The 115,343-nt window shown below is 43.2% G+C and carries 124 protein-coding genes, 1 tRNA gene, 1 other RNA gene and 2 pseudogenes (1 of these 128 running past the window's edge); 77 read left to right on the top strand and 51 right to left on the bottom strand.

The window, feature by feature from the left end; translation table 11 throughout:
* Positions 1-134 precede the first annotated feature (134 nt).
* The 3 genes from Q8P28_03520 to Q8P28_03530 form a co-directional block, all read right to left on the bottom strand.
* The gene (locus Q8P28_03520) at positions 135-479 is read right to left on the bottom strand and encodes a helix-turn-helix transcriptional regulator (GenBank protein ID MDP2681865.1); all 345 of its coding nucleotides are present in this window, start codon (positions 477-479) and stop codon (positions 135-137) included.
* Positions 480-483: 4 nt separating this feature from the next.
* Entirely contained in the window at positions 484-834 is a 351-nt protein-coding gene (locus Q8P28_03525) for a type II toxin-antitoxin system RelE/ParE family toxin (GenBank protein MDP2681866.1), read from the bottom strand.
* A 428-nt stretch (positions 835-1,262) separates the two neighbouring features.
* Complete coding sequence (locus tag Q8P28_03530; protein ID MDP2681867.1) at positions 1,263-1,439, bottom strand: hypothetical protein; 177 nt, start codon at positions 1,437-1,439, stop codon at positions 1,263-1,265.
* On the opposite strand from Q8P28_03530, the gene zapB reads away from it, so the two are divergent.
* The 26 genes and pseudogenes from zapB (at position 1,438) to Q8P28_03660 (ending at position 26,455) form a co-directional block, all read left to right on the top strand.
* Positions 1,438-1,668: a cell division protein ZapB gene (gene zapB, locus Q8P28_03535; protein ID MDP2681868.1), complete on the top strand. Its 231-nt coding sequence runs from the start codon at positions 1,438-1,440 to the stop codon at positions 1,666-1,668. The genes Q8P28_03530 and zapB overlap by 2 nt on opposite strands.
* A gap of 9 nt (positions 1,669-1,677) precedes the next feature.
* Complete coding sequence (locus tag Q8P28_03540; GenBank protein ID MDP2681869.1) at positions 1,678-1,944, top strand: cell division protein ZapA; 267 nt, start codon at positions 1,678-1,680, stop codon at positions 1,942-1,944.
* A gap of 3 nt (positions 1,945-1,947) precedes the next feature.
* A non-coding RNA gene (ssrS, locus tag Q8P28_03545) (6S RNA) lies at positions 1,948-2,148 on the top strand.
* A gap of 267 nt (positions 2,149-2,415) precedes the next feature.
* Positions 2,416-3,009, top strand: a complete 594-nt coding sequence (locus Q8P28_03550; GenBank protein MDP2681870.1) for a 5-formyltetrahydrofolate cyclo-ligase — start codon at positions 2,416-2,418, stop codon at positions 3,007-3,009.
* A 98-nt stretch (positions 3,010-3,107) separates the two neighbouring features.
* A complete protein-coding gene (gene rny / locus Q8P28_03555; protein MDP2681871.1) occupies positions 3,108-4,670 on the top strand; it encodes a ribonuclease Y in 1,563 nt (520 codons plus the stop codon).
* Complete coding sequence (locus tag Q8P28_03560; protein ID MDP2681872.1) at positions 4,660-5,466, top strand: TIGR00282 family metallophosphoesterase; 807 nt, start codon at positions 4,660-4,662, stop codon at positions 5,464-5,466. The genes rny and Q8P28_03560 overlap by 11 nt, the downstream gene beginning before the upstream one ends.
* Before the next feature lie 48 nt (positions 5,467-5,514).
* Complete coding sequence (gene tyrS, locus Q8P28_03565) at positions 5,515-6,732, top strand: tyrosine--tRNA ligase (protein ID MDP2681873.1); 1,218 nt, start codon at positions 5,515-5,517, stop codon at positions 6,730-6,732.
* A gap of 36 nt (positions 6,733-6,768) precedes the next feature.
* Entirely contained in the window at positions 6,769-8,070 is a 1,302-nt protein-coding gene (gene hemA, locus Q8P28_03570; GenBank protein MDP2681874.1) for a glutamyl-tRNA reductase, read from the top strand.
* Between the two features lie 21 nt (positions 8,071-8,091).
* Positions 8,092-9,060, top strand: coding sequence for a hydroxymethylbilane synthase (hemC, locus tag Q8P28_03575; protein MDP2681875.1), 969 nt, complete (start codon positions 8,092-8,094; stop codon positions 9,058-9,060).
* 84 nt (positions 9,061-9,144) lie between these two features.
* Positions 9,145-11,397: a UDP-forming cellulose synthase catalytic subunit gene (gene bcsA / locus Q8P28_03580; GenBank protein MDP2681876.1), complete on the top strand. Its 2,253-nt coding sequence runs from the start codon at positions 9,145-9,147 to the stop codon at positions 11,395-11,397.
* Positions 11,384-13,852: a cellulose biosynthesis cyclic di-GMP-binding regulatory protein BcsB gene (locus tag Q8P28_03585; protein MDP2681877.1), complete on the top strand. Its 2,469-nt coding sequence runs from the start codon at positions 11,384-11,386 to the stop codon at positions 13,850-13,852. The genes bcsA and Q8P28_03585 overlap by 14 nt, the downstream gene beginning before the upstream one ends.
* Positions 13,827-14,867: a glycosyl hydrolase family 8 gene (locus tag Q8P28_03590; GenBank protein MDP2681878.1), complete on the top strand. Its 1,041-nt coding sequence runs from the start codon at positions 13,827-13,829 to the stop codon at positions 14,865-14,867. Before Q8P28_03585 ends, Q8P28_03590 begins: the two co-directional genes overlap by 26 nt.
* 14 nt (positions 14,868-14,881) lie before the next feature.
* On the top strand, positions 14,882-16,417 hold the full coding sequence (bcsG, locus tag Q8P28_03595) for a cellulose biosynthesis protein BcsG (protein ID MDP2681879.1): 1,536 nt from the start codon (positions 14,882-14,884) through the stop codon (positions 16,415-16,417).
* Positions 16,418-16,443: 26 nt separating this feature from the next.
* The gene (locus Q8P28_03600; protein ID MDP2681880.1) at positions 16,444-17,226 is read left to right on the top strand and encodes a hypothetical protein; all 783 of its coding nucleotides are present in this window, start codon (positions 16,444-16,446) and stop codon (positions 17,224-17,226) included.
* A gap of 142 nt (positions 17,227-17,368) precedes the next feature.
* The gene (gene cobA / locus Q8P28_03605; protein MDP2681881.1) at positions 17,369-18,946 is read left to right on the top strand and encodes a uroporphyrinogen-III C-methyltransferase; all 1,578 of its coding nucleotides are present in this window, start codon (positions 17,369-17,371) and stop codon (positions 18,944-18,946) included.
* Entirely contained in the window at positions 18,943-20,196 is a 1,254-nt protein-coding gene (locus Q8P28_03610) for a radical SAM protein (GenBank protein MDP2681882.1), read from the top strand. The genes cobA and Q8P28_03610 overlap by 4 nt, the downstream gene beginning before the upstream one ends.
* A 4-nt stretch (positions 20,197-20,200) precedes the next feature.
* Positions 20,201-21,175, top strand: coding sequence for a porphobilinogen synthase (gene hemB / locus Q8P28_03615; GenBank protein MDP2681883.1), 975 nt, complete (start codon positions 20,201-20,203; stop codon positions 21,173-21,175).
* A gap of 6 nt (positions 21,176-21,181) precedes the next feature.
* A complete protein-coding gene (gene ahbD, locus Q8P28_03620; protein ID MDP2681884.1) occupies positions 21,182-22,342 on the top strand; it encodes a heme b synthase in 1,161 nt (386 codons plus the stop codon).
* The gene (locus Q8P28_03625) at positions 22,342-22,794 is read left to right on the top strand and encodes an AsnC family transcriptional regulator (protein MDP2681885.1); all 453 of its coding nucleotides are present in this window, start codon (positions 22,342-22,344) and stop codon (positions 22,792-22,794) included. Before ahbD ends, Q8P28_03625 begins: the two co-directional genes overlap by 1 nt.
* 180 nt (positions 22,795-22,974) lie before the next feature.
* On the top strand, positions 22,975-23,151 hold the full coding sequence (locus tag Q8P28_03630; GenBank protein MDP2681886.1) for a hypothetical protein: 177 nt from the start codon (positions 22,975-22,977) through the stop codon (positions 23,149-23,151).
* A gap of 16 nt (positions 23,152-23,167) precedes the next feature.
* Positions 23,168-24,088, top strand: a pseudogene (locus Q8P28_03635) (ATP-dependent Clp protease proteolytic subunit).
* Between the two features lie 444 nt (positions 24,089-24,532).
* Positions 24,533-24,748, top strand: a pseudogene (locus Q8P28_03640) (YajD family HNH nuclease).
* A 19-nt stretch (positions 24,749-24,767) separates the two neighbouring features.
* The gene (locus Q8P28_03645; protein ID MDP2681887.1) at positions 24,768-25,130 is read left to right on the top strand and encodes a hotdog domain-containing protein; all 363 of its coding nucleotides are present in this window, start codon (positions 24,768-24,770) and stop codon (positions 25,128-25,130) included.
* 206 nt (positions 25,131-25,336) lie between these two features.
* Positions 25,337-25,702, top strand: a complete 366-nt coding sequence (locus Q8P28_03650) for a DNA polymerase ligase N-terminal domain-containing protein (protein MDP2681888.1) — start codon at positions 25,337-25,339, stop codon at positions 25,700-25,702.
* 60 nt (positions 25,703-25,762) lie between these two features.
* On the top strand, positions 25,763-25,939 hold the full coding sequence (locus Q8P28_03655; GenBank protein ID MDP2681889.1) for a DUF4177 domain-containing protein: 177 nt from the start codon (positions 25,763-25,765) through the stop codon (positions 25,937-25,939).
* Positions 25,940-26,455 carry a HyaD/HybD family hydrogenase maturation endopeptidase gene (locus Q8P28_03660; protein MDP2681890.1) on the top strand — a complete coding sequence of 172 codons (516 nt, stop codon included), beginning with the start codon at positions 25,940-25,942 and terminating at the stop codon, positions 26,453-26,455. It begins immediately after the preceding gene.
* Here Q8P28_03660 and Q8P28_03665 read toward each other — a convergent pair.
* From Q8P28_03665 to Q8P28_03765, 21 genes are all read right to left on the bottom strand, one after another.
* A complete protein-coding gene (locus Q8P28_03665; protein ID MDP2681891.1) occupies positions 26,397-27,113 on the bottom strand; it encodes a UDP-2,3-diacylglucosamine diphosphatase in 717 nt (238 codons plus the stop codon). The genes Q8P28_03660 and Q8P28_03665 overlap by 59 nt on opposite strands.
* The gene (locus tag Q8P28_03670) at positions 27,110-27,997 is read right to left on the bottom strand and encodes a shikimate dehydrogenase (protein ID MDP2681892.1); all 888 of its coding nucleotides are present in this window, start codon (positions 27,995-27,997) and stop codon (positions 27,110-27,112) included. Before Q8P28_03670 ends, Q8P28_03665 begins: the two co-directional genes overlap by 4 nt.
* 54 nt (positions 27,998-28,051) lie before the next feature.
* Positions 28,052-28,969, bottom strand: coding sequence for a bifunctional riboflavin kinase/FAD synthetase (locus Q8P28_03675; protein ID MDP2681893.1), 918 nt, complete (start codon positions 28,967-28,969; stop codon positions 28,052-28,054).
* Between the two features lie 32 nt (positions 28,970-29,001).
* A complete protein-coding gene (locus Q8P28_03680) occupies positions 29,002-30,210 on the bottom strand; it encodes a pyridoxal phosphate-dependent aminotransferase (protein ID MDP2681894.1) in 1,209 nt (402 codons plus the stop codon).
* Complete coding sequence (coaD, locus tag Q8P28_03685) at positions 30,207-30,692, bottom strand: pantetheine-phosphate adenylyltransferase (protein MDP2681895.1); 486 nt, start codon at positions 30,690-30,692, stop codon at positions 30,207-30,209. Before coaD ends, Q8P28_03680 begins: the two co-directional genes overlap by 4 nt.
* On the bottom strand, positions 30,689-31,264 hold the full coding sequence (gene rsmD, locus Q8P28_03690; GenBank protein MDP2681896.1) for a 16S rRNA (guanine(966)-N(2))-methyltransferase RsmD: 576 nt from the start codon (positions 31,262-31,264) through the stop codon (positions 30,689-30,691). The genes coaD and rsmD overlap by 4 nt, the downstream gene beginning before the upstream one ends.
* Before the next feature lie 35 nt (positions 31,265-31,299).
* The gene (locus Q8P28_03695) at positions 31,300-31,731 is read right to left on the bottom strand and encodes a secondary thiamine-phosphate synthase enzyme YjbQ (protein ID MDP2681897.1); all 432 of its coding nucleotides are present in this window, start codon (positions 31,729-31,731) and stop codon (positions 31,300-31,302) included.
* Positions 31,732-31,816: 85 nt separating this feature from the next.
* Positions 31,817-32,542: an NAD-dependent deacylase gene (locus Q8P28_03700; GenBank protein ID MDP2681898.1), complete on the bottom strand. Its 726-nt coding sequence runs from the start codon at positions 32,540-32,542 to the stop codon at positions 31,817-31,819.
* 215 nt (positions 32,543-32,757) lie between these two features.
* Positions 32,758-34,071 carry a PhoH family protein gene (locus tag Q8P28_03705; GenBank protein ID MDP2681899.1) on the bottom strand — a complete coding sequence of 438 codons (1,314 nt, stop codon included), beginning with the start codon at positions 34,069-34,071 and terminating at the stop codon, positions 32,758-32,760.
* Positions 34,072-34,075: 4 nt separating this feature from the next.
* Complete coding sequence (gene purH, locus Q8P28_03710; GenBank protein MDP2681900.1) at positions 34,076-35,650, bottom strand: bifunctional phosphoribosylaminoimidazolecarboxamide formyltransferase/IMP cyclohydrolase; 1,575 nt, start codon at positions 35,648-35,650, stop codon at positions 34,076-34,078.
* Between the two features lie 16 nt (positions 35,651-35,666).
* On the bottom strand, positions 35,667-36,929 hold the full coding sequence (locus Q8P28_03715; GenBank protein ID MDP2681901.1) for an ASKHA domain-containing protein: 1,263 nt from the start codon (positions 36,927-36,929) through the stop codon (positions 35,667-35,669).
* Positions 36,929-38,431, bottom strand: coding sequence for an MlaD family protein (locus Q8P28_03720; protein MDP2681902.1), 1,503 nt, complete (start codon positions 38,429-38,431; stop codon positions 36,929-36,931). Before Q8P28_03720 ends, Q8P28_03715 begins: the two co-directional genes overlap by 1 nt.
* A gap of 1 nt (position 38,432) precedes the next feature.
* On the bottom strand, positions 38,433-39,179 hold the full coding sequence (locus Q8P28_03725) for an ABC transporter ATP-binding protein (protein MDP2681903.1): 747 nt from the start codon (positions 39,177-39,179) through the stop codon (positions 38,433-38,435).
* A gap of 72 nt (positions 39,180-39,251) precedes the next feature.
* Complete coding sequence (locus Q8P28_03730; protein MDP2681904.1) at positions 39,252-40,022, bottom strand: ABC transporter permease; 771 nt, start codon at positions 40,020-40,022, stop codon at positions 39,252-39,254.
* Entirely contained in the window at positions 40,019-41,152 is a 1,134-nt protein-coding gene (gene alr / locus Q8P28_03735; GenBank protein MDP2681905.1) for an alanine racemase, read from the bottom strand. Before alr ends, Q8P28_03730 begins: the two co-directional genes overlap by 4 nt.
* Positions 41,153-41,271: 119 nt before the next feature.
* Positions 41,272-42,096: an RNA polymerase factor sigma-32 gene (locus Q8P28_03740; GenBank protein MDP2681906.1), complete on the bottom strand. Its 825-nt coding sequence runs from the start codon at positions 42,094-42,096 to the stop codon at positions 41,272-41,274.
* A gap of 99 nt (positions 42,097-42,195) precedes the next feature.
* The gene (gene atpE, locus Q8P28_03745; protein MDP2681907.1) at positions 42,196-42,495 is read right to left on the bottom strand and encodes an ATP synthase F0 subunit C; all 300 of its coding nucleotides are present in this window, start codon (positions 42,493-42,495) and stop codon (positions 42,196-42,198) included.
* Positions 42,496-42,659: 164 nt separating this feature from the next.
* Positions 42,660-43,262 (bottom strand): F0F1 ATP synthase subunit A, encoded by a 603-nt coding sequence (gene atpB / locus Q8P28_03750; GenBank protein MDP2681908.1) that lies wholly within the window; start codon positions 43,260-43,262, stop codon positions 42,660-42,662.
* A 55-nt stretch (positions 43,263-43,317) separates the two neighbouring features.
* Positions 43,318-43,776, bottom strand: a complete 459-nt coding sequence (locus Q8P28_03755) for an ATP synthase subunit I (protein ID MDP2681909.1) — start codon at positions 43,774-43,776, stop codon at positions 43,318-43,320.
* Positions 43,766-43,981: an AtpZ/AtpI family protein gene (locus Q8P28_03760; GenBank protein MDP2681910.1), complete on the bottom strand. Its 216-nt coding sequence runs from the start codon at positions 43,979-43,981 to the stop codon at positions 43,766-43,768. The genes Q8P28_03755 and Q8P28_03760 overlap by 11 nt, the downstream gene beginning before the upstream one ends.
* Positions 43,982-44,076: 95 nt before the next feature.
* Positions 44,077-44,163 (bottom strand) — tRNA-Leu (locus Q8P28_03765).
* Positions 44,164-44,396: 233 nt separating this feature from the next.
* Between Q8P28_03765 and mraZ the strand changes: the two genes are divergently transcribed.
* The 23 genes from mraZ (at position 44,397) to Q8P28_03880 (ending at position 68,989) form a co-directional block, all read left to right on the top strand.
* Entirely contained in the window at positions 44,397-44,840 is a 444-nt protein-coding gene (mraZ, locus tag Q8P28_03770; protein MDP2681911.1) for a division/cell wall cluster transcriptional repressor MraZ, read from the top strand.
* The gene (gene rsmH / locus Q8P28_03775; protein ID MDP2681912.1) at positions 44,841-45,776 is read left to right on the top strand and encodes a 16S rRNA (cytosine(1402)-N(4))-methyltransferase RsmH; all 936 of its coding nucleotides are present in this window, start codon (positions 44,841-44,843) and stop codon (positions 45,774-45,776) included.
* Complete coding sequence (locus Q8P28_03780) at positions 45,777-46,112, top strand: cell division protein FtsL (protein MDP2681913.1); 336 nt, start codon at positions 45,777-45,779, stop codon at positions 46,110-46,112.
* Positions 46,109-48,055 (top strand): penicillin-binding transpeptidase domain-containing protein, encoded by a 1,947-nt coding sequence (locus tag Q8P28_03785; GenBank protein ID MDP2681914.1) that lies wholly within the window; start codon positions 46,109-46,111, stop codon positions 48,053-48,055. Before Q8P28_03780 ends, Q8P28_03785 begins: the two co-directional genes overlap by 4 nt.
* Positions 48,052-49,587, top strand: coding sequence for a UDP-N-acetylmuramoyl-L-alanyl-D-glutamate--2,6-diaminopimelate ligase (locus Q8P28_03790; GenBank protein ID MDP2681915.1), 1,536 nt, complete (start codon positions 48,052-48,054; stop codon positions 49,585-49,587). Before Q8P28_03785 ends, Q8P28_03790 begins: the two co-directional genes overlap by 4 nt.
* 32 nt (positions 49,588-49,619) lie before the next feature.
* On the top strand, positions 49,620-51,014 hold the full coding sequence (murF, locus tag Q8P28_03795) for a UDP-N-acetylmuramoyl-tripeptide--D-alanyl-D-alanine ligase (GenBank protein MDP2681916.1): 1,395 nt from the start codon (positions 49,620-49,622) through the stop codon (positions 51,012-51,014).
* Positions 51,015-51,099: 85 nt separating this feature from the next.
* Positions 51,100-52,173: a phospho-N-acetylmuramoyl-pentapeptide-transferase gene (gene mraY / locus Q8P28_03800; GenBank protein ID MDP2681917.1), complete on the top strand. Its 1,074-nt coding sequence runs from the start codon at positions 51,100-51,102 to the stop codon at positions 52,171-52,173.
* Positions 52,170-53,555, top strand: a complete 1,386-nt coding sequence (murD, locus tag Q8P28_03805; protein ID MDP2681918.1) for a UDP-N-acetylmuramoyl-L-alanine--D-glutamate ligase — start codon at positions 52,170-52,172, stop codon at positions 53,553-53,555. The genes mraY and murD overlap by 4 nt, the downstream gene beginning before the upstream one ends.
* A complete protein-coding gene (gene ftsW, locus Q8P28_03810) occupies positions 53,552-54,655 on the top strand; it encodes a putative lipid II flippase FtsW (protein MDP2681919.1) in 1,104 nt (367 codons plus the stop codon). Before murD ends, ftsW begins: the two co-directional genes overlap by 4 nt.
* Before the next feature lie 5 nt (positions 54,656-54,660).
* Complete coding sequence (gene murG, locus Q8P28_03815) at positions 54,661-55,788, top strand: undecaprenyldiphospho-muramoylpentapeptide beta-N-acetylglucosaminyltransferase (protein ID MDP2681920.1); 1,128 nt, start codon at positions 54,661-54,663, stop codon at positions 55,786-55,788.
* Positions 55,789-55,876: 88 nt separating this feature from the next.
* Complete coding sequence (gene murC, locus Q8P28_03820) at positions 55,877-57,298, top strand: UDP-N-acetylmuramate--L-alanine ligase (GenBank protein MDP2681921.1); 1,422 nt, start codon at positions 55,877-55,879, stop codon at positions 57,296-57,298.
* Complete coding sequence (gene murB / locus Q8P28_03825) at positions 57,298-58,227, top strand: UDP-N-acetylmuramate dehydrogenase (protein ID MDP2681922.1); 930 nt, start codon at positions 57,298-57,300, stop codon at positions 58,225-58,227. Before murC ends, murB begins: the two co-directional genes overlap by 1 nt.
* Complete coding sequence (locus Q8P28_03830) at positions 58,224-59,198, top strand: D-alanine--D-alanine ligase (protein MDP2681923.1); 975 nt, start codon at positions 58,224-58,226, stop codon at positions 59,196-59,198. The genes murB and Q8P28_03830 overlap by 4 nt, the downstream gene beginning before the upstream one ends.
* Entirely contained in the window at positions 59,198-60,010 is an 813-nt protein-coding gene (locus Q8P28_03835; GenBank protein MDP2681924.1) for an FtsQ-type POTRA domain-containing protein, read from the top strand. The genes Q8P28_03830 and Q8P28_03835 overlap by 1 nt, the downstream gene beginning before the upstream one ends.
* Positions 60,011-60,153: 143 nt before the next feature.
* Positions 60,154-61,380 carry a cell division protein FtsA gene (gene ftsA, locus Q8P28_03840; protein ID MDP2681925.1) on the top strand — a complete coding sequence of 409 codons (1,227 nt, stop codon included), beginning with the start codon at positions 60,154-60,156 and terminating at the stop codon, positions 61,378-61,380.
* 81 nt (positions 61,381-61,461) lie between these two features.
* Positions 61,462-62,628, top strand: coding sequence for a cell division protein FtsZ (ftsZ, locus tag Q8P28_03845; protein ID MDP2681926.1), 1,167 nt, complete (start codon positions 61,462-61,464; stop codon positions 62,626-62,628).
* 408 nt (positions 62,629-63,036) lie between these two features.
* A complete protein-coding gene (locus Q8P28_03850) occupies positions 63,037-63,258 on the top strand; it encodes an addiction module protein (GenBank protein ID MDP2681927.1) in 222 nt (73 codons plus the stop codon).
* Complete coding sequence (locus Q8P28_03855) at positions 63,255-63,566, top strand: type II toxin-antitoxin system RelE/ParE family toxin (protein ID MDP2681928.1); 312 nt, start codon at positions 63,255-63,257, stop codon at positions 63,564-63,566. Before Q8P28_03850 ends, Q8P28_03855 begins: the two co-directional genes overlap by 4 nt.
* Before the next feature lie 19 nt (positions 63,567-63,585).
* Complete coding sequence (locus Q8P28_03860; protein ID MDP2681929.1) at positions 63,586-63,780, top strand: tetratricopeptide repeat protein; 195 nt, start codon at positions 63,586-63,588, stop codon at positions 63,778-63,780.
* Positions 63,781-63,958: 178 nt separating this feature from the next.
* Positions 63,959-65,437 carry an SEC-C metal-binding domain-containing protein gene (locus Q8P28_03865; GenBank protein ID MDP2681930.1) on the top strand — a complete coding sequence of 493 codons (1,479 nt, stop codon included), beginning with the start codon at positions 63,959-63,961 and terminating at the stop codon, positions 65,435-65,437.
* Positions 65,438-65,842: 405 nt separating this feature from the next.
* A complete protein-coding gene (locus Q8P28_03870; GenBank protein MDP2681931.1) occupies positions 65,843-66,178 on the top strand; it encodes a hypothetical protein in 336 nt (111 codons plus the stop codon).
* A 542-nt stretch (positions 66,179-66,720) separates the two neighbouring features.
* Positions 66,721-68,334, top strand: coding sequence for a radical SAM protein (locus tag Q8P28_03875; protein ID MDP2681932.1), 1,614 nt, complete (start codon positions 66,721-66,723; stop codon positions 68,332-68,334).
* A 58-nt stretch (positions 68,335-68,392) separates the two neighbouring features.
* Positions 68,393-68,989 carry an MXAN_5187 C-terminal domain-containing protein gene (locus Q8P28_03880; GenBank protein ID MDP2681933.1) on the top strand — a complete coding sequence of 199 codons (597 nt, stop codon included), beginning with the start codon at positions 68,393-68,395 and terminating at the stop codon, positions 68,987-68,989.
* 24 nt (positions 68,990-69,013) lie between these two features.
* On the opposite strand, the gene atpC is transcribed toward Q8P28_03880, so the two are convergent.
* The 7 genes from atpC to Q8P28_03915 all read right to left on the bottom strand — a co-directional run bounded on the left by atpC (position 69,014) and on the right by Q8P28_03915 (position 74,876).
* Positions 69,014-69,286, bottom strand: a complete 273-nt coding sequence (gene atpC / locus Q8P28_03885; GenBank protein ID MDP2681934.1) for an ATP synthase F1 subunit epsilon — start codon at positions 69,284-69,286, stop codon at positions 69,014-69,016.
* Positions 69,287-69,330: 44 nt separating this feature from the next.
* Positions 69,331-70,752, bottom strand: coding sequence for a F0F1 ATP synthase subunit beta (gene atpD / locus Q8P28_03890; protein ID MDP2681935.1), 1,422 nt, complete (start codon positions 70,750-70,752; stop codon positions 69,331-69,333).
* A gap of 83 nt (positions 70,753-70,835) precedes the next feature.
* Positions 70,836-71,696, bottom strand: a complete 861-nt coding sequence (gene atpG / locus Q8P28_03895) for an ATP synthase F1 subunit gamma (protein MDP2681936.1) — start codon at positions 71,694-71,696, stop codon at positions 70,836-70,838.
* Positions 71,697-71,754: 58 nt separating this feature from the next.
* Complete coding sequence (atpA, locus tag Q8P28_03900; GenBank protein MDP2681937.1) at positions 71,755-73,260, bottom strand: F0F1 ATP synthase subunit alpha; 1,506 nt, start codon at positions 73,258-73,260, stop codon at positions 71,755-71,757.
* Between the two features lies 1 nt (position 73,261).
* Positions 73,262-73,810, bottom strand: a complete 549-nt coding sequence (gene atpH, locus Q8P28_03905; GenBank protein ID MDP2681938.1) for an ATP synthase F1 subunit delta — start codon at positions 73,808-73,810, stop codon at positions 73,262-73,264.
* A 39-nt stretch (positions 73,811-73,849) separates the two neighbouring features.
* Positions 73,850-74,446, bottom strand: a complete 597-nt coding sequence (locus Q8P28_03910) for an ATP synthase F0 subunit B (GenBank protein MDP2681939.1) — start codon at positions 74,444-74,446, stop codon at positions 73,850-73,852.
* 1 nt (position 74,447) lies between these two features.
* Positions 74,448-74,876: a hypothetical protein gene (locus tag Q8P28_03915; GenBank protein MDP2681940.1), complete on the bottom strand. Its 429-nt coding sequence runs from the start codon at positions 74,874-74,876 to the stop codon at positions 74,448-74,450.
* A gap of 251 nt (positions 74,877-75,127) precedes the next feature.
* On the opposite strand from Q8P28_03915, the gene mdh reads away from it, so the two are divergent.
* From mdh to Q8P28_04010, 19 genes are all read left to right on the top strand, one after another.
* Positions 75,128-76,057: a malate dehydrogenase gene (gene mdh, locus Q8P28_03920; protein MDP2681941.1), complete on the top strand. Its 930-nt coding sequence runs from the start codon at positions 75,128-75,130 to the stop codon at positions 76,055-76,057.
* Between the two features lie 17 nt (positions 76,058-76,074).
* Positions 76,075-76,911 carry a fumarate hydratase gene (locus tag Q8P28_03925; protein ID MDP2681942.1) on the top strand — a complete coding sequence of 279 codons (837 nt, stop codon included), beginning with the start codon at positions 76,075-76,077 and terminating at the stop codon, positions 76,909-76,911.
* Positions 76,912-77,010: 99 nt separating this feature from the next.
* On the top strand, positions 77,011-77,571 hold the full coding sequence (locus tag Q8P28_03930) for a Fe-S-containing hydro-lyase (GenBank protein ID MDP2681943.1): 561 nt from the start codon (positions 77,011-77,013) through the stop codon (positions 77,569-77,571).
* Between the two features lie 25 nt (positions 77,572-77,596).
* Positions 77,597-78,190: a hypothetical protein gene (locus Q8P28_03935; protein ID MDP2681944.1), complete on the top strand. Its 594-nt coding sequence runs from the start codon at positions 77,597-77,599 to the stop codon at positions 78,188-78,190.
* A 27-nt stretch (positions 78,191-78,217) separates the two neighbouring features.
* On the top strand, positions 78,218-78,625 hold the full coding sequence (locus tag Q8P28_03940; GenBank protein MDP2681945.1) for a 4Fe-4S dicluster domain-containing protein: 408 nt from the start codon (positions 78,218-78,220) through the stop codon (positions 78,623-78,625).
* A gap of 111 nt (positions 78,626-78,736) precedes the next feature.
* Positions 78,737-79,594, top strand: a complete 858-nt coding sequence (locus Q8P28_03945) for a CoB--CoM heterodisulfide reductase iron-sulfur subunit B family protein (protein MDP2681946.1) — start codon at positions 78,737-78,739, stop codon at positions 79,592-79,594.
* A 21-nt stretch (positions 79,595-79,615) separates the two neighbouring features.
* Positions 79,616-80,764 (top strand): WD40 repeat domain-containing protein, encoded by a 1,149-nt coding sequence (locus Q8P28_03950; GenBank protein MDP2681947.1) that lies wholly within the window; start codon positions 79,616-79,618, stop codon positions 80,762-80,764.
* Between the two features lie 102 nt (positions 80,765-80,866).
* Positions 80,867-82,840 (top strand): CoB--CoM heterodisulfide reductase iron-sulfur subunit A family protein, encoded by a 1,974-nt coding sequence (locus tag Q8P28_03955; GenBank protein ID MDP2681948.1) that lies wholly within the window; start codon positions 80,867-80,869, stop codon positions 82,838-82,840.
* Positions 82,841-82,974: 134 nt separating this feature from the next.
* Positions 82,975-83,271 carry a hypothetical protein gene (locus tag Q8P28_03960; protein ID MDP2681949.1) on the top strand — a complete coding sequence of 99 codons (297 nt, stop codon included), beginning with the start codon at positions 82,975-82,977 and terminating at the stop codon, positions 83,269-83,271.
* A 28-nt stretch (positions 83,272-83,299) separates the two neighbouring features.
* Positions 83,300-83,812: an ORF6N domain-containing protein gene (locus tag Q8P28_03965; GenBank protein MDP2681950.1), complete on the top strand. Its 513-nt coding sequence runs from the start codon at positions 83,300-83,302 to the stop codon at positions 83,810-83,812.
* 31 nt (positions 83,813-83,843) lie between these two features.
* Positions 83,844-84,311, top strand: a complete 468-nt coding sequence (locus Q8P28_03970; GenBank protein ID MDP2681951.1) for a hydrogenase iron-sulfur subunit — start codon at positions 83,844-83,846, stop codon at positions 84,309-84,311.
* A 6-nt stretch (positions 84,312-84,317) separates the two neighbouring features.
* Entirely contained in the window at positions 84,318-85,226 is a 909-nt protein-coding gene (locus Q8P28_03975) for a 4Fe-4S dicluster domain-containing protein (protein ID MDP2681952.1), read from the top strand.
* A gap of 2 nt (positions 85,227-85,228) precedes the next feature.
* Complete coding sequence (locus Q8P28_03980; GenBank protein MDP2681953.1) at positions 85,229-86,248, top strand: 4Fe-4S dicluster domain-containing protein; 1,020 nt, start codon at positions 85,229-85,231, stop codon at positions 86,246-86,248.
* Positions 86,249-86,344: 96 nt separating this feature from the next.
* Positions 86,345-87,178, top strand: coding sequence for an FAD/NAD(P)-binding protein (locus Q8P28_03985; protein ID MDP2681954.1), 834 nt, complete (start codon positions 86,345-86,347; stop codon positions 87,176-87,178).
* A gap of 11 nt (positions 87,179-87,189) precedes the next feature.
* Positions 87,190-87,978, top strand: coding sequence for a (Fe-S)-binding protein (locus tag Q8P28_03990; protein MDP2681955.1), 789 nt, complete (start codon positions 87,190-87,192; stop codon positions 87,976-87,978).
* 23 nt (positions 87,979-88,001) lie between these two features.
* Positions 88,002-88,520, top strand: a complete 519-nt coding sequence (locus Q8P28_03995) for a hypothetical protein (protein ID MDP2681956.1) — start codon at positions 88,002-88,004, stop codon at positions 88,518-88,520.
* Between the two features lie 58 nt (positions 88,521-88,578).
* A complete protein-coding gene (locus Q8P28_04000; GenBank protein MDP2681957.1) occupies positions 88,579-88,926 on the top strand; it encodes a nucleotidyltransferase domain-containing protein in 348 nt (115 codons plus the stop codon).
* Positions 88,919-89,320, top strand: a complete 402-nt coding sequence (locus tag Q8P28_04005) for a HEPN domain-containing protein (protein MDP2681958.1) — start codon at positions 88,919-88,921, stop codon at positions 89,318-89,320. The genes Q8P28_04000 and Q8P28_04005 overlap by 8 nt, the downstream gene beginning before the upstream one ends.
* A 10-nt stretch (positions 89,321-89,330) precedes the next feature.
* Positions 89,331-90,989, top strand: a complete 1,659-nt coding sequence (locus Q8P28_04010) for an FAD-binding protein (GenBank protein ID MDP2681959.1) — start codon at positions 89,331-89,333, stop codon at positions 90,987-90,989.
* Between the two features lie 168 nt (positions 90,990-91,157).
* Here the strand turns inward: Q8P28_04010 and Q8P28_04015 are convergent, their stop codons facing one another.
* The 6 genes from Q8P28_04015 to Q8P28_04040 all read right to left on the bottom strand — a co-directional run bounded on the left by Q8P28_04015 (position 91,158) and on the right by Q8P28_04040 (position 94,728).
* Complete coding sequence (locus Q8P28_04015; protein ID MDP2681960.1) at positions 91,158-91,838, bottom strand: septal ring lytic transglycosylase RlpA family protein; 681 nt, start codon at positions 91,836-91,838, stop codon at positions 91,158-91,160.
* Positions 91,839-91,911: 73 nt separating this feature from the next.
* The gene (locus Q8P28_04020) at positions 91,912-92,928 is read right to left on the bottom strand and encodes a peptidase U32 family protein (protein ID MDP2681961.1); all 1,017 of its coding nucleotides are present in this window, start codon (positions 92,926-92,928) and stop codon (positions 91,912-91,914) included.
* A gap of 84 nt (positions 92,929-93,012) precedes the next feature.
* Complete coding sequence (locus Q8P28_04025; protein ID MDP2681962.1) at positions 93,013-93,324, bottom strand: type II toxin-antitoxin system RelE/ParE family toxin; 312 nt, start codon at positions 93,322-93,324, stop codon at positions 93,013-93,015.
* Complete coding sequence (locus tag Q8P28_04030) at positions 93,309-93,497, bottom strand: hypothetical protein (protein MDP2681963.1); 189 nt, start codon at positions 93,495-93,497, stop codon at positions 93,309-93,311. Before Q8P28_04030 ends, Q8P28_04025 begins: the two co-directional genes overlap by 16 nt.
* Positions 93,498-93,596: 99 nt before the next feature.
* Positions 93,597-94,397 carry an SAM-dependent chlorinase/fluorinase gene (locus tag Q8P28_04035; protein ID MDP2681964.1) on the bottom strand — a complete coding sequence of 267 codons (801 nt, stop codon included), beginning with the start codon at positions 94,395-94,397 and terminating at the stop codon, positions 93,597-93,599.
* 13 nt (positions 94,398-94,410) lie between these two features.
* Positions 94,411-94,728, bottom strand: a complete 318-nt coding sequence (locus Q8P28_04040; GenBank protein ID MDP2681965.1) for a hypothetical protein — start codon at positions 94,726-94,728, stop codon at positions 94,411-94,413.
* Between the two features lie 95 nt (positions 94,729-94,823).
* Between Q8P28_04040 and Q8P28_04045 the strand changes: the two genes are divergently transcribed.
* From Q8P28_04045 to Q8P28_04070, 6 genes are all read left to right on the top strand, one after another.
* A complete protein-coding gene (locus tag Q8P28_04045) occupies positions 94,824-96,791 on the top strand; it encodes a cation:proton antiporter (protein MDP2681966.1) in 1,968 nt (655 codons plus the stop codon).
* A 5-nt stretch (positions 96,792-96,796) separates the two neighbouring features.
* Positions 96,797-98,179 (top strand): cobyrinate a,c-diamide synthase, encoded by a 1,383-nt coding sequence (locus Q8P28_04050; GenBank protein ID MDP2681967.1) that lies wholly within the window; start codon positions 96,797-96,799, stop codon positions 98,177-98,179.
* Between the two features lie 206 nt (positions 98,180-98,385).
* Positions 98,386-100,989 (top strand): EAL domain-containing protein, encoded by a 2,604-nt coding sequence (locus Q8P28_04055; protein MDP2681968.1) that lies wholly within the window; start codon positions 98,386-98,388, stop codon positions 100,987-100,989.
* 76 nt (positions 100,990-101,065) lie between these two features.
* A complete protein-coding gene (thiC, locus tag Q8P28_04060) occupies positions 101,066-102,370 on the top strand; it encodes a phosphomethylpyrimidine synthase ThiC (protein ID MDP2681969.1) in 1,305 nt (434 codons plus the stop codon).
* A 104-nt stretch (positions 102,371-102,474) separates the two neighbouring features.
* A complete protein-coding gene (gyrB, locus tag Q8P28_04065) occupies positions 102,475-104,904 on the top strand; it encodes a DNA topoisomerase (ATP-hydrolyzing) subunit B (GenBank protein MDP2681970.1) in 2,430 nt (809 codons plus the stop codon).
* A 77-nt stretch (positions 104,905-104,981) separates the two neighbouring features.
* Positions 104,982-105,272 carry a septum formation initiator family protein gene (locus Q8P28_04070; GenBank protein ID MDP2681971.1) on the top strand — a complete coding sequence of 97 codons (291 nt, stop codon included), beginning with the start codon at positions 104,982-104,984 and terminating at the stop codon, positions 105,270-105,272.
* A 200-nt stretch (positions 105,273-105,472) separates the two neighbouring features.
* Here Q8P28_04070 and Q8P28_04075 read toward each other — a convergent pair whose 3' ends face one another.
* From Q8P28_04075 to Q8P28_04140, 14 genes are all read right to left on the bottom strand, one after another.
* Positions 105,473-106,801: a cyclic 2,3-diphosphoglycerate synthase gene (locus tag Q8P28_04075; GenBank protein ID MDP2681972.1), complete on the bottom strand. Its 1,329-nt coding sequence runs from the start codon at positions 106,799-106,801 to the stop codon at positions 105,473-105,475.
* Positions 106,801-108,603 (bottom strand): GspE/PulE family protein, encoded by a 1,803-nt coding sequence (locus tag Q8P28_04080; protein MDP2681973.1) that lies wholly within the window; start codon positions 108,601-108,603, stop codon positions 106,801-106,803. Before Q8P28_04080 ends, Q8P28_04075 begins: the two co-directional genes overlap by 1 nt.
* The gene (locus tag Q8P28_04085) at positions 108,600-108,845 is read right to left on the bottom strand and encodes a hypothetical protein (GenBank protein MDP2681974.1); all 246 of its coding nucleotides are present in this window, start codon (positions 108,843-108,845) and stop codon (positions 108,600-108,602) included. The genes Q8P28_04080 and Q8P28_04085 overlap by 4 nt, the downstream gene beginning before the upstream one ends.
* A gap of 86 nt (positions 108,846-108,931) precedes the next feature.
* Positions 108,932-109,237, bottom strand: a complete 306-nt coding sequence (locus Q8P28_04090) for a type II toxin-antitoxin system RelE/ParE family toxin (protein ID MDP2681975.1) — start codon at positions 109,235-109,237, stop codon at positions 108,932-108,934.
* Positions 109,225-109,413 (bottom strand): hypothetical protein, encoded by a 189-nt coding sequence (locus Q8P28_04095; protein ID MDP2681976.1) that lies wholly within the window; start codon positions 109,411-109,413, stop codon positions 109,225-109,227. The genes Q8P28_04090 and Q8P28_04095 overlap by 13 nt, the downstream gene beginning before the upstream one ends.
* A 421-nt stretch (positions 109,414-109,834) precedes the next feature.
* Positions 109,835-110,215, bottom strand: a complete 381-nt coding sequence (locus Q8P28_04100) for a hypothetical protein (GenBank protein MDP2681977.1) — start codon at positions 110,213-110,215, stop codon at positions 109,835-109,837.
* A gap of 201 nt (positions 110,216-110,416) precedes the next feature.
* Positions 110,417-110,698, bottom strand: coding sequence for a hypothetical protein (locus tag Q8P28_04105; GenBank protein MDP2681978.1), 282 nt, complete (start codon positions 110,696-110,698; stop codon positions 110,417-110,419).
* A gap of 241 nt (positions 110,699-110,939) precedes the next feature.
* Positions 110,940-111,302 (bottom strand): type II toxin-antitoxin system VapC family toxin, encoded by a 363-nt coding sequence (locus tag Q8P28_04110; protein ID MDP2681979.1) that lies wholly within the window; start codon positions 111,300-111,302, stop codon positions 110,940-110,942.
* Between the two features lies 1 nt (position 111,303).
* Complete coding sequence (locus tag Q8P28_04115; protein MDP2681980.1) at positions 111,304-111,501, bottom strand: type II toxin-antitoxin system VapB family antitoxin; 198 nt, start codon at positions 111,499-111,501, stop codon at positions 111,304-111,306.
* Between the two features lie 71 nt (positions 111,502-111,572).
* A complete protein-coding gene (gene hisS, locus Q8P28_04120; protein MDP2681981.1) occupies positions 111,573-112,850 on the bottom strand; it encodes a histidine--tRNA ligase in 1,278 nt (425 codons plus the stop codon).
* Between the two features lie 11 nt (positions 112,851-112,861).
* On the bottom strand, positions 112,862-113,137 hold the full coding sequence (locus Q8P28_04125) for a hypothetical protein (protein ID MDP2681982.1): 276 nt from the start codon (positions 113,135-113,137) through the stop codon (positions 112,862-112,864).
* Positions 113,115-113,348 carry a hypothetical protein gene (locus Q8P28_04130; protein MDP2681983.1) on the bottom strand — a complete coding sequence of 78 codons (234 nt, stop codon included), beginning with the start codon at positions 113,346-113,348 and terminating at the stop codon, positions 113,115-113,117. The genes Q8P28_04125 and Q8P28_04130 overlap by 23 nt, the downstream gene beginning before the upstream one ends.
* A complete protein-coding gene (locus Q8P28_04135) occupies positions 113,326-113,697 on the bottom strand; it encodes a hypothetical protein (protein MDP2681984.1) in 372 nt (123 codons plus the stop codon). Before Q8P28_04135 ends, Q8P28_04130 begins: the two co-directional genes overlap by 23 nt.
* A 128-nt stretch (positions 113,698-113,825) precedes the next feature.
* Positions 113,826-114,206, bottom strand: a complete 381-nt coding sequence (locus tag Q8P28_04140; GenBank protein MDP2681985.1) for a hypothetical protein — start codon at positions 114,204-114,206, stop codon at positions 113,826-113,828.
* A gap of 344 nt (positions 114,207-114,550) precedes the next feature.
* On the opposite strand from Q8P28_04140, the gene Q8P28_04145 reads away from it, so the two are divergent.
* The 3 genes in view from Q8P28_04145 to Q8P28_04155 are tightly spaced (at most 6 nt apart) and all read left to right on the top strand, a layout consistent with a single transcriptional unit that may run on beyond the window.
* On the top strand, positions 114,551-115,003 hold the full coding sequence (locus Q8P28_04145; protein MDP2681986.1) for a hypothetical protein: 453 nt from the start codon (positions 114,551-114,553) through the stop codon (positions 115,001-115,003).
* 6 nt (positions 115,004-115,009) lie between these two features.
* The gene (locus tag Q8P28_04150) at positions 115,010-115,198 is read left to right on the top strand and encodes a hypothetical protein (GenBank protein ID MDP2681987.1); all 189 of its coding nucleotides are present in this window, start codon (positions 115,010-115,012) and stop codon (positions 115,196-115,198) included.
* Positions 115,182-115,343, top strand: partial view of a hypothetical protein gene (locus tag Q8P28_04155; GenBank protein ID MDP2681988.1) — the start only. The gene runs 2,283 nt beyond the window's last position; only the first 162 of its 2,445 coding nucleotides appear in the window; the start codon lies at positions 115,182-115,184; its stop codon lies off the right edge, out of view. Before Q8P28_04150 ends, Q8P28_04155 begins: the two co-directional genes overlap by 17 nt.

Genomic DNA, 115,343 nt, shown 5'->3' on the forward strand with positions numbered 1-115,343 from the left:
AGGAGAAGGACAAGACCTATGGGTGTGTTCAGCGACAGAACGAGTATGGAAAGAATACTGTATGCTGTATTTACCTATGAAAACAAAAAGGAGGGAACTAATACCCCTTTCTTACTGACACATAATAATTGACATTACCCTGCTTTGGCCTTCCCCCGATTACTACCTTCGGGGACAGGTTTAGGCTCAAGTTTTACAATAAGCCTTGCATTAAGCGCATCTGCAATCTTCTTTAGGGTCTCTACGCTTGCCTTGCCAATTCCGCCTCTTTCAAGCCTTGATAATGCAGGCTGTTTAACCCCCATCCTTTTGGCAAGCTCTGTTTGTGAAATGCCTGCTTTTCCTCTTATCTTTAACATGCTCTCCAAGAGTTCAAATTCAGGGTCAAGGTCATGCCATGCCTTTTTAAATGCAGGGGCTTTCATCTGCTCCTTTATATGTTCCTCTAATGTTCTACCTCTTACATAAGTGCCTTTCATGTGATTACCCTCCTTGTCTCTGTATAAAATCATTTAACCTTTTCTCTGCAACCTCCACCTCTCTTACAGGTGTCTTATCTGTTTTCTTTACAAAGCCATGCAAAAGAATAAACCGCTTGCCTGTATAGGTAAAATATAAAATCCTTATAGCCCCTTGATTATCCTTAATCCGTAGTTCTCTAATCTTGCCCTTTACCTGCCTTGTGTAAGGCTCTTTGAGTAATACTCCATAATCCTTTAAGAGTTTAATAATCCTGAAAACTTTAACCTTTGCTTCATTTGATAATGCCTCAATAAATTCTGCTGTCGGCTCTTTACCTTCTCTGTCCTTGTAATATTCAACTGTCCAATCCATTGGGTTTGTTTATAACATATAGATTATAGTATTGCAAGGAAATAAAAAAGCCTCAAGGCCAGTTAAGACCTTGAGGCTGTCTGGTTTTACTGTGCCTAAATTGTGCCTAAGAGCATCTTTTCTATGCTGATTTTACCTGACTCCACCTGACTTGTTTTATTGCCTGCAAAGCAATGACTGGCAAGGGTTTGTAAGGATTTACAAGGGTTTGAAGGAATGTTTAAAAATATGCTTGAAAGGTCTTGAAAACCAGCGGGCTAACGCCCTTGGGGGTTCGAGTCCCTCACCCTCCGCCAATATTCTCAATGGGTTTAAGACCCTCATATCTTTTAAAGTAGTTTTGTTAGGAATCCGGACATCAAAGGGCAAGCCCTTCTATAGTCTTACCTGTGAGAGAAAGAGATTAACAGCCTCTGTTATGGACATGCCTATCTCTTTAATACCTTCTCTAAATCCTTCTTGAGTTCAGGCTCTACCCTTGCTATGACCATTGCTATCTTTGCCATAAAAACACCTCCAAATAATACATTACCTTTGCTTTTTTTATACTTGACTTGCGGTTTTAAAAGGTTTATTATGATTTCACTATTGGAGGATTTTTTCATGGAACTGGCGGTGTTTGAACAGTTGGAGAAAAAGGTTGAAAAACTTATAGAGCAACATGCGGAGTTGAAGGAAGAAAACAAAAGATTAACAGAGACGTTAAATTTAAAGGATAGAGAGATAGAAGGTCTGCATTTGAAACTTGAGAAATTCAGCAAAGAAAAGGGCTTGATAAGGGGGAAGGTAGAAACCCTTCTGGAAAGGGTGGAGGGGTTGATTCAAACCGCATAAGGGGTGATATTGCCAGTAGTAGAGGTAAATATTCTGGAGCAGAAGCTTCTTGTGAAGAGTGAAGATGGCGAGGAGCATGTTAAAATGGTAGTGGATTATTTAAACAGCAAAATAGAGGAGGTTAAAAAAAACTCAAAGGCTGTTTCAACGCTTAATGTGGCATTACTTGCAGCAATGAATATTACAGATGATTATTTTGAAGCAAAGGAGAGAGTGGTAAAACTGGAAGGCAGGGCAAGGGAACTTTCAAAGCTTATAGACAAACGGACAGATTAGATTTCTCCCCTGCTATGTTCGTGATTATGGGTATATTTAGAACCAACACTATTAAATAAGGGAACCTTCCCTGACTGTCAGCCGACGGATTCCCGCCCATTTATTGGGATGGATTGGAAGGGTCGAAAGCAGTTATTTTAAAGGTACCCACCTATTTATATAGGTTCAAATAACCCATCAACACGGCATTAAAGCGGGGGAGAAAAAAGATTAGGAAGGTTTTTTTGGATCAAGGGGAATGGGGTATGCTAATAAAGACTGTTACTTTTATCAAAAAAATAAATTTTTTGTTCGTAAAAGAAAGAGAAAAGTTTTTAATGTCCCTAAATCCGGAGACGGGTGTTGTGTAAGGTTTCCGTTTCCATTATAGTCAACCCTATAGCCGCATCCCCTGTTCAAATACCTTCCTAATCCGCCGCATTGTTTATGCGCAATACAAGCCCAGAAACTTCCAGGGTATATCAAGAATAAGTGTTATCAATTGCTGAGAAAAAAGATTCCTTGAGAAGGGATGTCCTTCAAAGACGGTTAAGATTGCCATTTGAGGAAGTTTTCAAATTAAGCTCACTAATCCAGGAAAGATTTTTGGAAATAAGGGAATTGCAATATGCAAAACGGCTGGCTCTGTATGCGAGTTTTAAAAATGAGGTTCTTACTGACGCTATCTTTGGGTATGCCCTTGCTCATGGAAAGGAAGTCTTTTTCCCGCGAATTGTCCGGGGGAAAAAAGGACTGGTGTTTTTGAGAGTGCATGGAAAGAAAGATTTTAGTCAGGGTTCATATAAAATACACGAACCCGCGCATGACCGTGAATTGGATATAAGAGCGCCATCATCATTTGATATCATGATTGTGCCGGGTCTTGCATTTGATGCAGCCGGCAACAGGCTTGGATATGGGAAGGGTTATTACGACAGGGCGCTTGGCAGCGTAAAACAGGGCTGTCTTGTTGCGGCCCTTGCATTTGATTTTCAAATATTGGACATGGTCCCTGCAGAGGCCCATGATATAAAGATTGGCAGGATAATCACAGAAAGCAGGGTAATAAATCCGGCTCAAGGCTAACATAGGTTTTAAAAATTTTACATAGAACAAATTTAATTTTATCCCGTTACAAGCCATAAGGCCGTCTAACGGAATAAATATAGAAAGGGGTGATTAATTTGGATATCAACTTGTTAATAGCGCTGATTGCGATTGCCGGAATTTTGATAGGGTTGGCAGCAGGTTATCTTATTAGAAAAAAAACTACGGTGGTGAATATAGAAGCTGCAAAGAACCTTGCTGAGTCTATCGTTGTGGAGGCCCAAAAAGAGGCTGGGACCATAAAAAAGGAGGCCAGCCTACAGGCAAAGGACAAACTGTATCAAAGCAAGATTGAGCTTGATAAGGAGACGAGAGAACGAAGACAGGAACTACAGAATCTGGAAAAAAGACTTGTTGCCAAAGAGGAGAACCTTGATAAAAAGATTGAGACGCTAGATAGAAGGGACAGCGAGATTACTAAAAGGGATAGAAATTCAGACCAGCAAGAAAAGAAGATTCAGGAGATGGAAAAGGAATGTGCCGCCCTTTTGGACAGACAAAGGCTTAAACTGGAACAGATAGCAGGCATGTCTGCGGATGAGGCTAAAAAGGGTCTTGTGGAGATTATGGAAAATGAGGCAAAGACCGATGCTGCCAAGGCTATAAAAAGGATTGAGGATGAAACCAGGGAAATGGCTGCCAATAAGGCCAGAGAGATTATGGCACTTGCCATTCAAAGATATGCAGGCGAATATGTTGCGGAGAGAACTGTGTCTGTTGTGAATCTTCCAAATGACGAGATGAAAGGAAGAATTATCGGCAGAGAGGGCCGTAATATAAGGGCAATAGAAGCCGCTACGGGCATTGATATTATTATAGACGATACGCCTGAGGCTGTGATACTCTCCGGCCACAACCCGGTAAGGAGAGAGGTGGCAAAGGTAACACTGGAGAGGCTTGTGGCTGACGGAAGGATACATCCCGCAAGGATTGAGGAGATTGTAAGCAAGGTTGAGCAGGAGATTGAACAGACGATTAAAGAGGCTGGCGAGCAGGCTGTCTTTGATGTCGGGATTCATGGTCTTCATCCCGAACTGATAAAGCTTGTAGGCCGGCTTAAATTCAGAACAAGCTATGCGCAAAATGTCTATGTCCATTCGATTGAGGTTGCGTTCATCTGCGGGATTATGGCGGCTGAATTGGGGCTTCCTGAAAAGCAGGCAAAAAGGGCAGGCCTTCTTCACGATATAGGAAAGGCGGTCGATCACGAGATCGAAGGTTCCCATGCAGTTATAGGCGGCGATCTGGCAAAGAAATACGGCGAAAACTCAAAGATAGTTGCAGCCATTGCCACCCATCATGATGACCATCCTGAGAATATTTTCGGCATATTGGTTCAGGCAGCCGATGCCCTTTCTGCTGCAAGACCAGGCGCTAGAAAAGAGATGATGGAGACTTATGTAAAAAGGCTTGAAGACCTTGAGAAGATAGCAACATCATTTTCCGGCGTTGAAAAATCTTATGCAATTCAGGCGGGAAGAGAGATAAGGGTTATTGTAAGCAACCAGTCTATATCGGATGAGGCTGCTGTTATGCTTTCTAATGATATAGCAAGAAAGATAGAAAAGGAGTTGAATTATCCCGGGCAGATAAAGGTTACGGTCATACGGGAAACCCGCGCCGTTGATTATGCAAAATAACAATACGGCCGAGACAGTCAAGGTTTTCTTTATTGGAGATATCATCGGAAGACCGGGCAGGAATGCGGTTAAGGGGCTTCTGCCGGATATAATAGAAAAATACGCAATAGATTTTATCATAGCAAACGGCGAAAATGCTGCCGGCGGGTTTGGGATTACGCCGAATATAGCAGAAGAGCTTATTGGTCTTAATATTGATGTGATAACATCAGGCAATCACATCTGGGATAAAAAGGAGATTATAGGTTATATCAGGGATAAAAAATGGCTCTTGAGGCCTGCCAACTATCCTGAAGGAGTTCCAGGTTCCGGTTGGGCAGTAATGAAAACAAGGTCGGATATAAAGATAGGCATTTTCAACCTTTGCGGAAGGGTCTTTATGGACAATCTTGATTGCCCGTTCAGGGTTGGCAGTGAAATACTGAAACAGATAACGCATGAAACACCCATAATTATTCTTGATATGCACGCTGAAACAACCTCTGAAAAGGCTGCGATGGCCTGGTTTCTTGACGGCAAGGTAAGCGCTGTGATAGGCACACACACCCATGTTCAGACCGCCGATGAAAGGATATTCCCTCAAGGAACAGCATTCATAACTGATGCAGGTATGACTGGTTCTTTAAATTCAGTGATTGGAATGCAAAAGGAGCCGGTTCTTGAAAGATTTCTTACGCAGATGCCGCAAAAGTTCGAGGTGGCTGCAAATGATGTTATAATGCAGGGTGTTGTAGTGTCTATAGATGTAGTAAGCGGCAAGGCAATGGCTATTGAAAGAATAAATATACCATTATAGAAGAGGTTGTAGACGTTAGGAAAAAATTAGAGACCGATGCAAACCATGATAGATATTACGACACAACTTTCTATTATAAAAAGAGGGATTGTTGATCTTATATCAGAAGAAGAACTGAAAGAAAAATTGCAAAATGCCGCAAAAGACGGCAAACCTCTCCGCATCAAGGCAGGCTTTGACCCTACAGCCCCTGACCTCCATCTTGGTCATACTGTTCTTATTCAAAAATTGAAACAATTTCAAGAATTAGGACATCATGTGATATTCCTCATCGGCGATTTTACCGGCATGATTGGCGACCCAACAGGCAAGTCCGAGACCAGAAAACCCTTAACAAAAGACGATGTGGCTAAAAACGCAGAGACATACAAGGCCCAGATATTTAAAATTCTGGATGAGGAAAAAACCGAAATAGCATTCAACAGCCGCTGGATGAATAATCTCCCTGTAGCAGACTTTATACTCCTTGCCTCCAAACATACCGTTGCCAGAATGCTTGAACGTGATGACTTTAAAAAACGCTATACGGGCAACAGGCCGATTGCAATCCATGAATTTTTGTATCCGCTCATTCAGGGTTATGACTCTGTAGTATTGAAGGCTGATGTGGAAATCGGCGGAACAGACCAGAAATTCAATCTTTTGGTAGGCAGGGAACTCCAGAGAGAATTTGGCCAGACGCCTCAGGTTGTCATCACCATGCCGCTTCTCGAAGGGACTGACGGCGTGCAGAAGATGAGCAAATCCCTTGGGAATTATATAGGGATTACCGAACCTCCCGGAGAAATATTTGGAAAGATAATGTCTGTGTCAGACGAACTGATGCTAAGATATTATGAACTTTTAAGCTCTCTCTCCAACACAGAACTTGAAGAATTAAAACAAGGTTTAAAAAATGGCGCGGTTCATCCAAAGGATGCCAAGGTCAGACTTGCAAAAGAGATGACAACAAGATTTTATGGAAGCGACTCTGCAATTAAGGCAGCCTCTGAATTTGATAAGGTATTCAAGGCCAAAGATATCCCGGAGGATATAGAAGAAAAGGTTATTGCCATTCAGACCGACTATGCAGGGGTTGTTGATATTTTAAAAACAATTGGTTTGGTTCCTTCAAGCTCAGAGGCAAGAAGACTTATCCAGCAGGGGGGAGTTAGTATTGACGGAATGAGAGTATCTGATATAAACTTAAGGCTGCCTGCCAATAAAAATTATTTGCTGCAGGTGGGTAAAAGAAGATTTGCAAGGGTCATCATCAAAAAGCAATAGAAAATTCTTTGTCGGTGAGCTTTTCAGAGGTTTCAAATGAATCTAATCGTAGTCGGTCTCAGTCATAAAACAGCGCCTGTTGAGATAAGGGAGAGGCTTTCATTTCCTGCCCAAACAATAGGCGAGCCGTTAAACAGGCTATGCACAGCCTATGAAATAAACGAAGGGGTTATTATATCCACATGCAACAGGGTTGAGGTATTTGCTGTTACGAGGGACATTGAAAAGGGGCTGTGGCAGGTAAAGAAGTTCTTATCAGAATATCACAACATACCTCTGGAAGGATTAGATAAGCATCTTTATGCCTATACATCAGAAGATGCGGTAAGGCATATCTTCCGGGTTTCTTCAGGCATTGATTCAATGATCATAGGAGAGCCGCAGATACTGGGTCAGGTAAAGGATGCCTATGGTTACGCCCTCCAGCACAAAACCGCCGGCGTTATAATGAATAAGCTTTTTCACAAGGCATTCTCGGTTGCAAAGAGGATCCGCACAGAGACAAAGATAGGCTCCAGCGCAGTCTCCGTAAGCTACGCAGCAGTGGAGCTGGCAAAAAAAATCTTTGGAACGCTTGAGGGCAAGATAGCTATGCTTATAGGCGCCGGAGAGATGGCTGAACTTGCAGCCAGGCATCTCCTTTCAAGCGGAGTGCAGGAGATAATCGTGGCAAACAGAACCTACGAAAAGGCTATAGAGATGGCCAAGGGCTTCAATGGCACGCCTATCATGTTCAGAGAGTTTACCCATTATCTTAAAAAGGTGGATATTGTCATTGCTTCAACTGCCGCGCCTAAATTCATAATACATCCTGAGCAGATAGAGGAGGTAATAAAGGAGCGAAAGAACCGGTCAATGTTTTTTATTGACATCTCTGTTCCCCGGAATATAGACCCGCTTATAAACAATATAGATAACATCTACCTTTATAATGTTGACGACCTTCAGGGCGTTGTTGAGGCAAATTTAAAAGAAAGGGCAAAAGAGGCGAAAGAGGCTGAGGCAATTATCAATGAGGAATTGGGCAATTTCCATAGATGGGTCAAGTCCCTTGATGTGGTGCCGACCATTGTGGCATTAAAGAAAAAATTTGAAGAGATAAGAAAGGGCGAGATGGAAAAGGCATTGTCAGGGATGAATAACCTGCAGGAAAAGGATAAAGAGACAATAGACGCCATGACAAAGGCAATAATCAATAAGGTAGTTCACGACCCTGTAACCCATCTTAAAAAAGAGGCAAACAAGGTGGAGGGGGATTTTTATATAGAGGCGGCAAGAAAACTGTTTGATCTAGACGCAGAGGCAGATAAAGAGGCAAAAAAGGCTGAAGAAGGATAGTTCCAAGAAGGAGAGTATAAATTGAAAAGAAAGATTAAACTCGGCTCACGCGGTAGCCAGCTTGCATTGTGGCAGGCAAACTGGGTAAAGTCAGAGCTGGGAAAAAGATATAAGAACCTTGAAGTAGAGATAATAAAGATCAAAACAACAGGAGATAAAATCCTTGATGTGCCTCTTGCAAAGGTCGGCGGCAAAGGGCTTTTTGTAAAAGAGATTGAAGAAGCTCTGCTGGGAAAAAGGATTGATCTGGCTGTGCATTCCATGAAGGATGTGCCGACTGATTTTCCCAACGGATTGCACCTTGCTGCAATTACAGAGAGGGAAGACCCAAGGGATGCGTTTATAATAAGTCAAAAGTTAAAAGTCAAAAGTCAAAAGTTTAAAGACCTGGCTTACGGCGCAAGTATCGGCACAAGCAGCCTTAGACGTTCATCTCAATTGCTTAATGTAAGACCTGATTTAAAGATTGAGCAGTTAAGAGGAAACCTTAACACACGTTTAAGAAAACTTAATGAAGGACACTTTGATGCAATCATCCTCGCAGCAGCGGGACTTAAAAGGCTCGGATGGTCTGAAAGGATTACCGAATACCTTTCACCCGAAATTAGCCTTCCTGCCATAGGTCAGGGCGCGCTTGGCATAGAGACAAGGATAGATGATAAAGAGATAAATGAACTGACGGCCTTTTTTGACCACCCGGCTACTTCTATTTCAGTAAGGGCAGAACGGGCGCTTTTAAAGAAACTCGAAGGCGGATGTCAGGTGCCAATCGCCGCATACGGAGAAGTTAAAAACAATCAGCTAAAACTCATTGGTCTGGTCGCGTCTATAGATGGAAAAAGGATTATTAAAGATTCTATTACAGGCCAAATTGACAGGGCAGAGGCTATCGGCATAGAACTGGCGGAAAGACTTCTCAGTATGGGCGCATGGGATATATTGAAAGAGGTTTATGAAACTGCGCCGCCCATGCAGGGCGGGGCGGGTTAAGATTTACAATTATATCTTAAAGGTGCGGGTTTACAAATATTGCGAATCAAAAGAGATAAGTCAACCATCCCACAGGTGTTGCATTTGAACAAAGAAACCCTATTTCATATCGCGATATATCTCGCTGCATCCGCTTTAGTCTTTGCCATAATCTATTTTACGGATGCCTATCTGAATATTTCCCATGAGGCATCTATTAGTTGGGGGCTTCTGGCCATGGCCATCATTTTGAACAGGGTGGAGTCATTCAAGCATGTCCCCGGCAGGGTTATCTTCATATTTATAGCAGGGCTTATTACCTTAAGATATTTTATATGGAGGACATTTGATACCTTGATATATGTAGGTCCTCTGGATATGGTCGGCATGGCGCTTATCTATGCGGCTGAAGTGTATGCTGTAGCCATCCATTTTCTCGGCATGTTTGTCAGTCTATGGCCTCTGGAGCGGAGTCCCATGCCGCTTCCTGATGATCCATCTATACTTCCCACAGTTGACATCCTTATACCTACTTACAATGAATCTGAAGAGATTGTAAAACTCACTGCAGTGGCTGCCACACAGATAGATTATCCCAAAGAAAAGCTGAATATATACATACTGGATGACGGCGCCACAACTGCCAGAAGAAATAATAAAGAGACATCTCAATCTGCATGGGAGAGATATCATCGCTTCAGCGGTATGGCGCAGGATTTAGACGTCCACTATATTGCAAGAGAAGAGAACATTCACGCCAAGGCAGGCAACTTAAATCATGCGCTGAAAAAGACCGGCGGAGACCTTGTCCTTATCCTTGACTGCGACCATGTCCCGACAAGGGATATTCTCAAGAATACGGTGGGCTATTTTTTAAAAGATAAGAAGCTCTTCCTCGCTCAGACACCACATTTCTTTATAAATCCGACAACCGTTGAGAAGAATATCGGTTCATTCTCAAACGCCCCAGGTGAAAATGATATGTTCTATCACAGCGTGCATCTCGGCCTGGATTTCTGGAACGCCAGTTATTTCTGCGGCTCTGCAGCCCTTTTAAGAAGGAAATATTTAATGGAGATTGGAGGTATATCTGGACATACTATTACAGAAGATGCCGAGACATCACTGCATCTGCACAATAGAGGATATAATAGTGTGTTTATCAAAAGGCCGATGATATGCGGCCTCTCTCCTGAGACATTTGACGATTATATCCAGCAGAGAAGCCGTTGGGCCCAGGGTATGACGCAGATATTAATCTTGGCAAATCCATTGCTGGCAAATAACCTTACAATACCACAAAAGCTCTGTTATTTTAATAGCAGCTTTTTCTGGCTTTTTAGCATCGCAAGGCTCATATTTTATTTAGGTCCTGCCCTATTTCTTATACTTGGGCTCAAGGTCTATCACGCATCTGTTGGTCAGATGCTTATCTATGCCCTCCCACATGTCATAAGCACCTTTGTGGTAATGGGCTTTTTCTACGGCAAGGTAAGGAGGCCATTCTTTTCAGAAATTTATGAGAGTGTGCAGTCAATATATCTCCTGCCTGCTGTTTTATCTGTGATATTAAATCCGAGAAGGCCGACATTCAAGATTACGCCAAAGGGTAAAACGATAGAAAGCGAATTTACAAATCCAATGGCATCCGCCTTTTTGTTGGTTAGCCTAATAAATATTGTCGCTATTTTTTGGGCTGTATCTAAATGGGTAAATTATCCAATATACAGGGATGTTATATTTGTCACATTCTCCTGGTGTGTTTATAATACGTTACTGTCTCTGGCTACACTTGGCGCATTTCTTGAAAGAAGGCAGATGCGCAGCAATCATAGGGCAAAGGCTGCAGGAGAGGTAAGCATATTGGAGCCAGACTCAAGAAAGTATATCAATGGACAGATCAGAGACCTTTCTATGACAGGCATTGGAATTGAGGTGAATGTACCGTTTTCTAATCCAGAGCCAGATAGGGATATTATGATAGCAGGGCATGATAGTTACGGCGAGAGGTATGAGTTTAAGGCAAAGGTCAGGGCAAATATAAAAAGGGGCAATAAGACTATCTTGGGGCTTGAATTTATCGCTGACGATAAGGATACATTCGCAAAGGTAGTGAGATTTGTTTACGGCGACAGTCAAAGGTGGGTGGATATATTGGATTCCAGAACAGTATCCGCAAGTTCAACTGGCGACATGTATTATTTTGCCCAGAGAGGCGTTAAGGGGGCTGCAGCAAGTTTTATTTATCTCAATAATATGATATATGTTTTGCTGAAAAGATATTTGCAATCCCTGCGGATATGGATTAGATCATCCCATCCATGGATTAAGAAGGAGACAATTTATGAAGGTGAATAAGGTATTTTTTTTCGTAAGTCTATTTTGCATGGCCGCTCCTGTTTTTGCCGCCGAAGAGGCCGCAGCCCCAGTTTCAGGCGCAGTTGCCGCCGTGGTAAAGACAGGCTCGCTGAGTGTCCGTGATAATCCTTCCTTAGACGGACATATCATCGGAAAGTTAAAAAATGGCGATATTGTTCAGGTCGTTGCGCACACGGCAGACAGGCAGTGGTATAAAATCATCTTCAAGGCCGCGGCAGGCGCATGGGTGTCAGCGAGGTTTGCGGCGCTGTCAGGCTCCGTTGATGCCCTGCCTGTTGCAGGGGGATCGGTGTCTGTCCCTGCCTCATTGTCCGGCGCCGGTGGAAAAACAGAAACCATGAAGATTTCCCTTGATAAACTTGCGCCATTCAAATCTGTGGATCTAAGGTGCATAAATGGGGGATACACTGTATCGGTTCCAGTTCCGGAGAGATGGAAGGTTAAAAGAGTTGTTTTAAATATATCCTATGTAAACTCCTCAAACCTTATAGCTGACAACTCACAGTTGATTGTCAGGTTTGATAATTCCATCCTCGGTCAGACTAAACTCTTTCCCCTTGCCCCTGAGGGAAAGATGAATCTGTCCATACCGGCCTCGCTTATGGACGCAGGCTACCATGACTTGGGCCTTCAGGCTGTTCAGCATTATACGCATAACTGCGAGCAGTTCTGCGCCCCTGATTTGTGGACAACCGTCAATCTTGAAAAATCATTTCTGGAGATTGAATATATTCTTAAACCCATCCCATTAAAGTTATCCGAAATATCTAATTTTTTGTTTGACCATAAGATACTTCCCGCCGGCAATGTAAACATAGTAATAGAAAATCTCTCATCGGAGAAGGCCACTCTGGCAGGCATTGCCGCATCAGGGATTGCCAGAAGATTTGATTACAGAAAGGTGTATTTTAATATATCAACGGATATCAAGGCAGGTTATGACAATGTAATTGTAGGGGATAAAAAATTTGTTCAAGCCCTTTTAAAAAAGAATAGTATAGGGCCTCTCATGATAGAAGGTCCGTTTTTAAAGATAATGCCTCTGCCTGCAGCAAACAGCCAGACTGGAACAGTTCAGATAGACCCATTGCACGGCCTGCTCGTTGTTTCAGGAAGCAATGTAGAGGAGATAAAGGTTGCAGCGGCAACCTTTGCCAATATCACTATCCCATATCCTGGCACAGACGAGATGACAGCGAAACAGTTCAATATGCCTGATATATCCCTTTACAGCGGCAAAAGGGTTTTGAGCTCTGATAAAACATATACCTTTAAAAAATTAGACTTCACCACCCATACATTTGAGGGCTTCAGCCCCGCGCCAATGGATATAAGATTCCGCCTCCCTGCTGACTTTCTCATAAAGCCGAATCAATATGCAAAGATAGTCCTTAACTTTACCTACGGCGCCGGGATGCGAAGCGATTCTGTTTTGAATATTATGCTTAATGGTAATATCATAAGGGTTATCCCTTTAAATAATCCCGCCGGGGATTACATAGAGGGATACAGGGTGGAGCTCCCCACCTATCTGTTTAAGACAGGCTCAAATACTATAAAATTTATACCTATCTTGAACCCTGTGGCTAAAGAGTGCGACATTATCAGGGATGAGGGTTTTTTCCTGACAATCTTTGATAATTCCACCCTCCATTTTCCATCCATGCCGCATCTTATTGAGATGCCGAAGATAGAGCTGTTCATGCTGGACGGCTTTCCCTTTACCCGCTGGCCTGACGGCCTTGAGTCAATAATCTATATAACCTCTAAAGACCTCTTTATAGCGGAGGCCGCGCTGAATATTATCGGCATTATCACCCAGAAAAGCGGCTTTCCTTTATCCGGGCTCAAGGTCAGTTTTGAAAGGCCTAACTGGGATGGAGAGATTATCGTCATAGGCGATAGCGGGACCATCCCGGAAGACTTTTTAAAAGGGGCGCCGTTAAGGCTTGCAAAGGAGTCCACCGTTCCATATCCTGTGGCAAGGGGGTGGAAGGCTGAATCATCCCTTGCATCCAGCAGACAGATAAGCGGTCTCGGGCCAAATACCGGCGCTGTTATGGAATTTCAATCGCCATATAAAAAAGGGCGCACTGCGCTTTTATTTACAGGCGCATCTAAAAAGGAATTATTGTCATTAAGCCATGCCCTGATGGAGCCTGGCGTGGGGTCGCAGATGAAAGGGGACCTCAATCTCATTGACCTTAATGACCCGCCAAATTATAAAGTGAATGCAATAAGCGCAGGGGAAAGATATTTTACAGGCAAGGCAGGCAGGATTTCTAAAATAGACTACTACCTTTACACATACCCTTATCTCGCCTATCTCGCCGTGGCTCTCTTAGTCCTGATTTTGAGCCTGGCATTGTTTTTAATCTTGAAAAGATACAGGGCAAAGAGGATATTCAATGAAGATGCGGATAAAACTGATTAGCCTTGTTATAGCGCTGTCTGTCTGCAATACTGCTTATGGAGGAGAGGATGCGGCGTTATGGGAGCGGTATAAGACAGATTTTATAAGCGAGGACGGAAGGGTGATAGATTATCATCAAAATCAGATAAGTCATTCCGAGGGGCAGGGTTATGGCATGATGCTGGCTGTTATTCATAATGACAGGGCTGTATTTGACAGCCTCTGGCTGTGGACAAAAAATAATATCAAGGTAAGGACAGATAATCTCTTTACCTGGAGTTGGGGCAAGAGATATGACGGACAATGGAGTGTAATTGATTACAATAATGCAACAGACGGCGATATCCTGATAGCCTACTCGCTTCTAAAGGCTTATGAAAAATGGAATGACAAAGGTTATAAAAACGAGACAGTAAAGATAATAGAAGATATAAGGAAAAAACTTGCCATAACATGGCAGGGGCATACATTTTTACTGCCCAGCTATTATGGCTTTGTTAAGGAGAATGGTTTTGTATTAAATCCCTCTTATTTTATCTTTCCCGCCTTCCGCTACTTTGCTGAGGTAGATGACAGGCTTTTCTGGGAAAAGGTTTATAAAGATAGTTTGTTCCTTATTACCCAATCCTGTTTTGGCAAACTGTGCCTTCCAGCGGACTGGGTAATCTTAAAAGATGAAAAGGTTTCAGTATATGAAAATAGTTCCTCTTACTTTGGCGCTGAGGCTATAAGGGTTTTGCTTTATATGTCATCGGAAAAGAAAGCGCAATTTCCAAAAGGCGTTGATAAGATATTAGAGATGTATAAACAGATAGGCTACCTTCCATCACGGATAGATCTGGAAAAAGACAGCTTTTCATTAAAACCTGCCCCGGCAGGTTATTATGCCGTATATGCCCTGGCGGCAAAAAACATGGGCGATGATGTCTTAAGCAAAAGGCTCTTCAAAGAGGCAAGGGAGAGGTTAGACGCTGAAGAAAAGAGCTATTATTCATTTAACCTGTATCTATTGGCAGTCAACGGATATCTGTTTTAGAGGCGACTTTCCATATGGGCGTGTGGATATTTTATTTTTTAGCAAAGACCTATCTGTTTTATAAGGGATATATCCGATTGGATGTCCTCTGGAATCTCATCTTTATGGGGTTGCTTATCATCCCTCTCCCTAAAGGATTAAAGCCGTCAAGATTGGCTGCGGCTGCCAAGGCTATAGTGGCCGTGATATTAGGCTCACTTCTCCTCTGGCATGATTCGTGGCTTCCGTCTCCTCTGGAGTCAGCGAATCTCCTTCAGCAACAGGGAATACCGACCAAAGAATATATATTCAATTTCCTTTTAAGATATTACAACCCCGTAGAGATGGCTATCCTCTCTGCAATCCTCGCATTCTGCATAATAATTAGAAATTACAGAAGACTTAATCTGACTGGGACTGTGATTTTAATTGTTGCTGCGCCATTTCTTATCTCTTCAGACTGGCATGGAAACACAAGCAAGGAATTGGACAAATTTTTAGAGGCCTTTTATGAACACGAATCATCCAAGTTTATCTATTTAAAGAAACCAAAGACAGCGAGGCCTGATTTTGATATTGTGATACTTAATATCTGCTCCCTTGCATGGGATGACCTGGAGGCATTAAATCTTAAAGGGCATCCCTTGTTTAAAGAGTTTGATTACCTGTTTACAAATTTCAATTCAGTGTCGGCATACAGCAATCCGTCCGCGATAAGGCTTTTGAGGTCAAACTGCGGACAGACAAGGCACGGAGACCTATATAATAACGTCCCGGCAAACTGCTCTATTATGGAAAGTCTCCGCGTCATGGGTTATGAAACATATTTCTTATTAAATCATAACGGCCAATACGGCAATTTTACAGAAGAGGTTAAAAGGCTGGGCAATCTCAATAATGTAAAGGAGGCGGATATTCCCAACCTTCCTACCCAGTTGAGCATGTTTGATGATTCCCCTGTTTATAACGACTATTCGGCGCTTGAGAGATGGTGGTCTGTAAGAGAGAAGTCAAAGTCAGACACAGCAGCGCTCTATTATAACAGTGTAACCTTGCACGACGGTGTGCACAATGCAGGAGAAAAAGACTGGTGGAAAATGGACCAGGAAGAGCAGTATAAAAAACTCCTTCCTGTTCTTCTGGATGATATGGCAAGATTTTTGAATCTCCTTGAATCTTCCGGAAGGAATATTGTGGTTATATTCATCCCTGAGCACGGGAGGGCGGTGCATGGCAGCGCGATGCAAAAACCTGGGTTTCGGGATATACCGCTCCCTGATATAACAAATATACCTGTGGGGGTCAAGCTTATTGGAAAATTCCAATATGACAGGAAAAAGAGGCAGCAGGTCATCATCCATGAGTCCGCAAGCTATTTTGCCGCCGCATACATGCTGGCATCCTTTATTGAAAAAAACCCTTTTAAATATGAGGGATTCTTTTCCAGAAGGTTTATAAATGCCATACCGCGGACAGATTTTGTGGCGGAAAATGAGGTCAATATAGTAATCAGGAGAGAGAAAAACTACTTTTTATACGGAAAGGATAAAAAGTGGCTGCCCCTTCACTGAGGCCATTGCCAAATTTGGGATTTTATATGCCTGTGCGCAAAATCGCATATCTCTGTGGGATATTATTCTGTGTTTTTATATTCATGCCTTCATCTCAGGCAATGGGGATTGAGGGTTTTCCAGGCTCCACATGGGGGATACTGACTCATGATACCGGGGGTCTGACAGGCTCAGGCGCCATGGGCTGGGTCAGGCAGGGGATTGACTGGGCTGTCCTGCCGGGAGACATAACCGTAGATACCTATGTCGAGTACCGCTACAGGTCCAGGACAAAACAGAATGAATTTTATGACGCAGAAGGGCCAGCGATGGGCATTGAGCTCAAAAAATCCATATTTGCATTAGGCGCGGATTATTACTGGGAGAGGTTTCCAAAGATAGATAAAAGCTCGGAGAACCGCGAATTATATCTGACCTATTATTATGGATGGGATTTAAAAAAATTGACAGGGGCAGATCTGCCTGTGATTGAAGGGCTTTCAGGCTCAATATGGGGAAGACTGAATTACGATGCCGCCGGGCTCACAGGCTCAGGCACCATGGGCTGGATCAATCAGGGGATTGACTGGGTTACGTTCCCCGGAAGTATAACACTTAATACCTACGCAGAGTACCGCTATAGACTCAGGACGAAGGAAAAAAACTATTACAATGCAGAAGGGCCTGCATTGGGTATTGAATTTAGAAAATCGGTCTTCAGATTAGGCATGGATTATTACTGGCAGAGATTCCCCGAGATAAAAAATGAATCAAAAAGTCTTGAGATATATCTGTCATGGTATTATTCATGGGACCTGAAAGGGAAATAGAATGCAGATACCTATGGATAATACTATCCATCTATGTTAAAAAAATAGCTTAAAGAATGGGTTGTAAATCAAGGTGGAAGTTTAAAAACATTTAACATCATATCAACAATATTTTAATCCTTGAGGAGATATAATAATTTATATGAGTAGAGGCAAGGTCTATCTAATCGGCGCAGGCCCTGGGGACCCAGGGCTTATCACGGTTAAGGCCGTAGAGTGTATTAAAGAGGCAGACGTTGTTGTCTATGACTATCTGGCAAATAAGAAGTTTCTGGAGTATGCCGGAAAGGGCGCAGAGATTATCTATGTCGGCAAGATAGGCGGCGCGCATACATTGCCGCAGGAAGATATAAATAAACTCATTATTGAAAAAGCAAAAAAGGGAAAGGTTATTGCAAGGCTTAAGGGCGGCGACCCTTTTATCTTTGGAAGGGGCGGCGAAGAGGCTGAGGAGCTTGTAGGGGCAGGTATTGCTTATGAAGTTGTGCCTGGTGTTACAGCAGGGGTAGCTGCTGCTGCGTATGCAGGCATACCTCTGACGCACAGGGATTTCACAACAACTGTGGCATTTATTACAGGCCATGAAGACCCGACAAAGGATGAATCAAATATATACTGGGACAAGATTTCAACAGGTATCGGCACACTGGTTTTTTATATGGGCATTGGAAACCTTGGGCCGAATATGAAGAAACTTATTGAAAATGGGAGAAGCCCAGATACCCCTGCTGCTTTAATACGTTGGGGGACAACACCGGATCAGGAGACGCTTGTTGGAACCATCGGCGATATTGCAGAAAAGGCAAAGGCAATAAATTTCAAGGCGCCTGCAATAACTGTTGTGGGCGGGGTCGTTTCGTTAAGGGATAAATTAAGGTGGTTTGATAAAAGGCCGCTTTTTGGCAAGAGGGTTGTTATTACAAGGGCAAGGGAGCAGGCTTCTGATTTTGCAGATTTGTTAAAAGAGAATGGCGCTGATGTAATTGAGTTCCCAACAATAGAGATAGTCCCTCCTAAAAAATGGGATGATGTTGATAAGGCAATTAAAAGGCTTTCATCCCCTCACCCTACCCTCTCCCGCAAGGGGAGAGGGAATTATTATGATTGGGCTATCTTTACCAGCGTAAATGGTGTAAAATATTTTGTAGAACGACTGAAAAAACAGGGTAAGGATATAAGGGAGCTAAAGGGCATTAAGATATGCGCCATCGGCCCTGCAACAGCCAAAGCAATAGAGGATTTAGGCATAAAGGTTGACTTTCTGCCAAAAGAATATCGCGCAGAGGCGATAATAGAAGGTCTTGGTAAAAACAGGATAAAAGGCAGGAGATTTTTACTCCCCAGGGCATTAAAGGCAAGAGAGATACTCCCTGAGGAGATAAAGAGGCTCGGCGGCAAAGTTGATGTTGTGCCTACCTACAGGACAATAAAGCCAAAGGAAAAGACTGATGAAATTAGAAAAATGTTTGAGGAAAAAAAGATTGACGTAGTAACATTCACATCTTCTTCAACAGTGGAGAATTTTGTGGGTATGTTTAAAAAGGGAGAGGCGCCGGGTCTTTTAAACGGCGCAGTAGTCGCCTCCATAGGGCCGATAACAAAGGATACGGCAACCAAATTGGGCATAAAGACAGATATAATGCCTGAAAAATACACAATACCGGCATTGACAGAGGAGATAGTAGAGTATTTTAAGAAACAGGAGGGGAAATCATTATGATAGACATAACAAAACTTTTTTGCGGAGCTGATACAACAGGAGACCCGTTAAGATACGGACATAAAACAGGACATGGACACGGCACACCTCATGCAACAGAAAAACTGGAGCATGAGGTTCCAAAATCTGCCAGTGAAAGAAGGCCGGTTGTGGTATGGAGCGTGTCAAGGAGATGCAATTTAAACTGTGTACACTGTTATACGGATTCTCACAATGAGGACTATCCAGGCGAGTTGACTCACGGTGAAGCAAAGACTATGATTAAAGATCTGGCGGATTTTAAGATACCGGCGCTCCTTTTATCCGGCGGCGAGCCGCTCATGAGAAAGGATTTATTTGAGCTTGCGGATTATGCCAGAGGTCTGAATATGCGGCTTACGCTTTCAACCAACGGTACCTTGATAGACCAGAAGATGGCAAAGAGGATAAAGGAAACAGGTTTTAGTTATGTGGGTATATCCTTTGATGGCATCGGCGAGGTAAATGATAAATTCAGAGGTATGGAAGGGGCATTTGACCTTGCGTTGCGCGGTGTCAGAAACTGTATGGAGGTTGAACAGAAGGTTGGGTTGCGGCTTACGCTTACCAAAAGAAACTACGAAGACCTGAACAATATCTTTGACTTTGTTGAAAAAGAAGGCATCCAGAGGGTCTGCTTCTATCACCTTGTTTACGCAGGGCGAGGCAGTGAAATCATGAAAGATGACCTCTCCCACGAAGAGAGCAGACGCGCATTGGATATAATCCTTGAAAGGACAATGGACTTTTATAAAAGAGGTCTGAAGAAAGACATTCTTACTGTTGATAATCATGTTGACGGGCCTTATCTTTATATGAAGCTGAAAGAGACTGATCCTAAAAGGGCGGAAGAGATTTATAAGCTTATGGAGTGGAACGGCGGCGGCGCGAATTCCTCTGGCGTGGGCATCGGCAATATTGATTTTTTCGGCAATGTCCATGCAGACCAGTTTTGGCAGGACTATTCATTTGGCAATGTAAAGAAGAGGCCATTCAGCGAAATCTGGATGGATACAAAAGACCCGATTATGAAGGGGCTTAAAAACAGGCTGCCGCTTTTGAAGGGGCGATGCAACCAGCATGTATGTAAGTGGGTAAAACTCTGCGGCGGAAGTTTCAGGGTCAGGGCATTAAGGGTTTACAATGACCCATGGATGGAGGATCCTGCATGTTATCTGACAGATGAGGAGATTGGGATTGTTAGTAAAAAAATAGCAGTGGGAGAAAGGTAAGTTTATGTCCTTCCCCAAATATCGTCCAAGACGATTAAGAAAAAACGAAATGATCAGAAGAATGGTCAGGGAGACAACCCTCTCAATAGACGATCTGATATTGCCGCTCTTTGTAACATTCGGCAGGAATGTAAAAAAGCCGATAAGCTCTATGCCCGGCCATTATCAGATGTCGGTGGACAACCTCGCAAAAGAGGCGAAAGAGATAAAAAGCCTCGGCATTCCTGCCGTGATTCTGTTCGGCATCCCTGAGCATAAAGACGAGATTGGCAGCGAGGCATATAACCCAAAAGGTATAATTCAGCAGGCTATAAAAACGATTAAGAATAAGTCGCCTGAACTGGTTGTCATCACAGATGTATGTATGTGCGAATATACATCACACGGGCACTGCGGGATAATAAAGAATAACGATGTGGATAACGATGCAACGCTTGAACTTCTCGCAAAGGAGGCGCTGTCTCACGCAAAGGCAGGCGCTGATATGGTGGCGCCGTCAGATATGATGGACGGAAGGGTGGGAGCTATCAGAAAGGCTTTAGATGAAAACGGTTTCCAAAATATGCCGATTATGAGCTATGCCGTAAAATACGCCAGCGCATTTTACGGGCCGTTCAGAGAGGCAGCGGAATCAACACCTGAATTCGGAGACAGACGAAGTTATCAGATGGATCCGGCAAACAGCGATGAGGCGATAAGAGAGGTGAGGCTTGATATTGAAGAGGGCGCGGATATTATGATGGTCAAGCCTGCGCTGCCATATCTTGACATAATCAGGAGGATACGGGAAGAATTTGACTATCCTGTTGCCGCATATAATGTAAGCGGCGAATTTGCAATGATAAAGGCAGCGGCAGAGCTCGGATGGATGGATGCCGAAAAGGCAATGATGGAAAGCCTTATTTCTATAAAGAGGGCAGGCGCTGATTTAATACTCACATATTTTGCGAAAGAAGCGGCAAAGATATTAGGAAGGTAGATAGTTATGAACACAATGCTAAAAGGTCATCCCCACGAAGTTGCTGGGATGGAAACAAAACATGGAGCAGAAAAAAAGTGGCTTCCCAAACTGATTGCGTGGGAGGTAACGAGGTCATGCAATCTGAACTGCATACACTGCAGGGCAGCGGCAAGGTTTGGCCCATATCCCAATGAACTCAAAACAGAAGAGTGTCTTGCGTTCCTTGATGATGTGGCAAAGGCATTTCCTTCGTGTATCATCATCCTTACAGGCGGCGAGCCAATGTTGAGGGAAGATATATGGGAGATTGCGGCGCACGGCCACAAGCTTGGCCTGCGGATGGTTATGGCCCCATGCGGCGTTCTTGTTACAGAGGAGACAGCCAAAAAGATGATAGAGTCCGGCATACAGAGGGTCAGCTTTTCCATAGACGGCGCAACTGCTGAAAGCCATGATAATTTCAGGAGGGTAAAGGGCGCATTTGACAGTGTAATGAAGGCAATTGAAAATGTAAAAAAGGTTGGTCTTGAGTTTCAGGTAAATACAACAATTACAAAACACAATCTCAAGGAACTGCCGCTTATTCTGGATTTGGTTATTAAACTCGGCGCCAAGGCTCACCATCCGTTTTTGCTGGTTCCCACAGGAAGGGGCGCTGAATTAAAGCACATGGAGATAGCTCCTGAGGACTATGAAAAAACCCTAACCTGGTTTTATAACATGAGGGACAAGGTGCCGATCCAGTTCAAGCCTACATGCGCGCCGCATTATTACAGGATATTCAGGCAGCATGAAAAAGAAAAGGGAATAACCGTAAAGCCGGAAACCCACGGCCTTGACGCCATGACCAAGGGGTGCATGGGGGGCCAGTCATTCGCATTTGTGTCTCATACCGGAAAGGTGCAGATATGCGGTTTCCTGGATGTTGAATGCGGGGATATAAGAAAAGAGCCGTTCAGCAAAATCTGGGAGACATCAAAGGTCTTCAAAGAGATGCGGGCGTGGGATGATTATCTCGGAAAATGCGGATACTGTGAATTCAGAAAGGTATGCGGCGGCTGCAGGGCAAGGGCTCATGCCTTTACCGGAAACTATATGGAAGAAGAGCCGTTTTGCACATACGAACCCAGTGAAGAGGCGAAAATTGCGCATGTTAGACGAAAGGAGGCAGTAGGCGAAAAGTAATGGATGCTGTAGATAAAAAGATGTTAAATATAATACAGACCAAATTTCCCATTGTCCAAAGGCCGTATGAGGCAATTGGCAAAGAAGTTGGCGCTTCCGAAACAGATGTAATTTTGCGCATTGGCAATCTGAAGAAAGAAGGAATTATCAGAAGGATAGGCGCGACATTTGACCCTCGTAAACTCGGTTTTGTAAGCTCACTTTGTGCTGCTAAAGTTCCATCCGATAAGATTAAGAAATTTGTAGAGGTTGTTAATTCCTACTCCGGCGTAACCCACAACTATGAAAGGGATAATGAATACAATATCTGGTTTACTTTCATAGATGAGTCAATGGAAGAGATTGAAAATAAACTAAAAGAGATCTCAAAAAAGACAGGGATAAAGGATGTAAGAAATCTTCCTACAGTTAGATTTTTCAAGATTAGAGTTGATTTTGATATGGAGAAGTAAAGACGCGGCGTAATGCGTCCTTGATTTTCAATCAACAAAGACTTTCTCGCTCCATCATTAACCTCCAAATCTATATGCTGATATAATATATTGACAAATATCAATTTTATTGTAAAATGAACGACATTAGAGGGGTACGTTTTAATTACACAGTAAATCATTAGGCTATCGGGGGAGGCTATGTCAATAAAAAAAGAACGAGTATATATTGAAAGCGATCTTGAAAAACAATATAAAAAGTATTTTACGTTTCGGGAAAAAGAAGCCATAGAGGAAAAAGAATCGCTTGAGCAACCGTCAGCCTACAAAATCATTCAGAGTGTGACAACATACGGGGCATACGATAAACCTTTGTAGTATTTCGTAGTATCTCATGGCAAACTGGAAAGACGTATTAGAGCAAATCCAAACCCTCAAGGCTAAACACACCAGCCTTGCCCAGCAATCTGTTGATTTGGTCCGCAGAGATTATTTGAAAAAACTAGCCGACCATACAAGCCGCAATGTTATTGCCTATTATTCCGGTTTCCTTTCTAAGCCAGAGATTCCTTCAGATATAATAGATGAAGATAAAAATGGTTTTCTGATGGCTGTGCATCGACTGGATAGAAAAAAAGGCCTTGACCTTATATTACATACTCCAGGTGGCAGTATTTCTACAACACAATCTATTGTCAATTATCTTCACAAAATGTTTGGTTCCGACATTAGGGCTATTGTTCCTCAAATTGCTATGTCTGCTGGAACAATGATAGCTTGTTCTTGTAAAAGTATTTTAATGACAAGTCATTCAAACCTAGGGCCAATTGATCCCCATTTAAGAGGAATTCCCGCCTATGGTGTAATTCAAGAATTTTAGAGAGCTTGTAAAGAAATTAAAAAGGATCCATTTAAAACCCCGGTGTGGACGACAATAATTGGACAGTATAGACCGACTTTCTTAAGTCAATGTGAAAATGCAATAAAAAGATCAAATAGTTTTGTCGAAGAACAGTTAAAACAAATTATGTTTGCTAACGATCCAAAAGCTAAAGAAAAAGCTAAAAAGGTTGTAAAGCGATTAGCAGATTATAAAGGCAATAAAGGCCATGATAGGCATATACATGCTGAAGAATGTAAGTCTATAGGTTTGAATATTGAAATGGTAGAAAATGATCAAAAATTGCAGGATTTATTATTGCCAGTTCATCACTGTTATATGCACAGTCTAATGAATACCCTTTCATATAAAATAATTGAAAATCATCTTGGAGCTGCTTTTGTAAAACAACAGGCTATTATTATGAATCAATAATATGGGACAGTTGCCCCTTTACTGGCTTTTTAAGAAGCTCTAAAAAACTGTGACTGTTTTTTATTAAGAGGCTTACCCCAAGATAGATAAACAACACCACAAAAAATCCGATAATCGTTGCGATTGCCCAGCCCCTTCACGCCATTCTTTCACATAAATATGTAGAAAAAGGTGTAGAAAAGGGGAGATGTTTTGTTTGTTTTTCTTTGTTGCTATTTTAACACCCCATGCTCCGTTTTGTCATACACAAACATAAAGCAACGCATCTGCATTTTGATTTCCGTCTGAAGTGAAAGTAGTGTCAGATCTTGAATTATAGCTTTTTTATTGGAAGAATTGTTCATCCTTGAGTAAGGAAACATAAAGGGATAGCGTCTCCATTTTTTAAAGCAAGGTGCAATGAGTGATAGCGCCTATTTTAGGATAGAGACAATGAAAAACGACTATCGCGAACGTTCACTAAAAATCCACGGACTCATATGCGCCAAATGCGCCCGGGAGTTCACCTACAAAAATCAGCGCTTGCTGACAGTGCACCATAAAGACGGCAACCACCTTAATAATCCCCCTGACGGCTCTAACTGGGAAAACCTGTGCGTATATTGCCATGAGGATGAGCACAGCCGCGGGCTCCTTGCTGACTATTTGAGTGGAAAATAATGATAGTAGGAAGGTCATCATGCGAAACCATAAGCTTGTGTTGCCGGAGCATCTGAATCATTACGGATATCTCTTTGGCGGTTATCTCCTTCATTGGGTGGATGAATACGGCTATATTGCTGCGAACCTGGATTTCCCGGGGCATCGCTTTGTAACCATTGCGCTTGATAATGTTGCTTTCAAGAAGAGTATCCGCCTCGGTTCTGTCCTCAAGTTTGATATGGAGCTGACACGGCTGGGGAATACCTCGGTCAGTTATAATATAAAGGTTTACAGCGACTCCATAGAGACGGGGGAGGAGGAACTGGTCTTTGAGACCAACATCACCTTTGTAAACGTTGACGAGGATGGCCGGAAGCAGGCTATTCGGCGGTCATCGTAAACAAGAAGAAACTCTGGATATTTCTTATTTTCTTTCAAGATTTTATTAAAGAGTAAAGAGCTACACAAACTCAAGGTGCAGATGTCTTCCAAAAATCTTTGCAACCTTTTCAAGGGTTTTTATGGTTGGATTGCACTTGTTGGGATAGGAAAAGGGGACTGATTTATTTGTTTTTCTTTATCTCTTAGCTATACTATCTAACCACCATGCCCCGTTTCGTCATACACAAGCATAAAGCAACCCATCTGCATTTTGATTTCCGTCTGGAAATGGAAGGCATCCTGAAAAGCTGGGCTGTTCCCAAGGGCGTGCCTGAGGATGCCGGAATAAAAAGACTTGCGGTGGCTGTGGAGGATCATCCGCTTGATTATATTTATTTTGAGGGGATTATACCTGAAGGGCAATATGGCGCTGGAACTGTTGAGATATGGGATGACGGAAATTACGAGCTTGAGTCAATGGAAAAAGGGAAGATGGTTTTTAACCTCAAGGGCAGAAAACTGAAAGGCCGGTATGCAATGATTCATACAAACGGAAAGAATTGGCTTGTCTTTAAACTCAAAGACGCTTGAAATAACTTTAACCCGCCTTGATTTCATTGGCAGTTTTATATAATATAGAGGCCAATAGAAATGCTAAACTACAAAGTAGTTGAAATAAACACAGTTACTGACGAAGAATTGGAATCTGCAATAAACAAGTGGATAAAGGAAGGCTGGGCGCTTGACGGCATACACTTTGTTATGCGCGAGGCATCCAAAAGGCCTGCCATGGCATTTATACTTTTTACAAAAGAGGATAAGGGTTAGGTGCGGGTCATCGGTGTGGGAAATATTTTGTTAAAGGATGAAGGTATAGGTGTCCGAGTAGCAGAATATATAAAAGAAAAAAGTCTCCTTCCCCCCGAAATAGATGTTGTGGATGGGGGAACCGGTGGCATACAGCTTATCTCTATTATCAAAGATGCAGATTGCCTCATTATAATAGACGCTGTTAAGGGCGGCGGAAGACCTGGCAATATCTACAGATTTACAATTGACGACATCCCTGTCAATATAGCGCAAAAGACATCCCTTCACGAGCTCGGACTTCAGGAGGTATTTGCCTTATTGGATTTATCAGAAGGGAAAAGGCCTGAAACAGTCATTATAATCGGGATTGAGCCGGGAGAGGTTGCGTATGGTATGGACTTAAGCCCTAAACTTAAAGCAGTTGTGCCAAAGGCGGCCGGAGTGGTTGTGGATGAGGTAGAAAAAATATTTAAAATTAAGAAAGGCCGTATCTCTCCAGCCTTATATTTCCATCTTCATAAACGAGATAACTAAATTCCTTTATCCAGTCCCCTGGGTTGGCATAAATCCCCCTTTTGCCATTTACAGCTATTTCTGAGATTTCCGGAACATGGGAATGGGCAAAAATGACAACATCAAATCCTTGTTTGATTTTCTCCTTTGCGAATTCCCTCTGGAGATTATCCAGAACGTCACCCCTTTTATGATTTCCGCGGCTTTTTTTTGACAATACCATTGCAGCCTTCCAGACAAGAAAAGGCGGTACAATTTTGACAATTATACTGACAACCGGACTTCTTAAAAACCTCCGCCAGATTTTATAACTTATACTATGCTCTGCAATATCACCGTGGGCAAGAAAGAACCTTTTCCCATCCAAGGTTATGTCCGCTGAATCAGGATAAACCGCGCCGTCTAATATGTCTTTAAAAAACGGCGCTACAGAAAAATCATGATTGCCTTCAACATATATTATATTTGTACCTGACTCCTTAAGCCTTTTAAACTGAGCTAAGACAGGGGAATAATTATACTCCAGTGTTTTATTATAGCCTGTCCAGAATTCAAAAAGGTCGCCCAGTACGAAGAGTATGTCAACATCCTTTAGTGTTTTAAGAAAAAAGCAGAGGTGTTTTTGATTTGGGTCATTAAGGCCTTTCAGATGCGCGTCTGCAATAAATATGGCTCTCATATTGTCTTTAATGCCTTCAAAGCAGCCTTTCTCATAACATTTACCGGCGCATCAATCCCTGTCCAGAGTTTAAAACTTTTTGCGCCCTGGTGAATCAGCATGCTTAGACCGCCATAAGCAGTCAATCCGAGTTTATCCGCCTTTTTAAGCAAAAGGGTTTGTAAAGGGTTATACACAATATCCGATACTATTGCTGTTTTTGGCAAGGCCTCCAACGGGATTTCTAAAATTTCGTTTTTCTCCATACCAACAGATGTTGTATTTACAAGCAGATTGATATCCTGAAAATATGTCCTTAGTATATCCTCCTCAAGCCCAATAGCCTCAAATTTTGTATCCGGAAATTTTCTTTTAAATGTTTTTATAAGATTGTCGGCCCTTGACAATGTCCTGTTTGCAATAATGATTTTTTTTGTCCCGCTTTTGGCAAGGGCTGCCAATACTGCCCTTGCAGCCCCGCCTGCGCCAAGGATTATAATTATCTTATCTTTAGGATTAAATTTGCAATCCTCTTTTATTGACGCAACATAGCCATAACCGTCAGTATTGTAGCCTATGAGTCGCCCGTCTTTATTGACTATTGTATTCACTGCACCTATAAGCCTTGCCTCCTCTGAAATATCATCAAGTAATTTCATTACAGCTTCTTTGTGTGGTATGGTGATATTTACGCCCAACATACCGAATCCCTTTATTCCATTAACCGCATCTCTCAAATTTGAAGGCTTTATTTCAAATGGCATATAAATCATATCAAGCCCAAGCGCCTTGATAACGGCATTATGCATGGCCGGGGATATGGTATGTCTTATAGGATATCCAAATATGCCTAATATTTTTGCTTTGGCAGTGATATTCACCCCGTTAGAAGCCTCCCTTCTCAAAGATAATCCCCACCAGAAGCAAACTGTTCATTAACAACGAACTTCTAACGGGGTTCATTTCAGTATTTTCTTTACCTTTTCAACATCTCTTTTTATCTGGTTCGCCAACCCCTTTGCACTTTTGAAGGTCTTTTCACCACGGAGCCTTTGAATAAATTCAATTTTTAGTTTTTTACCATAAATATTTTGCTTGAAATTTATTATATGCGCCTCAACAGCGCGTTTATTTGTATGGAAAGTGGGGGCAATCCCTATATTGACAGCCCCTTTATATATCTTATTACCCAACAGCGCCAGGACTGCGTATATCCCGTCCTTTGGTATGAGTTCGTTATGAATCTCAATGTTTGCCGTTGGGAAGCCGAGGTGTCTTCCGATATTTCTTCCTTTGACCACCTTTCCTGACACAGCATACGGCCTTCCCAGAAAACCCGCAGCCTCTCTGACCTTGCCGTACCTGATATATTCCCGTATCTTTGAGCTGCTTATAATTATCCCTCTTTTTTTGCAGGCAGGGATTACAGACACCTTAAAACCAAACTTTTTCCCAAGCTCCTTCAAATATTCTATAGTGCCTGTTCTACCTTTTCCAAATGCGTAATCATGGCCTACCCAGACCTCTTTTGCCTTCAATTGTTTTACCAGCACATCTTCTGCAAACTCCCCTGGATGCTGAGAGGCAAATTCTTTTGTAAATCTGGCAAGGATTAGATAATCTATGCCCGATGCCTTTATCAATTCTATCTTTTCTTTCAATGTTGTAAGCAGCAGCGGGCTCTTATGCGGCGCAACTATCTTTAATGGATGGGGTTCAAATGTATAAACAACAGATGGAAACTTTAATTTTGCAGCCCTGTCCTTTACTGCCCTTAAAACCTTTTGATGCCCCTTATGAACACCGTCAAATTTACCGAGGGTAACGATGGGCGGTTTTATGTTTTTAAATTTTCTAATGTCCGTGATGATTTGCATAAATAGCGGATAGCGTATAGGAGAAGCGGATATTATTCTAATTTCTTCACAGTCTCTTCTATCCGCTTCAGTCCTTCCTTTATATTTTCCATTGATGTGGCATAGGATAAACGGATATGGCCGTCGCAGCCGAATGCCTCGCCCGGAACAACCGCAACCTCTGCCTCCTCGAGAAGAAATTCCGCAAGGTCTCCTGAAGAATTTATCGCCTTTCCGTTGAACCTTTTTTTCAGAAGTTTTGAAATGTTTGGAAATACATAAAACGACCCGGGAGGAAGCATACAGCGGATGCCTTTTATTGCGTTAAGGCCATTTACAATAATCTTCCGCCTTTTATCAAATTCCGTCCTCATCTCCTCTACTTTTTCCTGCGGCCCATTTAAAGCCTCCACCGCTGCCTTCTGGCTGATGGATGTCGGGTTTGATGTGGACTGGCTCTGGATATTTGTCATTGCCTTTATAAGTTCCTTTGGACCTGCTGCATAGCCTATTCTCCAGCCTGTCATGGAATATGTCTTTGATACGCCGTTTAAGACAATGGTCTGCCTTTTTATCTCTTCTGAAAATGAGGCCACTGAAATAAACGGGTGATTGTCGTAACAGAGTTTTTCATATATCTCATCTGATATTATGAACACGCCCTTTTTTACTGCTATGTCCGCTATAGCCTTTAATTCTTCAGGCATATATGCCACGCCTGTCGGATTTGACGGGCTGTTTATTACAATTGCCTTTGTTGAAGGGGTTATCGCATCTTCAAGTTCATCCGGTGTTATCTTGAAACCGTTCTCCTCGCGCGCGGGCAATATGACAGGAGTTGCGCCGCTTATCGCAACCATCACAGGATATGATACCCAGTACGGCGCCGGGATAAGCACCTCGTCCCCTTTTTCAAAAAATGCCAGCGACAGATTAAAGAATGATTGTTTGCCGCCGCAGGATACAAGGATTTCATCCCTTGTGTAATCAAGGCCATTGTCCCTTTTAAATTTATTTATTACCGCGTCCTTGAGCTCATCTGTTCCACCCACAGCGGTATATTTGGTAAAACCGGACTTAATTGCCTTTATGGCAGCCTCTTTTATATTAAGAGCCGTGTCAAAATCAGGCTCGCCTGCGCCAAAATCTATAACATCCCACCCCTTGGCCTTCATGGCCTTTGCCTTTGCAGTAATGGCAAGGGTCGGCGATTCCTTTACATCCTGCATCCGCTTTGCAAGTTTTAAAACATATCCGCTCATCTGATATTCCTCTCCTTCAGCATCTTTGCCACATTCGGCGGGACAAAGCAGTCAAACCTGCCGCCGAGCCGCGCTATCTCCTTTATGAATCGCGAGCTTAAATATGAATAATCTTCAGCGGTCATCATAAATACGGTTTCAATGTCCGGGGCAAGTTTTCTGTTGGTAAGCGCCATCTGGAATTCATATTCAAAATCGGATATGACCCGCAAACCCCTTACAATAATATGGGCCTTTTTCTTATGCAGATAATCTATCAACAGGCAGTCGAAACTTTCAACATTCACTTTTTTATATTTCTTAACTGACTCCTTTACCATCCTTATCCTTTCATCCACAGTAAACAGAGGCTCCTTTGTCTGACTTTCTGCAATTGCTACTATAAGCCCGTCAAAGAGTTTCAATCCCCTCTCTATAACATCAAGGTGGCCATTTGTTATAGGGTCAAATGTTCCCGGATAAACTGCTGTACGTTTTTTCATGTGATTGTTCCCTGTGCTGTATGTTTTGATTTGTAAAACGACACTACCGTATCCCCGTATCGCCGTCTGTCAAAAAGTTCAATGCCTTTTACCTCTCCATCCCATATCATTCGTTTGGAGGATTCTGCAACTATTAGACCGTCTGCACTAAGAAGTCTTTTATCTGCGATATAATTCAATACAACGGCTGTAAGCGACTTAAGGTAAGGGGGATCTATAAATATAAGGTCAAAACTTTCTCTCTTTTTATTTGCAAAAGCCAGTGCGGACTGCACATCCATATTGATAATTTTAGCCCTGCCGGTAAATCTGCATAATTCAAGATTTTTTTTAATAATCTTAACAGCCTTTGGGTCGTTATCCACAAATGTCGCTGTCTCCGCCCCTCTGCTTAGCGCCTCTATACCCATAGCCCCTGTCCCTGAAAAGAGGTCTAATACTGTTTTGAACGAAAATGGCTGCGATAGAATATTAAATATTGCCTCCCTTACCTTATCTGTTGTAGGTCTTATAGACATGCCTCTAAAAGAAGCGAGCCTTTTCCCTCTTGCTGTTCCTCCTATTATACGCATCTGTTAATTCAGGTTAAGGCCGGGAGCCTTATTATTTAACTGTGCCTTGCAGGTATGCCCATAATCTTTACAGAGATGAGGCGGTTGCGGGGGCCGTCAAATTCTGAAAAATAAATCGCCTGCCACTGACCAAGGGCAATCCTTCCCCTATTTATCGGGATTGTCACGCTGTTGCCAACAAGAAGGGATTTAAAGTGCGCATCCGCGTTTCTGCCATAGTCTCCTTTATTATGGCGGTAAGTTGGCTTGTCGGGGACAGTCTCACTTAAAAAGTCATGAAGGTCTTTTGCTAGCTCAGGATCTGCATTGTTTAGATGGATACTTGCTGTTGTATGGCCTGTGAATACTGTGGCCGTGCCCTCATATATGCCGCTTTCCTGAACAATAGCCTCCACCATGCCGGTAATGTTTATATCCTCACTCTTCAGTGTGGTCTGCAGCCTGATTGTGTCATTAAAGACTTTCATTTGTCCTCCTTGTTTAAATACAGGTTAAGGTTAAGGTTGAGGTTAAGAAAAACTTTGCCTTCCTCAGCCTCAACCTTAACCTGCTTTATAATAGCTGCGGCAATATATCGCCTGACTTGCCAAAAAGGGTAGCATCCGCACTTGCTGAAAGCGGAGTGCTTTCTATATTTATCTCCACAATAAATGCGCCTTCATCCTTTGCCCTTAATGCCAGCGATGCAGTGGGATGCACAGCGCCCGATGTGCCTATTACAAACATAATGCCGCAATTGTCAGATGCAACAAATGCCTTTGTCATGGTGTTGTCAGACAACATCTCTCCAAACCAGACCACGTCCGGCCTTAAAAGCCCCCCGCATTCGCAAAAAGGCAATATCTTGATGGGTACATCCCTGTTTTCAGTAACCTTGCAGCATTTAAGGCACCTTACACGCCATATATTGCCGTGAAGCTCTATAATATTTTTGCTTCCGGCAAGCTGATGGAGGCCATCCACATTCTGTGTAATAAGCGTAAATTCCTTAGCCCTTTTTTCTATCTCTGCAATGGTAAAATGGCCTGGATTTGGTTTTAACCGGGATAGAACCTGCCTCCTTGAGTCATACCACTCCCAGACAAGGCATGGGTCTTTTTTAAATGCCTCGGGGGTTGCAAGTTCATCCGGCCTGAAGTTTTTCCAAAGTCCATTCTTTCCTCTAAAGGTTGGAACGCCGCTCTCTGCCGAGATACCTGCGCCTGTTAATATTGTAACAGCATTAGATTTATGCAGCCGCTCCTTTATATCCTGAATACTGTATTTTATGTTCTGCATCTGATATTGTTCAGCAAAACCATTCATATGTGGCGCTTTGCAATTAAGGCGATGCTTACAAGATTAGGGGGGTGCAAAGGGTTTAATGAGTATATTGAAAAGTTGGTGTTTTGTCAATAACTCCTACGGGCTGTGGCGAGGTGAAGCAAAAATAATATCAAAGCCTTGAGCAATAATCCAAGACCTTCGGGATGGAAGAAGGGACGCTTCGCCGGTCAAAGCAGATTTGCCGCAGTCTCTGCCAACTCCGAACGTTCGCCCTTAGAAAGGGTTATATGACCCACAATTGTTTCATTCTTGAGCCGCTCTGCCACATAGGATAAACCGTTGCTGGATGAGTCTATGTAGGGATTGTCAATCTGATAAGGGTCTCCGGTTAGGACAATCTTGGTATTATCCCCTGCCCTGGTGATGATTGTCTTTATTTCATGCGGCGTAAGGTTCTGCGCCTCATCAACAATCATATACTGATTTGGAATGCTCCTGCCTCTGATATAAGTCAACGGCTCGATTTGTAAAATTCCTTGAGTCATAAGCTCTCTGTAACCGTGTTGCTTTCCCTTATGCTTTCTTTCAACGCCAAAAATCAGCTCCAGATTATCAAAAATCGGCTGCATCCATGGTGTAAGTTTTTCCTCTATTTCTCCGGGTAAATATCCTATATCTTTCCCCAACGGAAATATTGGACGTGAAACGAGCAGCCTTATAAAAACCTCTTCATCAGCAGTCTTTTTTAAACCGGCGGCAATGGCAAGCAGGGTTTTACCGGTGCCTGCCTTGCCGGCCAAAGAAACAAGCTTTACAGAATCATCAAGAAGAAGGCTCATGGCAAATCTCTGCTCTACATTTTTAGGATAAATTCCCCACACCCCATCCTTTGGAATATTCAATGGCACAAGGTTTCCCTTCTCTTTATCAAACCTGGCCAATGCAGTATGTTTTGGATTCCCCTCTTCAACGAGGATGACCCCTTCATGCGGATATAAATCATTTACAGGCGGTTTCAAACTTGCTTCGGCATAATAACTTTCTATAATATCCTTTGAAACAGGGAATGTTCTGAAACCTTGGTATAATTCACTTATCTCCACAGTATTTGATTCATAATCTTCTGCAGTGAGCCCAAGGGCGTCGGCCTTGATTCTAAGGTTAGTATCTTTGGTTATAAGGCAGACGGGCCTGCCTGCTTTTTCTTTGAGTTCCATTGCAACGGACAGAATTTGATTGTCTGCCTTATTGAATATAAGCTCGGCCGGCAGGTTATTGGTTGTTTGCGAGGGTATAAAAACCTTTAAAGTCCCTCCGTTATCGAGGTTAATTCCTTTATAGAGCGGCCCTTGAGACCTCAGCTTGTCCAGCAGCCTGGAAACTTGTCTCGCATTCCGGCCTATCTCGTTTAAGTCTTTTTTAAACCTGTCAAGTTCCTCAATGGCAACCATAGGAATTACAATGTCATTATCCCCGAAGGCAAAAAGAGAATTGACATCGTGGAGCAGGACATTGGTATCTAATACAAAGTATTTTTTCATAATTTTAGTGCCTGAAATGCCTTATCCCTGTAAACACCATTGCAATATTATGCTCGTCAGCCGCCTTTATGACCTCCGCGTCTCTCACTGAACCGCCGGGCTGGATTATTGCTGTAATGCCAGCTTCTGCTGCCTTGTCAACATTATCCCTGAAAGGGAAGAACGCATCAGATGCCATGACGCTTCCCTTTACATCAAAACCTGAGTCCCTTGCCTTCATTATCCCAAGCCTTGTGGAATCAATCCTGGACATTTGGCCTGCGCCGATCCCTATTGTCTGCCTGCATTTGGCAAATATTATTGCATTGCTTTTTACATGCTTGCCCACATTCCATGCAAAGAGCAGGTCTTCAAGCTGCGTATCTGTTGGCGCAAGTTTTGTTACTGTTTTTAAGTCTTGTGCGCACTCAATATCTGCTGTCTGGACAAGCAGGCCGCCGTTGACCTTTTTTAAATCATAGCCAGTAACTTCTGATATATGTGTTTTGAATTCCGGTATTTCAAGAAGCCTTAAGTTTTTCTTATCCTTTAATATCTTGAGTGCATCTGCATCAAAGCCTGGTGCTGTAATAGCCTCAAGAAAGAGCTGGCTCATCTCTTGCGCAGTTTTTGCATCAAGGTTTTTGTTGAAGGCAATAATACCGCCGAATGCAGACACCTTATCGCATGAAAGGGCCTTTTGATAGGCATCCAAAAGGCCTTTTTTTGACATGGCAACACCACAAGGGTTGTTGTGCTTTATTATTGCACAACTCGGCTCATGAAATTCCTTGACCAGTTCAATGGCTGCATTCAAATCTAAAATGTTATTGAATGAAAGCTCTTTGCCGTGCAGTTGTTTTGCATGGGCTACGCAGGGCTTTTTTTCATCCCGATTGTGCTCCATGTAAAATGCAGCCTGTTGATGAGGGTTTTCTCCATATCTTAAATCCTGAGCCTTTTTAAATTGCATGGTGAGGGTATCGGGGAATTCCTTTTTAACCACGCCGTCTTCTATCCTTCCGAGGTAATTTGAGATCGCCGCATCATACCTTGCTGTAAGCTGAAAGACCTTTTTTGCAAGATATAATCTTGTCGCCTCTGCTACTCCGCCGTTCTGTTTTTTCATCTCATCTATAATCATGCCGTAGTCGTCAGGGTCGGTTACAACAGCGACATCCTTATGATTCTTTGCTGCAGCCCTTATCATTGTAGGGCCGCCTATGTCAATATTCTCAATAGCCTCTTCCAGTAAGCAGCCCTTTACGACAGTATCTTCAAATGCGTAGAGATTCACAACGACCATATCTATGGGCAATATGCCGTGCTCTTCCATCTGCTTTATATGCTCTTTATTGTCCCTTCTGCCAAGTATGCCGCCGTGGATTTTGGGATGAAGCGTCTTAAGCCTGCCGTCAAGCATCTCAGGGAAACCTGTATAATTAGATATGCCTATGACAGGCACACCGGCCTTTTTTAAAAGTTCCGCTGTCCCTCCTGTTGATATAATCTCTACGTCTAACTTTGTGAGAGCCTTGGCAAATTCCTCAACCCCTTTTTTGTCTGTAACGCTGATAATAGCCCTTCTGATCTTTTTCATGCCAATACCCCTAAGTTTAATGTTTTGGGAATTCCATCCCTTTTAAAAACTCTTTTTGAAAATGCTGACTCCCTGACAAAGAAATATGTTTTGTCTGCATGGCAACACCCTCCGCCTCTTTTTGCTTTTCTTCTGAACACAAGACAAGCTTTGCGCCGTCAAGCGCTGCATCGCCGACAAATGCCACCTTATCCAGCCACTCCTTTTCCAATATGCCTATTTGGGCAAGGCTTTCCTTTTTTATATTGTTTCCAAATGCGCCTGCTATGAATATCCTGTCAATGTCAAAAGGCGTTACCTGGGCCTTTTTTAAAAGGAGTTTTATGCCTGCCTGAATTGCGCCTTTTGCTAACTGAATCTCTCTGACATCATTTTGTGTAATTGTTATCTCTCTCTTCGCATCCTTGTAAAGTATAAACTCATTGCCTTGTAGGGGCGAACCTATGTGTTCGTCTATTCTATTTGCAATATTGCCTTCTACCTCATCCCTATTTTTTATCCTGCCTGATTTATCTATAATGCCAACGTTTAATAATTTTGCAATAGAATCTATTATGCCTGAGCCGCAGATGCCTTCAGGCATAACATTTCCTATCACATCCAAGATAGCCTTATCGTTTTTAATCTCTATGCCTTGAATTGCGCCATGTTTTGCTATCAAGCCATATTTTATTGAACCACCTTCAAACGCAGGGCCTGCTGCTGTTGATGTTGCAAATATGGCTTTTTCTGAACCCAGCGCTGTTTCATTGTTGGTTCCTATGTCAATTAAAAGACTATATCCTTTTCTTTTATGTATTTCAGTTGAAAGGATGCCGGCAACAGTATCTCCCCCTATAAAACCTCCTATCAGAGGGAAGGTATAAATATATGTCTCTGGATTCACAATAAGGCCAATTGCACCAGCCCTTATTTGCTTTGCCTCTTTAAAAGCAGGTTTATACGGAACCTTTACAAGCAAGGCAGGCGATATGCCCAGGAAAAGATGTTCCATTACTGAATTGCCTGTTGCAACAACGAATTTAACATCCTGCGGATCTATCAGATTCTTTATAATCTCATTACATGCATTAACCACTGCCTCCTGCATGGATTTAAGCATCTCCGGATTATTAACCGTTGCTGCAATCCTTGAAAGCACATCCCTTCCCCATTTCATCTGGGGGTTAGGTAGAAATGCAGTCTTTTTTTCCTTGCAGCTATTTAAATCCACAAGAGAGCCGACAATTGTTGTGGTGCCTATATCAAAGGCAATGCCAGGCTTTTCCCATTTTGTCATTATTTCGTTATAAGAGAACCGACGCTGCTCAAAAGGTATTTTATGTCCTCATCCTCAAAGTGGAGGCCTATGCCAACATAGGGAGAGGCAAGCTTTAATCTGCTTACAAAATCATCATATCCGGCAGCGATAAGAAAGTATTTATTCAGGTTAAGCGTCAAACCTGCCTTGAGATGCGGGTTTCTCTTTTTATCAAAGTCAAAGGCCTCGAATGTAAATATAAGGCGGTCTTTAAACATGTAGTAATCCATCCCTACCCCGCCTGTTGATTCTATGATGCCTCCTCTAATCGTTAAATCCTTAAACCGCTTTGCAACCTGCACGCTGAATTTAAGGCTGTCCGAGGTCTTAAGCTCTTTTGTAGTGGTAGTGGTTGTTCCTACCGTGGTTTCCGTGGTCTCAGTCCTTCTCTTTCCCCTTGGGTCGTCTATTGCCTCTATAAGGTAATATTTATCCGCCTTTGGCTGGAGCTTAAGGGAAAGATAGGTCTTTGTGTCGCTTGCGTCAAAAAGATATTCACCCCTGTAGCCTATAAACGTTTTGAAAGACTCAACCCTGCCGAGATAGCTGTTTATGCCTGTCAGGGTCTTGTTAAAATTGTCATGGACTGATGTGTCATTTATAAGTTTGCCGAGGGTCCCCTCGCCCTTATCTATTTTTTTGACAATGCTGTTTATACTGTTTACAGAGTCGTCTATTTTCGGTTCAACATTCTTTGCAAGCCGGTTTATTGTGTCCATAGTCTCGCCTAATTTTTGGGTCGCTGACTTTAGATTGCCGAAACCGTCTTTTAGTGTGTCTTTATTCTCCGCGATCACCTGATTCAGATTATCCGCCACTTCCTTTAACCCCTTAAGTATATCAGGCCCTCTTCCTTTTAAGTCCTCAGAAAACACCTCAAAATTACTTACTATCCTTCCAAACTTTTCATCATTGGTTTTTACCACCCTGTTAATTCGGTCGGTAATCTCCTCTATGTTGACCACAATCTTTTTCAGCGATGCCTGCCCTTCGCTTCCCCCCAATACATTGCCAATGGATTCGGTCGCCTTTTTAATATCAGCGGCTGCATCGCCTAAAATGCCTATAAGCTTGTCTATGTCTGTATATGTGGTTATTCTTGTAAGTTCCCCGCCATGCTCTAATGAGGGGGCATTAGGAGAGCCGGGTACAAGCTCAACATATCTCTCGCCAAGAAGCCCCTTTGTCTTTAATATAGCAGTGAAATCCTTGCCTATCTTTACATCAGGTTTTATTCTTAATGTCACCTTGGCCTTGTTATTCTGCAGGGCAATATCCTTTATCCTGCCAATCTCCACACCAGCCACCCGTACAGAGGCATCCTTGTCAAGGCCTGCCGCGGAGTCAAATCTTATAGATATTTCATAGCCCTCTTCTCTTCCAAATTGTATTCCACCAACGCGGAGAGACATGTAGACAAGGAGTATTATCCCTATAAGAACAAATATGCCTACCCTTGCCTCTGGGCTTAACTTTAGCATATCACATTACCTTTATCGGGCCTTCTGCCCTTCCTTCTAAAAACTGTCTTAATATCGGGTTTTGGCAATTTTTCATATAATCCACAGCGCCTTGCTCCACAATCTTTCCCTCATGAAGCATGGCAATCTTGTCCGCTATCTTATAGGTTAATGGTATATCGTGGGTTATAACAATATAGGTTGTTTTTAAATCCCTTTGTGTATCAAGTATAAGGGTTGCAATATTATCAGACATGACAGGGTCGAGGCCTGTTGTAGGCTCATCAAAAAGGACTATCTCGGGGTCCATTGCAATAGCCCTTGCAAGACCTACCCTCTTTTTCATGCCGCCGCTTAAGTCCGCAGGCATCATATTTTCAATATCCTTGAGCCCAACCTTTCTGAGTTTTTCCTTAACAATCTTTTTTAAATCAGTCTCAGGCATCTCTGTATGCTCCCTTAATGGGAATGCCACATTTTCTCCCACTGTCATGGAATCAAACAGCGCTGCGCCCTGAAAAAGCATGCCGAACCTTCTCCGCACCTCATTCAGTTCCCTTTCAGTCATCTTTGTAATATCCTGGCCGTCAAGGAGTATCTCGCCGGAGTCGGGCCGCAATAAGCCTATTATATGTTTTATAAGAACACTCTTCCCCTCGCCGCTCCTTCCGATTATAACTGTTATCCGCCCCTTTTCTATCTCCAGATTTGTGTCGTCAAGAACCTTTTTGCTGTTAAAGGATTTTTTTAGGTCAATTATCTGTATCATAAATCAAAGTCACCAAGTTACCAGTCTTCTGCGGTAACCTGTGACAGGTGTCTGGTGAGATGGTGTCATTTTTTAAAGCATCACGGATGTGAGAAAATAATCAGAAATGAGTATCGTCACACATCCGAGAACAACTGATTTTGTGGCAGACTCACCCACACCAGCAGCGCCGCCGACAGTATTAAAACCGTGATAGCAGGCTGCAAGAGAGAGTATAAGACCAAAGACAGAGGCCTTTATAAGGCCGTCAAAGATATCCTGCGGTTTTACAAAATCTACGGTCCGCCCTATGTAAACACCGGAGTTTATGCCGAGCATCTTAACGCCCACAAAATACCCCCCCAGCACCCCGACGAAGTCAGTAATAACAGCAAGCACCGGCAGCATAAGCACCCCTGCCAAAATCCTGGGAGAGACAAGATATTTTATGGGATTTACAGCCATTGTATAAAGGGCGTCTATCTGTTCTGTAACCCTCATTGTGCCCAATTCAGTAGCCATTGCAGAGCCTGCCCTGCCTGTAACCATAAGCCCTGTTAAAACAGGTCCAAGCTCCCTTGCCATGCTCAGAGCAACAGTGGGGCCGACAAGGCTTTCTGCCCCAAACCTTTTCAAGGCATTGTAGCTTTGAAGGGCCAGAACAGCGCCTGTGAATGCGCCTGTAAGTATAACCACAAATAAGCTTTTTACGCCCACAAACTCCATCTGTCTAAAGATGTTCCTTAGTTTTAACGGCGGGACAAACATCCATGCCGCAGCATGAAACAACATGAGGGCCATCCCGCCTGCTAAGTTTACTACCCTGCCTGCCCATTTGCCAAGACCTTCAAAGAATTCTCTCATATATATATTCTCGGAACCCTGCTTGTTATCCCACAGAGTATTTCATAAGATATAGCGCCTGCCTTTTCTGCGAGTTCATCTACAGTAATCTTGTCATCACCTTGTTTTCCTATGAGAACTGCTTCATCCCCTTGCTCTACGCCTTTTATGTGGGTAACATCCAGCATTGTAATATCCATGCATATTGCTCCGGCCACCTTTGCCCGCTGGCCCCTTATCAAAACCTCTCCTTTATTAGAAAGGGAGCGGGGATAACCGTCTCCATAACCGATAGGTATTGCGGCTACGATGCTGTCTTTTTTAGTTATGTATTTTCTTCCGTAACTTACGGAAAAACCCTTTGGCGCCTGTTTAATATGAACTATCTGCGTAACGAGTCTCAGGGCCGGCTTAAGGTCTATCTTTCCAATCATGTGCCCGGCTGGGTATGCGCCGTAAAGCATAATGCCGGGTCTGACCAGATTGAAGTGTGAATCCGCATGTTTTACAATTGCGGCGCTGTTTGAGATATGTATTAACCTCGGATTAAATCCAATATCATGGACAGCCTTTATTATCCTCAGGAAAAGATTTAACTGTTCTGTTGAAAACTCTTTATCTTCCTCATCTGCCTCCGCGAAATGGGAAAGAATGCCGTCCACCTCCAGATTGGCAAGCCCTTTAATGGTTTTAAAAAACGGCGACACCTGATAAGAAAGCAGTCCGAGCCTCCCCATACCGGTGTCAATCTTTATATGAACCTTAATCCGTTTTCCAGTTTTGCCTGCAAGGGTATCTATTATCCTTGCCGTCTCTATATCAAATATCACCGGCGTCAGATCATATTCTATGACATCCCTGATCTGATTCGGATAAATGCCGCCGAGAATAATGACGGCCGATTTAACGCCAGCCTCTCTTAACTCTACCCCTTCTTCACACATGGCAACGGCAAAGAAATTGCACCCAGCATGTTCCAGGGTTTTTGCTACTTCTACAGCGCCATGGCCATAGGCATTTGCCTTGACCACTGCAAGCATCTCCACATCTTTTGCAATATTTTTTTTTAACTCAAAGTAATTTGATTTAATAGCAGCCCTGTCTACAATGGCTAATGTTGGCCTTCTTTCCAATATATCCAATCCTTTCACAGGTTACAGGCTATTTAATACCTTATTCGGCCGATAGTGTAAAGTAAAATTTGATAGGATTTGGTATGCCCCCATGGTCATCGGGGCGATATAAATTGGGAAGTGGGAATTGGGAAGTATTATCCTGCACTCTTGGCTAATGCCTGAAGTTCTTTCCTTTGTTTCAGTTTTTTAATAGCCGCGTTTTCTATCTGTCTTACCCTTTCCCTTGTTATCCCAAGCCCGTCTCCTATCTCCTGCAGAGTTAAGGAAGGCTCGGCTATAAACCTGTTTTCTATAACATATCGTTCTTTTTCTTTTAGGGCTGAAAGGGCATTTGATATTTTATCTTTTACAATACTGTCTTCCTGGCCGACAAGGGCAGTATCTTCCGGGTTATATGATGTATCAGGAAGCATATCAAGATATGTAACATCGTCTTCTCCAATCTCGTTGTCAAGAGATAGGTCGCGACATTCCGCATCTTCTGATGGCAAATTCCCAATCCCCGGTTCTGACTCTTGACTCCTGTATTCTGACTCCTGACTTCTTTCATTATTCCTCTCAAGTTGATAAAAAAGTTTCTTTTTAAGGTTGACTGCGCCTTTACTAACAAGACTCCAGTTCTTTAATATAAATGCCTGGATATGAGACCTTATCCACCAAACCGCATAGGTGATGAGGCGATAACCCTTGAACGGGTCAAATTTCTTTACCGCCTTCATCAGTCCGATATTACCCTCCTGGATGAGGTCGGCCAGCCTTAACCCATAGTTCCTGTATCCCATAGCAATCTTTACAACAAATCTTAAGTTTGAGGTTATGAGCTTATGGGCAGCATCAATATCATTCTGTTCCCTGAAACGGACAGCAAGCGCAAACTCCTCATCTTTTGACAGGAGAGGAAATCTGTTTATCTGGACAAGATATGGTTGAAGATAATTGGATAATATAAGTTGTGTCATAAAAAAGTCACACGTCACAAGTGATTACGTCACCAGTCATAACCAGTCATAAGTGACAAGTTACTTGTGACTGGTGACTATGGTTTGTAGACTGGATTATTACCCAGCTATTACATATTTAATAAGCGGGTTTGCATACAACAGAATCAATGCAATGACCAGGACATATATGGCCAGCGATTCTATCATGGCCAAGCCTACCAGCATTGTGGTTAGTATCTGTCCGGATGCTCCGGGATTCCTTGCTATACCTTCCAACGCGCTTTTAAGGGCATTACTTTGTGCAAAAGCAGCTCCAATGGCAGCGATGGCCATTCCAAACCCGGCAACTAGGACAACCACTATAAAGAATGTAGTGTTGCCGCCACCGGATGACCTTATCCCTTCTTCAGCAGCCATTACAACCGGAGAATAGCCTGCAAGGAAAACGATTGCAATGACAACTGTTAATAGTATTTTTTTCATATTTACCTCCTTTCTATTAAATTAGTGTTGAGCTGTGAGTGTTAAGTGTTGGGTTTTTTACTTAACACTTTTCACTAATCACTTAACACTGCATTGTACTAATGCTCTTCTTCCAGCGCCCCTCCGATATACATCGTTGCGAGCAAAGAAAATATGAATGCCTGTATAAAGCTCACCAGGATGCCTAACATCTGAACCGGCACCGGCACAAAGAAAGGGGCCAGGAGCATCAGGATCCCGATAATCAATTCGTGTCCCATCATATTCCCAAAAAGACGCAGGGATAATGACACAGGTCTGAACAGATGGCCGAGGACCTCAATGGGTATCATTAACGGCGCAAGCCACCACACTGGACCCACAAAGCGTTTGATATACTTCAGCCCATGCTCTTTGATGCCGATTATGTGTGTTGCAAAAAAAACAACCAGTGCCAAGCCTGCCGTAGTGTTTAGATTCGCTGTGGGTGGCAGCAGACCCGGTATCAAACCTATGAGGTTCGAAATGAGGATATACAAACCCAACGTTGCAATAAACGGAAAATATTTTTTGCCGTGATGCCCCATTGTCTCTTCCACTAAATTTTTAATGCCTTCAAGCAAAAGCTCCACAATGCTCTGAGCAGTATTGTTAGGAACCAGGGTTAATCTTTTTGAGACAAAATAGCTGAACAGACCAAGGCATAAAATGATATAAAACATCATTGCTGTATGAGCTTGCAAGCCGAATAATGGAAGTATTATTTGCGGATGCATATCAGGCTGCCTCCTTTCTCTGCTTAATGCCCCTGCTTACTACCACTGGGGCAGGCTCTGTAGGGACATGTTTTGAAAAATATATCGCAGCTAAAAGTGTAGTTATTATTATTATGCTAAAACCTATAATAAGCCCCACAGGGTCAGCGAGATTTTTTGAAACCAGTATGCCTATGATAAAAATGGTTGCAATAAACCTTATATAATACCTTGTTATAACAAACCGCTGTGCATTGTCAGGCTTGAATAAAAAACCGCTTTTTACAGTCCGCGCCAATATAGAGAGATTTGCCATGCCAATGACAGTTCCGATAATAACACTTAAAACCATAAAAGTTGAGCTAACAATCGCAGTAATAATAAAGGCAATCGCAGAGATAATTAAATTTGCCCTTCCCACCTTTACAAACAGAGGATGAAGTATATCAAAATTAATCTGCTGAATGGCGTTAGTAACCATACTTCTTTATCAATGTATAGATATTTCTAAATCCTGCTACTATACCAATTATCAGGAATATTATTGTAAACCACGGGTCGGTAGAAAATACCCTGTCTAAATAAACACCTATATAGAGCCCTACAAAGGTGGCAACCACCATGGATATGCCAAGGGAGGACAGCCATGTCACCTTTTTAAGGAAGCCCTCATTCTTTTCTTCCATGTCTTCCTAAAAAAGAAGTTACTTCTAACATGGATTAAAATTTAAGTCAATATTTTTTATTCCCTTTTCCCCTGGCAATAAACAGTTCAATATCCTGGTGCCGGAGGGGGGAATCGAACCCCCATGAGGTTGCCCTCGCGGGATTTTGAGTCCCGTGCGTCTACCAATTTCACCACTCCGGCATATTTGTTTTTAAACCTAACATAAGGATATTTTATCTGTCAAGGATAAATCATTTATAGGGTTACAAATTTATAAAATTTGGCAATGCAAAAATTTGGTTAAAATCTGTTAAATTTCTCTTGACAAACTTTTAGAGCAGGACTATAGTTTATGCCAAGTGGGATAAAGTGGAATAAAGTGGAATATCACCACACCAAGGATTTTGGTGGGGGGGAAAGAAAGGGGATAGACTGTGCTTAGAGGGAGATTCGAACACACCATTGACCCAAAGGGAAGAATTAGTATTCCGTCTAAATTCAGGGATGTCCTGCTGGATAAATATGATGAAAGACTTGTTCTTACTAACCATTATGACGGATGTCTTGTAGCATATCCATTTATCGAATGGCAGATTGTAGAAGATAAGGCCAGTAAACTTCCTACGTTAAAAAAAGAGACTGCAGATTTTTTAAGGTTCTTTATCTCCGGCGCAACTGAGTGCTCTATAGATAAGCTCGGTAGAATACTTGTGCCGCCTGTACTGAGGGAGCATGCAAAACTGGAAAAGGATATTGTCCTTGTCGGAACGCTTATGAAGATTGAAATCTGGGCGAAGGCAAGATGGAAGTCAATAATAGCGAGGGCAGAGGAGAATATTGATGAAGCCAGAGAGGTTCTTTCAGGGCTGGGGCTTTAAATGGTATTCAGGCATTTGCCGGTTATGCCGGAGGAGGTTGTAAAATTTCTTGCGTGCAAACATGGAAGGATATATGTGGATGGGACGGTTGGAGGAGGCGGCCATACCAGTTCGATATTAAATGCCAGTATGCCCGCAGGCAAGGTTATAGGAATGGATTGGGATGAAGATGCAATTCAGGCAGCAATGGAAAGGTTTAAGGATTATTCAGAACGTTTGACTCTGGTCAGAGAAAATTTTGCTGATATAAAAAAGGTGATGGGAGATTTAAACATAAAAGAGGTTGATGGGATTTTATTAGACCTCGGTGTATCTTCATATCATATTGAAAGACCTGACAGAGGGTTTAGTTTCAGGTTTGATGCGCCGCTGGATATGAGGATGGATAAAAGGCAAAAAACGACTGCGTATAACATTGTAAATGAACTTTCTATGAAAGAGTTGGAAAAGATTATCCGGGAGTATGGGGAAGAGAGATGGGCAAAGAGGATTGCTGGGGACATTGTTGAAAAAAGACGGCACGGGCCTATATCCACCACAAAAGAACTTTCCAACCTCGTATCTTTCGCCATACCAAAGAAGTTTCATCCAAGAGATATCCATCCCGCCACACGGACATTTCAGGCAATAAGGATTGCTGTAAATGACGAACTAAACAATTTAAAAAAAGCCGTTGATGACGGGGTAGGCCTTCTGGGACTAGGGGGAAGGATGGTTGTTATCTCTTTTCATTCACTTGAGGACAGGATTGTAAAAGAGTCTTTTAGAAAACTTGCGAAGGGCTGCGTATGCCCCAATGATTTTCCAAAGTGCGTTTGCGGTCAAAAACCCAAATTGCATATTATAACTAAAAGGCCTGTTGCTCCGTCGCTGGAAGAGATTCTAATCAACCCAAGGGCAAGGAGCGCCAAGCTCAGGGCGGCGGAGAGGGTATAGATGTCTAACTTAGCGGCAAAAGGCATATTTTCTGCCAGGGTTATAGCAGGGCAAATGGTTAAACAAAAAGTTGCCGGCTCGCTGTTTGCAGCTTTTAAGGTAATTATAGTTATCCTCTTCTTTACACTCTTTTACCTCTGGAGCAGGCTTCTGGTTGTAAGCCTTGGTTATGAAATAGCAAAAGCAAATAAAGAAAGAGTTGAGTTTATGGCTGAGAACAAGAGGCTTAAGTTCGAATCCCTTTCATTAAAATCTCCCCAGAGAATAGAGGTCATTGCATCAGATAAGCTTGGCCTTGTCTATGCAAAAGGGGAGCAGATAATAACGGTAAAATGAAAGAAGCTATCCCATGGTTAAGATTTCGTGTTATTACAATTTTTTTATTATTTGTTTTTATATTTATAGTAATTTTTATTAAGGCCTTTCAGCTTCAGGTTTTAGAGCGGAGTAAGCTTAAGGCCAGGGCGGATGATCAACATTTAAAGACAATGAATATCATTCCCATAAGGGGAACCCTCTATGACAGGGGGATGCGTGAACTTGCTGTCAGTATGGAGGTTGATTCAGTTTATGCGCAGCCCGGCAGGATTGATAATATTAAAAAAACGGCAAGTCTTCTCGCCGCCGCCCTTTCTATGGATAAAAGAGAGCTAGAAGCTAAATTTACATCCGGGAAATCATTTGTATGGATCAAAAGACAACTGGATTTTATTAAGGCTGAAGAGGTAAAGGGATTGAATATACGAGGCGTAGGTTTTATTAAAGAGGGAAAGAGGTTTTACCCCACCCCCCACATTGCCAGTCACCTTATTGGCTTTGTTGGATTAGATTCTAAAGGTCTTGAAGGCATTGAATTAGGTTATGATGAATATATGGCAGGAGCCTCCGCCCGCTTCATAGGAGAAAGGGACGCCCTTGGCAACGAGATTTTATTCCGCAATTCGGATAAAGAGGCATATAGGGGTAAAGATTTAATTCTTACTATAGATAAGACTATTCAGTATATAGCTGAAAAGGAGCTTCTTAAAGTTGTTTCAAGCGCCAATGCAAAAGGCGGCATGGTTATAGTAATGGCCCCGAGGACAGGAGAGATACTTGCTATAGCCAACTCGCCGCAGTTTAATCCTGATATCTTTTTTGAATATAATAACCCCAATATCTGGCGCAACAGGGCTATTACAGATACATTTGAACCAGGTTCAACATTCAAGGCCTTTCTGCTCGCTGCCCTTTTTGAAGAAGGGGCAGCCAGGTCTGACGACCTATTTTTTTGTGAGAATGGCAATTATGTCGTAGCTGACAGGACATTTCATGATGTTAAAAAATTTGGCTGGCTCTCCCTTGCCCAGATAATCAAATACTCCAGCAATATCGGCGCTGCCAAGGCAGGAGACAGACTGGGAAAGGAAAGGATGCATAGATATATAAAGGATTTTGGGTTCGGGGACAGAACAGGCATAGGCCTCCCCGGGGAGGCGCTCGGCTCTGTGCCTCCTTTAAAACAGTGGTCAAAGGTGTCCCTTGGCAATATATCCTTTGGCCAGGGCATATCCGCAACAGGGATACAGCTTTTATCCGCATTTTCTGCAATTGCAAATAAGGGCTATCTTATGAAGCCGTATGTTGTAAAGAAAATAGTAAATGGAAAGGGCGATGTTATTGAAGAAATCAGGCCGTCAGTGGTGAGAAGGGTTATATCTGAAGAAACTGCAAACAGGGTAACCGGTATTCTGAAAACGGTAACTGAAAAAGACGGCACCGGCGCAAAGGCAGCAGTAGCTGGTTTTGAGGTTGCCGGCAAGACAGGCACCGCGCAGAAACCTGATCTCTCTCAAGGGGGTTACACAGCGGATAAATATGTAAGTTCATTTATAGGATTTGTTCCTGCAGATAATCCGGAGCTTGCTATATTGGTTGCGGTTGATGAACCCGCTATCGGATTTTATGGAGGGCAGATTGCCGCCCCTGTTTTTAAGGAGATTGCCTCTCAGAGCCTTTCTTATCTCGGAATATTTTCAAAGAGCCGCAGCGCCAATCCGGATAAGCAGCCAGATAGATTATTGTATGTCGTGCAAAATACCGATTCTTCAGATGAAGAAGGAGAAGACCTTTTTCACATGCCTGATTTAAGAGACAAGACAATGCGGTCTGTCCTTAGATTAGCAAGGGAAATTCCTCTTGATATAAAGATTTCAGGGAGCGGAAAAGCTGTGTATCAGAAGCCGTTGCCAGGAGAAAGAATTACTCAGGGTGAATTGGCAGAGGTGAGGTTCAGATGAAGATAAAAGAATTGATAAAAAATCTTCCAGGTAGTCATGTTATCGGCAATGCCGATATACCTGTCCGTGGCATTACCTATGATTCGAGGCAGGTGAACAGGGATTTTATTTTCGCTGCTGTCAAAGGGCAGCATCTTGACGGCCGTGCCTTTGTCAAGGATGCATTGGCGCGGGGGGCTTCTGCTGTTATCCTGGAAGAGGCTTTTGGGGACCTCAATGCAGTCCAGATAATAGTGCCTGATGCAAGGGAGGCGATGGCAAGTGTGGCCGCGGCATTTTATGGAGAGCCTTGCAGAAACATGACCCTTATTGGCGTAACAGGGACAAATGGAAAGACAACCATAACATACCTTGTAGAGTCAATATTGAGGACTGCCGGTTTCAATGCCGGGGTTGTGGGCACGATTAACTACCGCTATAAGGATAAAATTTTTAATGCGCCGCATACAACACCAGAGGCGCCTGACCTTCAAAGGATTTTCAGAGCAATGTTAGACAGCGGTGTGACTCATTGCGTTATGGAGGTTTCTTCTCACAGCCTTGCGCAAAAAAGGGTTTTTGGCTCAAGGATTGTTGGCGGGGTATTTACAAATCTTACTCAGGACCACCTTGATTACCACAAGACAATGGAGGAGTATTTTGAAAGCAAGTCCATGTTATTTACTGATTTTGTGGCCAGAGAAAGGGATGGTTTTGCAGTAATAAACACAGACGACCCATGGGGAAAGAGATTGTTAAATTGCAAATTGCAAATTGCAAATTGCAAATTTATCAGATACAGCCTTAAACAGGATGCGGAGATTTATCCTGTTAAAGTTTCGTTTTCCGAAAGAGGCATAGAGGCCATGCTTGATACACCTATTGGCTCTGTAAAGATTTCTTCGGCGCTTTTGGGCGAATATAATCTGCAAAATATTATGGCAGCGGTCGGTGTTGGCATCGGCCTTGCGCTGGATAAAAAGACTATAGAAAAAGGTATTGCTGCTCTAAAAAGAGTTCCAGGCAGGCTTGAAAGAATTATTTCGGAAGACGGTTTCCAGGCCGTAGTTGATTATGCCCATACAGGAGATGCATTGGAGAGGGTGATTGTCGCATTAAAGCCGCTTGCGAAGAAGAGGCTTATCACTGTATTCGGCTGCGGCGGCGACAGGGACAGGGGCAAAAGGCCTGTGATGGGAGAAATTGCAGCAAGGCTGAGCGATTTCACGGTAATCACATCAGATAATCCGAGAAGCGAAGATCCGATGGAGATTATAAAAGAGATTGAGGCGGGAATAAAAGGTTGTCCAAAGATACTGGATTTTAAATCCGAAATTACTCATGGTTATAGAACCATACCTGACAGGCATGAGGCAATAATGGCCGCTGTAAATCTTGCGGCTGCGGGCGATATTATCCTTGTTGCCGGCAAGGGGCATGAGGATTACCAGATAATCGGCGACAGGAATATTCCCTTTGAGGATACAAAGGAGATAAAGGCTGCAATGGAGGTTAAATACAGAAGTCAGAAGTCGGTAGTCAGTAGTCAGTAGTTTTTATTCTGTATTCTGGATTCTTTTTTTATATGGTTAGGCTCAAGATAAAAGAAGTTTTAAAGACTGTGCACGGTTGTCTTGCAAGCGGGGGCAGTGAGGGTTTAATCAACGGCGTTTCAACAGACTCCCGCACTGTAAATAAAGGAGAGCTTTTCTTTGCCTTAAAAGGGCCGCGGTTTGACGGCAATAAATTTGTTGGCGATGTGTTTAAGAAAGGGGCGGCAGGGGCTGTGGTATCGTCAGAAGCCAGAAGTTATGGTTTGCAATTTGGGATAGTTGAGGTTATTGATACGCTTAAAGCCCTCGGTGATCTTGCGCTATACTGGAGAGAGAGGCATCTCGTCCCGCTTATAGCGATAAGCGGCAGTTGCGGCAAGACAACAACAAAGGATATGATAGCGTCTATACTTAAAAACTCGCGTCCTATTATAAAGACCGAAGGAAATCTCAATAATCTTATTGGTCTTCCTCTTACGATATTCAACCTTAACAACATCCACAAGGCCGCTGTGGTTGAGCTTGGAATAAGCGAAAAAGGCGAGATGAAAAGGCTCGCTCAAATTTGCAAACCAGATGTGGCTGTTCTTACAAATATCGGCGAGGCGCATACAGCTACACTTAACAACGTAGAGGGTGTTGCATCCGCAAAGGGTGAACTCTTTGAAAGCATGGATGACAATGGGACCGCTATAATAAATATTGATGACCCATGGCTTAAAAAGATAGCAGAGAATATCAACGTAAAAAAGATTACCTTCAGCTTAAAGTCAAAGGCGGATGTGATGTTAAAAGAGGCGAGTGTCAAGAGGCAAGAGGCAAAAAGTTCATCAGGAATATCCGCCTCATTCTTAGTTATGGGAGAAGAAATTCCTGTGAAGTTAAAATATACAGGTACGCATAATCTCTATAATGCCGCAGCAGCCATTGCAGCTACATTTCCCCTTGGTGTAACAAAAGAAGAGATAATGGAAGGACTCTATGCCGCGGAAACTATGCACGGCAGGATGGAAATAGTTACCTTGAGAAATGGAATAACAATCATTGACGATACATACAACGCCAACCCGCTCTCTATGGAAGCGGCTCTAAAGACGCTTGCAGATATGGAGGGCAGAAAGATTGCAGTCCTTGGCGATATGTTTGAGCTGGGAGAGATGTCAGACGATGCCCATAAAAAGGTAGGGATGTTTGCGCAGGATACCGGCATAGATATGCTTTTTACTATCGGTGTTTATAGCGATGCTCTGGTAAGCGGAGCAATGGAAAAAGGTATGTTGCCGGATAAAATATACAAGGCACATGATAAGGCAGAGCTGATTAAGGCGCTTAACAATGTAGTGAAGGAAGGCGATGTTATTCTGATAAAGGGTTCAAGGGCGGCTGCAATGGAGGAGATAGTAGAAGGGCTAAAAATTGCAAATTGAAGATTGCAAATTGAAAAATGCAAAATGAAATAAGTTTTAAATTTACAATTTGCACTTTTCATTTTGCAATGGAGCGAAGCGACTAATGTTATACCATTTATTATATCCTTTAGTTAAATACCACACCCTGTTTAATGTATTTCAATACATTACATTCAGGACAATCTATGCGGTTGTGACTGCCCTGGTCTTAAGTTTTCTGAGCGGACCTTATATTATAAGAAAGCTCTCTCTTATGCAGATAGGCCAGGTGATAAGAAATGATGGTCCGGCAAGACATTTGAGTAAAGAGGGAACGCCGACAATGGGCGGTATAATCATCCTTTTTTGTATAATTGTTCCGACCTTGCTGTGGGCAAATCTTAAAAATCCGTATGTGTGGCTGCTGATAACGGTTACGTCCGGATTTGGCATAGTAGGTTTTATAGATGACTATAAAAAATGGGCGCAAAAGGACAGCCGGGGGCTGCGGCCCAGTCATAAGCTTCTCGGACAGTGCATCATCGCCCTCGGCGCAGCCTTATTTCTGTATTTCACAGGGTTTAACACTTCCATTACTGTTCCATTTTTTAAGAATGTAGTAATAGCGATGGGGTGGGTCTATATCCCATTTGTTATCCTTGTTATAGTCGGGGCGTCAAATGCAGTAAATCTCACAGATGGATTAGATGGCCTTGCTATAGGGCCGATAACAATAGCAGCAGCAACCTATATGCTTTTTACCTATCTTACAGGCCATACCAAGATAGCAAATTACCTCCAGATAATGTATGTGCCAAATAGCGGGGAGCTGACCATATTTGCAGGGGCTATGGTCGGAGCAAGCCTTGGTTTTCTGTGGTTTAACAGTTATCCTGCCCAGGTATTTATGGGAGATGTGGGGTCGCTTGCGCTGGGAGGGACATTGGGGACATTAGCAATTATTACAAAGCAGGAAATACTACTGGTTCTAGTTGGGGGTGTGTTTGTAGTTGAGGCGCTTTCAGTGATCTTTCAGGTGGGGTCGTTCAAACTCAGGGGTAAAAGGATATTCAGGATGGCCCCGATACATCATCATTTTGAATTAAACGGCTGGTCTGAGCCGAAGATCATAGTGAGGTTTTGGATAATATCCATAATACTATCGCTCATAGCAATAAGCACATTGAAACTCCGATGATAATGCAAACAACAATCAGCAAAGAGAGACCACCACTTGATTTAAGAGACAGGAATGTCCTTGTAGTGGGTCTTGCGCGGACAGGGGTTTCTACCGCCAGATTTTTGAAGGAGAAAGGCGCTATTGTTGCGGCTACGGATATTTTACCGGCATCTCAGATTAAAGACATTGATGACCTGTGCAGTAACGGCATAGAAGTAGAAACAGGGGGACACAGTATTAAACGTTTTTTAAATGCTCATCTCATTATTTTAAGCCCCGGTGTTTTCCCTGATATAGAGCCTCTTAAAGAGGCAAGAAAAAAGGGTGTGGAAATCATAAGCGAAGTGGAGCTTGCATTCAATTTTATAAAAGAGCCTATAGTGGCTATAGCTGGAACCAATGGAAAAACAACCACAACAACACTGATTGGCAAGATACTGGAATCAGGCGGCAATAAGGTTTTTGTCGGCGGGAATATAGGGCTTCCGTTGATTGAGTATGTTGCATCAAATCAATCTGCAGATTATATTGTTGTTGAGGTGAGCAGCTTTCAGCTTGAAGGTACCAGGAAATTCAGACCCCATATAGCCGTTCTCTTAAATATTACTGAAGACCATCTGGATAGATATGCGAGCTTTGACGAGTATGCTGCCGCAAAGTTCAGGCTCTTTGAGAATATGGAGGAAGGAGATGTTGCTATTGTAAATTTTGATGATACCACTATCAACTCAAAACTCAAAACTCAAAACTCAAAACCTAAAGTAATACCTTTTAGCAGCAGTAAAATTTTGAAGGAGGGGGTTTGTTACAATAATAACAGCATTAACTATTCTGTTGGAGGAGTAAAAGAATCCTATCCCACAGCAAATTTCAAACTTAAGGGTATCCACAATATAGAAAACATAATGGCTTCCATTGCCGCTGCAAAGGCCTGCGGTGTTTCGAGGGATGCAATATTAAAGACCATTGAAGAATTTAAAGGGCTTCCCCATAGGATGGAGCTTATAAGGGAGATAAATGGAACGAGCTATTATAATGATTCCAAAGGCACAAATATAGGCGCGCTTCAAAAATCACTTGAAGGGCTTAATGCGCCTGTTATCCTTATTGCCGGCGGCAAGGACAAGGGCGGCGATTACAGGGTTTTAAATGATTTGATAAAAAATAAGGTGCGGCATCTGATACTTCTGGGCGAGGCAAAAAACAAGATAAGGGATGCCTTTAAAGGATTAACAGATATTGCAACAGTTGAGTCCTTGAAAGAAGCTGTGGATATTGCCAGCAATAAGGCTGAAAAAGGAGATGTGGTGTTATTGTCACCTGCATGCTCCAGCTTTGATATGTTCAAAGATTATAAGGAACGGGGCGATGTATTCAGAAGATTGGTGGAGATGTTATGATTAAAGTTAGAGAAATAGATAAATCCCTTATCCTTGCTATGATGGCCCTTGTGGCAATAGGCTTTACTATGGTCTATTCCACCACCTACATAATGGCTATGAAACGGTATGGCAGTGAATATTTCTTTGTAAAAAAACATCTCATATTCAGCGTCTTAGGTTCTCTGTTGTTTTTTGTTGCCGCGAATATAGAGTATCATTTGTATAGAAGGCGGGCATACTTAATATTTTTTGCAAGCCTTATCTCGCTCATTCTTCTCACATTCATCCCAAGCCTTGGAAATGAGATGGGAGGCGCAAAAAGATGGATAAGGCTCGGCCCTTTGACTTTTCAGCCCTCTGAGCCTGCCAAACTGGCCCTTATTATATACCTGTCATATTATCTTGCGGCAAAAAAGGATAAGATAAAAACCTTTTCCCTTGGCATTGTCCCGCCGATGATAATGAGCGGGCTTATTATACTTTTCATCTTAAAAGAGCCGGATTTCGGAACAGCTTTATCTCTTGGCGTAATTACAATTATCATGATGTTCATTGCAGGTGTAAGATTAAGATACCTTTTTTCCATACTTCTTCTTTCAATGCCATTTATTTATCTTATGGTTACGAAAGTCGACTATAGAATGAAACGGGTGCTTGTGTTTTTAGATCCATGGAGGGATTCAGGAGGCGCAGGGTTCCAGCTTGTGCAGTCGTTTATTGCCTTTGGCGCAGGCGGCATCTGGGGTGTCGGCCTTGGCGAGGGGAAGCAGAAACTGTTTTATCTGCCGGAGGCCCATACCGACTTTATCCTTTCTGTGGTAGGAGAAGAGCTTGGGCTTATAGGGGTTTCTGCGCTCATCATGCTTTATCTGATTGTACTTATCTCAGGCATAAGGATTAGCTTAAAGGCAAAAGACCTTTTTGGCAAATACCTTGCCGTAGGCATTACCCTCTTAATTGTGCTTCATGCAGCAGTAAATATGGCTGTGGTACTGGCCCTTTTGCCTACAAAAGGACTTACCCTTCCGTTTATAAGCTATGGCGGAACATCCCTTGTGGTAAATATGATAGGGATGGGGATACTGTTGAATATATATAAAACAGGAGTCAGGGAGTGAAAGGCATGCCTTTCACGGATTTTAGGTTGAGAATTGTATTAACAGGAGGAGGCACCGGCGGGCATCTGTTTCCTGCCCTTGCGCTGGCAGAAGAATTTAAGGCAAGGGATAAAGATTGCGAGATCCTATTTATAGGAAGCGCTGCGGGCATAGAAAAGGATGTTGTTCCAAAATATGGTTATGCTTTAGAATTTGTGGATGTAGAAGGCCTTAAAGGAAAAGGGATATATAATAAAGTATCGGCAGGCTTAAAGGCAGCAAAGGCAGTTTTTGCCGCAAAGAAGATTCTTAAGCCATTCAGACCGGATGGTGTCATAGGTACGGGTGGTTATTCTTCTGGTCCGGTTGTTTTGGCAGCAAGGCTTTTGGGGATAAAGACAGCTATCCTTGAACAGAATACGATGCCAGGTTTAACCAATAGGCTTCTGGGAAGGTTTGTAGACAGGATATATGTGGCATTTGAACAAACCAAAAAAAAAATTCCAGGCGGGAGGGTAATCCTGGCAGGAAATCCGGTGAGAAAGGAGATTCTGGAAATTGCAAATTGCAAACATGTCCCTGCAAGTATTAAGCAGGGATTGCAAATTGCAAATTGCAAATTCACAATTCTCATCTTCGGCGGAAGCCAGGGGGCAAAGGCAATAAATACGGCATTTTTAGATGCGCTGGAATATCTCGCTGATATAAGAGACAGCATCAGGATTATTCATCAGACAGGGGATGCGGATTACATAACAGTAAAAGAGACTTACGAAAGAAAAGGGATTAAGGCCGATGTCTATAGGTTTATAGATGATATGGCTCATGCATACTCTCAGGCAGACATGGTGATATGCAGGGCAGGGGCTACATCCATTGCCGAGATAACCGCTCTGGGGATTGCCTCTATACTCATACCATATCCATTTGCAGCTAATAACCATCAGGAAATAAATGCAAGATGTTTAGCTGATAAAGGGGCTGCAATCATGATGAGGCAAGGCGAGATTATAGGAGATGCGATGGCGGTTCTTATTGAGAGATTTTATAAAAACCCTGATGAATTAAAAAAGATAAGAGAAAATGCAAAAGCTCTGGGAAGGCCGAATGCGGCAAAGGAGATAGTGGACAACATTCTACAAATGTTGAATTGAAGATTGAAGATTGAAAATTTTAAAATGACTGTTTTTCAATTTACAATTTCAAATTTGCAATTTTCAATCTGCATTGGAGCGAAGCGATATGTATAAGGGTCGTATAAAACATATCCATTTTATAGGTATCGGCGGCAGCGGTATGAGCGGCATCGCAGAGGTGCTTTTAAACCTCGGGTATAATATTACAGGCTCTGACATGAAAGCATCGGATATTACGCGGAGATTGGAAGGCCTTGGAGCTAAAATATTTATCGGCCACAGGCCTGAATTTATAAATGGCTCAGATGTGGTTGTCTATTCGTCCGCTGTTAAAAAAGATAATCCTGAGATTGTATCGGCAAGGGGAAAACTGATACCTGTTATCCCGAGGGCAGAGATGCTGGCAGAGCTTATGAGGATGAAATACGGCATAGCAATAGCAGGCACTCACGGAAAGACAACAACTACTTCCATGATTGCGACAATCCTCGGCTCACACGGTATGGATCCAACCGTTGTTATAGGCGGCAAGCTCAACAGTATTGGAAGCAATGCCAGACTTGGGAAAGGTGAATTCCTTGTAGCAGAGGCGGATGAGAGCGACGGCAGTTTTTTAAAGCTTTCACCGACAATTGCAGTGGTTACAAATATTGACAGAGAGCATATGGACCATTACAGGGATATGGATGAGGTAAGAGGCGCCTACCTTGCCTTTATAAATAAGATTCCATTTTATGGGTGCGCGGTTCTCTGCATGGATCACCCTAATATCCAGGGGCTTATCCCAAAGGTTACGAGAAGACATACAACATATGGTTTAACTGCCCAGGCGGATTTCAGCGCCAGAGACATGGAGATAAAAGGAGTTAAAACCTCATTTGATGTCTGGCAGAGGGGCAGAAAATTGGGAAGGGTTAGTGTGAAGATTCCAGGAGAACACAATGTTTATAATTCATTGGCTGCCCTAACAGTGGCAATGGAGCTTGACATGAGTTTTGAAGAGGCAAGAGATTCCCTTTCAAATTTCAGTGGTGTGGAGAGGAGATTTCAGATTAAAGGCGAATATAACGGCATTACATTCGTTGATGACTACGGCCATCATCCTGTTGAAATAAAGGCAACACTTAAGGCTGCAAAGGCCGGCTGGGACAACAGGGTGGTGGCAGTCTTTCAGCCTCATCGTTATTCAAGGACAAAAGACCTTTTCCAGGAATTTTTATCCGCATTCAATGATGCGGACACCCTGGTGCTCACTGACATATATCCGGCAGGCGAGGGAAAAATAGAGGGGATTTCTTCAGAGGCGCTTTATAACAGCATAAAGGCATACGGCCATAGAGATGTAGTTTATATACCGGATAAAAAAGATATACCGGATTATTTAAATAAAATTACAAAGCCGGGGGATATAGTTATAACGTTAGGGGCAGGCAATATATGGCAGGTATCTGAGGAGATGGTAAAGACAGTAGGCAGTAAGCAGTCAGCAGTAAGCAGCGCAAACTCAAAAGCAGGAGGTGGAATGTAATGACATTTCCTATTTCTCATTCTGCGCCCCGTACTCCGCGTCCAGCGCTCTCCGGCTTCAAGGGCCGCATGCTCTTTGATGTTCCCATGAAGGATTATACATCTTTTAAGATAGGCGGGAATGCGGATGTAATGGCATTTCCAGGAGATGAGAGCGACCTTGTGGATGTCATCCGATTTGCCTCTATTAAAGGTTTTCCTGTCTTTGTCCTTGGCAGGGGAACAAATCTATTAGTCAGGGATAACGGTGTAAGGGGCGTTGTTATAAATCTTTCTGATGGTTTTAAAGAGGTATTATGGATAGGTGACGATGAGGCATCAGTTGGCGCGGGGGTGGGGATAATTGAGTTGGTTAACCTCTGCAAGGGCAGAGGTTTTGCAGGGCTTGAGTTTGCAGTCGGTATCCCGGGGACAATAGGCGGAGCTGTTTTTATGAACGCAGGGGCATACGGCGGAGAGATAAAGGATATTGTGAAAAGAGTGGAGACTGTTGACCTTAACGGTCAAAGGCATAGTTTTGATAAATTATCTTTGAAATTTTCCTATCGGAAATGCGAACTGTCTGCAAATATGATTATTACAAAGGCGCATCTGAAATTTAAAAAGGACAACCCGGAAGAAATAAAAAACAGAATAAAGGAATTTAAGGAAAGACGCAAGACTACGCAGGCGATAATCCTACCCAATGCCGGCTCCATATTTAAAAATCCTCCAGGGCTTTCAGCAGGCAGGCTTATAGAGGAATCAGGCTTAAAGGGCGTTAAATCCGGAGGCGCGCAGATCTCAGAGGTTCATGGAAACTATATAGTCAATCTTGGCAATGCTACAGCAATGGATGTCCTTACCCTTATGGCAATGGCAAGGGATAAGGTTTTTAAGGTAAAGGGCATATTGCTGGAAACGGAGATAAAGGTTGTGGGGGAAGATTGATAAAATTGCAAATTGCAAATTTCAAATCAAAGAAAATAGGTGTTTTGATGGGTGGGATGTCTACTGAAAGGGGTATTTCGCTTAGGAGTGGTCAGGCTGTTTATGATGCCCTGATTCAAAAAGGTTACAACGTTATAAAAATAGATGTTGGAAAGGATGTTTATGAACAGCTCACCAAAGAAAAGATAGATATGGCATTTATAGCCCTTCATGGAAAATACGGCGAGGACGGGGCTATTCAGGGCTTATTAGAGATAATCGGGGTTCCATATACCGGGTCAGGTATCATGTCAAGCGCAGTATGCGCAAATAAGGTAGTGGCAAAAAAATTTTTTATGCTTAACAAAATACCAACCCCTGCATTTATGAGTTTAGGAGTTAAGGGGTTAAAAAACATGGGTGTTGAATCTTTCATATCCATGTTTAAAGCCCCTGGCTCCCACCTTATTGTAAAGCCTAATTCGCAGGGCTCTACCATTGGTGTAACCGTGGTAAAGAATAAAAGCGATTTGGCAAAGGCAGTAAAAAAGGCTTTGCGCTACGATGATACTGTGTTGATAGAGAGATTTGTAAAGGGCAGGGAACTGACTGTCGGCATATTAAACGGCAGAACATTGCCGGTTATAGAGATAAGACCGAAGGGCGGGATATACGATTTCAAGGCAAAGTACACAAAGGGTATGACAGAATATATTGCCCCTGCCCCGCTTCCAAAGACGCTTGAGAAAAAGGTGAATAGTATCGCCTTGAAGGCATTCGATAGCCTTGGATGCCGCGGCGCTGCAAGGGTTGATATAATGCTTGATTATAAAAACAGGCCGTATGTGCTGGAGGTGAATACCATACCCGGTATGACCGAAATGAGCCTCCTTCCAAAGGCCGCTCTTTGCGCAGGCATAAGTTTTCCGGAGATGGTGGAAGAGATTTTGATGGGGGGTATAAAACATTTTCGGGGCAAAGGAATGGCATGATGGATTTTAAGAAAAAACCAAGAAACATCCGAAGAAAAGAACCTTTGCCAAGAAGGATATTGCGGACGCTTAAATCAAGAGGCGCTGTCCGTATTTTCAAGGCAGGGGTATGCCTTGTTTTTGCGCTGCTTATTGTTTTTGGCTCATTGCATATATATCATGAACTTTTGAAGAGTCCGTATCTTGCGATTAAGGAAATAAAGGTCGGCGGCAACATGAGGGTATCCAGAGCGGAGATTTTAGAGCTGGCCGGCGTCAATATTGGTGATAATCTTCTTGAAATAAATGCGGCTGATATTAAAAAAGGCATCAGGGTTAATCCATGGGTGTCCGAGGTAAATGTTGCAAGAAATTTTCCGGATAGGCTTAACATAGAGATAAAAGAAGGAAGGCCTGTTGCGTTTATCAATCTCGACGGCCTTTATCTTGTTGATGAAAACGGGAGAATATTCAAAAAGACCTCTATGGGAGATGATATTGACCTCCCTATCATCACAGGTCTTACAAGGGAGGATATTGAGGCCGGTGGGAAGACATCTGAACTTGCGATAAAGGCGATAAATCTCATACATCTTCTGGCAAAAAATGGAATTTTTACCCATGATGAACTATCAGAAATAAATATTGACAAGACATACGGCCTTACACTCTACACAATGCAGCAAGGGACAAGGATTGAGATTGGCGAAGAGGATTTTACAGAGAAACTTGCAAGGCTTGAGAGGATAATACAGTCAAGAAACGGCCTTGCAGACGTAGAGTTTATAGGTTTGAACTATAACAGGGGGGTAGTGGTAAGATTAACCTCTTAAAAGTTACAAGATTCAAGTAGGGGAGAGACCCTTGTGGTCTCCAGTGGCACAGGCCAGCCTGTTATGACAGGCAAGATGCCTGTCCCACGACAGGAGGGGACAAGCCCTTCCCCTACAGGAAACAGAGGGGGTGATAAAAGAGAATGGCAAAGAAGGATAATATAATCGTTGGTCTTGATATTGGAACAACAAAGATATGCGCCATTGTTGGAGAGGTAAAACAGGAGGGGCTGGAGATTATAGGCATAGGCACACACCCTTCAAAGGGCTTGCGAAAAGGCGTGGTGGTAAATATAGATTCCACAGTCCAGTCTATAAGAAAGGCCGTGGAAGAGGCTGAGCTTATGGCGGGATGCGAGATAAATACGGCTTATGTCGGTATTGCGGGCGGACACATAAAGGGATTTAACAGCCACGGCGTTATAGCTGTAAAGGATAAGGAGATAACAAAGGCTGACATAGCAAGGGTTATAGAGGCTGCTCAGGCCGTAACCATTCCAACAGACAGGGAGGTTATACATATAATACCTCAGGAGTATATCCTTGACCAGCAGGACTGCATACAGGAACCGCTTGGCATGACAGGAACAAGGCTTGAGGCAAAGGTTCACATAGTTACTGCTGCGGTTGCATCAGCGCAGAATATCGTAAAGAGCGTGAATAAGGCCGGTCTTGCCGTAGCGGATATTGTCCTTCAGCAGATAGCAAGCAGCGAGGCGGTGTTAGGCCATGATGAAAAAGACCTTGGCGTTGCGCTGATTGATGTTGGAGGCGGAACCACAGATATAGCCATATACCATAACGGAACCATAAAACATACTGCGGTTATATCGCTTGGAGGGAATCAGATTACAGGGGATATCGCTGTAGGCATCAGAACGCCTGCCGAGGAGGCGGAAAAGATAAAGAAAAAGTTCGGCTGCTGCATGATATCAATGATAGATAAGGATGAAACCGTAGAGGTGCCCGGCGTTGGGGGCAGGAAACCAAGGATTGTTTCAAGGCAGATTTTAGGAGAAATTATTGAGCCAAGGGTAGAAGAGCTTTTCCAGCTTGCAAATCAGGAGATAGTCAAATCAGGTTATGAAAGTGTAATAGTGTCAGGAATTGTGCTTACAGGCGGAACAGCTATTATGGATGGCATGGTTGAGCTGGCAGAGCAGATTTTTAATCTTCCTGTCAGAAGAGGCATGCCAACAGGCATCGGCGGACTTGTTGATGTTGTGAGGAGCCCAATGTATTCCACAGGCGTGGGGCTGGTTTTGTATGGCAAAAAACATTCGACAATAGCAGTGTTTGAAAGGGGGGATAAACAGGTATTCAACAAACTGCTTGAAAGGATGAAGGGATGGTTCAAAGAGTTCTTCTAATTACGAATTGCGATTTCGGATTGCGGATTCTAAATCCCAAATCCGAATTCTGCAATCCGCAATCTAAAAAAGGAGGTATATATGATTGAATTAGCCGATAGTTTTAACAAAGGGGCAAAGATTAAGGTCATAGGAGTCGGAGGATGCGGCGGCAATGCCATCAATACAATGATAGAATGTCAGCTTGAGGGGGTGGAATTTCTGACTGCCAATACAGACGCCCAGGCCCTCGGCCTATCAAAGGCGCCTGTAAAGATTCAATTAGGTGAAAATCTGACAAAAGGCCTTGGCGCAGGGGCAAACCCTGAGATAGGCAGAAACTCAGCCATAGAAAGCAGAGACAGGCTCATGGAGGCATTAGCTGGGGCTGATATGGTCTTTATCACGGCAGGCATGGGCGGCGGCACAGGCACAGGCGGCGCGCCCATTGTGGCAGAAGTGGCTAAAGAGGTTGGCGCCCTCGTAGTTGCAGTTGTAACAAAACCATTTACCTTTGAGGGAAAGAAGAAGATGAGACAGTCAGATGAAGGGCTAAAGGCGCTCAAGGGGGCGGTAGACACTGTTATAACCATTCCGAATCAGAGGCTCTTGTCCATCGCAGAGAAGACCACTCCCCTTCCCAATGCGTTTAAAAAGGCGGACGAGATATTGTATCAGGCTGTAAAGGGAATATCGGATGTTATAACAATCCACGGGCTTGTAAATGTGGACTTTGCCGACGTCAGAACCATAATGAGTGAGATGGGGCTTGCGCTTATGGGTTCAGGCGTTGCCCGCGGGGATAACAGAGCGGTGGAGGCTGCAAGAAAGGCCATATCCAGCCCGCTTTTGGAGGATATCTCCATTAATGGGGCAAAGGGCGTGCTTATAAACATCACCGGCTCATCTGACATAACCCTGCATGAGGTAAATGAGGCCTCAATGCTTATTCAGGAAGAGGCGCACGAGGATGCCCATATTATCTTCGGCGCAGTAATTGATGAAAAGATGGGTGAAGAGGTCAGGGTTACTGTCATTGCCACAGGTTTTGGGAAAGAAGAGGGCAAAAGGGTATCGCCTATAAAATACATCGCGCCGGCTGTTATTGTCGGCGACATGGATATCCCAACTATTATCAGAAGAGAGAAACAAAAAAAATTAGAGGTGGGAACAGCGGAGGTTCAAAGGCTCAGGCCCCTTGGCGGTTTCAATGTCATTGACGAGGACGCCTACGATACACCGACATTTTTGAGAAAGCAGGCGGATTAAGCAGCTCACGCTGCACTCAACATATTGTAGTTGCCCAATTCATTGGGCGCATTTTGTAACTCAAGGCTTTAGCCTTGAAAACTCAAACCTGAAGGTTTGAGTTACAAACGCCGATAAACTTGTCCCTGCAAGTATTAAGCAGGGATCGGCAAGCTACAATGGCCTTGCATCTGAGCAATTTTTGAGCGTAAACTGGATTAAGGCAATTTGAATCTGATATTACAGTTGCGCCACACCCTCACCCAAACCCTTCATGGGACTATTTTGTGTAGTTTTGTCTGCCTTGGTAATCCTATCCGCCAAATTGCCATTTCATAAAACCCTTGATTCTCAAAGTATTTTAGCATATGCTTAATTTAATATTGGGACAATAATGTTGATGTAAATATAAAATAAGGAGTGTGTGCTATGGGAACAATCAATGATGAATTTGCGGCAAAGATTAAATCTTTGCCGGACAGTGAAAAGATAGAACTGGTAGATTCTATTTTGATGCAGCTTGACAAACCTGACCCTGAGATTGACCGCATTTGGGCAGATGAGGCGCGAAAACGTTGGCAGGCATACAAGTCGGGGAAAATAGAAACAGTAAGCTATGAGCAGGTAATGGATAAATATCGCACCAGATGAAAGTCCGTTTTTTAAAACCCGCGCAATCTGAGGTTGATGATGCTGTTGCATGGTATAATTTCCAATCGCGCGGTTTGGGAATGCAATTTTTAGATGATATTGACCGTGCAATCAGAAGAATAGCGTCATACCCTCTCTCAAATGTGGAAATAGAACAAGGGCTTCGCCGCTGTCTGCTTTCACGATTTTCCTATGGAATCATTTACGGCATTGACTCAGAAACAATTATTGTTGTTGCGGTAGCGCATTTGCATAGGGAACCGCGATATTGGATTGACAGGATAGTTGGTCAAAAACAAGAAGAGTGAATTACCCGCCAGCAAAATGATGCCTTATTATACTCAGGGCAATACAGATATTCTGAAACTGCATAAAACCGACTTCCTCTGTTTTCGCAAATGCCCTGCTGATATAGTTCTCAAATCCTATGACCGGGCGATTGAGGATTATAACAAGATAATCCAGTTAGACCCAAATGCTACTCAAGCCTACTACCATCGTGGCTTGCTTATGAGAGATTAGGGAATAAGAGCATGGCAATTTCTGATTTCAAAAAGGCATGTGATTTGGGGCTTGAAGTTGGGTGCGAGAATTTGCAGAGGGTTTTAAGGCAGAAGTAATGAGAAAATAAACATTAGATGAGTCGTTGTGCGTCTATATTGGTTGTAATGGTTTTCTTAATTAAATAAAGAGCTATCTTATGGCTATCGTCAAATCAGAAGGTTTGACACCTACTGAAAGACTGCTATCAGGTCTTTGTGAGCGCTCATTCCTAAAGCTATGGAGTTATCCCAATCCATTTAAAGATGACCGGGATGAACTCTGTGATCTCCTCGCTGTTTTTGAAAATCACGTATTCATATTTTTTGATCGAGAGAATCTATCACTCGGTAAAGAAAAGAATGATCCGGTGGTTAATTGGAACCGTTGGAAAAGAGAGGTGATTGATGCTCAAACTCGCACTGCACACGGCGCTGAAAAATACATTGAAAGCGGGCGCGGCATTTTTTTAGATAAAGATTTAACGGTTCCATATCCTATCGCTATAGATCGCAAGAAAATGATTGTGCACAATATCATAATCGCGCATGGAGCGAAAGAGGCTTGTGAAAAATTCTCTGATGATAACGTATACGGTAGCCTGGCAGTTTTATATGGAAACAGCGGGTCTAATCTTCCTTTCCCGTTCTTGATACATATAGACAAAGAAAAGCCTGTCCATGTATTCGATAGTCATAACCTTCCTATAATTTTTAGTGAGCTAGATACCTTCTTTGATTTCTCGTCATATCTTGACGCAAAGATAGATGCGATTAAATCGCACGATGCATTGTTTTATTGTGGTGAAGAAGATTTACTTGCTAACTACTTCCTAAACTTTGACAAATCAAAGAAGAAGCACTTCATCGGGACATCGAAAAAAGATGTCAATTTTCTGATGATTGGTGAAGGAGGATGGAAAAACTTCATTGAGCGAGAAATTTACAAAAATAAAAAATCGGCTGACAAAATATCATATCTTTGGGATGAATTAATCCAAAGAACTTGCCAGAACACCCTTGACGGCACCTTGCTTGGAAACTCCACGCCACTAAGAGGACAGAGTGCGATCCATGAAATGGCTAAAGAGCCACGCTTCAGCCGCCGTGCTTTATCTGAACACATAATTCAAGCAATTCGCAACTTTCCTGAGTCCGCGCAGCCAATAATGCGATATTTGTCTTTTATGCCCTCATTTTACAATGAAAAGGGTTATGTTTTTTTGCAACTGAAATTTGATAGGATTACTGACTATGAAAGTGACTACCGGCCAAAGCGGCAAGCAATGCTTGAAATCGCCTGTGGCGCAGCAAAAAATAAGTTTGAGCATCTGAAGACAGTTATTGGCATTGCTATCGATGCCCCCAAATATACAAAGAGGAACTCTGAAGACTTTATTTTGATGGATTGCACTCATTGGCCTGATGACCGCCGAGAAGATTATGAAAAGGCAAATGAGGGTCTCGGCTTCTTTAAATCTGACACTCTTACCATGCAGAAGAAAACCGTACAGAATTTCCCATCTTTGAAAAAAGAATCTAAAAGTTTAGGGCGTATAAAGGTTGGCCGCAATGCACTTTGTCCATGCGGCTCCGGCAAAAAATATAAAAAATGCTGCATTGATGTTGGAGCTAAATGAAAAACTGTACAACAAATCACTTCAGCGGACTGGAATATAAGGGATAATGGGGCGTCGCTCAAAACAAAGCCGGAGAAGATACGGATTGAGGGTCATTCCCCATATCTTTATTGAAGACGATTTGAATCATCAGAAACAACAGCAGCACCTTATTTATAAACAGACGAGCCTCTTGCGAAACTGTCTGTCATCCCCGAATGCTTCTATCGGGGATATGGTTTTTCAAGCGATTAGAAACAGATTCTCGCTCAGAAGCTATGCAGGAATGACAGAATTGGGACTTTTGCAAGAACCTCAGGCATTAGACGGTTTAATCAACGCCATTTTGGCAAATATTTATGGGGTAACTACAAAGCGGCTTAATGAACAAGTAAAAAAAACCGAGAACGTTTCCCGGAAGATTTTATGTTTCAATTAACGAAAGAAGAAAAAGATGAGGTGGTCGCAAATTGCGACCACCTTAAAAAGCTTAAATATTCTCCTGTTCTGCCAAATGCATTTACAGAACACGGGGCAATTATGATTGCCACTATTTTAAATAGTCCTGTTGCTGTTCAGGCGAGCATCCATGTTGTAAGGGCATTTGTCAAACTCCGACAGATACTTGCCTCTAACAAAGAACTTTCTAAACGGTTTGATGAACTCGAAAAGAAATATGACACCCAGTTTAAGGTGGTCTTTGATGCCATCCGTCAATTGATGACTCCACCAGAACCGAAAAGGAGAAAGATAGGCTTTTGAAAAAAGAGAAAGGAACTATGGCTTTAAAATCGGTACTGTCTGCGTGCAAACATGCACAGGCAGATGAATCTAAGGGTAAAGAGAGCCGGCCACCTATTTGCAAACAGCTACATACGGCTTAATCAACGCCCTTCGGGTTTTTGAAAAGAAAAAACATTAAATGGTGTGCGGCTGTTGCAACAGGGGGCATAGCATCAGGCAAAACCTTGTTGTTGAATGAGGAGGGACAGGAAATAAAAATGTTAGGGGTAAAACAAGAAGTTATAAAGACGATTCAGTCCCTTCCAGTTGAAAAGCGGATGTCCAAACGGCTCTCAAAATAAAGTGGTTCCCATTTTTCTATATCCTTCAATATATCTTCTTTACCAATAACTCCAAAAGTTAGATATAATAGCCTTTATACAGTAAGGAGGCCGCTTATTTCCTGGCAACTTAAAAAAAAGGCAAAAGAACTTCTCTTAAAAGAGCAGGGAACCGTTTATAAGGAATGGGGCGGCAAGGTAAGCGTATGCCTTGTATATCCCAACTCATATTTCCTTGGGATGAGTAATCTTGGTTTTCAGGCAATCTATCATCTTTTAAACAGCCTTGATTATGTTGTGTGCGAAAGGGCATTTCTGCCTGATGACAAAGATATAGCAGAGTTTGAGAGAACCAGCACATCTCTTTTTTCATTAGAATCACAAAGACCCATTGCCGAATTTGACATTATTGCCTTTTCCATATCATTCGAAGAAGATTATCTTAATATCCTTAAAATCTTTGACCTTGCCAAAATACCTTTTTTATCATCTGCACGAAAAAGCGCACAACCATTGATTATGGCGGGCGGTGTTGCTGTATCTTTAAATCCTGAACCAATTGCGGATTTTTTTGACATATTTGCCATTGGCGAGGGCGAGGAATTTGTCGCGGAGTTTATAGATACCTTCAAAATAGCACAACTTAAAGCAAAGACAAAAGATGGGCTTCTTGAGGCGCTCGTTCCGGTAGAAGGTGTTTATATACCAAGCTTCTACAAGATTGTGTATCAGGGAAATTTCATAAAAGAGTTTACCCCTGTCAAAGGTTCTCCGGCAAAGGTAAAAAGCAGAAAAGTAAAAAGGCTTGATGCCTTTCCAGCGCCTTCTTCGCATATTCTTACAAAGGAAACGAACTTTAGCAACACCTATCTGGTTGAGGTAGAGCGGGGCTGCGGAAGGGGGTGCAGGTTCTGCGCAGCAGGTTTTGTTTATCTGCCGCCGCGGGAAAGGGAGCTAAACGGCTTAAAACAAGGGGTTTTAAATGGGATGGGGCTAACCCAAAAGGTTGGCTTGGTGGGTGCGGCTGTGTCTGAGTATTCAGACTTAAAGGCACTTTGCACAACAGTTATAGAAAATAACGGCGAGATTACGCTCTCTTCTTTAAGGCTGGATGTTCTTGATGAAGAGCTCCTCAAACTTTTGAAAGAGGGCGGTTATAAGACTATTACCATAGCGCCGGAGGCTGGTTCAGAGAGATTAAGGGATGTCATAAATAAAAGTTTTTCTGAAAAGGACATTATAGAAGCTATAAACCTCATATCAGCATCAGGCATACAAAAATTAAAACTCTATTTTATTATAGGCCTTCCAACAGAGACCCTTGATGATATAAATGCCATTACTGAGCTTACCTTACGGATAAAGTCTGCAATGCAAGGCGGGCTGATTACACTAAGTATTAATCCATTTATACCAAAGCCTATTACTCCGTTTCAGTGGTGCGCTTATGAGGATATAAAATCTTTAAAAAATAAAATGGGTATAATTAAAAATGGGCTAAAAAATGAAAAAGGGATAAAAATTACTTCCCTTTCACTACGAGAGGGATATATCCAGACCCTTTTGTCTGTAGGAGACAGGAGGATAGGTAAAATATTAGTTGATGCGTATAAAAACGGCTGGAAGGCTGCATTAAAAGGAGCAAAGTTTGATGCAGATTTCTATGTCGGAAGTATATGGAATATTTCTGAAGTACTCCCGTGGGATTTTATAGATACAGGGCTTAAAAAGGAATATCTTTGGAAGGAATACGGGTGTGCATTAAAAGGCAGGACAACCCCGCCATGCCGGGGCACCCAAGCGGAACTTGGGTCGGGAAGATGTGTTAGATGCGGGGTGTGTTTTGAAAGATGATGGTGGGTGATTACATTCCCCTTTACATTTTTTCTTTGTTTTCTTAGAATAAAACACTATGGGACTTAAAGAAGATCTGGATATACTTGATGTAAAGATAAACAAGCTTAAAGTAGACTATGAGCAGTATTTTGCAAAAGTTCTGAAAAAAGAACCCGCTGTCTTAAGAAATGAGATAGACCGTATTATTTTAAAATACAGCAACCAGCCTACCACCAACACATCCTTGAAATTCAGATATTCAACCCTTACCGCCAAATACACCTCTTACAAACAATTCTGGAACAGGATACTCCGGCGGATTGAGGATGGAAACTATGAGAGAGGCGCCGGATTTGGGGTAATATCACCTGCAGCGGCGGCAAATAGAGAACCCATGCAAGGGCCAGGAGCAACCCCAGCTTCTTCAGAAGGGCTCAAGAAAGAAATGCCGGACAGCGATAGCAGATTCAAGACTGTCTATCAGCAATTTATGGATGCGAAAAAAAGCTGTCAGGATACATCGGGGGATATGTCTTATGAAAAATTCACACAGGCCATTATTCAGCAGACAGAAAAGGTAAAAAAGGATATGAAATGTAGTGATGTGGAGTATAAGGTTGTTGTGAAAGATGGGAAGACCAAGATAACCCTTATACCGATAAGCAAGAAATAATTGCAGGCTCGGTTTTAACTGTTGTCATCCCTGTTTTATCTCTTGAGAAATTGTTTCAGTAAGGATTGTCACCTTTGACTGATTTACCTCAGCATATCCCGCGCCTATAGCAATGCGGTTTGTATCCTTTCCGATTTTGTAACTAAGTTTGCCAGGCTTTAATATTGTAAGCAGCGGCGCATGACCTGTAAGCACGCCAAACTCGCCTTCGCTTCCGGGGGCTGTCATTTCCTCAACCTGTTCGGAAATAAAAAGTTTGTCAGGTGTGACTATTTCCAGTAAGAATGTGTCTGCCATGTTAGTTGATAGCTCATAGCTGATAGCAAATACTATGAGCTATTTTAAACTGCTGCCTTTAACTTCTCCGCCTTTTCAAGCGCCTCTTCTATTGTGCCAACCAGGTAAAATGCCTGCTCAGGGATATCATCATACTTGCCTTCGGCAATCTCTTTAAAACCTTTGATAGTGTCCTTTACGCCGACATATTTACCGGGCGAGCCTGTGAATGCCTCTGCGACAAAGAACGGCTGGCTTAAGAATCTTTGGATTTTTCTTGCCCTTGAAACGATCAACTTGTCATCTTCTGAAAGTTCATCCATGCCAAGGATGGCTATTATATCCTGAAGGTCTTTATATTTCTGCAATACCTGCTGAACCTTTCTTGCAACCGAATAATGTTCCTCGCCTATAATTTGTGGATCAAGAATTCTTGAAGTGGAATCAAGCGGGTCAACCGCAGGGTAGATGCCTAATTCCGCTATCTGTCTTGAAAGAACTGTTGTTGCGTCCAGATGCGCGAATGTTGTAGCAGGCGCAGGGTCTGTAAGGTCATCGGCAGGCACATATATTGCCTGGACAGATGTAATAGACCCTTTTGTGGTTGAGGTAATCCTCTCCTGCAATTCTCCCACATCCGTTGAAAGCGTAGGCTGGTAGCCGACTGCGGAAGGGATTCTTCCCAAAAGCGCTGAGACCTCTGAATTTGCCTGAACAAACCTGAAGATATTATCTATAAAAAGAAGCACATCCTGGTTTTCCTCATCTCTGAAATATTCGGCTACAGTGAGGGCTGTTAACGCAACCCTTGCCCTTGCCCCCGGCGGCTCGTTCATCTGGCCGTAGATAAGGGCTGTCTTGTCAATAACCCCGGATTCCTTCATCTCGAGCCACAGGTCATTGCCTTCCCTTGTTCTTTCGCCGACGCCGCCGAATACGGAAAAACCGCCGTGCTGCATGGCGACATTATTTATAAGCTCCATAATCAGAACTGTCTTTCCAACGCCCGCGCCCCCGAAGAGACCTATCTTGCCTCCCTTCAGATACGGCGTAAGGAGGTCGATAACCTTTATGCCTGTCTCAAAAACCTCTACTGTTGTTGATTGCTGATCAAATGAAGGCGCCGGCCTGTGGATTGGATATTTTTTATCTGTTTTTACTGGTCCAAGTTCATCAACAGGCTCTCCAATCACATTCAATATCCTTCCAAGTACCCCCTTCCCCACAGGGACTAAAATACCATCGCCTGTATCCAACGCCTCCATTCCCCTTACAAGGCCTTCCGTTGAATCCATAGCAATACATCTCACAGTATTTTCGCCAAGGTGCTGCGCAACCTCCAGAACCAGATTCCACTTCTGGTCATTTATGCTGGGGTTGGTTACCTTTAGTGCATTGTATATTGCCGGCAGATGGCCAGGTTGAAATTCTATATCCAGAACCGCTCCGATGACCTGCGTTACCTTGCCTATATTCTTTTTTTCCATTGAAAAACCTCCGTTATTAGTTCATGGCTCATAGCTGATAGCAAAAGATTTTTTACTATGAACCATGAGCTATGAGCTAATAGTTATCCTTTCAGCGCCTCTGCCCCTCCGATTATCTCCATCAATTCTTTTGTAATCGCCGCCTGGCGCAGTCTGTTGTATTTCAATGTAAGGCCTTCTATCATCTCTTTGGCATTCTTTGTCGCAGAGTCCATCGCAGCCATTCTTGCGCCGTGTTCGCTGGCTGCTGATTCCAGAAGCGCCATAAATATCTGTACCTCTATGTATTTTGGCAAGATATCGGCAAGGATTGCCTCCTGAGACGGCTCATAGATATATTCTGTGGCTTCTTCTTCGCTCTCTTTTGGAGATTCAATCGGCAGAAGCCTCTGGATTACAAGTTTCTGGCTCAACGCAGATTTAAATTCGCTGTATATGAGATATGTTTCATCAAATGTTTCCTTTATGTGTGAATCCACAATTTCTTTTGCAATCTCTGCGGCAGCGGTATACTTAGGCCTGCCTGAGCCGACAGGCCTCTCCTGTCTTATGGTTAAACCCCTGCGTTTGAAATAGTCCTTTGCTTTTTTGCCTATAAGATTAAGGGTTATCCCGGTATTGTCAGTATTTTTTCTTATGAAACCTTCCGAGCCCCTTATTATATTGCTGTTAAAGCCGCCGCACAATCCTCTGTCTGATGTAACAATAACAAGTTCCACCCTTCCACCCCCCTTTTTTGAGAGCAGGGGATGCGCATCAGGCCTGACCCTTGAAGCCAGGCTGTTGATGATATCCAGCATCTTTTGCGAATAAGGACGCGCTGCAATGATATCGTCATGGGCGCGCTTCAACTTTGCGGCAGCAACCATCTTCATTGCCTTTGTAATTTGCTGGGTGTTTTTTACACTCTTTATTCTGCGTTTTATGTCTTTTAAGCTGGGCATAATAAATACAGGTTATAGGTTATAGGCTATAGGTTTTCCCATTGCCTATAGCCTGTTTTTAAGCTACAAACAATACCTTAAAGTCATCCAGCGTCTTAGTAAGTTTTGGCTTAATGGCATCGTCTATTGCCTTTTTTTCCTTAAGCTCTTTAATCAGTTCAGGGTGTTTTGTGTCAAAGAATGTATAAAGCTCTTCTTCGTATTTTTTGAGCGCTGCAACAGGATAACCGTCCACATAGCCATTTGTTGCGGCAAAAATAATCAATACCTGCTTTTCAACAGGCAGGGGTTTATACTGCCCCTGCTTCAATATCTCAACAAGCCGTGAGCCTCTCGCAAGCTGTCTCTGTGTTGCGACATCAAGATCGCTTCCGAACTGCGCAAATGCCGCAAGCTCCCTGTATTGTGCAAGTTCAAGCCTGAGCGTACCTGCCACCTGTTTCATTGCCTTTACCTGCGCGCTTCCGCCAACACGGGAAACCGAGAGGCCGACATTTATTGCAGGCCTTACGCCGGCATAAAAGAGATCTGTCTCAAGATATATCTGGCCGTCTGTAATGGATATGACATTAGTCGGAATGTATGCGGATACATCGCCTGACTGGGTTTCAATAATAGGAAGCGCTGTTAAAGAGCCACCGCCAAGCTCATCCTTTAATTTAGCAGCCCTCTCAAGTAGTCTTGAGTGAAGATAGAATACATCGCCCGGATAAGCCTCTCTGCCCGGCGGCCTTCTCAAAAGAAGGGACAATTGTCTGTATGCAACAGCATGTTTTGAAAGGTCATCATATATTATAAGCGCATGTTTTCCGTTATCTCTGAAATGTTCGCTGATGGTGCATCCTGTATAAGGCGCTATAAATTGAAGCGGCGCTGCTTCGCTTGCTGTTGCGGAAACAACCAAGGTATAATCCATTGCGCCGGACTGTTTAAGCTTTTCAACCACCTGCGCAACAGTGGATTGTTTCTGTCCTATAGCAACATAGATGCAGAATACACCCTGGCCTTTCTGGTTTATTATTGTGTCTATGGCAACCGCTGTCTTTCCGGTCTGTCTGTCGCCGATTATCAGTTCCCTCTGCCCCCTGCCAATAGGTATCATGCCGTCTATCGCCTTGATACCTGTCTGGAGCGGCTCTTTAACAGGCTTTCTGTCAACTATGCCCCTTGCCTTAACTTCAACGCGCCGCGTGGTTTGTGCCTCTAATGGCCCCTTGCCGTCTATTGGAACACCGAGGGCATTTATAACCCTTCCCATAAGTCCTTCGCCTACAGGAACTTCCACGATTTTGCCTGTCCTCTTAACTACATCCCCTTCCTTAATCTTATAATCCTCTCCGAAAATGGCTGCGCCGACATTGTCCGCTTCCAGATTTAAAACCATGCCGCGTATATTATGCGGGAATTCCAAAAGCTCGCCTGCCATTGCCTTTTCAAGGCCATAGATTCTGGCAATGCCGTCCCCAACCGATATAACAGTTCCGACCTCTTTTACATCTATTGCCTTCTCGAACCCTTTAATTTGAGTTTTAATAAGCTGACTTATTTCTTCTGCCTTAATCATATCAAATCACCCCTTGTATTATTTTTTCTTTAACCCTTTCCAACTGGGTTTTTATGCTTCCGTCCAGTATGGTGTTTCCAATCCGAAAAACAAGTCCGCCGATAAGCGCGGGGGTTTTTTCAACCGTAAGAATAATCTCTTTGTTGGTCAATTGATGAAGCTTTTTAGTAATTTCATCAATACGATTTTTATCCAGATCTGCGGCTGATTCCACGGTTACCTTTATTCTGCCTGACAATTCATCTTCCAATATGGAATATGCGGCGTTTATATCTTCAATTATTCCTATGCCTCTATTCTTTGTTAAAATGGCTAAAAATCTTTTAACAGTATCGGAGATTTCTAATACATCCCCCACCTTTCTTATAAGGCCGTGTCTATCTTCCAATTTATACATTGGATTGAGGGCAAATCTCTTGAATTCAGGGTTAGCGGTAAATACAGTTGAAATATCCCTCAACTCTCTGCCTATTTCCTTATATCTCTTTTCCTCTTGCCCCAGTTCAATCAGGGCCTTTGCATATCTTTTAGCAACAGCGCTTTTTTTCATAATTATGCCATAATCGCACGAATAAATTCGTGCCGTTTGTTAATGCAGTCTGACCTTTTCCAGATACTCCTTTATAAGCCTTTCATGGTCAGCGGCGCTAAGTTCGCCCCGCAGTATTTCTTCTGCCATCTCAACTGCCACCTTCGCAATCTCTCCCTTAATCTCTTCCATTGCCTTCTTAATCTCCTGTTCTGCCGCAAGTCTTGCCTGTTCTTGTATCCTGTCAGATAGCTTAATAGCCTCTTCTATAATTCTTTTCTTTTCAATCTCTCCTTCTTCCATTATCTCCTGATAAATCTCTTCTATCCTTTTGTCAAGAGAACTGAATTTCAGTTCAAACTCCTTTACCTTTCTTTCAGCATCTTCCTTTGCCTTTTTAGCCTCTTCCAATTCGACAATTATTGACTTCTTTCTATCGGCAAAAAAATCTTTTACCTTGAAATACCTAAGCATTAAAAATAGCGCCAGAGCAAGTATTGCGAAGTTCACAATACGCCATACCATGCCGCTTTCGCCGCCATGCCCGCCTTCTTCAGCGGCAAGAACCGGAGAGGCAATAAACAGCAGACAGTAGACAGCAGACCGTAAACAGTTCAATAAAATTTGAAATTTGAAATTTGAAATTTGAAATTTCATTCTATGCCACCTTTCGGTTAAGAATCTTTTCTGCAATATCCTTTGAGATTGTTTTGCTTTCCTCTTTGAGGCGGGAGAGCGCAGACTTTGCCTCCTCTTTGAGTTTTGTTTTTGCCTCCAGAAATCCGGACTGAGAGTTTTTCCTTGCATTCTCAAGGATCTCCTGCTCTTTATCAAGCCCTTCCTGTTTGAGACGGAGCCGTTCCTCCTGAGCCTTTACCCTCGGCTCATTGAGCCGGTTCTCGTAGTCCAGAAGCCTTTTCCGAAGCCCTGCTTCTAAATCTAATGCCTCTTTCTTTTTCCCTTCTCCCTTCTTATACCGTTCTTCAAGGGTCTTAAGAACAGGCTTGTATAAAAGGGTATTCAGAATGAAATAAAGGGCGATAAACCCCGCAATCTGATATAAAAATGTAATATCTATGTCTATCATGTAAAATTACCCCCTAATCAAATTAGGGTATACTTAAAATTAGTTATTGCTATCATACAGAAAGAGATTTTGTCAAGGATAATTTTATTTAATATGTATTTAATACACAAGAATATTTTCTCCTTGACACAACTACTGTTTCTGTATACAGTATACAATATGGCGTTGGCGATATTGTTTCGTTTTTGCGTATGCCGCTTACAGCGTTACGCTATGACGCCATAACCCTAATAACGCAAGCAGGAGGCGATATGGCCCGTAAGAAAATAACCATTGTTGGCGCAGGCAATGTTGGCGCCCATGCCGCTGTATGGGCGGCGATAAAAGAGCTCGGCGATATTGTCTTAATAGATGTTGTGGCGGGTGTGCCGCAGGGCAAAGGACTTGACTTAACGGAGGCATCGCCTGTTGAGGGTTTTGACTCAAGGATCCTGGGGACTAATGATTACAAGGATACAGCAAATTCGGATATTGTAATCATTACAGCAGGCATGGCAAGAAAACCCGGGATGAGCAGGAGCGATTTAATAAATACAAACACAGGGATTGTGAAAGGTGTTACGGAGCAGATTGCCAAGCATTCTCCAAATGCCATTATAATAGTTGTTACAAACCCGCTTGATGTCATGGTCTATGTTGCATGGAAGGTGAGCGGTTTCCCGCATAACAGGGTTATCGGTCTTTCAGGCGCGCTTGATGCAGCAAGGCTTAAGACATTTATTGCCATGGAGCTGAATGTATCTGTTGAAGATATAAGCGCAATGGTTATCGGCGGCCATGCGGATGAGATGGTACCGCTTCCGAGATACTCCACTGTTTCAGGTATTCCAATCGGCCAGTTAATCTCAAAAAACAGGATTGATGCCATAATGGAAAGGACAAAGAAGGCAGGTAGTGAAATAGTTGGACTATTAAAGACAGGGAGCGCATTCTATGCGCCCTCTGCAGCTGTTATAGAGATGGCAGAATCCATAATAAGGGATAAGAAGAGGGTAATCCCCTGCGCAGCGTACTGCAACGGCAAATACGGCGTGAACGGCATATTTATTGGCGTTCCTGTGAAACTGGGAAGCGACGGCGTTGAGGATATTATTGAGATTGAACTGAGTAAAGAGGAATGGACTCAATTTGGCAATTCAGTTTCAGTGATTAAGAAATTGATTGAGGAAATAAAGATATAACCCCTGTCTTAAATATTATGCGAAAAATCTCTACGCTCGATATAACTTCAAAAGTTAAAGAACTTTGCATAAAGGCTGCGTGTGAACTTGGCATGGATGTTGTGTTTGCATTGAAAGAATTCAAGGGAAGGGAGGAATCTCCTTTGGGCAAAGAGGTGCTTGACCAGATTCTTGAAAATGCCCAGATTGCCCTGAGGGAAGATGCGCCCATGTGCCAGGATACGGGTATTGCAGTATTTTTTGTTGAAATGGGCAGGGATGCAATAATTGACGGCGGGTTGGAGGATGCAATAAACGAAGGAGTGCGGCAAGGATATAAAGAAGGTTATCTTAGAAAGTCTGTTTGCCATCCACTCACAAGGAAGAATACAGGGGATAATACACCTGCCATAATCCACACGAGGATTGTAGAGGGTGACAGGCTCAAGATAACAATAGCGCCAAAGGGCGCAGGCAGTGAAAACATGAGCAGGCTTGCCATGCTCAAGCCGTCTCAGGGCTTGCAGGGTATAAAGGATTTTGTGATAAACACAGTGAAAGAGGCCGGTGGAAATCCATGTCCTCCGATTATTGTCGGTATCGGTATTGGCGGGAATTTTGAAAAAAGCGCACTTCTCGCAAAAGAGGCGCTTTTAAGAAATATCGGAACACCAAATCCTGAGAGGGAATTGGATGTCCTTGAAAAGGAATTATTGGAGAAGATAAATAATCTCGGCATAGGGCCGATGGGTTTTGGCGGAAGGACAACAGCCTTGGCAGTTCATATAAAAACAGCGCCATGCCATATTGCAAGCCTGCCTGTTGCAGTGAATATACAATGCCATGCGGCAAGGCATAAGGAGGCAGTAATATAAAAAATTGTAAATTGAAGATTGCAAATTGCAAAGTTAAAAGAACTGCGCAATTTACAATTTGCATTTTTCAATCTTCATTTTGCAATGGAGCAAGGCGACATGACTCACCCAATCAAAATAACCCCGCCCCTTACTGATAAGGATGTAGAAAAACTTAAGTCAGGGGATAAAGTCTTGATAACCGGTGTTCTTTACACTGCAAGGGATGCCGCGCACAAGAGGCTTATAGAGCTTTTAGATAAGGGCGAAAAGCTCCCTTTTGATATAAAAGGACAGTTAATCTATTATGTGGGGCCTACACCGGCAAAACCAGGGCAGGTCATAGGCTCTGTAGGACCTACAACAAGCGGAAGGATGGATGTATATACACCTAAACTTTTAGAACTTGGGTTAAAAGGGACAATCGGCAAGGGACAACGTTCGGCAGAGGTAGTTGATGCGATGAATAAGCACAAGGCTGTTTATCTTGCGGCAGTGGGCGGTGCAGCAGCGCTGATTGCAAAGACCATTAAAAAGGCGGAGATTATTGCGTACGAGGATTTGGGGCCGGAGGCGATCAGAAGGCTTGAGGTTGTAGATTTTCCGGCAATTGTTGTGAATGATATTTTCGGAAATGATTTGTTTAAGATTGGTGTTGAAAGGTATAAGAAGGTCGAATAGTATAAAATTAACAAAAGGAGGATTTATGCGCAAAGGTATAATATTTTGTCTTTTATTCGTAGTGTTGGTTCACCTGTCCGGAATTGCCTATGCCGCCCATGGGTTTGAAGTTGAATTTTCAGCAGATGTTATCGAAATATACTCAAAAGATCCGAGTAAGAATTTTAAAGGGACGATGTATGTCGGCAATGACATTATACGGAAGGATTTTTTCTATGATAACTTGCCGGCAGTGATGATTTTGGATCTTGTTAAACAAACTGCCACTATGCTGATGCCGTATGCAAAAACATATATTATGATGACGAAGAAGGATATGGAGGCTCTGTTTGGCCATGTCATAGGTCATTTACCTAATGCGTTATCTAACGGCCCATGTGCTGGAAGAAGTGATTTGATATGCCGGGAAATTGGCCAAGAAAAATTAGACGACAGAGATACTGAAAAATGGGAGGTCAAATCCCAGACAGGTGTTGTATATCAGTGGGTAGATCACAGGCTTAGGGTTACTATCCGAGAAGAATTCTCTGACCACATATATGAACTGCGCAATATTAAGGAAGGTCATCAGCCTGATAATCTGTTTCAGATCCCTGCTGGATATAAAAGGATACAGTAACCTAAAACAAATCAGGGTACACATATTATGCTCATAAAACTCGGAAAAGAAAACTTACAGAGTGAACTTGTTAAGCTCGTAGAACGGATTAGCGGCGAGGAACTTGCCAACTGCTATCAGTGCGGCAACTGCACAGGCGGCTGTCCTGTATCTTATGCAATGGATTTTGGACCTAGAGAAATTATAAGACTCCTGCAATTGGGACAGGAGGAGGCTGTGCAAAAGGCCAACTCCATGTGGCTCTGTGTTGGATGTTTGCAATGTTATTGCAGATGCCCGAAAGGTGTAAGCGCCGCGAAGATATTAGAGGCGCTTCGGCAGATAACTTTAAGGAAAGGCAAAAGTCACGAAGAGATTAAAGAGGTTCCGTTGCCGTTTTTAAAAAATGCTCCGCAACAGGCTATTGTTTGCGGGTTTAGGAAGTTTGTAAGTTAGTTTTCACCCTCCCCTTTGTCCCCTCCCGTCAAGGGAGGGGAGATTTCTTAAAGTTCCTCTCCCCTTGCGGGAGAGGGTTAGGGTGAGGGGGAAGTTTAGGATACAAAATCCATGAAAATACCATATTATCCCGGTTGCACCTTAAATACCGTTGCCAAAGGTTTTGATATTTCGGCAAGAGAATCCGCTGTTCTTTTGGGTTTTGAACTCAAAGAACTAAATCAGTGGAATTGCTGCGGCGCGACATTTCCTTTGACACCTGACAATATCATGGGCTTGACCGCGCCGACAAAGGTGCTTGTTAATGCAAAGAAAGAAGGGGACACGGTAACAACTCTATGCTCCGTTTGCTACAATGTTTTAAAGCGCACAAACAAGGTGATAAGGGATGACAAGGAGAAGCGGGCAATAGTCAACGGTTTTATTGAAGAAGAATACGACGGCAGTTTGAATGTGATTCACTTTTTAGAGGTTTTGAGGGATAGGATAGGTTTTGATAATGTTAAGAGCGCTGTTAAGAGGCCGTTAAAAGGGGTTAAGGCAGGTACATATTATGGGTGTATGTTGCTCAGACCTTTTGAAGATATGGGCATAGACAATGCCGAAGCGCCGACAATATTTGAGGATTTGCTAAAGGCGCTTGGCTGCGAACCGGTGGAGTTTCCCAATAAGATAGAATGCTGCGGAGCGCATCTTGCAATGGGGAATGAGGATGTGGTCACAAAACTTTCCGGCAATGTTTTGAGTTCAGCAAAGAACAAAGGAGCAGAGATTATTGTGACGAGTTGTCCTCTGTGTCAGTATAATCTGGAAAAAAGTCAGCAAAGACTTGCAGAGGGTTCTGGAAATACACAAATGCCTATAGTTTATTTTACTCAGTTGCTTGGACTGGCGCTGGGTCAGGATGAGGGGAGTTTGGGGCTGGAGAAGAATTTGTTTGATGTGAGACCGCTGTTGAAGGGGAAGTGAGTTTATTTTAAGGATGAGCTTATGAACAAGCAAATCAAAAAGATACCTAAAGGAGGTAGTTACATGAGAAGGTTAATGGTTTTAGTTTTAATGTTTGTTGCAGGTGGGTTGCTTGCAGGAAATTCACTTGGTGTAACTAATGCCAAAACAATTAACGATGCCCATCAGGATACCATTGATTCTATTACTTTTAGTCCGGATGGTAAAATCCTGGCGTCAGGAAGTTACGATGAAGGCGAAACGAGAGGTCTTATCAATTTTTGGGATACAACAACGTGGAAGAAGATAAAGACTATTAATGGTTATAACAAAGTTTGTTTTAGTCCCAATGGAAAGACGCTGGCAGCATTATCCTCTGGCTTTGAGGATGCCTCAATTGCTCTCTTAGATGTTGCTACGGGTGATAAGATAAAGACCTTCTCTCCTAATATAAAAACCATCTCTTATAACCCTATTTCTGAAAGTTGCTCTATTGCTTTAAGTACAGATGGAAAATTGTTGGCAGCAGGTTGTACTCCCAGATGGAGTGAAGTTGGACATATATTGCTCTGGGATGTCAAAACAGGAGATATGATAAAAGAACTCCAAGGACATGAGTTTGGTATTAATTCTATTGCTTTCAGTCCGGATGGAAAATTATTAGCATCAGGGGGATGGGGGTATCATACTATAATCCTTTGGGATGTCAAAACAGGGGATAGAATAAAGGAACTCCATCGTAATCAGGATAACCATAGTCCGATTTACTCCGTTGCCTTCAGTCTGGATGGAAAATTGTTGGCAGCAGGAAGTGACGATTACAGTATTATTCTTTGGGATGTAGCAGCGGGAAAAAATATTAAAACTCTGAAAGGTCATTCTGGCAGTGTCAAATCAGTTGTCTTCAGCCCTGATGGAAAGATGTTAGCATCAGTGAGCAGCGATAAAACCATCGTATTATGGGATGTGGTAAAGAAGAACAAGATTAAGACAATAGGGGCTGGAAGGCCGGTTCATTCTATTATTTTTAGTCCTGATGGGAAATTGCTGGTATCAGGGGAAGGCGAATCATGGAGGGTTAGCGAAGAGAGTTTTACTACGCTTTCCATACGGGATTGGAGGTCAACCCCAAACTTTGAGGGGGTAAAGAGTAAGCAGAAGGGGGATGGAAAAGGAAGGAAAAAGAAATAAGAAGTTTGGTAGAGTTTATCTAAGTGGTATGTTGAGGATTTTTAGAGGAGTACAACGCAGTATAAAGCTATTTATTGCGTTTATGGTAAAAGGGAGTCTTTTATGCCGCGTATAGGCGTATTCGTCTGCCAGTGCGGGACAAACATAGCATCCACTGTTGACACCAAAAAGGTCGCAGATGAGATGGCTAAACTACCGGGTGTAGTTTACGCCGGTGATTATAAGTTTATGTGTTCTGCGCCTGGACAGGAAAATCTAAAAGAGATTGTAAAGAAGCATAAGCTTGACGGTGTTATCGTGTCCGCATGTTCTCCGCACATGCACGAGAAGACATTCAGAAAAGCATGTGAGTCTGCAGGATTAAATCCGTACAAGTGCGAGATAACAAATATCCGCGAACAGTGCTCATGGGTGCACCATGATGCGACAAAGGCAGCAGGCACACTCAAGAGCATAGACTTAACCAGAATGACCATTGAGAGGCTCAAGAAAAGCAAAAACCTTTCAAAAATAAAGATACCTATAAAAAAGAAGGCGCTGGTCATCGGCGGCGGCATTGCAGGCATTCAAGCGGCGCTTGATATTGCAGAGGGCGGCAGGCAGGTGATTCTTGTTGAAAGAGAGCCGTCAATTGGCGGCAATATGGCGAAACTATCAGAGACATTCCCTACAATGGACTGCTCCCAGTGCATCATGACGCCGAAGATGGTTGAGGCGTCGCTTCATGAGAATATAAAGATTATGACATGGAGCGCGGTTGAAAAGGTTGACGGTTATATAGGCAACTTTACTGTCCAGATAAGGAAAAAGGCAAGGTATGTAAATGAGGATTTATGCAACGGGTGCGGACTCTGTATTGAAAAATGTCCGTTCAAGGCAAAGAGTGAATTTGAGATGGGCATGGCACAGAGAAAGGTGGTTTACACGCCATTTCCACAGGCAGTTCCAAACATCCCTGTCATAGATGCGCAGAACTGCCCGAAGATACAAAAAGACAAGTGCGGGGCATGCGCCCTTGTTTGCGGACCAAAGGCGATTGACTATAAACAGCAGGATACCGTTATTACAGAAGAGATCGGCGCAATTATTGTTGCAACAGGATATGAGTTAATGCCGAATGAAAGATTCGGCGAATACGGTTATGGAAAGATCAAGGATGTTATAAGCGGGCTTCAGTTTGAAAGGCTTGCGTCCGCATCAGGGCCCACAGGCGGAGAAATCAGAAGGCCGTCAGACGGCAAAACGCCAAAGAATGTTGTGTTTATCCAGTGCGTTGGTTCAAGGGATGAGGCAAAAGGCGTCGCTTACTGCTCAAAGATATGCTGCATGTATACTGCAAAACACACAATGCTTTATAAGCACAAGGTGCATGATGGCCAGTCATATGTGTTTTACATGGACATAAGGGCGGGCGGAAAAAGGTATGAAGAATTTGTCAGGAGGGCGATTGAGCATGACGGCGCTATGTATTTAAGAGGCCGTGTTTCAAGGGTCTATGAAAAAGACGGAAAGGTGATTGTGCAGGGCGCGGATACACTTTCAGGCAATCAGGTGGAGATTGAGGCTGATATGGTTGTGTTGGCAACAGCAATTGTATCAAGGACAGGCGCAGACACAGTGGCGCAGAAACTCGGCATAGGCTATGACAAACATAAATTTTACAATGAATATCATCCAAAGTTAAAACCAGTTGAGACTGTGACAGCAGGGATTTATCTGGCAGGCACATGTATGGGACCTATGGATATACCAGATTCTGTAACAATGGGAAGCGCTGCCGCAAGCAAGGTTCTGGCGCTCTTTTCCAACGACCAGATGGCAAGAGAACCTATAACTGCAAATGTCAACAAAGTAACATGCAATGCGTGCTGGGACTGTGTTGTTGCATGTCCATATTCGGCAATAGAAAAAGATAACATAAAGAACAGAAAGGGCGAGATAATCAGGTGGCTTGCTAAGGTAAATGAAGGTGTTTGCCAGGGCTGCGGTGTATGTGTTTGCGCATGCAGGAGCAAGGCCATTGACCTTCGCGGTTATACGGATGAGCAGGTTTATGCGGCGTTGGCGGCGTTTTAGGTGTTCATGCTGAAAAATCCGAATTCCCTCTCCCCTTGCGGGAGAGGGTTAGGGTGAGGGGTTGGATGAGGAAACCTTGGTTCGCAATAATCTGGTTTGCTTTTTGGGGAATTTTTCAGGCATATGCCGTTACTATGGTTTTACTTAGCAAATGGAAGAGACCGGAGGCATTTCCTGAAGAGGCATATAATGCGCTCATCTGGCCGGATATGGTTTTTATTCCGTTATATTTTTTGACAGCGGCTCTTTTATATAAAGGGAAAAGATTGGGTGAGATTTTAGGGGTGTTTTCAGGCGGCGCAGTCACTTATGTTATGGTTTATCTCTTTGCATTATCAGGACTGCACGGCGCGGTGAATATGATTTTTGATGGTGCGTTTTTGGGGCTGAATATTGGCGCGACTTTGCAGATTATTAGCAGACTGATTTGAAGTTGCGGGCAAAACAAGGCAGGTTAACTTGAAGCAAAGAGAAAATACGACAAATATAATCCCACAGGAAATAATAGAAAATAAGATATTCTTCATTAGAGGCAGGAAGGTAATGATTGATAGAGAGTTGGCAAGTCTTTATGGGGTAAAAACATCACAATTAACCCGTCAGGTTCGGAGGAATATCAAAAGATTTCCCGATGATTTTATGTTCCATCTTACAGGAGAGGAGTTTACAAACTTGAAGTGCCATTTTGGCACATCAAGTTGGGGAGGCACCAGGAAATTGCCATATGTTTTTACAGAAAACGGCGTTGCCATGCTTTCAAGCGTTTTGAATAGCGAAAGGGCGATGCAAGTTAATATCCAGATTATGAGAACATTTACAAAAATCAGGGAAATGCTTTTAACACATAAAGAATTAAAACAAAAAGTAGAGGAAATGGAAAAGAAATACGACTACCAGTTTAAAATTGTTTTTGATGCTATAAAACAATTATTAGAGCTGCCGGAGAAGTCAAAGAAAAGGATAGGTTTTTAGCAAGCAGGGTGAAAGGTTTAAGGATAAACAAATGTCATCACAAACACAACATGAACAAACAGGCGGTTTTGAGCCCCAGATAGTTGCCTTTGTCTGCAACTGGTGCACTTATGCAGGCGCTGATTTGGCAGGCACGAGCAGGATGGAGTATAAGCCAAATGTGAGGATTATCAAACTCCCATGCACAGGACGCATTGACCCGCTTTTTATCATAAAGGCATTTGAAAAAGGCGCTGATGGTGTTTTGGTTTCAGGCTGTCATCCGGGAGACTGCCACTATACAACAGGCAACTATCATGCGCGGCGCAGATGGATTGCATTTAAGAGTCTTTTGGAATTTACCGGCATAGATATGAAACGGCTCCACTTCTCATGGGTCTCAGCATCCGAGGCTATCAAGTGGGTGGATTTGGTAAATAATATAACAGATGAGGTGAAAAAATTAGGGCCGTTTGTAGAGTATAAAAATTTAGGTGAAAGGTCAAAGGTGTTAGGTTAAAGACAGATGGAAAACCAATTACGACAAAAAGCAAAAGAGCTCCTTGAAAAAGGAGAGGTAAGGGTTGTCATCGGCTATGGTTGGAATAAGCGGAAGACGAGGATAACCCCGGTTTTCATCACAAAGCCTGAGGATACAGACAAACTTGTTTTCAATCCTCTTTGCGTCAACAATCTTTCTCTTTATCTGACAAAGAAGTTTGCAGACATCAAGGCTTTGGGCAAGCCTGCGATTGTTGCAAAAGGGTGTGATATAAAAACAATTGCTGTGCTTATCTCAGAGAGCCAGATTAAGAGAGAAGATGTGGTAATACTTGGCATGACCTGCAATGGTGTTGTGTATAAGCAGGAACTTTGGAAACTGGGGACAGATTTTAAATTTGTCCCCACAGAAATAATGCCGACAAAATGTCATAACTGTGATGTGAGGAATCCGCATATTGTGGATTTTACAATCGGTGAAAAGGTCAATTTTACACCGCCGGATACGCCAACAGGCATGGTATTTGACAAGATAAAAGAGCTGGATAAAAAATCTGGCGCAGAGCGATGGAATTTCTGGATAGAGCATTTTAACCGGTGCATAAAGTGTTATGCGTGCAGGCAGATATGCCCGCTATGTTACTGCGAGAGGTGCATCGCTGAAAAGAATATGCCGCAGTGGATTGAGACTTCGGCGCATCCAAGAGGCAACCTTGCATGGAATCTCAAGAGGGCAATGGATCTGGCAGGAAGATGCACATTTTGCGGCGAGTGTGAAAGGGCATGTCCGGTGAATATCCCGCTTAATCTTGTGAATCAGAAACTTACGCTTGTTGTAAAAGATGCCTTTGGGCATAAGGCAGGATATGATGAAAAGGTGCATCCGCCGATGATTGTGTTTAATATGGAGGATGAAGAGGACTTTATAAAGTAGCTATGGCAAACAAATTTCTCAAAAAAGAAAACATCGGCAAATTGATCGAGGCCTTGAACAAGGAAGGCAGTGCCTTTGTTGCACCTAAACTGGATGCACGACAGGTGGTGTATGCCCCTGTTATAAATGCGGAAGAGATAGTTTTTGACTATATTGTTCCGGTAAATTCTTTTAAAAAGTTTCTGTTTCCGCAGACAGAGCCGATTGCCGAGTTCAATATAAACAAGGAAGGCGTAGTTTTAAAGGGTATTGAAATAGAGCCAAAGGAAATAATAATCTTTGGTTCGCGGCCTTGCGATGCAATATGCTGTTCATCTTTAAGGTCGGTGTTCAATTGGGATTTTAAGGATGAGTTTTACAACAGGCGAGAAGACAAGGCAATTGTCATAACCGTAGCCTGCACAAAGGCCGATGACAGTTGCTTTTGCACAACCGTCAATCTTACGCCTGATAGCCCAAACGGAAGCGATATATTATTAAAAGAAACGGTATCTGGAGATTATACAGCAGAGACAATCACAGAAAAGGGCAAGGCATTTATAAAAAGGTTTGAAAATATCTTCAGCCCTCAGCCTTCAGCCGTAAGCCACAAGCCAATTGCCGATGTAAAACCCATAGCAGGCATTGATGTAAAAAAAATTAAGGAATATCTCAAAGACACAAAACATTATGAAAATCCAATTTGGGCTGAACTATCAAGAAAATGTATAGGCTGCGGCGCATGCACCTTTGCCTGTCCCACATGCCACTGCTTTGACATTGTGGATGAGGGGAGCGCATTTGAGGGAAAAAGGATAAAGAACTGGGATGCGTGCCAGTTTGAATTTTTCACTCTTCACACAAGCGGACACAATCCGAGAGACACGCAGTATAAAAGATGGCGCAACCGGTTTATGTGCAAGTTCAATTTTTATCCGAACAAATTTTCATCCCGCGGTTGCGTTGGGTGTGGAAGGTGTATTCGTGTATGTCCAGTAAGGCTGGATATAACAGAGGTTATGGAGGAGGTAACAAAATTGTAAATTGAAGATTGCAAATTGGAAAATGCAAAGTTAAAAGAAACTTCAAATTTACAATTTGCACTTTTCAGTCTTCATTTTGCAATGGAGCGAAGCGACATGAACAACATTTACTTACCATATCTCGCAACAATTGAGGACATCTACGAAGAGGCGCCTGATGTCAGGACATATAAACTTGTTTTCAAGGATGAAAAAGTGCGGGATGCCTTTGACTTTAAGGCAGGCCAGTTCGGCCTCTACTCTGCCTTTGGCGCCGGCGAGTCAACATTCTGCATAGCATCTTCTCCTACGCGCAAAGGTTATATCCAGTGCACATTCAGAAGAGGCGGCAGGGTTACCGGCGCATTATCCGACCTTGGCATCGGCGATACTATGGGCTTTCGCGGGCCTTACGGCAACTGGTTTCCGATAGATGAGTGGAAGGGGAAGAATATTGTGCTTATTGCAGGCGGCATAGGACTTCCGCCTGTTCGCTCTGTTATATGGAACTGTATTGACAGACGAAAAGATTTCGGGGATATAACAATTGTCTACGGCGCAAAGACAGTGGCAGACCTTGTTTATAAAAATGAACTTGCAGAATGGGAAAAAATGTCTGATATAAAACTTGTTCAGGCAGTTGACCCTGGCGGTGAAACACCTGATTGGAAAGGCAAGGTCGGTTTTGTTCCCACTGTGTTGGAGCAGGCAGCGCCTTCTGCAAACAATGCAATTGCAATAACATGCGGCCCGCCGATTATGATAAAATTTGTATTACAGGCATTGAATAAACTCGGTTTCTCTGATGAGCAGGTTTATACAACACTTGAGAACAAGATGAAGTGCGGCGTTGGAAAATGCGGAAGATGCAATGTTGGAGACATTTATATATGCAAGGAAGGGCCGGTTTATACGGCGGCGGAAGTTAAAAAAATGTACAATGACTTTTAAAAGGAGTCCTTATGGATACACATAAAAAACGCATAAAACCCCTCGCCACAGGCGATAAGACCATACCGCCTGAAGGCGCAAAGATGATACCGATTTACATAATGGGCCGTGAGTATATGGTGCCTGAAACCCTGACTATTATGAAGGCAACGGAATACGCGGGTTATCAGTATATGCGCGGATGCGGGTGCAGGGGAGGGATATGCGGCGCATGCGGTACTTTTTACAGATTCCTCGGTGATTATAAATTAAAGACAGGGCTTGCGTGCCAGACAGTTGCCCAGCCGAATATGGTTATTACCCAGCTTCCATTTTTCCCATCAAACAGGCCGGACTATGACCTTGAAAAGATGGAAGGCAACCCGCATGAGGAGCTCAGAAGGCTGTATCCTGAAGTCTTCAAGTGCGTCGGCTGCGGCACATGCACAAGGACATGCCCCATGGATATTGATGTCATGGACTACATTGCGCTTATGAAACGCGGCGATTTGAAGGGCGCCGCAATAAAGAGTTTTGACTGCGTTCTGTGCGGGCTTTGCGCGTCAAGGTGTCCTGCGCAGATATCACAGTTTACTGCCGCTATGTTTGTCAGGAGGATATATGGCAAATATATCCTGCCAACAGCAGAGCATCTGAAGAAACGTGTTGAAGCGGTAAAGAGCGGAAAGTATCTCAAGATGCTGGATGAGCTTACAAAGAAAAGCGCTGATGAACTCAAGAAACTGTATACGGAAAGGGAAAGAGAACCGGATATGGCAGAGCCGGGAAAGTGGATGCCAAAGGATACTTCGCATCTATAAACAAGGATCTCTTAATTAGGAACATGGCAGAGTCAGACACCGAAAAATTGAAAGAACAACCCTTGGGAAATAAGGATATTTACAAAGTTGCCCTTGATACGCGAAATTTTGAAATATCCCTGTTCTGGCAACGTTCCAATTATTTCTTGGTTTTAAACTCGGCACTTGCATTAGGTTTCTTCAATCTTCAAAAGCAAGAATTTGCCTTTTTGCTTGCAGTTTTCGGATTGTTTGTCTCTTTTTTATGGTATCGCGTAAACTTGGGCAGCAAATATTGGCAGTCCCGTTGGGAACATAGGTTATACATTTTGGAAAAAAAAGTTGCACCGAACTTGGATTTTTTTGCTGCAGACTGGAAAACAATTCAAAAAGATGTTGAGGAGAGTCTTACTAATAGTCAAAGCAACAAAGGGTGCTTCCGAAAATGGCTTGACAAACAGGTTCTAAATAAGCCTTCTGTGAGTTACAACATGATACTATTGTCTTTGCTATTTTTTATAGGTTGGATTTTGTTGATAGCGGTTAGGATTTGGAAAGGTTAAGAAAGTTTGTTGGTGGACAATGCTTACCAAAAGCATCTAAATGACCAGCTGAGTCTTTATGCATGATTATGAAAAATATCTGAATGATAGAGAAAGACAGGGGATACATCGGTTTGTTGAAAGGGCAAGGCAACTGATGGGGCAATCTCTTATAGATATTCGTATCTTTGGTTCAAAGGTCAGGGGTGATTTTGATAAGGAATCTGATATTGATATCTTGCTTGTAATAGACTCTGGTGACTGGCATACGCAAGATAAAATAAGCAAGATTGCCGCTGATGTCAATATGGAACTTGACTGCAATATATCGCCTGTTATCTATACTCATCGGGAACACGAAAGAAATAAATACTTCAGAACCCTGTTTATACAGGAGGTCGAAAAAGAAGGGGTATCCCTTGCCTGAAAAGCATCAAATAGACCTTGCTGCTTATAGGATTGGAAAGGCAAAAGAGAGATTATCTTCAGCGGAGGCTTTGCTTGCAGCCGGAAGTTTTGCGGACTCAATAGGCCGTTCGTATTATGCTATATTTACAGCCGCCAGAGTGCTATTGGCATTAAAAGGGCTGGACAGCAAGAGACACTCCGGCGTTGTAGCCTTGTTCAATGAGCATTTTATTAAATCCGGTTTGCTGGCAAGAGAAGTTTATCAAATTATTACCAGTGCCAAGGCAAAAAGAGAAAGGGCGGATTACGAGGACTATGTGGAATTTGGCAAAGAGGAAGCAGAAGAGCAGTTAAAAGAGGCAAAAGAGTTTGTTAAAGAGTCAGAAAATCTTTTCATAAAGTTGAGCAAGTAAGGAGGAACCTATGAGCGGTTATACACCAGAATTAAAAGAGCTTATAAAAAATGTTGAGGCAACGAGGCTGCAGCGGGTTGAGAGGGCAAGAAAGAACCAGCACTTTCCGGCCATGACAATGGATCAGCGTAAAGAGTGGCTCAGCAAATATCACCCTGATTATAAACCCGATGGGAGAAGGGCTGTAAAGGCAGGGCCTAATAAGGGAGAGACCTTCCCTGAAGAGGTTGTAAATCTTCTGGAATCCAAAAGCAGGATAAATCCCAAAAATATAGACCTTGCAAAAATAGATTACGAAACAGATGTGCTTGTGATAGGCGCAGGCGGCGCAGGCACAGCAGCGGCATTGATGGCGCAGGAAAACGGCTGCAAGGTTATCGTGGCAACAAAACTTCGGCATGGTGATTCAAATACGGTTATGGCAGAGGGCGGGATTCAGGGGGCTGACCAGGAATGTGATTCGCCGTATTACCATTATCTTGATGTTGTGGGCGGGGGGCATTTCAGCAACCAGCCCGACCTTGTAGCAGGGCTTACAAACGATGCCCCGCTTGTAATACACTGGCTTGAATCGCTCGGCCTGATGTTCGACAAACACCATGACGGAAGGATGCTGGTAAGGCACGGCGGCGGCACATGCAGGAAAAGGATGCACTCGGCAGGAGATATGACCGGCGCTGAGATAATGAGGGTTTTAAGGGACGAGGCAAGAAACCGTTCTGAAGATATAAAGGTTCTGGAATTTTCTCCTGCTGTTGAACTGATTTTAAATGCAGACGGGAGGTGCAGCGGCGCTGTTTTATATAATCTCGAGACAAAGGAATATTATATTGTAAAGGCAAAGGCAGTTGTTATGGCCACAGGCGGTTTCGGAAGGCTGCACATACAGGGCTTCCCCACCACAAACCACTACGGCGCAACAGCAGACGGTATTGTCATGGTTTACAGGGCAGGGGTCAAGATGAAGGACCTGGATTCAACCCAGTATCATCCGACAGGCGTGGTCTATCCTGAACAGAATATCGGGCTTCTTATCACGGAAAAGGTCAGGGGGCTTGGCTCCCAGCTTATAAATATTAACGGCGAGGAATTCTGCTTCCCGCTGGAGCCGAGGGATATTGAATCATCGTGCATAATTAAGGAGTGTCTTGAAAAGGGAAAGGGGATAACAACCCCTGTCGGGAGGATGGGAGTATGGCTTGATTCGCCCATGATAGAGGCGCTTCACGGCGAAGGCACGGTAAGGAAGGAGCTGCCTGCAAAATATATACAGTTTAAGAGATACGGCATTGATATAAGCAAAGAACCGATGCTGGTCTATCCAACCCTCCACTACCAGAACGGCGGTATTATGATAAACGACAATGCAGGCACAACACTCCCCGGGCTTTATGCTGCCGGAGAGGTTACAGGCGGTGTGCATGGAAGGAACAGGCTTATGGGAAATTCACTCCTTGATATTCTTGTGTTCGGAAGAAGGGCCGGGATGAATGCAGCAGAATATTTAAAAACAGTCAAGGGTCAGAAGTCAGGAATCAAACTGACGCTGGAGCATGTGGAAAAGTTTGAGAAGGAATTAAAGGCTGCTGGTGTGAAAGAGCCTGTCATCGGTCCCATGATTTTACCGGAATATACGCCTGACCATGTGAAGGCGAGGCAGTGGGGGTAAATTTTACCTGACAGAAATTATCCTAATTATCCTTCTATTGACACTTTGACCCTCTGTTACTTTATAGAGTCCTTCAACCTCTTTTTTTGTCAACAACCTGTATTCTGCGGGCTTTAAATTTCCAAGTTTTATGCCTGCAAACTCTATCCTTTTTAATTTCCGCCATCTTTAATCCGCAACCACAAACGGAGACTCCACTCCCTCTGTTTCTATCCTGCCTTTAAGCTTTTCAGCTTCCTTTAAACTGGTTGCGCCGCCAACCCTAACTCTGTAAAAAACCGTATCGCCCCTATCGTATGTAGTTATTGAAACATTATTATATCGCAAAAGCAGGTTGTCCCTTAACCTCGTTGCATTTGACTTTACAGTGAATGCGCCCACCTGTACCAGGAAGTTCCCTTTCTGATAGTCCCTTGTTACCAGTTTATCGCCAACAGTGTCTCCCAGGGCAGTTATCTCCACTTTAGCAGTGCCGCTGTCTGCAATGCCTAACTCAGAGGCGGCCTTATAAGAAAGGTCTATAATTCTCCCTTTTACAAAAGGCCCTCTGTCATTGATCCTTACAATTGTCTCTTTACCGTTATCAAGTCTTGTGACTTTTACATAAGTGCCTATGGGAAGGGTTTTGTGGGCAGCGGTCATGGCATACATGTTATAGGTTTCTCCATTGGAGGTTTTTTTGCCGTGAAAATCCTTACCATACCACGACGCAATCCCCTCCTCTTCATATCCATTTGATGAATCAACCGGCTGATACCATTTGCCGTCAATTTGATAAGCCCTTTTAGTTCCTTGCTTTGTATAATAACCCTGCGGCGGAGCGGATGCGCACCCTGCGAGTAACAACATTACAAAAATAAGAATTGAATGTTTTCTACTGATGGGCATTTATAAATTTTTAATATCTGATTTGTAGCCTATTCTACTTCTCCAAATAACATCCCAACGTTGGCTTGCTTCCCTCAAAAGTGGAATTTGTCTTTTCAAGCCAGTCTTGTTTTACCTTAAAATTAGCGGGGTTTGCATAATAGGAGTCCACTGCCTCGCGCAAAACCCTTGTCATGCCGGCCACATATGCCTTTGTCCTCTGCCTGCCTTCAATCTTGAGGGCGTCCACACCTGCAGCTGCAAGCCTTGGGATGAGTTCAAGGACATTCAGCGACTCCGGTCCTTCAAATGCGTAGACATATTCGCCGCGCTCATTGATATACCGGCCTTTACAACAAGTGGGATAAGGCGATGTCTCTCCCGGGCCAAGCTCGTTTAAAACAATATCATTCAAGGTAATCCTGAGCTTTCCGCCCTCGTTTATGAATCTTACAAACCTTGACGGCGAACATGCGCCCTCTGTATTAGTGGATGCGCCTGTAACAAAACTGGAGAGATAGCACCTCCCTTCTATGTTTATGCAGAGTCCACCAAGGGCGAATACCTCCAATTCCACATCGGTATTGCCTCTTAAATCCTTCATCTCCTCTACTGTAAGAACCCTCGGCAGGACCAGCCTTTTAATGCCGAAGTGCTTCTTATAAAAATTTATAGATTCATAATTGGATGAGCTTGCCTGAACACTTAAATGAATATTTATATCAGGATATTTATCCCTTGCGTATTTAAGAATACCAAGGTTTGCAAGGATGATGGCATCGCTATTGAGTTTGACCGCATTGTCCACAGATCTATACCACTGATGATAGGTATCCATCTGCGGAAATGTGTTTACAGCAAGATAGACCTTCTTACCCTTTGCATGGGCGTAATCAATGCCCTCTCTCAATTCATCAAGGGTAAAGTTTAGTCCTTCAAAATTGCGAGCATTAGTGGCATCGTTAAAGCCCGTATAAACCACATCAGCGCCGTTATCAATAGCCGCCTTTAAAGAGGGTAGATTTCCTGCAGGGCAGACGAGTTCAATCTTTTTGGAAAAAGGGGATTTCAATACAGCTCCTCATATTTTCTTAAATCATTCCAATTGCCTGTAAAACTTCGTTTACTATGAATCAGTGTAAGAACTTGCACACGGTCAACCTCTATTCCCCTTTTCCCATAAGGCTTTCAAATCTCTTGCTCCATGAACGAGAGCCAGTATTACAACACGGGATTGTTCTATACTATAAATGAGGCGATATTCTCTAATGAGGAGTTCTCTGATAGTCGGTTCGCCAAGCTCTGGAACAATACGTCCTCGTTCAGAAAACTCGTTGAGCGAGCGGCTTATGTCCATTATCTGCTGTGTGAATGCGGCGGCGTAAAAAGAAGAATCCCTTGCTATGTATTCGACAAGGGCATTAAGGTCATCTATAGCTTCGTAAGACCAGATTACTTTCCGAGCCATTTTGCCATCCGCTTTTCAATCTCTTCCTGTGTGTAAGTTCTTCCCTCTGCGGCATCTTTAAGTCCTCGTTCAATCTTCTGAAGGACATACAGGTGATACTGGACGTCTTCCAATGAACAATCGTCCGGTAAGCGGGTAAGAAGGTTGTTGACCTCCTGCTTTACTGTTTCCATGCCTTTCCTCCTCTTTTATAATGGTGAATGGATTATACCACTTTTTGACCATAAATTGCGCAAGATGGTTCGGAACTTGACGAAGGCTTCTCCCATCCTTCAAAGGGTTTTATCTCTCAATCTAACCTCCACCTCATCACCTTTTTCAGCCCCCAACTCCCTGCTTGCATCCCCATCCCTCTTTGCTATCTCCAGAAGATTGCTGCTGCCGATGAGACCGACGGGTTCGCCCTGTTTCGCATAGACGTATGAGGGAACAAGTTTCTTTATTATACAACTGCCAACCCTAATCTCAAATGATTTATTCTTAAAAATCTTTTTCAGCAGCCCTTCATCTATATTTGTAATGAGATTTCCAAATCTGTCAATATGGATTATCCGGCCAGTGATTTTTCCATATCTTGCAACAGGTTTTTTAACATCTAAACTCGTCAGCATCTTTATCTTTTTCCCAAATATGCTGGGGTCAATGCCAAGTGATAAATATGCCGCAACAGGAGAAAATATATCCCTTCCGTGGAATGTAGCTCTCACATTACCGAGAAAATAATCTTTGTTCGTAAGGTGTATCTTTCGTTTAATCTTTTCTCTTTGCAGGGCAATGCTGAAGATGCCGTTGTCAGGGCCGACAAAGAAATATCTGTCTGTTTCAATGAGTATAGGTCTTCTTTTTCCTCCGACTCCTGGGTCAACTATTGCCATATGAATTGTGCCTTTTGGAAAGAATGGCACAGACTGGGATAAAACAAACGCGCCTGCTGCGATGTCCTGAGGAGAAATCTGGTGAGATATGTCAACTATGACTGCATCGGGATTTATGGAGAGGATAACCCCTTTCATTGCGCCTGCATAGCCGTCTTCTGTTCCAAAGTCTGTTAAAAGGGTTATTATCCTTCCCATGCCGATAGCTCTTTTAAGAGGTTTCTGAATCTGGTTCTTGAACGGATACGGACGAGTTTTTGTTCTTTGCCTTTATCCTGTCCAGCCTTTCTCTTATTTCCACCGGCAGATGGATGCCTTCAAAATCCATCTCTGATAGAAGTTCCATTAAAATATCAACCTTTTCGCCGGTATAGAGTTTTTTGTGGATAATAATGCGCCTTTCACCCTTCAGCACAAAGGAGCCGCCGGGTGTGTTTACCTCGCCTTTTCTTAAATCATCATAAGAGACCTTTATGGTGAGTTTTTCCGCAGCCTCTTCCAGAAGAGGAAGTATTATTTCATCTTTCATATGACATGACTTTTACCTTAATTGTCCCAAAAATGCAAATGTATTTTGAGAAAATTGATTGACATAACGCCGCAGCGGAGGTTACTATTTTTTCTATGGAAAGCCTTCCTTTACTCAGAGACATTATAATACTGATGGGCGTGTCTGTCCCTATTATTTTTGTTTTCCACCGTCTTGGCATGCCGACAATTGTCGGCTTTCTTGCTACAGGCGTCATTATCGGCCCGCATGGTTTTGGGCTGATTACCGAGGCAGGCACTGTAGAGCTCCTTGCCCAGATTGGCGTTGTTATGCTCCTTTTTACCATCGGCCTTGAGCTTTCCTTTGCAAAACTCAGAAATGTAGGCAGGGAGGCTGTTATCGGCGGCGGGCTTCAGATAATATTTACAACTGCCATTGTAATTATTATTGCCGGGATATTTAAAGAGCCTTTACCACAGGCCATGCTTTTTGGATTTATAATAGCGCAGAGCAGCACTGCTATAATACTCAAGATTCTGAGCGACAGAGGTGAAATAGATTCCTCTCATGGCCGGCTTTGTATGGGCATAGTAATTGTCCAGGACATTGCCGTTGTTCCCATGGTCATTTTGCTTCAGCATATTGGAAAGGTTGAGGGCATAACCGCTTTTCTTGTCGCAAAAAGCATATTGACAGCCGGCCTGGCTGTGGCTGCAATCCTCACGGCTGCCTATATCCTTGTGCCGAGGATACTATATCAGGTTGTAAAATTACGGAATAGAGAGATCTTTATCATAACAGCCTTATTCCTATGTCTTGGGATCGCATGGCTTACATCAAGGGTTGGTCTGTCTCTGGCTATCGGCGCATTTATTGCCGGGCTTGTAATATCGGAATCCGAATACAGCCATCAGATAGTGGCAGAGGTGCTGCCTTTCAGGGATGTTTTTTCCAGCCTCTTTTTTATATCCATAGGCATGCTTCTTGAATTTAATTATTTTCTGTACCATCTGCCGTATATCTTTCCAATGGCCTGCGCAATTATCATACTAAAGATATTGGTTATTATAGGCATTGGCCAGATACTTAGATACCCATTGCGCCTTGCCATAATTGTCGGCATAGGTCTTTCCAATATAGGCGAGTTTTCTTTTGTTCTTATGAAAGCAGGCGAAGAATACGGCCTTCTCTCAAAAGAGATGTATCAGACATTCATTGCCGCATCCATACTGACAATGCTTGCCATACCGCTCCTGTTTGAAAAGAGTCAGAGGATTGCCCTGCGGCTTACACATATATTCGGGGCAAAGGGAATATCTTTTACAGAGTCCGCTCCAAAGGGTCTTGCAAACCATGTGATTATCGCCGGTTACGGCCTGAACGGACGGAATACAGCAAACGTATTAAAGGCAACAGGAATAGAATATATCATTCTGGATATGAATGCAGATAGAATCAGCAAAGCCAAGAAAAAAGGACACAGGGCGCTTTTTGGCGATATAAGCCATCCTGAGATTTTAAAAAAGGCTGGCGTTAAAAGGGCAAGGATTATTGTGTTTGCCGTTTCAGACCCTGTTGCTACAAGGATGGCGCTGAAGGCTGCAAAGGATATAAACCCTTCTGTATATGCTATAACAAGAACCAGATACATAGGCGAGGTTGAGGCGCTTTATAAACTTGGCGCCAATCAGGTAATATCAGAGGAATTTGAGACATCTATTGAGATATTTGCCAGGGTTTTAGGTGAATATCATATTCCTACAAATATCATACAAAACCAGATAGACCTTATCAGGCATGAAGGGTATGCAATGCTCAGGGACCTGTCTCTGCCAAAGGAAAGACTTATGGAGCTTTCCAGCTTATTTGCAGCCAGCATAACATCAACTTTCCTTGTAACAGAAGATTCTCAGGTAATAGGCAAGACACTGGTTGAACTGGATTTGAGGAAAAAGACAGGTACAACTATCATTGCCATTGTCAGGGGCAGCAAGGCTGTTACAAGTTTATCCGCAAATCTTACAATACATACAGGAGATGTGCTGGTCTTGCTGGGCAGTCATGCACAACTTGATCAGGCAGTAAAACTTTTAACAAGGTGAAAAGTATGAAGGCTTTCATAGTAGCGGGAACTCATAGCGGAGTTGGCAAAACCACCATTGCCATTGGCCTTATGGCATTGCTTAAAAAAAGAGGCATGGCTGTTCAGCCTTTCAAGGTTGGGCCGGATTATATTGACCCATCTTACCATAGACTGGTTTGCGGAAGACCGTCCTACAACCTTGATACATGGATGGTAGGGGTTGATGGCGTTAAAAGGACTTTTGCAAAGGAAATGCAGGGCGCTGATATTGGGATTATTGAAGGTGTGATGGGACTTTTTGACGGAAAGGACGGCAGGGATGAACAGGGAAGCACAGCCCATGTTGCAAAGATTCTAAAGCTTCCTGTAATCCTAATTGTTGACGCAAGAAGCATGGCAAGGAGCGCGGCTGCATTGGTTTACGGTTATGAAAGATTTGACCCCGCTGTGAAGATAGCCGGTATTATATTCAACAGGGTCGGCAGTGTCAGGCACTATAAGATGCTTAAAGAAGCAGTGGAGGCAAAATGTAAGGCAAAGGTGCTGGGCTATATCCCGCGTAATGAAGAGATAACACTCCCTGAAAGACATTTGGGGCTTGTGATGATGGAATGGACAATGAACAAGGGGCAAGGGGCAAAGTTTAAAAAACTTACATCAATGATAGAGAGGTTCGTTGATATTGATGAGATATTAAGATTAAGCTCAAGGTTCAGAGTTCAAGCTTCAAAGTCTTTCCACCGCATCACGCACCACGCATCACGCATTACGAGAATCGCCATTGCCAGGGACAATGCCTTTTGTTTCTATTATCAGGAAAATCTGGATATGCTGAAAGAGTTGGGCGCAGAGCTTGTTTTTTTCAGCCCTTTAAAGGATAAGAAACTGCCTGCTGGCATAAACGGCATATATCTCGGCGGAGGGTATCCTGAGCTTTATGCAAGAAGGCTTGAGGCGAATAAGGCGCTCAGCAAAGAGATAAAGCTTATTGCAGATAGCGGCCTTCCAATCTATGCTGAATGCGGCGGGCTTATGTATCTTGGAAAAGGTTTGAAGGATTTTAAAGGGAAAAAATATGAAATGGTAGGAATATTCCCGTGGGTTTCAAGGATGCTGGAAAAAAGGAAGTCGCTGGGCTACAGAGAGGTAAGGGTTATTGATGGCTGCCCGTTTTTGAAAAAAGGTCAAAAAATTCTCGGACACGAATACCATTATTCGGAGATAGACACATTCTCTGATAAAATAAAAAGAGTTTATCAGTTCACAGTTCACGGTTCACAGGTCACAGTTAAAGAAGGTTATTTATACAAGAATACGCTTGCCAGCTACATCCACCTTCATTTTGCAAGCAATCCCAAATTTGCAGAGGGGTTTGTAAGGGCGTGTTCCCTATGTCCTCCTTATTAACTCAAATCTCCAAAAAACAAATATGCTCTCCAAGTCCAGCCTTTTAAAATATGGGGAGCACCACTCATTGCTTCCCTTAAATTTAATATCCCGCTCATTGCTTTTTCCCTCTTCCTTGTGGTATTTTTAATTTAACGATTAACTTTAAAAAATCGGAGGATAAAAAAGTGCTCTTTGGGCGTATACAGTCGTTCATCAGTCGGTTAGTGGAAACAGTAAAGAAGACCCTTCCGGAAGGACGGGCTCTTCCAGAAAGAGACTGGCAGGTTAGACATAAAGGCATTCTGATATTACTTTGGTTTCATGTCATCGTAATCGCGGCGGCAGGAATCTACAAGGGATTCGGATTCGTTCAAAGCCTTGCTGAGGGAGCGGTGGTCGCTATGTTTGCCATTCTGGCAAAAAGGCAACGCATCAGCCGTAGTTACCGCTCAGCGGTTGCCAGCCTGGGTCTCGTGACATCATCCGCAATCCTTGTGCATTTCTCGGGCGGTTACATAGAGGCACATTTTCATTACTTCGTTATGCTGGCTGTAATCGCCATCTACCAGGATTGGATCCCATTCCTTCTCGCCATCCTCTTTGTTGCCGTGAATCATGGAGTCACCGGCCAATTTTTCCCCCATGCTGTGTACAACCATACCGATGCATTTCTCCACCCCTGGAAATGGGCGCTTATTCACGCTGCTTATGTCATGGCTGAGAGTGCGGCGCTTCTGGTTGGCTGGCGGATAAGTGAGAGGGCGCGGGAACAGGTTGACCTCGTGCTTAACTCCACCGGAGAAGGAATCATCGGGCTGGATCTCAACCGGAGAATCACCTTTGCAAATAAGAGCGCGGTTAACATGATGGGCTGCCCCTCCATAGATGTCATTGTTGGAAAGCCCATCAGTAATATTTTGCAGGATGCGAATAGAGCCTTTCACAAAGACGACACGCTCTATTCGTATTTAGATGGAAGGATTCATTATGGCTTAAAGAAAATGGTCTTGCGCGAGGACGGCACAAGACTGCCGGTCGAATTGGCAAGCAATCCGATTCGTGAGCGTAACATAGCCGTTGGAACAGTGCTTACGCTAAAAGATGAAACTTGTTGCAAGCTGGCAGAAGAGGAACAGAGGAAAACACTTTCTTTGCTCAGCGCGACACTCGAATCGACTACAGATGGCATTTTTGTGGTTGATAAAGAGGGGGGAAAAATCACCAGTTTCAATCAAAAGTTTATAGAGATGTGGAAAATCCCAAGCGATATTATTTTGGATAAGGTTGATGAAAAATTGAGGGCGCATGCCATTGACCAGCTCATTGATCCGGAAGGGTTTCTTGCAAAGGTAAATGAACTGTATTCCCAGCCGGATAGAGAGAGCTTTGATATATTAAAGTTTAAAGACGGCAGGGTCTTTGAGCGCTACTCAAAGCCTCAGAGGGTTGGGGCAGAGATTGTCGGAAGGGTCTGGAGTTTTCGGGATGTTACAGAGCGCATCAATTCAGAAGAGCAGCTGAATTTTTTAGCTACACATGATGTATTGACCCGCCTCCCTAACCGAACCCTTCTAATCGACCGCCTGGGGCAGTCGACGGCCCGGCTCAATTGGCAAAAACGGAAGGTCGCCGTTATGTTTTTAGACTTGGATAGATTCAAGATTATTAATGACACGCTGGGACATACATTGGGTGACCTCCTCCTTAAGGCCGTTGCCAAAAGGCTGACCGCTTCTGTGCGCAGCGGCGATACGGTCGCCAGGCTGGGCGGTGATGAATTCATCATTGCTCTTGCAGATATTGGACACGAGGAAGATGTAACCGGAGTTGCCGAAAAAATACTAAATTCCCTGTCGAAGCCGTTTAATCTGGAAGGCCGCGAGCTTTTCATTACCGCCAGTATCGGCATAAGCCTTTATCCCGAAGACGGCAAACAACCTGAAGTTCTTCTTAAAAATGCCGATACCGCCATGTATCGCGCCAAAGAACAGGGAAGAAACAATTATCAATATTATTCGGCTGCCATGAACGCAAGCTCATTGGAACGGCTTATGATAGAAACAAGCCTGCGGCAGGCGCTCGAAAAAAGAGAATTCCTGCTCTACTACCAGCCCCAGGTCGATCTGGCTACCTGGCAGATCGTTGGCATAGAGGCGCTTATCCGATGGAAGCATCCGGCGATGGGGCTGGTCTCTCCGGCAAAATTTATTCCCCTGGTTGAAGAGACAGGCCTTATTGTACCGATTGGGGAGTGGGTGCTTCAGACAGCCTGCTTACAAAATAAGGCATGGCAGACAGCCGGTTTCCCGCCGATCCGTGTTTCGGTCAATGTGTCGGGCGTGCAGTTCCGGCAGCCGGGTCTGATAGAAACAATCCGCATGGTATTGGATGAAACCGGGCTGGACCCCCAATATCTGGAAATAGAGCTGACAGAGAGCATCCTTATGAAAAATGAAGAGAAGATGATTGCCGCCATTGATGAATTGCATGAGATGGGGGTTAAAATTTCAATAGACGATTTCGGGACCGGTTATTCTTCTTTAAGCTATCTTAAGCGATTTGCTATCCACAATTTAAAAATAGACCAGTCTTTTATCCGTGATATTACGACCAACCCCGATGATACCGCCATTGTCACGGCGGTTATCACTTTAGCCCACAGCTTAAAACTGAAGGTGATTGCCGAGGCGGTGGAGACAGACGACCAACTTCAATCTTTACGCACTCTTCAATGTGATGAGATGCAGGGCTACCTTTTCTGCAGACCGATACCTGCCGAAGAGATGACAAGGCTACTAAAAGAGAACATCAAAGGTGTCCGCAAATAACCCCAAGTTTTTGTGTTGTAATCTCCCTTTGTTATAGTATCATTTGTATAGACTTCTATATTAGAGAGGAGATTTCATGCCAACACAGATTGAATCCGCAAGAAAAAACATCATTACAAAAGAGATTAAGGAGGTCGCTGTATCAGAGGGCAAACCGCCGGAATATATCAAAGACATGATTGCCAAAGGCCAGATGGTTATACCAAATAACATAAACCGAAAGGCAAGACTGGTGGGGATAGGCAAGGGGTTGAGGACAAAGGTGAATGCCTCCATCGGAACATCATCTGATATTGTTGATGTAAAGGCAGAGGTGGAAAAGGCGATAGCCGCAGAAAAGGCAGGGGCGGATACCTTAATGGAGCTTTCTGTTGGCGGTGACTTGGATGCAATAAGAAAAGAGGTTCTCGCGGCAACAAACCTGTCTGTAGGCAGTGTCCCGCTTTATCAGGCATTTGCAGAGGCAATCAAAAAATACCATGACCCGAACAAACTCACAGAGGAACTTCTCTTTGATGTTCTGGAAAGGCAGTGCGCTGACGGCATATCGTTTATGGCTGTCCATTGCGGGATAAATAGATTGACAATTGAAAGGCTTAAAAAACAGGGCTACCGTTACGGAGGCCTTGTTTCACGCGGCGGCTCATATATGGTTGGATGGATGCTCAAAAACAATAGAGAAAACCCGCTTTATGAAAAATTTGATAAGGTTGTCAGTATCCTGAAAAAATATGATTGTGTTTTAAGCCTCGGAAACGGTCTGAGGGCAGGCGCTGTTCATGACAGCCTTGACAGGGCGCAGGTACAGGAGCTTCTGATAAACTGCGAACTGGCAGAGGCAGGGCAAAATATGGGATGCCAGATGATGTGCGAAGGCCCGGGGCATCTGCCCCTTGACGATATAGAGGCGAATGTAAAGCTCCAGAAAAGGATGAGCAATGATGCGCCGTTCTATGTGCTCGGCCCCCTTACAACAGATATTGCCGCAGGCTATGACCATATATCTGCTGCGATAGGGGCTGCTTCGGCTGCAAGATACGGCGCTGATTTAATATGTTATGTAACTCCGGCAGAACACCTTGCGCTGCCTAACAAGGAAGATGTAATTGAAGGTGTGCATGCTGCCAGGATAGCCGCTCATGTGGGTGATATGGTGAAACTCGGGACAAAGGATAGAGACATGAATATGGCAAAAGCAAGAAGGGATTTAAGATGGGAAGACCAATATAAATTGGGGTTTTTCAGCGAAAAGGCGCGGGGGATACGGAACAGCCGGTATCCCGAAGAAGCGGACACATGCACCATGTGCGGCAGTTTCTGCGCCCTTGATAATGTGAACCAGTATTTTGAGAAAGATTTAAAAAAAGGAAACAAGTCATGATTTTTTATGGTTTTAGGCTGGTCAAAATGGTATTATTAAAAGCTAAAAAGGCCGACGGCATGAAGGTCTTATATCGTATCATTTAGATTTCAGGAGGGGATAAATTGGAAAAGGAAGAGGCGCGGAAAGATCAATACGATGCAGAATCTATAAAGGTTTTGGGCGGGCTGGAGGCGGTGAGAAAAAGGCCCGCCATGTATATTGGCTCTACCGGCCTGCAGGGGCTTCATCATCTTGTGTATGAGGTGGTTGATAATTCTATTGATGAGGCGCTGGCAGGCTTTTGCAAAAATGTAGAGGTGAAGATTCATACGGACAACAGCGTTACGGTCATAGACGACGGCAGAGGCATACCTACGGAGATGCACGTCCAGAAGAAAAAACCGGCTGTTGAGGTTGTGCTTACAGAGCTTCATGCAGGCGGAAAGTTTGAAAACAAGGCATACAGGGTTTCTGGCGGTCTGCACGGCGTGGGCGTTACAGTGGTGAACTTTCTTTCAGAGTGGCTTGAGGTAGAAATAAAAAGGGACGGCAAGGTTTTTCAGCAGAGGTATGAAGGAGGAAAACCCGCCGAGCCTCTGAAGGTGGTTGGAAAGACACAAAAGACAGGCACCCGCGTTACATTCAAACCTGATAAAGATATATTTGAGACTGTAGATTTTAGCTTTGACACCCTTTCCCAGAGACTTAGAGAGCTGTCATTTTTAAACGCAGGCATTCGTATAACAATAGAAGACGAAAGGACAGATAAAAAACATGAATTCCAGTATAAAGGCGGAATAACGCAATTTATAGAGCATCTGAATAAGGGCAAGACCCCTATACACCCGCGGATTATCTATGTCTCAGGAGAAAAAGAAGGCATCCAGATGGAGATAGCCATGCAGTGGAACGATAGTTACAGCGAGAATATCTTTGCTTATGCAAATAACATAAATACAACCGAGGGCGGCACGCATCTGATTGGCTTCAAATCTGCGCTTACAAGGACTATAAACAGCTACGCATCAAACACAAATCTCTTAAAAGACCTTAAGGAAGGGCTTCAGGGCGATGATGTGAGGGAAGGTCTTGCAGCCGTTATAAGCATTAAACTTCCGAATCCGCAGTTTGAAGGCCAGACAAAGACCAAACTCGGCAACAGCGAGGTTGAGGGATATGTAAAGACCATTCTCAATGATAAACTGGGGGCATTCCTTGAAGAAAACCCATCTGTGGCAAAAAAGATTGTGGAAAAGGCGGCAGAGGGCGCAAGGGCAAGGGAGGCCGCAAAAAAGGCAAAGGAGCTTATAAGGAGAAAAGGGGCGCTTGACTCATCGTCGCTTCCGGGAAAGCTTGCAGACTGCCAGGAATCCAATCCTGCGCTAAGTGAAATCTTTATAGTTGAAGGAGACTCAGCAGGCGGCTCTGCGAAACAGGGAAGGGACAGGAGGTTTCAGGCAATACTGCCTCTCAAGGGCAAGATTCTGAATGTTGAAAAGGCGCGGTTTGACAAGATGCTTTCCAATGAAGAGATACGGACGGTGATAACTGCGCTTGGCTGCGGCATCGGCAAGGAGGATTTTGATGCAGCAAAACTTCGTTATCATAAGATTATCATAATGACAGATGCGGATGTGGATGGCTCGCACATAAGGACGCTTCTCCTGACATTTTTCTACCGGCAGATGACGCCGCTGGTTGAGGGCGGGTATCTGTATATTGCTCAGCCGCCGCTTTTTAAGGTCAAGAGAGGCAAGGTAGAGAAATATATAAAAGGCGAAACTCAACTTGAAGACTTTATCCTTGAGGCAGCGGTAGAGGGGCTAATCCTTAAGCCAAAGGGTACAAAGGCTGATATTAAGGGGCAGGCCCTTTTCAATATGCTGAAAGGCGCGGCAAGGCTTCAGGGGATAATAAAAAGATTTAACAAAAGGAGGAAAGAAGGGGAGATAGCGGCTGCGTTTGCAATGGAAGACGATTTTAACGCGGACACGCTTAAGAATAATAAGGCTGTAAATAATCTGCTGGAAGATGTCAAGACATATACAAAGACATTTCACCCTGAGATTATGCCGGTAGAATTTTTAACGGAAAAGGATAGTGAGCATGACTGCCTTATTATCAAAGCATTGACAAAGAGGGACGGGGCGCAGAGAGAGACTGTTATAGACTGGAACTTTATACACTCTCCGGAATTTCAGGAACTGAGGACAATCGGCAAGGGATTAAAGACCTTTGGAGAGCCGCCGTTTATCTTAAAGGGTGACGATGTAGAAATAAAAATCAACACATTTAACGGGCTGATAACCCATGCGCTGGAACTTGGGAAAAAAGGCCTCTACATGCAAAGATATAAAGGTCTTGGAGAAATGAACCCGGATCAGCTCTGGGAAACAACAATGGATACCGAGAAAAGGACGCTTCTTCAGGTAAAGGTGGAAGACGCTGTTGAAGCTGACAGCGTATTTACGAGACTCATGGGCGATGAGGTTGAGCCGAGAAGAGAGTTTATTGAGGGGCACGCGCTTGAGGTTGCATATCTGGATATATAGCAGGCTGAAGGAATATGATGACTGGGACAGTCCTCTTTGTCTTGACTTTCCCAAGCAGCTTTGCTAATCATTAACACGTGGCCTTTTGGAGAAGGAAGAAAAAAATATATTTTATCCCTCTGTTGATAGTTATTGCAATAATTGCTTTGCTTACCATCTTCGGCGACAGGGGGCTTGTCCGCATTTACAAACTTTCTAAAGAGAGGGATTCTATCAAGACCTATAATGAAAAGATTAAAGAAGAGAATACCGCAATGAGAGACGAGATTCAGCGGTTAAAGACAGATGATAAATATATAGAGATGGTGGCCAGAAAAGAGCTTGGAATGATTGGAAAAAATGAGGTGGTTTATCAGTTTGAAAAGTAGGTCTTTTCCTGAGAAAAGATTCCCCAAAAATAGACTTTGATTTTTGGGGAAACCTGCAAGTTGCCTGCCAGACGAGGCAGCGGGCAATTTTTACGACGAGCCGTATATCACCAATACGGTGAGGAGTAAAAATTGTCCGATAACGAAGTATGGCAGGCAAATCGCAGGTTTGTAAAATAGCGAGGTTTTTAATCGCTATTTTACGGAGTTCGTTTCTTCTGTATAAACCTTTCTATTACATCCGCAATTGTTGGTTTCCCCATCTCCTCTATTTCGTAACTTACCCGCACACTGGGCCTATTAATCTTTATTATTCTTTTTAAATCAACAGGTGTCGCAATGACCACCAAATCACAGGGTATATTATTTATAGTGTCTTCTAAATCTTTTATCTGCCGGCTTGCATAGCCCACAGCAGGGATGAGGTTTTTTATATCAGGATATGAAGTTAGTGTCTCCTTTATAGCGCCAACTGCGTATGGCCGCGGATCAACTATTTCTCCGGCATGATACCTCTTTGCAGCAACAATTCCAGCCCCGTACGCCATTCCACCGTGGGTAAGGGTTGGGCCGTCTTCCACCACCAATACCCTCTTTCCTTGAATTAAACCTTCATTTTCAACCCTGATGGCTGAGGCCGTGTATATAACAGTTGCCTCTGGATTTACATCTTTTATATTTTTTATAATAATATCCACATCCTGACTCCTGGCGGTATCCATCTTGTTTATTATTAATACATTGGCCCTTCTGAAATTTGCCTCCCCTGGATAATACCTGAGTTCATGCCCCGCCCTGTGCGGGTCAACAATAACTATCTCCATGTCAGGCTTTATAAAAGGAAGGTCATTATTGCCGCCATCCCATACTATAATATCAGCCTCTTTTTCAGCCTCTCTTAATATATCCGCATAATCCACGCCTGCATAGACTGTAATGCCTGCGTTAACGAGTGGTTCAAACTCCTCTCTTTCCTCTATGGTGCAGTTGTATCTTATTAAATCCGTCTGTGCGGTAAACCGCTCTACCCTTTGTTTAATAAAATCTCCATAAGGCATTGGATGCCGGATTGCCACGGGCTTTCTGCCTTTTTCCATAAGTATTTTACACACAAGCCGTGTAACCCCGCTCTTCCCGCAGCCTGTCCTTACAGCACAGACAGATATCACCGGTTTGTTTGCTTTAAGCATGCTCTTTTCCGCTCCGAGCAGGACAAAATTTGCTCCCATGCTTGTTATAAAAGACGCCCTGTGCATCACCTGTTCATGGGATACATCGCTGTATGAAAAAACAACCTCATCAACCATATATTCTTTTAAGAGCGATGCGAGTCTTTCTTCAGGATAAACAGGAATGCCGTTTGGATATAAACAGCCGGCAAGCTCTACTGGGTATGTCCTGTTTTGTATGAAGGGTATCTGCGCTGCCGTAAAGGCAACAACCTCATAAAGAGGGTTATCCCTGAAGCATAGATTGAAATTATGAAAATCCCTGCCGGCAGCCCCCATAATGATTATCCGTTTTTTCATTATGTTACCGACACCACCTCTTCATAAGTAGTAACTCCCTCCAGCATCTTTTTTATGGCGCACTGCCGCAGGGTGGACATACCGTCAGCCTTTGCGGCCTCCTGAATATCTGCAAGCTCTATACTGGGAGAGGAAAGCGCCCCCCTTATCCTGTCTGTAAAATCCAGCATTTCAAATATTCCTGTTCTTCCTTTGTAGCCGGTTCCTCTGCATTCCGGACACCCTTCGCCATAATTAATCGTATATCCCTTTGGTTTCTTCGGAGCAAGCTGAAGATATTCAACCTCGTCGTCTGTAAGGATTCTGCCGGTCTTGCAGTGCTGACATATCTTCCTTAAGAGCCTTTGCGCCATAATGCCAATAATCGTGGATGAAATCAGAAACGCAGGGGTGCCGAGGTCCATGAGCCTGATTATTGCACTCGGCGCATCATTGGTATGCAAAGTTGACAAAACAAGGTGGCCTGTCAGCGCTGCCTGTATGGCCGCCTCCGCGGTTTCCTTATCCCGTATCTCGCCGACCATTATTATATCAGGGTCCTGGCGGAGGAATGTCCTTAAGGTATTGGCAAATGTGACTCCGACCGCTGGCTGCACACCCACCTGATTAAATTCCTCCATTACCATTTCTATGGGGTCTTCTATGGTAACTATATTTACCTCCGGGGAAGAAAGGACTTTCAGGCTTGAATAAAGTGTAGTCGTCTTACCGCTTCCTGTGGGACCAGTTACAAGGATGACGCCATTGGGTCTTTTTATAAACGAACTAAATAGCTGATACTCTCTGGGATAAAACCCGAGCTGGTCAATATCCTGAAGCAGTATCTCCGGGTCAAATATCCTTATTACCACCTTCTCGCCAAATGCAACCGGCATGGTGGATACCCTGAGCTCTACCTCTCTTCCCTGATAATCTGTTTTTATGCGGCCGTCCTGCGATTTCCTTTTTTCAGCTATATCCATCCGAGACAACATTTTTATCCTTGATATAATCGCCGGATGAACCACCTTTGGGATAGTATGAATATAGTGAAGCACGCCGTCTATCCGGAGTCTCACAAAAGACTTATCCCTTTTAGGCTCTATGTGGATGTCGCTGGCCCTCTGGTCAAAGGCATATTTCAGGAGGTACTCCACCGCGTTTACAACATGCTGGTCGCCTGCATCTATCTCTGTGTGTCCTTTGAGTTTTACATACTGCTCAAGGTTGCTTATGTCAATAGATTGCGCCATGTCCTTCTGCGCAGCAAGAACAGATGTGCGGAAGCCGTAAAACTCCCTGACAATCTTTTGTATATCGCTCTTTGAGCTTAAGACAAGCTTTATCTTAACCTTTTTTGTTCTGGAAAGATTTTCTATAGCCTCCTCATTAAATGGGTCTGCGACAGCCATGGTTATCGTATCGCCTTCCTGCCCTATCGCAATCATGGCGTACTTCTGCGCAAAAGGCCGCGGTATGAGCGAGGTTACCAAATCCATATTAAGTTTAAGAGGATCAAGTTTTTTGTAAGGAATGCCTATTGCCTCGGCGATAGCCACAGTTATAGCCTCCTCGGTTAAATCCTTGCCGGGGCTATTGGGTATTTCCAGATTGAATGATGATATTACCTCTGCGGGAGACACCATATCAGGATGATACGGGGTCTTTGAAAAATGAGGAACATCCTGCCGTTTCTGAAGCCTGGCCCGCTGGGCATCGCCTTTTACAGTAATATCCTTATACTGGTCTTCTGAAATCAGGCCTTTTTTAAGAATGAGCTTTGCCGCAAATTCTATAGTGAGAGCCTGTTTTGGGGGTGTCATAATACCTTATCCTTACCCTTTTCTTCCTCTGGTCTGTCTGTAGTGGCCACCCCTGCTTTCAGGAGGTCTTTCAAAAGCTCATTGGTCTTTTTCTGTTCCTCTACTATTTCCCGCAACAGGTCTTTTATGCCGAAAACAGCAAATGGAAGGACTATCCAGATGAGCACAAGGATAAAAAACAGGAGAAGAAACAATAACCCGAATGCGCCCATCATGGCCGGAAATATATTGGCAGTGTTCATTGTGTCATACCTCTCTTTTGTATAACGTGGTCATAAGTAATGACGGAATTGAGCGGCAAGTTTTGGTTGTCCACTCTAATGATTTGTTATAACAAATTTTCTATATTTTCAATTTCAAGTAATCTTGCTGAATGATAAACTGTTAGTATTTCTACTATTTCCTCTTTAACTCTATAAATTATCCTGTAATTCCCCAGAATGATTTCTCTTATTTTTTTATGATTTAATTCTGGAACAATACGTCCGGATTCAGGAAACAATTCCAGCCGTTCTACTGACTCAAAAACTTTTATTGTAAAAATACCAGCATAATAAGTTGAATCTCGAGCAATAAAATTAGTTATAGCTTCAACATCATCCAGAGATTGAGGTGTCCATTTTATTTTAGCCATTTTTTCATCTTTTCTTTTGCTTCTTCATGAGAAATGCATTGACCTTCGTCTGCCTGTTTAAGTCCCTTTTCAATCTTTGCAAGCAGATATAAACGTTCCATTGCATCTTCAATAGTGGTTTTTACCGGTAAGTCTTGTAAACTTTTAATTATCTTTTCCCTATCTAATGTTAACATTTTGTTCCCTCCTTACATAATTTTCGTTATAATGCCAGAGATAACCGCTGGGAAAAGCCGCCAGGCTTTTCCCAGTCCGAGTTCATCCCATTGTTAGACTTTGTGGCTATTACGGAGTAACACTATAACCCCTGTCCGGATTGAGGAGGAAAGTTGCGTCCCCTCAATCCTAATTCTCTCCTACGACATATTTCTCAATCAGCTTCTTAACCCTGTGTGCCGCACGAACATAATCCCAGCGAAATTCAATAGCTTCTCCACTTCCTGATGTATCCACTAATAAGTGAGCATAACGCGATATTTTCCCTACTATCGTCCCCTTTTCCTCAATGGATGTTATGTGCTTGTAATGGCACGGTATTGATACTGGTAGTAATGATCCTACTCCTTCTTTTAACAAACCCCTGTTTAGGCGTGCTCCCTACTTGGCTCCTGCTATGGCTGCGGCAGAAAGTTTTTGCAGAAACGCTTGCTCTACTGCGCTGCGGGACACACAGGTCAGAGTAATATCTTGATCGACTGCACCAGGCTTGTATTCACCTTCAATATTTGCCTTGACCGTGACCCCGTTCTCGGAGATGACCAAGCCCAGCGCGACCCGTGTCGTGGTTCTGTTGTCTTTGAGGTAGTCAATGCCCATCGTTGTGCCGCAGTCTGCTTGCGCGGGAGCCATGCGAAGGTTTCGAGGTGCCGTTGAAATGGTGCCAGAGTCTTCGTCCGCGTTGGTCACTTGATAGCCTTCGGTGATGAGAAGCTGTCTTACGGTTCGGAAGAGGGCAGCCTTACTCCCTGTAATCTTCATAGTGTTCACCGTTTCACGAGTTGCAGGTCCCTGGTACGTCGCCGCGCATCCGGTGATGATCGTAAGCATCAAAATTGCGCCGAAGTATTTCAGGTTTCCTCCTGTTTGAGATATTGCGCGCGTGATGCCAGCATGTTTAACGCTTAATCTCAGCGGCGCCAGAATGACGTCCGCTGAAGCGTCTTGTTAGGCATGTTGAATTTATAACTTGGTTTTACCAGTACGCTCAAGCTCCATGAGTACCCGCATCCCATAGTAGAAGCACTCCTTGCGGTATGCCAACTCCCAATCACGGAGCAGATGAACGGCATCAAGAGAATTACCCTTTAATGATTGTGCCAACTTTTTTTGTCGGCTTTTTCTCGAATCACTGGAACGCTCAATCCAAGCAGGTGGGATATTTCCGCCATTCCGACGAAGTAATAGGAACGCTTCTACCGGGCTGCCATTAGTTTGTTCAAAAAGTCCTGCTTCTCGTGCCATATGGCCTCCTTATAAATGCCTAACTATATTATTATACTACCATCTATTAATAGCTGCTATTGAACCCTTATACCACAACAATATATCATTTCAAAATCATTGAGTGAAACAGTAAGTATCCTATAAGTAGCGACACATTTTACCACTTACCCCTTGCTAAATACATGCAGGGGCAGGCTCTGACCCTCTCTTTTGGCGGGACAGGCTGGAAGCCTGTGCTACCAAGGGGGAAGGAAGCTGTTTAATAACTAAAATCCAATCCAAGTTTTACAGAAACCTCTTGCAGTCTCTTGTCAAATGTCCACAATGAAATTTTGGATAAGATGGCCGAAGAAAGCAGATGCATATCAATGTATCCCAGCCCCTTTCCCATAAGGCGATAATCATCTATAAACTGCATAACTTCTTCATGCTCTGCATGGATTATCATGGGAAGCACATGAAGGAGAGAAAGTATTTCAGAGCGATTTTTCAGATTCCCGCAGGCAATCTCACCGATTATGAATGGATGACAAACAACATGGCCGTCATCGAGCAAAGTTTCAAGCCCTGCGTTTCCCTCGCGGAGATGGGATATCCAGACGGATGTGTCGGCAAGAACCATACTAATTACCCGTTGATCGCCTGCGGGGGACCGGCTTTAGGTTTTTTTCCGTTCCTCCAAGCATGGCAAGCCTCTTTCCGCTTTCCCTCGCAATCAATGCCTCAAGTCCCAGTCTTACAAGGGAAGTTTTTTCCTGAATACCGGTCAGTCTTTTTGCCTTCTTGAGCAGCTCATCCTCTATGTTCAATGTTGTTCTCATAAATTTATCCCCTTTTTAGTATGCATTGTTTATATGTATTAGTATGTATTTATGATATGGGGTTGTCAAGGTTATTTTGATTGAGGCGCTTTTCGCAGAAGCTCCTTCATTCTATCTTCCACCCTACCCAGCGCAACCTCTTCCTGCTCTCCGCTCTGCATATTTTTGATGATTATATTGCCGGATGCAAGCTCGTTATCGCCGAGGATGAGAACAAGTCCTGCCCCAAGTTTATCAGCCCGCTTCATCTGCGACTTGATACTTTTATTGCCGTAATCACGTTCCAGGCTTATGCCTTTCGAGCGCAATGTTTTAATCAGCGGAATGGCTGCTTTTTCCGCCTTGTCTCCCATAAGAATAATAAACACAAGTCCCTGACCCCTGGCCCCTGACCCCTGGCCCCTGTCTTTTAACAACATCACCAGCCGTTCCATGCCGATAGCGAATCCGAAACCGGGCGCATCAGGCCCGTCAAGGCTTTTTACCAAGCCGTCATATCTGCCGCCTGCTGCAACGGCATTTTGCGAACCGAGACCCGGCGCTGTTATTTCAAATGTTGTCCGTATGTAATAATCAAGGCCCCTGACCATCTTTGGATTTAATGAAAAACCCACTTGAGAGAGGGCAAGAAATTCTTTTACCTTTTCAAAGTGGTTTTTACATCCATCGCATACTGCATCAAGTATGGAAGGCGCTGTAGATGTAATTTCAATGCAGGCAGGGCTTTTGCAGTCCAGTGTCCGCAGCGGATTTATTTCAAACCTTCGCTGGCAATCCTGACAGAGATGGGGTTTTTTATCCTGTAAAAAATTGAGAAGTTTTTCTTTATACAGCGGTCTGCACTCTTTGCACCCGAGCGAATTTATCTGGAGGCTGATCCCTTCAAGACCAAGCCTCTGAAAAAACGCAACGAGCATCTCAAGGGTTTCCGCATCTACCGCCGGATCATCTATGCCGAACACTTCCGCGCCTATCTGATGAAACTGGCGGAAGCGCCCCTTTTGCGGCCTTTCATATCTGAACATCGGGCCCATATAATATAACTTTGCCACAGGGTCAGCGCCGTATAATTTATGCTCTATGTATGCCCTGGCCACCGGAGCTGTGCCTTCCGGCCTGAGCGTAATAGATTCGCCGTGCCTGTCTGCAAAGGTATACATCTCCTTTTCAACAATATCGGTGGTTTCTCCGATGCTGCGGGAAAAAAGCCCGGTTTTTTCCACAATAGGAACCCGTATCTCGGAAAAACCGTAAGCCGCAAAAATCTCCCGCGCCTCTTTTTCCACATGCTGCCAGATATTTGTATCAGGCGGCAGGATGTCATTAAAACCTCTGATGGAGTTAATCATTTAAATAGCCTTTACTTTTTTGCCATGTTCTTTAAAAATCCAAGAAACTTAACAATATCTTTTTTGAAATTTTCAAATACCCTTCTGACATTTTCAAGAAGCCCCTGGAGCCGTTCGGAGTCAATTTCAAAACCGTAGATATTTCTTATTACATGCCTGAACGCAAGAAATTCTTCAAGTTCCTTCTCAACAGTCTTTGAAATCACCGGCGGCCTTTCCCCTTCTATGGCAAGAGACATGCTTTTGAGAAGTCTCTTGTGCCACTCAAAAGAGGATGGCGCCGCCATTCATGTCATCCGCTATCGTATGAAAGATTCTCTCACAGCCGGTATAAAAATTATGAAGTTTGAGCGCAAGACTTTCCTCATAGACCGTACGCAGTTCAGGATGCCCTTTCATTTCACGGCGGGCATTTCCAATATCGGCTGTCACCCGCTCCACCAATTCAAGCTCGTCCCTGATTTCAGAGATGAGTTCAGGAAGATGCTCTTTCTTCATACAAGGCAACCCCCTTTGCTATACGTTTCCTTACGGACTCACGGACATCCTCCATCGGCTTCAGATCCACAGGAAACTGGCTTTGCATCATAAGCCTTGCAACTGCCTTGAAATAGGATTTTTTAGCCAATCCCTCAACGGCGATGTCTATATCCGAATCCATATCAAAACCATGCTTTTTAAGAACAGCGCCGAACAGGATTACCCTGCTGACTTTGAACTCTTGCACAAGGATGTCCTTCAAATCCTCCGCAATTTTCAATGCCTCTGCGCGGCGCTTTTCCTGCAAGACTTTTTCTCTGCGCTCAATCAACTCCCAGCCTTTTTTATATGCGGCAATGTTTGCCATAATGTTCTGCTACTTCTTCTCCAGCACTTTTTTTACAGCCTTTGCAATATCCTTTGGCACCAAGCCATAATAAACAAGCAGTTACTCTGCAAGTCCGGATTGGCCAAGCTTATTCATATCAGACTACTTTACCCCTTTTCGCTCATAGACAAATATTCAAGAATAATATCATCAAGGCTCTTTTCAGAAATAAGTGTCCCGCCCTTTTTTTCCTCTATCTTTTCAGGCGGGTTTGCCTGCAGTTTAACCGCTTCTTCCTTTTTGTCAAATACGCCATCCTTCAGGTTTTTTAACATGGCGCCGTGCTGATCGCGCATAATCTCTTTTACTACAAGCTCAAGCTTGTCAGACTTGATAATATCCGCGTAGCTTGTCCTTTTGGAAGACATGATAACACCCTCTTTAAACAGGAGCGTGGTTATAACAGGATTTTTCCTGCCGCCATCTTCCGTCTGGATATGATAAACAGTTCCTTTATGTATTACATTCTCATTAAAGCCAAGCTGCATATTTTCTCCATTTACCCCGTTAGAAGGTCGCTCTAAAAATCAATCGCCACATTTAACGGTTAAAATCTATTTTAAAGGAACTTTCTAACGGGGTTTGTCTTAAATTTTCTAACATACTATATTGATTTATGCAAGCCCCGTTAGAAGCCTCGTTAGAAGCCTATATTTTGTGATAAGAGGATAGCAACTGAAAAATTTCTAACGGGGCCAGCCCAACATCCAACGGGTAAAAATGGCTTGAATTATGAATCACCTTTTGATAAACTCCAAAAAGTTACCGAATTAGTGAGCTAGTACAACCGTCCCCTTTTGCTTTTTATTTCCCTTAATGAATTTTAAACTAAATGCAAACAATCACAATATATTTTGATACTCCTAAAACATTTGAGCCAAACAACATCAGACCGTTAAATGGAATAGCAGGTTTGTATTTTATTTTTAGCAAGTCAATTGGCATTCAATATCCTTTTGACACTTCAAAACTTTTATACATTGGAATGAGCGAAAAGAAAACTAATAGCATCGGAAGCAGATTGATTGGACACTTTGAGGGTAAATCGAAAAATGTGGGATTAGTAAATTACAGGAAAATAGAACCTTTGCTTTTTACTTACATCAATTTTGAAATGCTTAGAGAAAATTGGAATTTTAGAATTGAAGACCTTGAAAGCTATTTTATATTAAACTTTGTAAAGCATTTCGGAGTGTATCCGATATGTAATAACAAAACAGGATTTGAAATTTTGAAAAACACCTTAACCACTAATTTTAAAATAGATTGGAATTACTTTAAATAAACCAATATGAACAACCAAGTTAAATCGGGAAAAGAAATTTTAGAAGACTTCTTCAATAACATTCAAAACATTGCGAATGTGGACAAGAATTTAGCTCACTCTTTAGCAGACCTTTATAAAGAGAACAATCTAACAGAGAAAAAAGTTATAAATAAACTACAAGAACTAAGAGAGCAAAATGGGAATAAAAATTAAACAACTTAATATTACTGGACTTCGAGGCATTAAGGAACAACTCATATTGCCATTGAATGAAAAATCGATATTGCTTTACGGTGATGGTGGAACTGGTAAGAGCAGTATTACTGATTCATTAGAATGGTATTACACAGAGAGGGTT

It is taken from the genome of Deltaproteobacteria bacterium, assembly GCA_030690165.1.
In the GTDB taxonomy this organism is placed as follows: domain Bacteria; phylum Desulfobacterota; class GWC2-55-46; order UBA9637; family UBA9637; genus JACRNJ01.

Coding starts and splice junctions, on each gene's coding strand:
- Q8P28_03880 (MDP2681933.1), top strand. CDS start 68,393: ATGGGACTTAAAGAAGATCTGGATATACTTGATGTAAAGATAAACAAG.
- Q8P28_04100 (MDP2681977.1), bottom strand. CDS start 110,215: ATGAAGATTACAGGGAGTAAGGCTGCCCTCTTCCGAACCGTAAGACAG.
- Q8P28_03740 (MDP2681906.1), bottom strand. CDS start 42,096: ATGACACAACTTATATTATCCAATTATCTTCAACCATATCTTGTCCAG.
- Q8P28_03760 (MDP2681910.1), bottom strand. CDS start 43,981: ATGGAAGAAAAGAATGAGGGCTTCCTTAAAAAGGTGACATGGCTGTCC.
- Q8P28_04130 (MDP2681983.1), bottom strand. CDS start 113,348: ATGAAGAAAGAGCATCTTCCTGAACTCATCTCTGAAATCAGGGACGAG.
- ftsZ (MDP2681926.1), top strand. CDS start 61,462: ATGATTGAATTAGCCGATAGTTTTAACAAAGGGGCAAAGATTAAGGTC.
- Q8P28_04015 (MDP2681960.1), bottom strand. CDS start 91,838: ATGTTGTTACTCGCAGGGTGCGCATCCGCTCCGCCGCAGGGTTATTAT.
- rsmD (MDP2681896.1), bottom strand. CDS start 31,264: ATGCGTATAATAGGAGGAACAGCAAGAGGGAAAAGGCTCGCTTCTTTT.
- atpH (MDP2681938.1), bottom strand. CDS start 73,810: ATGAAAAAAAGCGCTGTTGCTAAAAGATATGCAAAGGCCCTGATTGAA.
- Q8P28_04045 (MDP2681966.1), top strand. CDS start 94,824: ATGGAAAGCCTTCCTTTACTCAGAGACATTATAATACTGATGGGCGTG.
- Q8P28_03755 (MDP2681909.1), bottom strand. CDS start 43,776: ATGGTTACTAACGCCATTCAGCAGATTAATTTTGATATACTTCATCCT.
- Q8P28_03780 (MDP2681913.1), top strand. CDS start 45,777: ATGTCTAACTTAGCGGCAAAAGGCATATTTTCTGCCAGGGTTATAGCA.
- Q8P28_04025 (MDP2681962.1), bottom strand. CDS start 93,324: ATGGCTCGGAAAGTAATCTGGTCTTACGAAGCTATAGATGACCTTAAT.
- Q8P28_04010 (MDP2681959.1), top strand. CDS start 89,331: ATGAGCGGTTATACACCAGAATTAAAAGAGCTTATAAAAAATGTTGAG.
- Q8P28_03525 (MDP2681866.1), bottom strand. CDS start 834: ATGGATTGGACAGTTGAATATTACAAGGACAGAGAAGGTAAAGAGCCG.
- murG (MDP2681920.1), top strand. CDS start 54,661: ATGCCTTTCACGGATTTTAGGTTGAGAATTGTATTAACAGGAGGAGGC.
- murF (MDP2681916.1), top strand. CDS start 49,620: ATGGTTAGGCTCAAGATAAAAGAAGTTTTAAAGACTGTGCACGGTTGT.
- Q8P28_03645 (MDP2681887.1), top strand. CDS start 24,768: ATGCGAAACCATAAGCTTGTGTTGCCGGAGCATCTGAATCATTACGGA.
- mraY (MDP2681917.1), top strand. CDS start 51,100: ATGTTATACCATTTATTATATCCTTTAGTTAAATACCACACCCTGTTT.
- Q8P28_04000 (MDP2681957.1), top strand. CDS start 88,579: ATGCATGATTATGAAAAATATCTGAATGATAGAGAAAGACAGGGGATA.
- Q8P28_03995 (MDP2681956.1), top strand. CDS start 88,002: ATGGCAGAGTCAGACACCGAAAAATTGAAAGAACAACCCTTGGGAAAT.
- Q8P28_03650 (MDP2681888.1), top strand. CDS start 25,337: ATGCCCCGTTTCGTCATACACAAGCATAAAGCAACCCATCTGCATTTT.
- atpE (MDP2681907.1), bottom strand. CDS start 42,495: ATGGCTGCTGAAGAAGGGATAAGGTCATCCGGTGGCGGCAACACTACA.
- Q8P28_04040 (MDP2681965.1), bottom strand. CDS start 94,728: ATGAAAGATGAAATAATACTTCCTCTTCTGGAAGAGGCTGCGGAAAAA.
- Q8P28_04115 (MDP2681980.1), bottom strand. CDS start 111,501: ATGAGAACAACATTGAACATAGAGGATGAGCTGCTCAAGAAGGCAAAA.
- Q8P28_03950 (MDP2681947.1), top strand. CDS start 79,616: ATGAACAAGCAAATCAAAAAGATACCTAAAGGAGGTAGTTACATGAGA.
- zapB (MDP2681868.1), top strand. CDS start 1,438: ATGGAACTGGCGGTGTTTGAACAGTTGGAGAAAAAGGTTGAAAAACTT.
- Q8P28_03785 (MDP2681914.1), top strand. CDS start 46,109: ATGAAAGAAGCTATCCCATGGTTAAGATTTCGTGTTATTACAATTTTT.
- Q8P28_03875 (MDP2681932.1), top strand. CDS start 66,721: ATGAGTAATCTTGGTTTTCAGGCAATCTATCATCTTTTAAACAGCCTT.
- Q8P28_04135 (MDP2681984.1), bottom strand. CDS start 113,697: ATGGCAAACATTGCCGCATATAAAAAAGGCTGGGAGTTGATTGAGCGC.
- Q8P28_03990 (MDP2681955.1), top strand. CDS start 87,190: ATGGATACACATAAAAAACGCATAAAACCCCTCGCCACAGGCGATAAG.
- ftsA (MDP2681925.1), top strand. CDS start 60,154: ATGGCAAAGAAGGATAATATAATCGTTGGTCTTGATATTGGAACAACA.
- Q8P28_04075 (MDP2681972.1), bottom strand. CDS start 106,801: ATGAAAAAACGGATAATCATTATGGGGGCTGCCGGCAGGGATTTTCAT.
- Q8P28_03520 (MDP2681865.1), bottom strand. CDS start 479: ATGAAAGGCACTTATGTAAGAGGTAGAACATTAGAGGAACATATAAAG.
- Q8P28_03850 (MDP2681927.1), top strand. CDS start 63,037: ATGGGAACAATCAATGATGAATTTGCGGCAAAGATTAAATCTTTGCCG.
- Q8P28_03730 (MDP2681904.1), bottom strand. CDS start 40,022: ATGAGAGAATTCTTTGAAGGTCTTGGCAAATGGGCAGGCAGGGTAGTA.
- atpA (MDP2681937.1), bottom strand. CDS start 73,260: ATGATTAAGGCAGAAGAAATAAGTCAGCTTATTAAAACTCAAATTAAA.
- Q8P28_03585 (MDP2681877.1), top strand. CDS start 11,384: ATGAAGGTGAATAAGGTATTTTTTTTCGTAAGTCTATTTTGCATGGCC.
- murD (MDP2681918.1), top strand. CDS start 52,170: ATGATAATGCAAACAACAATCAGCAAAGAGAGACCACCACTTGATTTA.
- Q8P28_03980 (MDP2681953.1), top strand. CDS start 85,229: ATGGCAAACAAATTTCTCAAAAAAGAAAACATCGGCAAATTGATCGAG.
- Q8P28_04085 (MDP2681974.1), bottom strand. CDS start 108,845: ATGAACACTGCCAATATATTTCCGGCCATGATGGGCGCATTCGGGTTA.
- Q8P28_03560 (MDP2681872.1), top strand. CDS start 4,660: ATGCAAAATAACAATACGGCCGAGACAGTCAAGGTTTTCTTTATTGGA.
- Q8P28_03695 (MDP2681897.1), bottom strand. CDS start 31,731: ATGAAAGTCTTTAATGACACAATCAGGCTGCAGACCACACTGAAGAGT.
- Q8P28_03835 (MDP2681924.1), top strand. CDS start 59,198: ATGGATTTTAAGAAAAAACCAAGAAACATCCGAAGAAAAGAACCTTTG.
- murC (MDP2681921.1), top strand. CDS start 55,877: ATGTATAAGGGTCGTATAAAACATATCCATTTTATAGGTATCGGCGGC.
- Q8P28_04095 (MDP2681976.1), bottom strand. CDS start 109,413: ATGTTAACATTAGATAGGGAAAAGATAATTAAAAGTTTACAAGACTTA.
- Q8P28_03680 (MDP2681894.1), bottom strand. CDS start 30,210: ATGAGCGGATATGTTTTAAAACTTGCAAAGCGGATGCAGGATGTAAAG.
- Q8P28_03960 (MDP2681949.1), top strand. CDS start 82,975: ATGGTTTTACTTAGCAAATGGAAGAGACCGGAGGCATTTCCTGAAGAG.
- Q8P28_03655 (MDP2681889.1), top strand. CDS start 25,763: ATGCTAAACTACAAAGTAGTTGAAATAAACACAGTTACTGACGAAGAA.
- Q8P28_03870 (MDP2681931.1), top strand. CDS start 65,843: ATGTTTCAATTAACGAAAGAAGAAAAAGATGAGGTGGTCGCAAATTGC.
- Q8P28_03600 (MDP2681880.1), top strand. CDS start 16,444: ATGCCTGTGCGCAAAATCGCATATCTCTGTGGGATATTATTCTGTGTT.
- bcsG (MDP2681879.1), top strand. CDS start 14,882: ATGGGCGTGTGGATATTTTATTTTTTAGCAAAGACCTATCTGTTTTAT.
- Q8P28_03715 (MDP2681901.1), bottom strand. CDS start 36,929: ATGACAAAATGGGAAAAGCCTGGCATTGCCTTTGATATAGGCACCACA.
- Q8P28_03915 (MDP2681940.1), bottom strand. CDS start 74,876: ATGATAGACATAGATATTACATTTTTATATCAGATTGCGGGGTTTATC.
- Q8P28_04050 (MDP2681967.1), top strand. CDS start 96,797: ATGAAGGCTTTCATAGTAGCGGGAACTCATAGCGGAGTTGGCAAAACC.
- Q8P28_03865 (MDP2681930.1), top strand. CDS start 63,959: ATGGCTATCGTCAAATCAGAAGGTTTGACACCTACTGAAAGACTGCTA.
- atpG (MDP2681936.1), bottom strand. CDS start 71,696: ATGCCCAGCTTAAAAGACATAAAACGCAGAATAAAGAGTGTAAAAAAC.
- Q8P28_04110 (MDP2681979.1), bottom strand. CDS start 111,302: ATGGTTCTTGCCGACACATCCGTCTGGATATCCCATCTCCGCGAGGGA.
- Q8P28_03610 (MDP2681882.1), top strand. CDS start 18,943: ATGATAGACATAACAAAACTTTTTTGCGGAGCTGATACAACAGGAGAC.
- Q8P28_03530 (MDP2681867.1), bottom strand. CDS start 1,439: ATGAAAAAATCCTCCAATAGTGAAATCATAATAAACCTTTTAAAACCG.
- Q8P28_03625 (MDP2681885.1), top strand. CDS start 22,342: ATGGATGCTGTAGATAAAAAGATGTTAAATATAATACAGACCAAATTT.
- Q8P28_03930 (MDP2681943.1), top strand. CDS start 77,011: ATGACTCACCCAATCAAAATAACCCCGCCCCTTACTGATAAGGATGTA.
- Q8P28_03700 (MDP2681898.1), bottom strand. CDS start 32,542: ATGCAGAACATAAAATACAGTATTCAGGATATAAAGGAGCGGCTGCAT.
- Q8P28_03910 (MDP2681939.1), bottom strand. CDS start 74,446: ATGAAATTTCAAATTTCAAATTTCAAATTTCAAATTTTATTGAACTGT.
- Q8P28_03855 (MDP2681928.1), top strand. CDS start 63,255: ATGAAAGTCCGTTTTTTAAAACCCGCGCAATCTGAGGTTGATGATGCT.
- Q8P28_03860 (MDP2681929.1), top strand. CDS start 63,586: ATGCCTTATTATACTCAGGGCAATACAGATATTCTGAAACTGCATAAA.
- Q8P28_04035 (MDP2681964.1), bottom strand. CDS start 94,397: ATGGGAAGGATAATAACCCTTTTAACAGACTTTGGAACAGAAGACGGC.
- Q8P28_03975 (MDP2681952.1), top strand. CDS start 84,318: ATGGAAAACCAATTACGACAAAAAGCAAAAGAGCTCCTTGAAAAAGGA.
- ahbD (MDP2681884.1), top strand. CDS start 21,182: ATGAACACAATGCTAAAAGGTCATCCCCACGAAGTTGCTGGGATGGAA.
- Q8P28_03725 (MDP2681903.1), bottom strand. CDS start 39,179: ATGATACAGATAATTGACCTAAAAAAATCCTTTAACAGCAAAAAGGTT.
- hemA (MDP2681874.1), top strand. CDS start 6,769: ATGAATCTAATCGTAGTCGGTCTCAGTCATAAAACAGCGCCTGTTGAG.
- Q8P28_04140 (MDP2681985.1), bottom strand. CDS start 114,206: ATGCAGCTTGGCTTTAATGAGAATGTAATACATAAAGGAACTGTTTAT.
- Q8P28_03955 (MDP2681948.1), top strand. CDS start 80,867: ATGCCGCGTATAGGCGTATTCGTCTGCCAGTGCGGGACAAACATAGCA.
- hisS (MDP2681981.1), bottom strand. CDS start 112,850: ATGATTAACTCCATCAGAGGTTTTAATGACATCCTGCCGCCTGATACA.
- Q8P28_03935 (MDP2681944.1), top strand. CDS start 77,597: ATGCGCAAAGGTATAATATTTTGTCTTTTATTCGTAGTGTTGGTTCAC.
- Q8P28_04145 (MDP2681986.1), top strand. CDS start 114,551: ATGCAAACAATCACAATATATTTTGATACTCCTAAAACATTTGAGCCA.
- ftsW (MDP2681919.1), top strand. CDS start 53,552: ATGATTAAAGTTAGAGAAATAGATAAATCCCTTATCCTTGCTATGATG.
- mdh (MDP2681941.1), top strand. CDS start 75,128: ATGGCCCGTAAGAAAATAACCATTGTTGGCGCAGGCAATGTTGGCGCC.
- Q8P28_03925 (MDP2681942.1), top strand. CDS start 76,075: ATGCGAAAAATCTCTACGCTCGATATAACTTCAAAAGTTAAAGAACTT.
- Q8P28_04105 (MDP2681978.1), bottom strand. CDS start 110,698: ATGGCACGAGAAGCAGGACTTTTTGAACAAACTAATGGCAGCCCGGTA.
- atpD (MDP2681935.1), bottom strand. CDS start 70,752: ATGGAAAAAAAGAATATAGGCAAGGTAACGCAGGTCATCGGAGCGGTT.
- Q8P28_04090 (MDP2681975.1), bottom strand. CDS start 109,237: ATGGCTAAAATAAAATGGACACCTCAATCTCTGGATGATGTTGAAGCT.
- atpB (MDP2681908.1), bottom strand. CDS start 43,262: ATGTTTTATATCATTTTATGCCTTGGTCTGTTCAGCTATTTTGTCTCA.
- Q8P28_03590 (MDP2681878.1), top strand. CDS start 13,827: ATGAAGATGCGGATAAAACTGATTAGCCTTGTTATAGCGCTGTCTGTC.
- cobA (MDP2681881.1), top strand. CDS start 17,369: ATGAGTAGAGGCAAGGTCTATCTAATCGGCGCAGGCCCTGGGGACCCA.
- Q8P28_04125 (MDP2681982.1), bottom strand. CDS start 113,137: ATGGCGGCGCCATCCTCTTTTGAGTGGCACAAGAGACTTCTCAAAAGC.
- Q8P28_03985 (MDP2681954.1), top strand. CDS start 86,345: ATGAACAACATTTACTTACCATATCTCGCAACAATTGAGGACATCTAC.
- Q8P28_04150 (MDP2681987.1), top strand. CDS start 115,010: ATGAACAACCAAGTTAAATCGGGAAAAGAAATTTTAGAAGACTTCTTC.
- thiC (MDP2681969.1), top strand. CDS start 101,066: ATGCCAACACAGATTGAATCCGCAAGAAAAAACATCATTACAAAAGAG.
- Q8P28_04030 (MDP2681963.1), bottom strand. CDS start 93,497: ATGGAAACAGTAAAGCAGGAGGTCAACAACCTTCTTACCCGCTTACCG.
- hemB (MDP2681883.1), top strand. CDS start 20,201: ATGTCCTTCCCCAAATATCGTCCAAGACGATTAAGAAAAAACGAAATG.
- Q8P28_03705 (MDP2681899.1), bottom strand. CDS start 34,071: ATGAAAAAATACTTTGTATTAGATACCAATGTCCTGCTCCACGATGTC.
- Q8P28_03790 (MDP2681915.1), top strand. CDS start 48,052: ATGAAGATAAAAGAATTGATAAAAAATCTTCCAGGTAGTCATGTTATC.
- purH (MDP2681900.1), bottom strand. CDS start 35,650: ATGAAAAAGATCAGAAGGGCTATTATCAGCGTTACAGACAAAAAAGGG.
- Q8P28_03945 (MDP2681946.1), top strand. CDS start 78,737: ATGAAAATACCATATTATCCCGGTTGCACCTTAAATACCGTTGCCAAA.
- murB (MDP2681922.1), top strand. CDS start 57,298: ATGACATTTCCTATTTCTCATTCTGCGCCCCGTACTCCGCGTCCAGCG.
- coaD (MDP2681895.1), bottom strand. CDS start 30,692: ATGAAAAAACGTACAGCAGTTTATCCGGGAACATTTGACCCTATAACA.
- Q8P28_03970 (MDP2681951.1), top strand. CDS start 83,844: ATGTCATCACAAACACAACATGAACAAACAGGCGGTTTTGAGCCCCAG.
- Q8P28_03630 (MDP2681886.1), top strand. CDS start 22,975: ATGTCAATAAAAAAAGAACGAGTATATATTGAAAGCGATCTTGAAAAA.
- rsmH (MDP2681912.1), top strand. CDS start 44,841: ATGGTATTCAGGCATTTGCCGGTTATGCCGGAGGAGGTTGTAAAATTT.
- Q8P28_04080 (MDP2681973.1), bottom strand. CDS start 108,603: ATGACACCCCCAAAACAGGCTCTCACTATAGAATTTGCGGCAAAGCTC.
- Q8P28_03675 (MDP2681893.1), bottom strand. CDS start 28,969: ATGCAAATCATCACGGACATTAGAAAATTTAAAAACATAAAACCGCCC.
- atpC (MDP2681934.1), bottom strand. CDS start 69,286: ATGGCAGACACATTCTTACTGGAAATAGTCACACCTGACAAACTTTTT.
- Q8P28_03720 (MDP2681902.1), bottom strand. CDS start 38,431: ATGCTAAAGTTAAGCCCAGAGGCAAGGGTAGGCATATTTGTTCTTATA.
- Q8P28_03940 (MDP2681945.1), top strand. CDS start 78,218: ATGCTCATAAAACTCGGAAAAGAAAACTTACAGAGTGAACTTGTTAAG.
- Q8P28_03665 (MDP2681891.1), bottom strand. CDS start 27,113: ATGAGAGCCATATTTATTGCAGACGCGCATCTGAAAGGCCTTAATGAC.